This window comes from Bacillus sp. ME78 (assembly GCF_903970865.1).
Classification (GTDB): Bacteria; Bacillota; Bacilli; order Bacillales; family Bacillaceae_G; genus Bacillus_A; species Bacillus_A cereus.
Genome location: NZ_CAJCKK010000001.1, coordinates 575,369 through 683,941, shown reverse-complemented (window position 1 = coordinate 683,941; position 108,573 = coordinate 575,369). Strand labels below are relative to the sequence as shown.

Genomic DNA, 108,573 nt, shown 5'->3' with positions numbered 1-108,573 from the left:
ATATAGATTATTATAATACGAAACGGATTAAGGCAAAATTAAAAATGAGCCCGGTACAATACCGGACTCACTTTTATCAAGCTGCCTAATGAAATAACCGTGTCTAACTTTTAGGGGTCACTTCACTAAAAGCTACTCTCTTTTTATTTGTTATTGAACTTTCTTTTTCCAAACACCTAGCATAATAGCCGAGACAATTGTTCCAATTAATATAGAGAAAATATATAGTAACGGTTTATTTACTAACGCTATTACAAATAATCCACCATGCGGTGCCGGTAATGTAATTTGGAATAACATAGATAACGCACCTGCAATACTTGAACCAACAACACAACTTACGATTACTCGAACCGGATCTGCAGCTGCAAACGGAATCGCACCTTCTGTAATGAACGATGCTCCCATAATATAATTTGTTAAACCAGATTTACGTTCCGCTTCTGTAAACTTTGATTTAAAGAATGTAGTTGCGAATGCAATCGCAAGTGGCGGTACCATACCACCAGCCATAACTGCTGAGTGCACTCCAAAATTCTGTGCTTCTATTGCAGCAATACCAAACGTAAATGCCGCTTTATTAATTGGACCACCCATATCAATTGCCATCATACCACCTAAAATAAGACCTAGTAATATAGCATTCGTACCATTTAAACCATTTAACCACCCTGTCAACATTTCATTTAATGCTACTACAGGCGGAATTACTACTTTTTGCATTACAACTCCTGTAATCAATAATCCAAAGACTGGATATAACAAAACAGGTTTAATTCCTTCTAATTGTACTGGTAGTCCTGAAAATAATCTTTTTAACCCTAAAACAACATATCCAGCTAAGAAACCAGCAATTAATCCACCTAAAAATCCAGCATTCGCATTCGCCGCTAAAAATCCACCTACAACACCAGGCATAAAACCAGGACGATCAGCAATAGAGCTTGCAATAAATCCAGCTAAAATTGGTACAAGGAATAAAAATGCACCTGTTTTTCCTCCACCAATTGACATGAACAATTCAGCTAAAGGACCTTCCGCCTTTATACCACCAAACGAAAATGCTAGCGCTATTAAAATCCCGCCACCAACAACGAATGGAAGCATATTACTTACACCGCTCATTAAATGCTTATAAATTCCTAATCCTTTTTCTCTCTCAATACTTTCTGTTTTCCCATCCTCTTTTACACCTTTAAAGATTGGTGCATCTTGTTTGACAGCTTGTTTAAGCAGATTTTCCGTTTTTCTAATCCCATCAGCAACTGGCACTTGAATGACATGTTTACCAGCAAAACGATTCATTTCTACTTGTTTATCTGCCGCAACAATAATAGCTGTTGCACGTTCAATATCCTCTTTCGTTAAACCGTTTTTAATACCTGTTGATCCGTTCGTTTCAACTTTAATCGCTATTCCTAACTCTGCCGCTTTTGCTTTTAAGCTATCCGCCGCCATATATGTGTGAGCGATTCCAGTTGGGCAAGCTGTAACAGCAAGTACGTACGGTTCATTTCCTTCTGGTTTTGCGACTTCAATCTCTTCTTCTTTTTCATTCTCTTTTTCATCAAATAGTTGAAGAAGCTCACTTTCATCCTTCGCTTCTAATAGTTGCTTGCGAAACCCTTCATCCATTAATAATGTCGATAAACGAGACAACGTTTCTAAATGAGTATTATTCGCTCCTTCACTTGCAGCAATCATAAAGAATAAGTATGCCGGTTGTCCATCAAGCGACTCATAATTGATACCGCTTACACTTCTACCAAAACAAATCGATGGTTGTTTAACAGCCTTTGTCTTCGCATGAGGTATTGCAATACCTTCCCCTATTCCAGTCGTAGTTTGGGACTCCCGCTTTAAAATAGCTTCTTTAAATTCCGTTTTACTATTTAAACGATTTGCCCCGTTTAATTTCTCAACTAATTCATCTATGACAGCTTCTTTATTTGAAGCTGTCAAATCCATAATGACTGTATCCCTTTTTAATAGTTCTGTAATTTTCATATGTTGCTTCCCCCTATCGCTTAGCTACAATTACTTGCGACAATAATTCTTCTACTTTTTCCTTCTTACATAAATCAGCTGAAAATGCTGTTGCACTCCCTGTTGCAACGCCGTATTGAAATGCCTTTTCAATATCTTTTGTCTGTTCATATTTGCCTACAAACCCTGCAACAAGAGAATCTCCGGCCCCAACTGAATTAATTACAACACCTTTTGGAACAGTCGCTTCATATATACCTTCTGCCGTAAATAATAAAGCTCCCTCTCCAGCCATCGATACGATAACGTGTTTTACACCTTGTTCAATTAATTTTCTTCCATAAGGTAAAATGTCTTCTACTGTTGAAAGCTCCACTCCAAACAACTCACCAAGTTCATGGTGGTTTGGCTTAATTAAAAATGGCTTATTTTTAATTACATGTTGCAGTGCACTTCCACTTGCATCTACTACTACACGAATACCTTTTTCAGCTCCAAACGCAGCGATTGATTCGTAAAAGGTACTTGGAATAGAGACTGGTACACTCCCAGCGAGTACAACACAATCTCCAGGTTGCATACTCTCAATTTTTTTCATTAACTGTTCGAACTGCTCTTTTGTTACAATAGGACCTTGGCCATTTAATTCTGTTTCTTCTTTCCCTTTTATTTTCACATTAATGCGAGTATCTTCATCTACTTGGACGAAGTTTGTTGTTACACCTTCGTCATGTAATACCTCTTTAATAAATTGACCAGTAAATCCACCAGTAAATCCAAGTGCTATATTTTTAACACCTAAACGCTGAAGAACACGAGAAACATTAATTCCTTTTCCTCCAGGAAACTTCATATCTTTCTCCGCTCGATTTATTGTTCCTAAATCAAAAGAAGGAACTTGCACTACATAATCAATAGATGGGTTTAAAGTAACTGTATAGATCATTGTTTATCAGCCTCAATTACATTGGTTTGTTTTTTATATTTTTCTAAATCAATTTCTAAATGGTTTGTAATAATATTTGCATCTTCAACATTTGCAATTTTCGCAAACGCAACTTCTGAAAACTTACTTTCATCAATTAAGAAATATCCTTCGTTTGCTAATGTTAGTGCCATTTGTTTTAGGAGCGCTTCTTCTGGATCTGGCGTTGTAAAGCCAAGCTGTTCATGTACACCATTTGCACCTAAAAAACATTTATCAAAGCGATACTTCTGCATACTTTCCTGTGCCATAGCACCGATTAAAGCTTTCGTCCTACTCTTCATCATTCCGCCTAGTAAATACGCACGAATATTATTTTCAACTAAAGCTTCAATATGCATAAGTCCATTCGTAACGACAGTAACATCTTTATTGATTAAAAATGGAATCATTTCAAATGTTGTACTCCCCGCATCTAAATAAATACAATCACCTTGTTCAACAACGCTAGCTGCATAATTAGCAATTTGTTGTTTTATTTGAATGTTTTTGGATGATTTTTCAACCATCGTTGGTTCTTGCCCTTTTCCTGTTAAAACAGCGGCACCACCATGAACTCTTTTTAATAACCTTTGCTTTTCCAATTGTGCTAAATCACGGCGAATTGTCGACTCAGAGCTTTCTGTTCTTTCAACTAATTGCTGTAATTTTACAACTTTCTGTTCTTTTACAAGTTGCAATATCATTTGATGACGTTCAGGAGTTAACATTTTATTCACCTCTTCTTTGATTACAGTATAATGAAAACGGTCACAAAAATCAACCATAAACAATCAAAAATAATCACAAACATTCATAAACGTTTATAAAAAGCAAAAAAAGAAACCTATTCGATCAAACAATCAAAAAGGTTTCTTTTCTAAATTCACTTATAAAGAAGCTTTATATATACTTAGAACATCATCTTTATTTAATTTTTTAAAGTTACCAAATTCACCATACGCCATCGCTTTATTAGCCATTATATCAATTTCATTTTCTCCAATACCGTAATCAGCTAATGTTGCTGGCGCTTCAATTGAAGTCCAAAATTGACGCAGTGCCTCAATTCCTTCTAACGCCACTTCTTTATCTGTTTTTCCATCTGTTTCTATTTCAAATACACGAATAGCGAACTGTTTAAAACGACTTACATTTTCATCTACGACATGCTTCATCCAGTTAGGAAATAGAATTGCTAAGCCGCCTCCATGCGGTATATCATGAACAGCAGAAACTGCATGTTCAATATTATGAGTTGCCCAGTCACCTCTTACTCCCATCGCTAAAATACCATTTAACGCCATCGTTCCGCAATATAAAATTGTTTCCCTATGTTCATAATTTTCTAAATCACTTAAAAGCTTGGGAGCTGTCTCAATTACTGTTTTTAAAACAGATTCACAATAACGATCTTGTAGTTCTGTATTCGTTCCATGATGGAAATATTGTTCTAATACATGTGACATAATATCTACCATACCATAAATCGTTTGATCTCTCGGCACAGATGCAGTATGAACTGGATCTAAAATTGAAAACTGCGGGAATGTAACTGGGCTTCCCCATCCATACTTTTCATTCGTTTCCCAATTTGTAATTACCGAGCCTGCATTCATTTCAGAACCTGTCGCAGCAAGAGTAAGTACAGTACCAAATGGTAATGCCTCACTAGCAAATGCTTTTTTCGTTACAATATCCCATACATCTCCATCATATTTACTACCAGCAGCAATCGCTTTCGTACAGTCGATTACACTTCCTCCACCAACTGCTAAAATAAATTCGACTCCATTATCTTTACAAATTTGAATCCCTTTCTTTACAGTTGATACACGAGGATTCGGTTCAACACCCGTCAATTCAAATACTTCTGCATTAATATCCTTTAAAATAGAAATCACATTATCATAAATACCGTTTCTTTTAATACTGCCTCCTCCATATACGAGAAGAACCTTCTTACCAAACTGTGGAATTTCAGTTTTTAACTGTTCTAATTGATCTTTACCGAAAATAAGTTTCGTTGGATTACGAAATACAAAATTTTGCATATTTCTTTACCATCCCTTCTATTTGAAAAGCAACTATACTTTTGTATACCATATTTTTTTCATTTCACAAAAAGATTTGCTTAACAAAAAAGCCCCAGCCTAAAGGCTGAGACTTTTATTGATAATAAGGTGAGATCATTAAGTACACAATAACACCAGATAAACTTACATATAACCAAATTGGCATTGTCCAACGTACAATTTTACGGTGACGTGTTAATTGATTTGTAAAACCAAATACAAGTGCAAACAATGCAAGTGGTACGATAATTGCTGCTAGGATAATATGTGTAATTAAAATGATGAAATACACATATTTAATGAATCCTTCTCCGCCAAAATGTGTTGCCGGTGCTAAGTAATGATACGATAAATACGACACACAAAATAGTAAAGTTGTCGTAAATGCTGCAAGGATGAAACCACGATGCATTTTCACATTCTTTTTAATAATAGAGAATAACGCTGCTAATAAAAATACGAACGTAAAGCTATTAAAAATCGCGTTTAACATTGGTAAAATCGTTACATCAAAATGTACTTCTCCTTCATAGCCAACAGGTCCAAAGAACAAAAATAAAATAATCGCATTTACAATTACAGAAAGCGTTATCACAATAGGAGCATAGCTTTTCTGATTTGTTGATTGATCCACCAAAATGGTCACTCCCTCTTCCTTCAAGTATGTATACGTAACCTCACTATTTTAACATATTATTCACAGTGTAAATGTGACAATAGTTTGACACAGCAAGACAAAACAAAGAAAAAAATCCTTCTTAATAAAACTTCTTAAGAAGGATTTTATCGCTTTATTATTCAAATAGCAACGCGATTAATTTTTGTTAAAAAATGTATCGCTATATGCTTGAAAAATTTCAGACACTTGATATCCCATTAATGAAATTGCTGTTAATGAAAAGAAACCAATCATAAGAAATCGAAACCACATATAAATCTCCTCCTTGTATTTAGCTTAAAAAACGTTAGCTACCTTACAAGTTGCGTGGCACTCTTCATCATCACTTTCCTTCTTCTTTACAATTGCTGTAATAAATCGAATCATAAAGAAAACTACAAAAGGAAATTGTTCGTAATTCACATTGGCATAGTTTAGCAACGGCTCGCGCTGCACATCGAACGGAGATGAGAAGGAATAGAACATACCTTGCTCTTCCATATATACAATTACAATTTTCATGCAAAATACTATTCCTAGAAACGAAACAATATCTTGCCATTCTGTCGTATATAACAGGTTATACAGCTCTAATACGTACTCTTCCATCATCATCCCCCCCTTCCTTTTTTACCATTTTGCTCGCCTTCGTATAAAAAGTCAAGAAAAAAGTTTATATCCACTATGACAATAGTAATTACTTGTTTCTATGATTATATATGATTCTTTTATAGCAATGACTGGGTGTAACTCTCTTCGAAAATAAGAAAATTAGAATCGAACAGATTCCTCATTCTTACTTTTAGGATTCAAAACTGTGCTATTTTTATTTCTATTAAAAATAAAATAAGAAAGTATGATAAGAACTGTAACAAACATTGTTAAAAGTGCTTGTGAACGTAAAGTATCAATTGCGAACATCGCAACTAAAACTGCTATAATAGCAGCAATTGTAACATACGTTACATACGGAAAAAGCCACATTTTCACTTTCAAATTTTTTTGTTCTACTTTCCCCATTTTTTTACGCATCTTTAAATGCGAAACTGCAATAACGAGATAAACTAGTAACGCAATCCCGCCAGATGCATTCACTAAAAACAAAAAGACTTTATCTGGAGAAATGTAACTAAAAACAACTCCAATATAAGCGAAGACCGTTCCAAATAAAACCGCTCGAACAGGAACACCACTACTGTTCAATTTTAAAAATGACTTTGGCGCATCTCCTCTTTCTGCCATTGAAAAAAGCATTCTTGAATTTGTATATAAGCCTGAATTTAAGCAAGAAAGTACAGCTGTTAAAACGATAAAATTCATAATTTGTGCTGCCGCTGGTATTCCTATATGTTCAAGTACAGCTACAAATGGACTTTTTAATATGTTAGCTGAATTCCATGGCAGTAGCGTAACAACTACCGCTATAGACCCAATAAAAAATACAAGAATACGCCAAATCACACTGTTTGTTGCTGTTTTTACTGCTTTTACAGGTTCTGCAGATTCACCAGCCGCTACTGCTACAATCTCTGATCCCATAAATGAAAATATAACAACAGTAATTCCAAGCAAGACCGAACTTATACCGTTTGGCATAAACCCACCTTGTCCAATTAAATTCGAAGTGCCGGGTGCTTCTGTTCCTGGAACAAATCCTAAAATAACAGCAAGACCTAGACAAAGGAACAAAACAATACTTATTACTTTAATAAAAGAAAACCAATATTCAAACTCTCCAAATGATTTCACCGAAAAAACGTTCGTCAGCGTTAATAAAATTGTTAATATTAAACTTAATAACCATAGCGGTATTTGTGGAATCCAATATTGGATAATACCAGCACCTGCTGTGGCTTCTATTGCAATAACAATTACCCAGAAAAACCAGTATAACCAGCCTATTGTATAACCCGCCCATGGACCAATTGCTTCTCTTGCATACGTTGCAAATGAACCACTTGTCGGATTTACAGCTGCCATTTCTCCTAGCATTCTCATGACGAAAATGACTAGAAGTCCTGCTAATGCATATGAAACGATAGAACCAGGTCCTGCCGAATGTACAACGGCACCACTTCCAACAAACAAACCAGCCCCTATTACGCCGCCAATTGAGATCATTGTAATGTGGCGTATTTTGAGATCTTTCTTTAGATTTTTATCCAACTCTTGTACATCCCCTTCCAAACTAAATTTTGAAATTTATGTAAGAGTACTGTGCGAAAGATTTTGTTCTATACGTTAAAATATATCAAAATATTCTGAATTTAACAATTGCAATTCAATCTCCTTCAAAAATTATTTCATTAGGTTTAATACTTTCCCACACACAATTGTTGAGAAAATTATAGTCCTCTTACAAAAGAAAGAATTTTCAGATATTATTAAACAAACAAGATTATACATCTAGACAACTTTTTGTATAGGAGTGTTGATATGTTAAACAAGTTCAAATTTTTTTGTTGTATTTTAGTACTGTTCTTACTACTACCGCTATCCCCTTTCCAAACACAAGCAGCAAACAATTTAGGTTCAAAATTACTCGTTGGATACTGGCATAACTTTGATAACGGTACTGGCATTATTAAATTAAAAGACGTTTCACCAAAATGGGATGTAATCAATGTATCTTTTGGTGAAACTGGTGGTGATCGTTCCACTGTTGAATTTTCTCCTGTGTATGGTACAGATGCAGACTTCAAATCAGATATTTCTTATTTAAAAAGTAAAGGAAAGAAAGTAGTTCTTTCAATAGGAGGACAAAATGGAGTCGTTTTACTTCCTGACAATGCCGCTAAGCAACGTTTTATTAATTCCATACAATCTCTAATCGATAAATACGGTTTTGATGGAATAGATATTGACCTTGAATCAGGTATTTACTTAAACGGAAATGACATTAATTTCAAAAACCCAACTACTCCCCAAATCGTAAATCTTATATCAGCTATTCGAACAATCTCAGATCATTATGGTCCAGATTTTCTATTAAGCATGGCTCCTGAAACAGCTTATGTTCAAGGCGGTTATAGCGCATACGGAAGTATCTGGGGTGCATATTTACCAATTATTTACGGAGTGAAAGATAAACTAACATACATTCACGTTCAACACTACAACGCTGGCAGCGGGGTTGGAATGGACGGTAATAACTACAATCAAGGTACTGCAGACTACGAAGTCGCTATGGCAGATATGCTCTTACATGGTTTTCCTGTAGGTGGTAATCCAAATAACATTTTCCCAGCTCTTCGCTCAGATCAAGTTATGATTGGGCTTCCAGCAGCACCAGCGGCAGCTCCAAGTGGTGGATACATTTCGCCAACTGAAATGAAAAAAGCTTTAAATTATATCATTAAAGGAGTTCCGTTCGGAGGAAAGTATAAACTTTCTAACCAGAGTGGCTATCCTGCATTCCGCGGCCTAATGTCTTGGTCTATTAATTGGGATGCAAAAAACAACTTTGAATTCTCTAGTAACTATAGAACATATTTTGATGGTCTTTCCTTGCAAAAATAATAAAAAACAACAATAGGTTATAGGACCTATTGTTGTTTTTTATTTACCACAAATTACCACCTCTCGTTCATCAAAATCAAATTGAGAATGATGATGTGGAATTGAATACATTAGTTACTATTTTGCTTCAACACAAAAACTGAAAGTTCAGGTACACTCCAAAATCTAACAGGCATCCTAGTAGTCCCAATGCCACGATTTACATATAAATATAACAGCTTACTCTTCCCCTCTACTTCATACATACCTTCAACATAATTCTCAGCTAGTTTGGTAGTAATTAATGGACCTACAAAAGGAATTTGGACTTGTCCTCCGTGACTATGTCCTGACAGTTGAAGATCCATTGGGTAACGATTTATTTTGGTTACAACATCCGGCTCATGTACTAATAACATGTTGAAATCATTTTGTTTCAAGTTTTTTAAAGTTGAATCTATTTGTGGCTTCCCTAATAGAAAATCATCTAAACCTGATATTGTAATATATTTGCCGTTTTCCACTTTAATTTTCTGCACTTCATTTACTAATACAGAAAAACCAGCTTCCTCCATATATTTTTTGTAAAATAAACTACCGCCCCCGCCCCTATCATGATTCCCAAACACAGCATATTTCCCTAAGGGCGCGTAAATTTTCTGCAAAATAGCCTTTGCTTCTTCTCTTTCCGCACTATAAGACCCAAATTTATCTATTAAATCTCCAGTAAAAACTACGATATCTGGATGTATTTCATTCATCTTCTCCACCAAATGTTCAAGTTGCTTCAATGTAAACTCTGGCCCTAAATGTACATCTGAAAACTGCAATATTTTTTTATTATTAAACTCTTTAGGAATTGTAGATGCTTCTATTTCATTCCACGTAACTGTTACTAGTTTTCGTTCTATTTCTGTCGCATAATAATACAAACTTACTGGTATCATTAATATACTTATAAAACTAATAATAAATATCTTTACGATTGATTTTTTTCGTTCTTTTTTTACATAATTCGTATTCATGTTTTCACCTCTAGAAACACTTTAAATCCTTATTGTTACATTCATGTCACAACATGAACAATGTTATCAATATGTAATTCCCTCTCTATTCACTTTGACAATTTTATACAGAAGTCATAACATATTTTTATAATACATAGATTTTTGAAATTTTTTCTATTCATTCCATCATTTTATTACGGAGGGGTTATTCATGTCTGTATTTACACCAGAAGAAATTACGGAACTTGCTGCGAATTCAGGAAGGAAAAAAGCTCATTTATCATTGCTCCCTATGCTAATTCTTGGTTTTTTTGGTGGCGCTTTTATCGCATTAGGGTATTTACTCGATATTCATGTTATTGGGACAATGCCAAAATATTGGGGATCATTTTCTAGTTTTCTAGGCGCTGCTGTATTCCCTGTTGGTCTCATTCTCGTTATTCTTGCAGGCGGTGAACTAGTAACTGGTAACATGATGACAGTTTCTATGGCCTGGCTCCAAAAGAAAATTACTTTATTTTATTTCATACGAAATTTAGTTATTGTTACATTTAGCAATTTCATAGGAGCTGTATTCGTAGCCTATTTTTTCGGTCATATCGTCGGCTTAACTGAAGGAGCTTTTTTAGCGAAAACTATTTCTATCGCTCAAGCGAAACTACAAGATACACCATTGCAAGCATTTATTTCTGCAATCGGATGTAATTGGCTCGTTTGTTTAGCTGTTTGGCTCAGTATGGGAAGTAAAGAATTTATCGGAAAGATTATCGGTATTTGGTTCCCAGTTATGACTTTTGTTGCGATTGGATTTCAACACGTTGTAGCAAATATGTTTGTCATCCCAGCCGCAATTTTTGCCGGTCATTTCACTTGGGCTGAATATTTTCCAAACTTTATTTTTGTTTTCTTTGGAAATTTAGTAGGAGGTATGTTATTTGTAGCACTACCTTACTTCATATCTTATAATAAGAAACTACCTTCTCATCAAGAGAAGACTGAAATGAAGAACAAATCTCTGTCCGCTTAAATGGAATGTCTATAAAATGTCCTAAAAAATATTACAAATTTCATTTTTTTTGCGAATATATGTACGTACACTTGTTCTCGAATGTTTTATACGTTATAATAACAACTTAAATAGCATTATTTACATATGAGGTGAAAAACATGAACAAAACAGAATTAATTAAAAACGTAGCACAAAATGCTGAGATTTCTCAAAAAGAAGCTACTGTAGTTGTACAAACTGTAGTAGAATCAATCACTAACACTTTAGCTGCTGGTGAAAAAGTACAACTTATCGGATTCGGTACATTCGAAGTTCGTGAAAGAGCTGCTCGTACAGGCCGTAACCCACAAACTGGTGAAGAAATGCAAATCGCAGCTTCTAAAGTACCTGCTTTCAAAGCTGGTAAAGAACTAAAAGAAGCTGTAAAATAATGAAAAATATCCTTCTCATTTATGAGAAGGATATTTTTTTCATAACATAATTAATAAAAATCTGACCATTATGCTGTTTCTTTTGTTCCTTTATGCAAATAAAACCTTTACTTTCAAAGAAAGGTTTTGCTGTAATACTCGCTTCTGTATAGATTTCCCTATGCCCTAGGTTCACTGCTTCTTTTTCTAACTTCTGTAATATGGATGAGGCTATCCTTTTCCCTTGATAATATTTATGTGTAAATAAACGATCTACGTAATGATCCTCATTATAATCTCCAAATCCGACTATCACACCGTTATGATCCGCTACATAACTAATATTCTTTTCTAAAGACTTTAACCAGCTTTCTCTATCTAGTCGATCTGGTGCCCATGCCTGTAGCTGTAACTCATTATAATCTTTTGCATTAACCGTATGAACTGTTTCATAGAACAATTGTAATACTCGATTTAAATCTTCTTTCTGAAATGTTCTAACTATAATATCTTTTAACATATATAAGTCTCCTTACCAAACTACCTCTTAACTTTTCTACTACATACGATTCAATAATTCTTCTTTATTATATCGTTTTAATTTCTATACGAACAAAAAAACAATACTTATTCAAAGTATTGTTTTTTAATTCTATTCAATTACTTAATGTAGCTTTTTAAGATTTTAATTTAACTCTTTGTAATCGTAATGCATTTAATACAACGGATACAGAACTAAATGCCATCGCTGCTCCAGCAACCCAAGGGGCTAAGAAGCCTAATGCCGCAATTGGAATTCCTAACGCGTTATAAGCTAATGCCCAGAATAAATTTTGTTTAATATTTCTTATCGTCATTTTACTCATAAAGATCGCATCAGCAATACTATTTAAATCACCGCGGATTAACGTTATATCCGCTGCTTCCATCGCTACATCCGTTCCCGTTCCAATTGCCATACCAATGTTCGCTGTAGCAAGAGCAGGAGCATCATTTATCCCATCTCCAACCATCGCTACTTTCTTACCATTTGCTTGCAGTTTTTTCACTTCTTCTGCTTTTCCTTCTGGCAATACTTCTGCAATTACGTGATCAATACCAACTTGCTTTGCAATCGCCTGAGCAGTTTGTGTATTATCTCCTGTAATCATCACAACGTCTAGACCCATTTTTTTCAGTCTTGCGATAGCTGCTTTTGAAGTATCTTTCACAGTATCTGCAACGGCAACTATACCAGCATATTCTTTATCGATTGCAATAAGCATTGCTGTTTTTCCTTCTCGTTCTAGCTCTTCCATTGATTTTGAAACTTCTTCAATATCAATATTGAATTTCTTCATTAATCGACGTGTGCCAATTAATAATTGTTTTCCTTCTACGACTGATTCGATACCGAATCCAGGAATCGCTTCAAACGTTTCTGAACTTGGAATATCAATTTTCTTTTCTTTAATTCCTTCTACAATCGCTTCTGCAAGTGGGTGTTCAGAATTTTTTTCTGCCGCACCTACTAAACGTAGTATTTCTTCTTCATGGAATCCATCTGCTACAATTATATCTGTTAACACAGGCTTTCCGTTTGTCACAGTACCTGTTTTATCTAGAATAACTGTATCTAATCGGTGCGTTGCTTCTAAATGCTCTCCACCTTTAAATAAAATACCATACTCAGCCGATCTTCCTGATCCTGCCATGATAGATGTAGGCGTTGCAAGACCTAATGCACATGGACAAGCGATAACAAGTACTGCTATCATTTTCTCAAGTGCTCCGCCAAAATCACCAGGTGTAACAAATATCATCCATACTGCAAATGTGATAATCGCAATCACAACTACAACCGGTACAAAAATACCTGAAATTTGATCCGCTACCCTTTGAATAGGAGCTTTTGAACCTTGTGCCTCTTCTACTACTTTAATGATTTGAGCTAATGCAGTATCTCTGCCTACTTTAGTTGCTTTCACTTTTAAAAAACCATTTTTATTTATTGTCGAACCTATTACTACATCCCCAATTGACTTATCAACAGGAATACTTTCACCCGTTAACATCGATTCATCAATCGCTGATTTTCCTTCTACAATCTCACCATCTACTGGTATTTTTTCACCAGGCTTTACATAGACGATATCACCAGCTACTACTTCTTCAATCAAAATTTTTATTTCTGTTCCATCTCGCACAACTGTAGCTGTCTTCGCTTGTAAACCCATCAATTTTTTAATTGCTTCTGATGAGCGCCCTTTTGCTTTCGCTTCAAATAATTTACCTAAAATAATTAATGTAATAAGTACCGCACTCGTTTCAAAATATAAATCTGTCATATGTTCCGAAGAACCAATAGATTGAATACTTAAATATACACTATAGAAATACGCGGCCGACGTTCCAAGTGCCACGAGGACATCCATATTAGCACTTTTATTGCGTAACGCTTTATAAGCCCCAACATAAAACTGTCCACCAATGATAAATTGAACAGGAGTTGCAAGTGCTAGTTGCACCCAAGGGTTCATTAACATATCTGGTAAATAAATAAATGACGTAAATGAGAAATGACTAACCATTGCCCATAATAATGGGAAAGATAAAATAAACGAAATAATAAACTTCTTCTTTTGTCTTTCAATTTCTTGTAATCGATGATCAGTTGATGCATCTTGATCATCTGGTTTCACTTCTAATTTATATCCTAGCTTCGTAATCGCGCTCTTCATTTCATTTACATTAACTTCATCAGGGTTAAAGTCTACTGTGGCTGATTCTAAAGCAAAATTTACTGTCGCCTTGTTCACACCATCTAACTTATTTAAACGCTTTTCAACTCTATTTGCACATGCTGCACATGTCATTCCTGAAACAGTAAATTCAGCTTTATCACTTACAATTCCATATCCTAATGATTCAACTTTTTCTTTAAATTGTTGCGGATTTGTTTTAGTTGGATCGTACATTATTTTTGTTTTTTCAAGCGCAAAATTTACATTTGCCTCATGAACACCTTCTACTTTTTTTAGACCTTTTTCAATTCTATTTGCACATGCCGCACATGTCATTCCTGATATTTGAAGATTGGCCTCTTTTTTTTCATTCATGTCTCTCACCTCTATATACCCTTATGAGGTATAATTATTAGCAAAATAAATCGTACTTCATTTAAAGTACGATTTATTTCCATATCTAAAAATAATTATTGAACATCGTATCCTTGATCTTCGATTACAGCAACGATATCTTTTAATGTTACAGCAGACGAGTCGATAGTAACTTCAACAGTTCCTTCTGCTAATTGAACCTTCACTTGTTCAACACCGTTTAGCTCTTTCACACTGCTTTCGATAGCATTTACACAATGTCCACAAGACATACCTTCAACTTGTAATGTTAACTGTTCCATTTAAAATCCTCCTCTTGTTTATTCATTGTTTGTTAATCATAATTACATCTTACCATACCCCCCTAAGGTAATCAATGGTTTTGTATCATGATTTTTCAATTATTTTCTAAAAGTTTATTTTACACACACTTTTTCACTACAATACACCAAAATCCAATATGAGGGTAAACAAAAAAACAAGCCAGTTAAATACTAGCTTGTTTTTACGCTTTTGAAAAACGTTCAAATACTGTCATTAATTCTTCAATTGCTTCGTCACCATTTCCATTTTTAATAGCTCCTGAAACACAATGACTCGTATGATTTTTGAGAACGCCCATCCCTACTTTTTTCATTGCTGCATTAATCGCTGAAATTTGCACTAAAATATCTACGCAATAACGATCATTTTCAATCATGTTTTGAATACCGCGGACCTGTCCTTCAATTCTCTTTAATCTATTTATAATCTGTTCTTTTTCTTTTTCTGATCTATGTGTTACTGCTTCATGCTCTTTATGATCCATATTATCACCTTCTTAAAGTTTCTCTTCATCCAATAAAACAATTGTTTTTTATGAGTATACCAATTATAGCATTAAATATCTACGCATGATACCCCATAAGAGTATATTTACACTTTATGATTATTCTTAACAACTCATTAGCTTCTTAATCTCAATTTTCAGTATACCCTTTCCTTTTTGCCAAAAAAATCATTATATCTCTCATCAAAATTCAATAAAGTGAAACAAGAATAAGCGGGGATTACCCGCCCCCGCTTATTCTTCGTCTATAATGTTTAAATTTAAATTTTCAGATATTTAATCCAAGAATTTTTCTTTCCATATATAATTATTGCTGATCACATACTTTTGTATCATTCACTACTGAAGTTCCTTCAACGGTTACCGTATGAAAACAGTCATTTACTCGAACTGTCACAACATTATCTTGCCGATCAATGATATGATATTCATTAAAATTTTTATTTAGAGCACTGCGAATTTGTTCTCCTTCATAAATTGGAATGCCATGCGATAGAACCCAAATAAGTCCAGCGATAGCAAGAATAGTTTTCATACGATCTACCTCCTTGGGAATATAGTGAACTTTTAATCCATGCTTTTTCAACTCTACGAATCATGATTGAAATAAACCAAGCCTTTTTGGAAATAAGTTCATTTCGTCTATTTTATGTTTATGCTAATTGTGACCGATTTGTGACAACTTTTTGTCTCTTTAGACGAAAAGTTGAAACAAAGCTTTCGAAAAGGACAATTCTACATATTAAAAAAGGTTATGGAATGTTTTATCCATAACCTTTTTTCCTATACGTAACTAATAAACCTCAATCCTTTACTTAAAGACGTCGGCACAACAGATGCATGATTCTCCCCTTCAGCTTCATAAAACTTAAATTTAAGTTTATCGTGATTTACTTGGAGAAGGCGCTCTGATAATTCATTTGCACCTACAACCATATGCTCTCGTTCAAGTGATCCAACTGTAAGGAACACTCCTGTTTCAAACTTAGCATTGTTTAATTCAATTATAAGGTTCTCTTCTTTTTTAAGAACGGATTTATTATTCCACCATATAGATGGACTACTAATAAAGTAATTTTGAAAAGCATTCAAGTTTGTAAATAGTATATGCAAAGCGAATAGGCCACCTAACGAATGCCCAAATAAAGTTTGCTTACCTTTATCAATCTCAAAATTCTTTTCAATTTGTGGTTTCAGTTCTTCTTCAATAAAAGTAAAGAAATTATGTGCTCCTCCTGTTTTAGGCCACGGTTTACCGTCTGGTTTTAAAGGGGCATCTTTTGAAATTACGCTAGGCGTAAAATCATAGCACCTTTCTTCCCCTGAAAATGCGCCTTCAATTGGATAACCCACTCCTACTATAATAGCTGGTGAAACACCGGTTTTTTCCGCTCTTACTGATTGTATTTTAACTGCTTCATGAAATGTTTGAAAAAAGGCATTGCCATCTAATACGTAAATGACAGGATATCCTGAATCCGGTGCTGGTTGCCTCGGCTTTGAAATATGAATTTGATATTCCTTACCTTCTAATTTTGAATACATTTTCCACTGCTCTGTATTAGATGTTATAATCTGCTGTTTTTCAACTGTAGTATTCACCCTATCCCCCCTTTTTTAACTTGTTACATATATTTCGATTTTTTCTTCTTGAGATACAACGCTATCATAACCGAAACAAACAGGAGCCCCGTTATACGGATCAATCATGACACGTGCATCAATATGAAATACTTCTTTTAACACTTCATTTGTAATGATTTCTTCCGGGCTACCAGTTGTAACAATTTCTCCTTCCTTCATTGCAATAATTTCATCTGAAAATCTTGCTGCATGGTTAATATCATGTAATACCATAACAACCGTACAATTATGTTCTTTATTTAACTTCTCCACAATTTGTAATACATCTAATTGATGAGACATATCAAGGTATGTAGTTGGCTCATCTAATAGCAACACTTCTGTCTCTTGTGCTAATGCCATCGCTAGCCATACCTTTTGTCTTTGACCACCTGATAAATTTGCAATTTGTCTCGTTCGAAATTCAGAAGTTTTCGTTATATCTAATGCCCAATCAATCATTTCTTTATCTTTTGTCGTTAACTTATTTACGTTATTTCGATGTGGATAGCGTCCATAAGAAATTAATTCTTCCACTTTAAGCTCACCTGGTGCAATTGGAGTTTGCGGGAGTAAAGCTAACTGCTTCGCAATTTCTTTCGTTGGAATTGTATGTAAATCCTGTCCTTGCAAATATACTTTACCGCTTTTTTGTTTTAAAATTCTTCCCATTGTTTTTAACAATGTCGATTTACCGCAACCGTTTGGACCTATAATTGTCGTTACTTTTCCTTCTTGTATTTCCACATTTAAATCGCGAAACACTGTAAGCTTTTCATAACTTGTTTCTAAATTTTTTGCACTTAAAATACTCACTTTTATTCCTCCTCTTACGCTTTCGCCTTATAAAGTAAATATAAGAAATACGGTACACCGACAATAGAAATAACGATTCCAACTGGTAGCTCTACAGGTGTAAAAACTGTTTTCGCAATAAAGTCTGAAGCAATTACAAGAAACATTCCGATTACGCCGCACGTAGGAATTATATACTTATGTTGAATACCGACAAGCCTTTTCGCTATATGCGGTGCCATTAAGCCAATAAAACCGATACTCCCTGAAACAGCAACACATGCGCTCACAAGCCCGATACTACTTAATAGTAAAATCGATTTCTCTCTTTCTACTGAAACACCTAAACTTGTAATACTCGTTTCTTCCAATTGAAATAAATCTAATAAATAAGCTTTCTTTTGTATAAGCGGAATTAAGATAATAAGCCATGGTAACATAGCCACAATATACTTCCAGTTTGCACTATATATGCTTCCAGACACCCACACTGCAGCCATTTCAAAATCAGTTGACTTCATTTTGAGTGATAAGTACATAGAAAAGGCTCCAAATCCTGATCCAATTGCAATCCCTGTTAATAAAAGTCGCTGCGAATCTAATTTACCGTTTTTCCAAGAAAACAGATAAATGATGATAGCTGCACCTAATCCGCCTACTAAACCAAACATTGGCATCATCATAATAGAAACCCAGTCTGTGCTTTTTAATTGCCCTTGAAAGAAAAACATAAAAATGACAATCGCTGTTCCTGCTCCGGCATTTACGCCTAAAATACCTGGGTCCGCCAACCCATTTCTCGTAATCCCTTGAATAACGGCACCCGCAACACCAAGGCCTAATCCTACTAATCCAGCAATTACGATGCGCGGAAGGCGAAACTCAAAAATAACTAAATCATGTTCTGGTACTGGATCAATTCTAAACAGTGTTTTAAATACATCTGTAATCGTAATATCGAACGTACCATTTGTTAAACTAATATAAATAGCACATAGTATTAAAAATATAATAATCCCCATCGTCATTCCGAAACGTTGACTTGAACTTTTAGGCATGTCTCTCTCCTCCTCTAGTACGGATTAAATAAAGGAAGAAAGGAATTCCAATTAAAGAGGTAACGACTCCAATAGGTGTTTCAAATGGATAGTTTACAAATCTACTCAAAACGTCACATAACGCTAAGAAAACGCCACCAATAACACCTGCACATGGCAAAATCCACTTATAATCTACCCCAATTATAAAGCGCGTAATGTGCGGAATAATTAAACCTACAAAACCAACTTTCCCCACTAAAGCAACTGCTGTTCCTGTTAAGAAAATTACCGATAAAATTGCCATCGCTTTAACTAGTTTTGTACGTTGCCCTAAATTAATAGAAACCTCTTCGCCTAATGAAAGAATGGTAATAGATTTTGATATTAACAGTGCTAAAATTATTCCAATTATCCCAAACGGTATCGTGATTTTAATGATATTAGGATCTACTTGATCTAACTTTGCATTAAACCAAAAACTAACATTTTGAGAAATTTGGAAATACGAAGCCATTGCAGCCGATGCACTACTTAAAAATGTTCCAATAACTGTTCCTATAATCGCTAACCTAACTGGTGATAAGCCATTTTGAAGGAGCGAACCAAAACCAAACACGATACCGGCTCCTAGTGCAGAACCAATCATTGAACATAAAACCATACCAATTGATGACATTCCCGGAAGAAAAATCATGCTAAGTGTAATAACAAAGGCAGCGCCATCCGTCACACCCATAATAGAAGGGGATGCAAGATAGTTTCTTGTCATCCCCTGCATAAGTGCTCCTGATATGGCTAGAAATGCTCCGACTAAAAGAGCTGCAACTACCCTTGGTAAACGTGAAGTAATAATAATATTATGATTTACATCGCTTGAATCAAAATGAAATAATGCGTTCCACACTGTTTCAGCGTCAATACTTTTTGCCCCATACAAAATCGAAAGTATAACTGTAAATAAGATGAGTATGGGTGCTATACATAATATAGTTACTGGTACTGCATTTGTTTTCTGCATATCATTCAACGCACCTTACTTGTTGTATTATTTAGATAAATTTTTCACGGCTTCTTTTAAGAATGCTGTTTTACTCCAAGCTGTACCACCTTGTGCCATTGGATCTACAACATTTACAAATACTTTCTTTTCCTTCGCAGCATTCATACTTTGCCAAATTGGATTACTTTCAATTTCTTCTAACACTTTCGGGTTTTTATTTTCACTTGCCTCATATTGTAAGAAAATATAATCTGGGTTAAGTTCAGCAAGTTTTTCAAATGAAATTTTCTCTTGTGCTTTTACAGTTTTCAATTGTTCTGGAGCAGTTAGTCCAAGATCTTTATAAATTACAGGGTTGAAGTATACTCCTTCTGGATATAGGAATAATTCGTTTGCTCTTAGTCTTATGACAAGTACTTTTTTATCTTTTAACTTATCTCCTAGTTTTGCTTTTGCTTTTTCAGCGTCCGAATTGTAATCCTTAATAATTTTTTCTGCTTTATCTTTTTTACCAGTTAATTCTCCCATTAACTTTAAGTTATCTTCCCAATTTGTTGAAACGTGTGATACCGGGAATGTAGGAGCTACTTTCGTAAACTTTTCAGCTGTTTCTGCTGGGAATTTCGTACTCGATGTAATAACATCTGGTTTTAATTGTAGTAATGTTTCGAAATTGGGTTGCATTTTCTCACCAACAGATTTCGCACCTTCTAACTCTTTTTCAAGATATTTTGGTAATTTACCACCTACAGTAATGGCACCAACTGGTTTAATTCCAAGTACTGCCGCATCTTCCATTGACTCTAAACTAGCTGTCGCAATTTTATCTACTTTTGCTGGCACTGTATACTCTTTACCTAAATATGTGATTTTTCGTTTTTCATCTTTTTTCGTTTCCGTAGCTTTTGTCTGTTGTTTTTGCTCGCCTGAAGTTTTATCCGCACTATTACATGCCGCTAAACCTACACTTAAAACTGTAACCATCCCTAAAGTAAATAATTTCTTGTTCATCTTTATATGTCTCCTCTCGAATTTTCAAACTATATTCTCAATAAAATTTAACTATATGAACCTTGTCCCATATATATATTTCATTAGATTAATAATTTTATCCAGAACTCATTCCCGTTCACTTCCCCTAGACTATAATTCTTTTACACCTTCATCACTTGATAATAATTTTCACTGATAATGATTATCGTTACTAAGTATATATTTAATATGAAATTATTTCAAGAATGATTTGAAAAATTTTAACAAACTGAATTAAAAAAAGAAGTATCTCCCTAATATTAGGGAGATACTTCTTTTTTTAGAAATTTATATGTAATTCAACTGGACAATGGTCTGACCCCATTACTTCACTATTAATTTTCGCTTCTGTTATTTGGTCTTTCATTCTTTCCGAAACAACAAAATAATCTAAACGCCATCCGATATTTTTCGCTCTCGCGCCCATACGATACGACCACCACGAGTATGCACCTTCTTGATTAGGATAAAGGTAACGATATGTATCAATAAATCCTTCTTCTAAAATACATGAAAATTTCTCTCGTTCCTCATCAGAGAATCCAGGATTTTTACGATTACTTTTCGGATTTTTCAAATCGATTTCTTTATGAGCAACATTTAAGTCTCCACAAAAAATAACTGGTTTCTTCTCATCTAATCGTTTGATATAGGACCTGAAATCATCTTCCCATTTCATTCTGTAATCTAATCGTTCTAATCCACGTTTTGAATTTGGTGTATATAACGTTATCATGTAAAAATCTTCGAATTCTAAAGTAATAAGTCGCCCTTCTTGATCATGCTCTTCAATGCCTAAACCATATGTAACTGAAAGCGGTTCTTTTTTCGAAAAAATAGCAGTTCCTGAATATCCTTTTTTCACAGCATAATTCCAGTATGTATAATATCCCTCTAAATTTAAATCAATTTGCCCTTCTTGTAATTTAATCTCTTGTAGACAAAATATGTCAGCACTTGATTCCTCAAGATATTCCAAAAATCCACCTTTTGCGATAACAGCTCGCAAACCATTTACATTCCATGAAATTAACTTCATTTATAGTCCTCCTCTTGATGTTTATTTCCAAATTTCATGCTATCACAAAATAGAAAACAATCATATTTTCACCTTTGTAATCTTGCTCTTACATTTATAAATACATACATACGCACTTTATTCAGGTTATACTAATTTCAGAGGTGATGTTCTATGCACAATGAAGGAGTTACATTAACAAATGAGTATTGGCAAGCAATTATTCATAATGATTCTTCCTATGATAGCAAATTCTTTTATGCTGTGAAATCAACTGGAATCTTTTGCAGACCATCATGCAAATCAAGAATACCGAATAGAAACAATGTACGAATTTTTCATCATGCAGAGCAAGCATTAAGTGAGAACTTTCGCCCGTGCAAACGTTGTAAGCCAAATGGGATCACTTTACCTAATGAAGAGTGGGTAGAACAAATTAAAGACTATATCGAAAAGCATTATGACGAATCCTTAACTCTCGACATGCTTGCGGAAATGTGTCACGGTAGCCCTTTTCATTTACAACGTACTTTCAAAAGAATAATAGGGTTAACTCCTATAGAATATATACAACAATTCAGGGTTCTTAAAGCAACCGAATACCTTTTACAAACAAATCAATCTATTAAAGAAATTAGTACTGCTGTCGGGATAGAAAACCCAGAGTATTTCGCTACTTTATTTAAAAAGAAAACCGGATTTACTCCTACTGAATATCGAAAAAAGAACGAAATGAAAGAGGGATACGATAATGAATTCCTACAAAAATAATTATATATATTGGACGCTACTTACACATAAAAATTGGCGATTTCATATTGCTGCAACTGAAAATGGACTATGTTTCATTGGATCACAAGACGAAAACTTTGAAGAATTAAATATATGGGCTAGAAAAAAACTGCCCCAACATATATTGACCCATAGTCCAGATTACTTGCAAATATATACGCAAGAAGTTATCGAGTATTTAGAAAACAAGCGAGAAACTTTCACATTTCCTATCGATGCTTATGGAACTAATTTTCAATTATCTGTTTGGAATACGGTACGTGAAATTCCTTATGGAAAGACATATTCTTATACAGAAATTGCTGAAAGAATTCAAAAACCTAAAGCTGTGCGCGCCGTTGCTTCTGCTATTGCTGCTAACCCTCTTCTTATTACCATTCCTTGTCACCGCGTTATTGGGAAGAATGGGAAACTAACCGGATTTAGGGGCGGATTAGAAATGAAGAAAAAATTGCTTACATTAGAAAAGTTGCAGGTGGAATTCATATGACAACAGAATATAATAGCGCATTATCTATAGCAGTTCCAAAAGAATTTTGTTTCCAAGAAAATTTACGTTATCTATCACGTTCTAACAATGAATGTATGTTCCATATTGAAGATAACAAAATTTATAAAGTTATCCCTGTTCAAGATGTAAATCCTTTAGTTGAAATTAGTGTGAATACAGATGGAAATATTCAAATACGTTGTTTAGAAGAACCATATACATCTGAAAAATCGATACGTGAAGCTGTAGTTAACTATGTAAAAGAATGGTTTGATTTAACTACTGATTTAGCCCCATTTTATACATTAGCTAAACATGATTTACTCCTTCAAGGACCAATTGAACAATATTATGGCCTTCGTACTTTAGGCATTCCAGACTTATTTGAGGCACTTTCCTGGGGAATTATCGGTCAACAAATTAACCTAACATATGCTTATACGCTAAAAAGGAGATTAGTTGAACAATTTGGAAGTTATGTAGAATGGGACGGTAGAAAACATTGGATATTTCCATCACCTGAAACAATTGCAAATCTACATGTAGAAAATCTTCAACAATTAAAAATGACGACTAGAAAATGTGAATATTTAATCGGTATTGCGAAGCTTATTACAGAGAGAAAATTATCAAAAGAGGATTTACTGCAAACACAAGATGTAAAGGTTGCTGAGAAACAATTAACTGCTATCCATGGTATAGGACCATGGACTGCCAACTATGTTTTAATGCGTTGTTTAAGATTTCCTTCGGCTTTTCCAATTGATGATGTTGGTCTGCATAATGCAATTAAATTTATAACAGGTTCCGAAAATAAACCGACAAAAAATGAAATAAAAGATTTCGCGGCAAACTGGGCTAATTGGGAGTCTTATGCGACTTTTTATTTGTGGCGAGTACTATATTAAAAGAACCAAGTAGCACATTCGTACTACTTGGTTCTTTTTTAAGCTTGCTCCTCAAAACGTCTTGCAATTTCCACAATGACTTGAACGGCTTTTTCCATAGTATCTACCGAAACATACTCAAATTTACCGTGATAGTTTTCACCACCAGTGAAAATATTCGGCGTCGGTAATCCCATATATGATAATTGTGATCCATCTGTGCCTCCGCGAATCGGATGAATATTTGGTTCAATGTCTAAACTTTTCATTGCTTCATATGCAATATCAACAATTTCTCTTACCGGTTCAATTTTTTCAAGCATGTTATAGTATTGATCATTCATTTCTAAAACGACTGCATCTTCGCTATATTTTTCTTGCATAGTCTTCACAATATTTTTAACGTTATTTTTACGTGCCTCAAAATTTTCACGATCAAAGTCTCGAATAATATAATACGCTTTACTTTGCTCAACATCACCATTTAAAGAAAGTAAATGATAGAATCCTTCATAGCCTTCTGTATATTCTGGCGCCTCTTCTACTGGTAAATACCCATTAAACTCCATAGCAAGTTTAGTAGCATTGCGCATTTTATTTTTCGCTGTTCCAGGATGTGTATTCGTTCCGTTAAACGTTAACTTAGCACCTGCAGCATTAAAACTTTCATACTCTAAACCACCTAATGGACCTCCATCCATCGTATAAGCGAATGATGCACCAAACGCTTCTACATCAAAATGCGCTGGCCCACGACCAATTTCTTCATCCGGTGTAAATGCTACTCTTATTTTCCCGTGCTTAATTTGCGGATTATGTATTAAATGGTTCATTGCAACCATAATTTCTGTAAGACCAGCTTTATCATCTGCTCCTAGAAGTGTTGTACCATCAGTTGTAATAATGGTATGTCCTTTATATGATGGTAATTCCGGGAACTGCTCTGGTGTTAACACAACATTTAGCTCTTCATTTAACGTAATTGCATTACCATCAAAATTTTCATGAATTTGTGGTTTGACGTTTTTCCCTGTAAAGTCTGTTGCCGTATCTAAATGGGCTAAAAATCCGATTACAGGAACATCCTTGTCCGTATTAGCTGGAAGTGTTGCCATTACATAGCCATTATCATCCATCGTTACTTCTGTTAAACCAATTTCTTTTAGCTCTTCCACTAATAACTTACCAAACTCAATTTGTCCTGGTGTTGTTGGTACTGTATGACTTTCTTCATTTGATTGCGTATCAATTTTTACATATCTCGTAAATCTTTCAATAAGTTCTTGTTTCAAGTTCATTCACTCCCTTTTATGTTTCTCCCTCCATTATAATCCTTAAAACGAAATATTTTAACTTTTTTGACTGTGAAGATGTATATTTCATTTACATAGTTAACACTTTTAAACGAATGATAAAAAGACATAATATTTGTACATTAAAACTGTAACAGGTAACATACATAATTATAAAATATGGGAGGTTGTAAAGATGAGGCTAACTCTCTTTCGCTATTTTCTTTTTTTCTTAGGATTAATTTTCTTTGGCCTTGGAAACGCTCTTGCAGTCAAAGTTAAATTTCTCGGCTTGCACCCTTGGGAAGTTTTAAATATGGCTCTCTACCAAAAGTTTGGATGGACCATCGGTACGTGGAGTGTCATATGTGGGTTATGTCTCGTTCTAATATCTTTACTAGTAGATCGAAAATATATAAATGTGGGGACATTTTTGAATGCACTACTTATCGGTCCCATTATGGACTTTTTCTTACAATCAAACATGCTTCCAGACGCTAGTAATTATTTATGGATAAACTTACTCATTTTATTTTCTGGTATTGCCATTACAGGTATCGGGGGAGGTATGTACGTTGCGGCTGGGATTGGCGCTGGACCCCGTGATGGATTCATGCTTACTATTTCAGACAAAACAGGACTTTCTATTAGCCGTGCTAGTATCATAGTAGAATGTATTGTACTAGTTATTGGATTTATGCTAGGAGGTCCTGTTTTCATCGTAACTTTTCTGTACACCTTTATTCAAAGTCCAATCTTTCAGCAATCATTTAAGATGTTTCAAACACTTTTACATACTTTACATGGCAAAAAGAAAATTAGCGAACATATTTAAAGTACAGCTTAATACAAATAAATCCACCCTATTTACGACTCTCATCGCAAATAGGGTGTTTCTGCTTTTATCTCGCAATTTAAGAATATATACTACTCATTTACAATAAAAGTATATACATCATCATAAATACAGCCATTTACTTTAATCACATACTTCCCAGGTTTATTAAAACTAATTGTGTATTTATTTAACTGAATTGCTTCTTTATCTCCAGAAAGAATATCAATGCTTCTGCCACTTAATACATACAATTCATTTAGATTCATCGTTACATCAATTGTATTGAAATTTTCTACTTTCACTTGCTGTGCTTCCGCAACGCTTACACTTGGTTCTAAAAACAGTAGTCCACTTAATCCAATCGTCCCCGCTAAAGCAACTCCCGCAAACTTTTTAATCTGTTTCATTACAATGACCTCCTTATAGATTTTGCGTAAAGGTAATGTCCTCCCTTACACCACAAAGCCTATATGTAATGAAATGAAAAGTAAACGGGGACTGTAAGACAAAATTCTACATCTTTTTCTCCTATTGAATATAAATCCAACGTTTGGAGTTTTGACACATTTAAAATTGTTTCCCTAAACCAATTTCCCAATAATTTATTCAAATACTGAATAATTACTTATTGATTTAACATTCTAAAAATAGTTGATAAAGATGCTTTCTATTCAAAAAAAGACTTTGCTATAAAAGTAACTTTTACAACAAAATCCATGCAACTAATTTTATTCCGCTTTCCATAATCTCTTTATATTCATTAATTGTTCTTCTTTAAACTCCATCTTATATATATCCGGTTTTGACGTATTCATTAAAAATTCAAAACCATATTGTTTATCAAAATAGTTCATCATTAATGTCATAACAAGCCCATGTGTACCAATTACAATTTTGCATCCTCGAAAATCCATTAAGATTTCTTTTAATACTTTCACTACTCTTCTCTGGCAATCTGCATATGACTCTCCTTCCGTTCGTGCAAAGTCCGGATTAGAGAACATCTTCTGTACAAGTGGATACACCTCCTTGTCTGATATAACCTGATCCTCACTTGAAAACATACACTCTTTAAGATTTTCATATACTACTATTTCTTTTTCATGGAAATTAGCTGACTCCTCTATCGTTAGCATAGCCCGATTATAAGGACTGGAAATAAAAGTATCAATCCTCTCCGCTTTTAATATGTCAGTTACTCCACGGGCATCCATATGTCCCCTCTCAGTTAATCCACGCATTCTTTCATTTCCTTCTAGTTTTGGTGATTCACCATGTCTAACCATATAAATATATGTGCTCATAATTTCTCCTTAAAATTTTTTATAAAGTGAAACTTTAATCAGCCCTCACTAATCGGGCTGCCCGGCAAATAGCGAGATAAGTTAATAAATCACGTTCATTTATCCCATTTCAACACTTAGGGGTAATACTAAAATACTTTATAAACTGTGCTGATTTGTTCGTCTAATCCATTCTCCTACTAAACTCTCAAATAATTCAGGCTGCTCAATTTGTAAATTATGCCCTGCCATATCTAACACTGCTAATGTTGCCCTTGGATATTCTTCAATAATTTCTATAATATTTTGATAACCTACTGATATATCTTGTCTTCCAGTCAGTAAAAGAACGGGATTTTCATATTTTTCATGCTGAAAATCCATAGCAAGAGAGTAATTCTTTTGCAACCTTTCAATAAATTCATAATTAGCAACATCTAACCCAGGCTTAATTTCTTCTTTAAATCGCTTATATGTATATTCATTTGCTATTACAGCTAACTCACAAAACCCCTCTCTTTCTGCGGAAGTGAGCGTATTTAAAAATTCCTGATCTTGTACAATTACCTGTTTATATGGAAGAATCCTTTTTTCTGGCTCCGCTACAACAACAGGACATACTAATAATAATCCGCTAACTCTCTCAAACATCTTTGTAAGTATACCTTTGGCTAAATAGCCTCCATATGATTCTCCTACCAATAAAAATTTTTCAGTAGAAATGATTTCCTCAATAAATGTGATAAGCACTTCTACTATACGATCTGAACTATTTATCCAATTTGGAGCATTCGATTTTCCCATTCCAGGTAAATCAATATATATTCGCTTATAACCTTCATATTTCTGAAATACTGATTCCATACATTTCATCATTAACCTATGGTCAGGGGCGCAGCCATGTATGATAATGACCGGTTTACCCTCTCCCACAATTTCATAGTATATTTCTGCATCTTTAATTCGATATATCATAAAAAAGCCTCCCTATTTAGTGGCAATACTATTCCACTCTGTAAGAATACACGTTCTTATTTTATATCTTTTCTCAACATTTTCACGAATATTAATTTTCAGATTAAAAATAAAAAGCTCACCAAAAAAGATACTCATCATTTTATATGCAATTTTGCATCTCCACTTACAAATCACTAAAAAAACTTTACAATTCAAAGGATGACTAAATATACAATTTCTATTTAAAGTCTTGATACAGTCTATACTATCAACCGCAATATTTTTTCAACCTTAAGAATACTTACACTCTTTAACACTTTCCTTATAAACATGATTTTTATAAGGAAATCTGATACAATTCTTAAATAATATTATTATGTATAGATATAACGAACATAGTGCATAATTAAAGAAGGTGATTTCATTGAAATTAAATAAAAATTTACAATTATGTATATTAATCGGAACATTAATATGCTATTCAATCTATTTTATGTTTTTCTATCTGTTCCCTACTCATTTTTCAAATTCAGATGTACGCTTCGCTTCACTTATCATCGAAGCTATTACATTTGTATCACTGATTTACTCTATATATTCTAAAAAAGTCAGTTCAAATCCATTTTGGATATGTATTACAATAGCAATTGGTAGTTTTTTATTAGGGAAAATAGTATATACATATCAAGATAGCTTCTTCGAAATTCCAATAGATCGTTTTACTATTTCTGATGTATTTTACATGTTTTTTCTATTTTTCTGTCTTATCGCTTTCTGCTATAAAATCTTAAAGGAATGCAATAAATGGGAAAAAGCGTTCTTTATTTGCGATATATGCATAGTGCTTACTTCCATATTTACATTAGAATGGTATTTATTTAATCAACCAAATTTAAATATATTCGCTCTTTCACTAGGAGATGTTTTCCTTTCATTTTTATATCCAATTGCAGATTTATTATTTCTACTGCTAGGTGTTAGTCTCTTTTTCCGTCCAACAATTTTTAATTCCAAACGGAAAATTTATATATTTATTTTTGTATTAATAAGTTCTGCAACTTTTAACTATATTTATTTTTACTTAAATAACCACTTATCAACTGAAACGATAATATTATTACGTCTTTTATATAGAATACCTATATTACTTATTGCAATAGCTGGCTCTATTTCAGAAGATCATAATAGCCATAAAAATTATTTCATTGTAAACCCTATAATAGGAAAAAAAGCTTTAGTTGTATTTCCCTATCTTGCTGTTGCAATACTAATCGGGTTTACATTAAAAGAACAAACATCATCTTCAACTCTCATTACAGGGAATTGTATTACTTTTATTTTCGTACTCATTCGTCATTCTATCGTACGTATGCAAAACAATTCCTTAACAAAACGTTTACAGGCATTTAATGCCCAACTAGAAGAAAAAGTTACTGTACGGACGTCTGATTTAGTTCATAAATCAGAGGCTCTTTCTCAAAAACAACAAAAGTTTAAATCATTATATGAATATCATCCTGACCCTATTTTCACCATTGATTTAAATGGAACATTCTTAAATGTAAATAAGGCTGGGAGTGTACTACTTGGGGCACCAACGGATGAGTTACTAGGCGAAACTTGTTTTTCGATCATTTTAGATGAAGATAAGCATAAGCTAGCATTGGCATTAGAAAAAGTGAAACAACAAGAATCGGCATTCTTACAACTTAGTTCTCAATATAAAGATGGCTTTACTTATTTTTTATACGTTACAATCATTCCTATTATAATAGACGGACAAATTTCAGGAAGCTATATTATGGTGAAAGATATTACTGCACTAAAAAAACAGCAAGAAGAAATAAAATATTTAGCATTCCATGACACTGTAACGAAAATTGGGAACCGTGCCTTTTTCCATAAGAAATTAAAGAGAGTTATAAAAAATGCTAAAATAACAGAAAGCGAATTTGCATTATTATATTTAGATTTAGATCGCTTTAAAGCAATTAACGATACACTTGGACATTCATCAGGAGATTACATATTAGAAGAAGTAGCAAAGCGATTCCAATCATGTCTTCCATCACATACTCATCTTTCAAGAATCGGTGGCGATGAATTTACAATCATAATTGAAAACTATACTGACGAAGATTACTTATTCCAATTATGTAACCAATTATTTGAATGCATGAAAAAGTCATTTATCGTACATGAGCATAAATTAACTTTATCACTGAGTATCGGCATCGCTATTTATCCACATTCCGGAATCGATACCGCTACACTTCTTAAAAACGCTAATGTTGCAATGTATGATGCAAAAGCAAAAGAGCTTAATTCTGTCTCTATTTATGACGATGTAATCGCTAAAAAAATTGAAAGACGATTACGATTAGAAAAAGATTTACCAAACGCACTACAAAATGAAGAATTGTTCCTTTTGTATCAACCTCAAGTTGATAGTGAATCTAATAAAATTATCGGTGCAGAAGCTTTAATTAGGTGGAATCATCCTGAATTAGGTATTATTTCTCCATACGAGTTTATTCCGATTGCAGAAGAAACACTACAAATTATTTCAATAGGAAAATGGACATTAGAGCAGGCTTGTAAGCAAATGAAACGTTGGCACGCACTCGGATATTCACATTTAAAAATAGGTGTAAATTTATCTGCTAAAGAATTTGAACAAGAGGATTTTGTAAAATCTATTTCTTCTACTTTAACAAATACAGGTTTACCAGCAAGCTCTCTTGATCTTGAATTAACAGAGCGAATTGCAATGATGGATGAGCGAGAAACATTGATAAAACTGCGTACACTAAAAAGTTTAGGGATTCACATTTCTATCGACGATTTTGGTACAGGTTATTCTTCGCTAGCCTACTTACCTTTGTATCCAATTGATACGTTAAAAATCCCGAGAGAATTTATTACAATGTCTGAAACATGTGATGATGGAATGGAAATTATTAAAACGATCATCACATTAGCAAATACATTAGGAATGTCTGTCATTGCTGAAGGTGTAGAAACGAAAGAGCACGTAAATTTCCTTCAAAAAAATAAATGTCAGTTTATTCAAGGTTATTATTACAGTAAACCTATTCATATTCATGCATTTACTGAGCTATTAGAAAACGGCATTCACCCATAGGACATAACTAATTAGAATAAATAATAATGAATTTGAACAAATATAGTAAAAAGGAAAGAAGATACCTTCTTTCCTTTTTACTATTTATATTTCTATTAATTCACCACTCCATTTATTATATCTATTAATTGATGAATCCCCTCATCATTTGTTTTCTTATACCCATTCATGTTTTGAATATATTTCTCCTTATTTATATACAACTTATTTACTGCATGTATAAATGTATTCGTACTTACTCTGTCTTGGAGTATAACTTCCGCATATCCTTGCCGTGAAAAATATTCAGCATTTAAAACTTGATCTCCCCTACTGGAACTGTTAGTTAACGGGATAAGCAACATCGGTTTCTTCAAAAATAACAATTCAGAAATAGCAGTAGAACCCGCTCTAGAAACTACAACACTTGCCATATTTAGTATATGCGGCAACTCGTCGCCTATATATTCAAATTGCATATACCCCTCCATGCCAATAGATGGGTCTACCTTTCCTTTACCACATATATGAATAATATTAAAATTTAATAGTATTGTATCTAAACATTCCCTTACCATATCATTTATCCACTTAGCACCTTGACTCCCACCCATAATTAATAATACTGGTTTATCTTGCTGAAATTCACAATATCTTCTTCCTCGTAATACGTTACCCTTCTCAATTTCTTCCCTTACAATTGGTCCTACATAAACCTTCTTCTCATTACTTACATTTTCTCCTGTCTGAGGAAATGTTGTGCATAGCTTTGTAGCAAAAGGTAATGCTATTTTATTGGCAAGTCCTAATGTGCTATCTGGTTCACGTATAATTATAGGCACACGATTTAACCATGCTCCTATAGCTACAGGAACTGAAACAAATCCTCCTGCTGAAAAGATAACGTCAGGCTTTGTTTTCTTAATTAATTTATAACTTTGTAAACAACCTCGTATAATTTTAAAAGGATCTTTAAAATTTTCCCAATCCCAATATCTCCTAAGCTTGCCCGTTGAAACACTATTGTATTTAACATTTTGCACTAATGATTTTTCAATTCCATTTTTTGATCCAATATACTCGACTCTCCAGCCTTTCTCTATAAATTTAGGAATTAATACAATATTAATCATAACGTGTCCGGCTGTACCGCCCCCAGTAAAAAGAATCGTTTTGCTCATAACTTATACCCACCTTTATTATTAAAAATCTAGCTATCTCTTTACCTTTTAAATGTAAATAAACTTATTATTTTTTATATAAATCTTTAACTCCACCTCTATATCTTGTAAAAGATCTTTAATGAGTTCATAAAAATCATTTCCATACTCACTACACTCGTATTGAGCAAAGATTTGAATCACATATCTAGTTTCCGTCTCTAATGCTGACTTTATTTGATTAACCCTTTTTTCTTCTACATACGCTTGATATTTATGTATTGCCTCATAAAGACGCAATACATGCGCTTCTTCATCTCTCCAATCCAACGTATCAACAATTGAAAGAAATAGCGTATTTTGATTATCTATTATTTCATAATCATTCATATATTTCTTACACCCTTTTTTGTTTTTCATTGCATGCAGATGTCACTACACTTCGCATACTCAAGTACATCTTTTAATGATTGATGAAATTCAATTTCTGGGATCCAACCTAACTTTTTTATCTCCTCTATTGCTAAACTCTCATTTGAGTCGCTCCCATTTTTCTCTGTTTCCTCTATAAAAAAATTTAGCTGTGTTAATTCTTTATATTGTTCTAGTACATTTAATAAAGATCGTTTTACTCCTGATCCGATATTATATTGTTTTCCATTTATTCCATCTCGTAATAACACATGATACGCTTTAATCGCATCACGTACATCTAGAAAATCTCTACTATCTTTCAAACTGTTTACTTCAATAATGGCTTTACTTCTACCTGATTCTATATCTATCATTTTCTTTGCGAGAATCGAACAAATGCCATTCGATTCCCCTGGACCAATTAAGTTTGAGGGCTTTGCAATGATAATATTTGAATCCATTAATCCTCCCCAAGCCTCTGCAATAATGACTTGCATCGTTTTACTTAAACTATATGGATTTGAAATTTTTATTTCGTTCATACTATCTGCTTGCAAAGCAGATCCTATAACTAATGTTCTACAATGCGAGGCTTCTTGCTTAATTGCTTCTAATAAATATAACGTTCCTATTACATTAATCTCTATATACTCAAGAGCAGCTGTCCAAGATTCTATAACCGAATTCCTTCCTGCTAAATGCAATACGTAGTCTGGCTTTATTTGTTTCATTACCTTCATTACTTCGCTCTTATTAGTTAAATTACAAGTAATACCATTTCTAATTTTTTCTCTATGTGCACGATTTTGAAACATAGGAATTACATGAAAGCCCTGCTCTAAAAAATATTGGCAAGCATGGCGTCCTGTGAAACCATTTGCACCAGTTATTAAAAGGCTCGCATTTTTTTTCATCGCAAAAACCCTCCTTTTAATAGCATTTGTTTCACCTCATGTTTTGCAAGCAAGTCTTGTTGAGAACTAAAACTCTTCACATCCACTAGCGGATAGCTAGAATAATATTCTTGAAGTCCTTCGATAGGAATCGTCGGTAGTACCACAAAATAATTTTGATCAAAGCTTATACTTGTTTTACTCTCTACCTCAGATAGAAGCATTTCACTTAATTTTTCACCCGGTCTTATCCCTACCTCTTTCACCTTAATGTTTTCTTTTTTTGAATCTTCAATTAATATTTCTGCTAAATCTGTTATTTTACATGCCGGCATTTTCATAACAAAGATTTCCCCGCCTCTACCTTGATATACTGCTTTAAATAACAATCCAACAGCATCTTCAACTGTTAAGAAAAATCTAGTCATATTCGCATCGGTAATCCCTACTTGTGAAGATCTTTTAATTTGTTGTTTAAAAAGCGGTACTACACTTCCACTCGTTCCTAAAACATTTCCACCACGAACACAAATGAATTTTGTTTTCTTCGTTTGTATATTCGCATGAACCATTAATTTTTCACCAATTGCTTTTGTCATCCCATACGTATTTGATGGATCAGCTGCTTTATCCGTTGAAACATATATAACTTTTTCAACTTGCGTCTTTGTAGAGGCTTCAATTACATTTTGCGTACCATGTATGTTAGTTTTTATAGCTTCATAAGGATAATACTCACATACTGGAACGTGTTTTAAAGCTGCAAGATGGAATACATAATGTACACCTTGGCATGCATAGACTAGTTGATCTTTATCACGAATATCTCCAATAATAAATTTTAGCCTATCATCATTTATAAACTGTTGCTGCATTTCAAACTGGACCGTTTCATTTCTTGAAAAAACTCTAATTTCTTTCGGTGATTTTTCTAATAGTTGTTTTATAAGTTCATGCCCCCACGAACCTGTACCACCAGTAATTAAAATTATTTTATTTAACATTCCTTTTCCTCCTACGAAACATCTCAATTTAAATAATATTTATTGAATTATTTTCAATTGATTCAAATCATAATCGTCGTTTGTTACATTTAATTGACAAAATAAAAAAACAGAAACTATTAAACTTAGTTTCTGTTTTTCATTTCACCTCACAACAGTAAGATTTTTTATACTGTTTGCATGATAAATAAATTCCTTGTAAAAAACACCGCTCATTTATTTCTTATACTCGTAATAAAATAAATAGAATGATTCATAGCCAATAATCATGTTTAAATTTATGAAAAAGGGAGGTAACGGAATGGACCGAAACAATTCATATCATACATATAACGGACCTTCCAAAGCACTGCCTCTCTCCCTATTCGATGTAAAAAATGAATTGAAACAAAAAAGCAAACTTATTCCTTCTGATACCATGTATAAATTAACGAAAGAAGAGCAACTCATCATCAACAAAATAAAAATACAAACAGAACAGCTAAATAAAAATAATGTTACAAGAACACGCGCATACTACCAATTTTACATTCAATATCCAGAAATACATTGGGCACTGCTTGGGCATATGGTATCACGTAACGGCGGTTGGAATATGACTGATTTAAAGGGCGATTTATATACGAGAATTTTATCAGAGAAAGATCAATTCATATTTTTTTCTTTTTTAGAAAGAGGGAATTGGCTTATTTTCCAAGATGTATACCCTCAATTTTTACTTTACGAACAAAGTGTAAAGAGATCACAAAAGTTATTTCACCTTCTTCCTCACCTAAATGTTTCTACATTTATGGAAACGATGTGGAACGATTTTTGGAAAACAGGCAACAAAAAAACATTAGCGATTGCAACTATTGTTAATGAACAAAACTACTTAGAAAAAAGAGTGATTCAAAATGTACAATTTAAAAAGACTGTACTAAATAGTATTGGATTTAAACTCTTTGATTTCTTTCAGTTTAATCATATCCTTTTCCCATTCTACGAAAATGATAAAAAACAAAAAGTATTACTATTTGGTGATACAATGAAACATTTCACTTCCTTACATGAACGAATATTAATTGGAAAAAGATTGTATTCATTATTATTTCGAGATACACATGTTTTATCTCAAATAATAAGCTGGGCCCAACATCATCCGCATACAGGCTCAAGGAAAGATTACTGGCCCCATTTATTTTCAAGTGTAAATGAATCTTTTTCCCGTGAGTTTTATAAGCGCCGAATAAAGAAATGCCAGTTGCGAAGTGGCGCTTATCGTATATACAGTCCTTCACTCATCTATGCATGGCGAGATATGAAGCATGAAGAAGTTGACAGTGAAGATTGGTTTACCGATTGGCAAGTTGTAAATTACTTAGTTGATAAGGAGGAAAATATAAATGGACAAATTACAGAAGACTACTGCAAAACACTCGAAAAAATTGAACTCGCAATTCTCGCAAAGAAAAATGTCCTCCTCCGAGAAGAAGAATGAGTTTCTAGCATTAGTAGTTACAATCTTTCTCTCTTCTATTATTGGAACTTGTTTAGATGCTTTTTTTGTCCATAAACAAATATATTCCTTTCCAGCTAGACCCTTCTCATCCACATTTTTAGTTAATATAGCTTTTACATTGTTCGTACTGCCGATTTTAACAGTTATCTTTATACACATTTCAAAAAAATTATCTAAAGTTTCTAGAATTCTATTTATTATTTCGATCGGTATTTGCGCTAGCCTTTTTGAACAGATTGCTGAAAGTTTAGGTTTATTTGTACATAGTGCGAATTGGAACCATACATATTCTTTATTTGGTTATATGATTTTTTATTCTTTTATTTGGAACGTATATAATTGGATAAAAAAATAAAGAGACCATTATAGGTCCCTTCTTAAGCATACTCTTCCATTATTGCGAATGGTGCCAGTGTTTGAAGGCTTTTAGAGCGTAAACGATAGGCAACGACTTTCTTCTTATATTGCTTAATGACATCAACATGTTCCTCATAGCTATATAGAGAAAACCTAATCTCTTTATTCCCTTTCTTCGTATCAATGACTATTGGTTTCCCTTCTCCGTGCGGCGGGAAATAATGTTTATCTAAAAACAAAGCCTCATTAAATTCATGAATAACTTGTAGTTTCATTTCTCCCTCTATATTTTTTCCATCTATCGATATAGAAGTATTTTCCGCCTCAAGCTTTTGATGCAATTCAAATTTACTAATAATTGATTCTACAACAGAAGTGGGCATGCTAGAAACTAATACTTTAATAGCTCCAAAAACAAATAATGTAACTATAAACCATGTTGTCATTGTTATCATCTCCATTACATTTAAAAAATAAATTTCATTCCATACGGTATTAGTATACTAATGAGTATTCCAGTTACAATCATCGTTACCGAACCGATTGTCGCCTCTTTCTCGCCTTCCTTCACGAGACGGCTCACACCGATAATATGTGATGCACAGCCCATTCCAACTCCTTTTCCAATCGTACTTGTTATACTGAAAAACTTAAGTACTGTTGGTCCGATAATAGCGCCTGTTATTCCTGCAACAACTACAAAACTAGAAGTCATAGATGGAATACCACCAATTTGATCCGCTAATGATAGGGCAATAGGCATCGTTGCTAACTGTGGTAAAGTAGTTAATATAAGTTCCTTATCTATATTTAAAATTCCGCCAATCACTACATTCATACTCGTTACAGCCACTATACCTATCACTACTCCAATAAGTATCGATAAAAAATTTTTCATAAGTATCTTTCGCTCTTTAAATAGAGGTATGGCTAATGCTACAATTGCAGGGCTCAATAAGCTTGAAAGAATGTCTCCTCCATGTTCCCTATACTCATGATGAGAAATACCAAAAATGAAAAATAAACAAATCATAATTGCCGTAACTGTTAACACCGGTAACGTAAATGCAAACGTAAATTTTTTATATAGCTTTGTCGCCAAGAAATAAATTGCTACAGTAATAATAATTAAGACCATTTGAATCGTGCACCTTGTCGATTTTATTTTTTTGTTGTTATTAATAATTGACTTATATACCCTGAAACAATCAAAGTTACTACAGTACTTGCAACTACTAAAAGGAATATAATACTCCCCTTACTTAAAAGAAAAGACCCGTATTCCATCAGCCCTGTTGTCGAAGGGATTAAAAATAACGGTAAAAATACGATTAACTTTTCCGCACCTAACTCAAACCATTTTAACGGTAAAATGCGAGTGGAAAGGAGCAGGAACAGCATTAACATCCCTATTAAACTTCCCGGTATTGATAGATGGAATATTTCCTGAATCCACGTACCCACTAAGCTAAATATATATAGCACGCCTACTTGAAGTAAAAGCATCACGTACTTCATTTCTTTCCCTCATTTCACTATCACACATCCATATTATGAAATTTCATTTAGCGTGTCGGCAAACCGTTTAATTCCAAGTTGAATTTGTTCTATATTCGCTCTACCAAACGTAAATCGTATATATTCATTTTTCGAACCTAAAACACTGCCCGGAACAAATGCGACACCATTCCGTATAGATTCACCTAATAAGTGATATTCATCAAACTTTCCTTTCACTTTACACCATACATGTATTCCACCCTCTGGCACGAAACATTCAACTCGGTCTCCCAATGTTCCTTCAAGCTCTGCAATTAATTCATCTCTTCTTTGCTTCAATTGTCCACGAAGTATCGTAATATGTGTATGAAAATCCTTTGATTCTAAAAATTGATTTGCTACCCACTGCGTAAATACACTATGGCCAAAATCAACTTGTTGCTTTGCATCTGCTAAACGCTCAATTACACGTGTAGGACCAATTATCCATCCAATACGTAATCCTGATGCAACAATTTTTGATAATGAACTTATATAAAGAACATTTCCATTTTGGTCCATTGATTTTAATGTCGGGTTCACTTCTCCATTAAAAGAAATTAAACTATACGGATCATCTTCTACAATTGGTATACCGAACTCAGAAGACAGTTCTAAAATTTTTTTACGTCTCGCTAATGAAAGCACAGTACCTGTTGGATTTTGATAATCTGGATTCAAAAAGACCATACGAATGCGATGCTTTTTGTGCAAATCGATTAAGTCATCTGGATTCATTCCATGCTCATCAACAGGTAAATGAAATATGTTTAAACCGGCCGATTTAAACATTGGAAGCGAAAAACAATATGACGGATCTTCAATCGCAATCGCATCGCCAGGTTTTAATAAACATTGAACGATAAGATTAAGCGCCTGTTGTGCTCCAGACGTAATAAGAATAGAGCTTGAATCTGCTTCAATTTGTTTATATTGCTGAACATGTGCTGCAATTGTTTTTCTCAACATCTCATTTCCAAGTGGATGGTCATAGCCGAGATTTTCCATAAATGTTTTCTCCGCCAAAATTGTTCGAAATCTATCACTCGGAATTAATTCTGGTGACAGTTCACCACTCGCTAAATTAATTAAATCATCTTTTTGTGTTTCCGTTCGAATTTGTTGAACGAGTGGTACGTTAGGTAAGAACGATCCATCCTCCACGTACCTACCCCAGTTCGGTATTCGTTTATGTGAGACACCCCATATGTCTGTATTAACCCGTGTTCCGCTTCCCTTTTGCCGTTCTACTACTCCAAGTGATTTTAATTCTTCATACGCAGCTACTATTGTACTCCGGTTCACCTGTAATTCCTTTGCCAATATACGCTCAGAAGGTAACTTACTATCAGAAGGAAATTCACCTGAAGAAATGCCTCTTTCAATATAATCAGCAATTTGTTTATATACAGGTGTCTTATCTGCACGATTTGGTTTCCATTCCATCTAGTTTCCTCCTTTCAAAACGAACTATCCTCATTTTTCACTAACAGTATTCACCGTAAAAATAGTATTAATTAGTCACATTTTCTTATCCGTAAATGGATATATCCAAAATGGTTCTTTTTCTGATTACTCAATAGCTTCTGAAATTCCAACTTCATACTCTCATTTCAGTTCTTTTACAAACTATTAAATCATTACCGCGTACCATGTTACCCCGGCCAGTAGAACAAAAAGAAGAAGAATATAGATTGCAGATAAGTTTTTCACATTTCTTTTTGTAGACTTACCGTAATTCTCCTCCACGTTTCTTGCAACTAGTACAGTCCCAAATAGCGATACAATTACAATAATAACGACTAGTGAAATTGCAAAACTCATTGTCTTTTCACCTCTCTAAGACCCATCTATTTTAATTAAAGAACTTACATAAAAACCTTCCTCTTTAAAACGTTGATAACATACTACCTTTCTTCTCTTATCATAATAGATGTTTGCAAAAAGCGGACCAACCACTTTCGTGTTTTTTTGCTCATCCACTTAAAAAAATAAAAAGCAACTGATCACTTAGGACCAGTTGCTTTTTTCACACGATAATTTTTCATTTAAAATTAATTCGATTTAAAAGTTTCGCCTTTTCATAATGAAACATCGACTGAGATAACTCAAAAATTGTTCCATTTACAAGATACACTGTATTTTCAATAAGAAGCGCCGGATCACCTTCATTTAATTCTAAAAGCTGTGCATTTTCTTTATTTACTTTTTCACAACTAATAACTTTATCAGCAAAACCAATATTTAATCGTAAATCTTCAATGAAATAACTGTATACAGAGCTTAATGCTATTTCTTCGTTCAAATATGGAATAATATCCTTTTTGAAATAACTTACTTCAATAGAGAATGGTTTAGCATCTACAATTCTTAAGCGCTTCAAAAAATACAACCTAGTTCCAGCTTCGCATTGCATCCGCTTCGCTATCTCTTCGTCCGCATCTATTACTTCCAGCTCTAACACTTTCGTTTCAATATTTTGTGAAACAAGATTTTTCGTTAATCCACGTAAACTTCCTAAATTAATGTAATCTGTTACAGAAGTTTCGCGTAAAAACATGCCACTACCCTGCACTTGAAAAATATAACCTCTATTCACAAGCTGACTAATTACTTTACGTATCGTATTACGGCTTACTTCAAATCGATTCATCAACGCTTCTTCTGTAGGTAGTTTTTTCGTTTCATTAAAAAGCCCATCTCGAATGTTTTGCTCTAACACATCTGCAATTTGTTTATACTTTGCACTCATACACTTTCTCCTAAAATACTCTTTTATCTGTTATAACTCTTCCCCTCTCGTTTCGATCACACGTTTATACCAATGAAACGAAAGTTTCTTCTTACGTTTTAAGTTATCATTATGATCGACAAAAATAAAGCCATATTGCTTTTTATATCCATTTAACCAACTTAAAAGATCAATCACTGACCATGCATAATAACCTTTTAAGTTAATTCCCTCTTCAATTGCACGCTTCATTACTTTTAAATGCGCTTCAATAAATTTAATTCTCGGAACATCTACAATTTCTCCGTCAATGATTGGATCTTCATCACCAAGTCCATTTTCCGTTACATACATCTTTATGTCACCGTAACGCGCTTTCAACATATGCAATCCCTCTAAGAAACCTTCGGGAGATATTTCCCATCCCCATTTTGTATATGTTTTATCATCCATTTTAACTGTTCGATAAAAACCATCAAAAGAAGGGTTACCTGGAGCAAGCGTTGAGTTTTCTCGAGAATGTTCCTCACTCTTTATATCCATATCGTATCTTTCTACTCGTATTGGTTGATAATAATTCAAGCCAATAAAATCATTTTCTTCTGCATTTTGTTTAATGATTTCTAATTCTGCAACCGTCCAATTAGGAGTCCATCCTTTTTCCTTTAATTGTTGTACAACATAAGACGGATACTCGCCTTTTAAAATTGGATCATAATACCAATACGTTTCATATTCATTCGCATGATTTGCTACTTGTATATTTTCTTTTTGATCATCCACACTATAAGCTGGTAAGAAAACATGTGTAATCCCAATCTCACCATATTGTTTCAGCTGCTTGTACACCGCAACTGTTTTCGCGTGTGCATAAAATACATAATGAGTCGCTTGAAAATACTTTGGAACATCATTTTGTATTCCTGGTGGATGTGCACCTTTTAAATAACCTAATCCACAAAACATTACGGTCTCATTAAAAGTAATCCAATGCTTAACTCTGTCACCAAATGCCTTAAAACAAGTTTCTGCATATTTTACGAAAGCCTCTGCTGTTCTTTTATTCGTCCATCCACCATCTTTTTCTAACGGTAATGGTAAATCCCAATGATATAAAGTGACAAACGGCACAATCCCGTATTTTAAACATTCATCAATTAAGTTGTTATAAAATTCAATCCCTTTTTCATTTACCTTTCCATCTCCAGTCGGCAATATTCTCGCCCAAGAAATAGAAAAACGATACGATTCTAATCCCATCTCAGCCATTAAGCGAACATCTTCCTTATATCGATGATAATGATCAACAGCTACATCACCATTTGTTCCATTGTATGTTTTGCCAGGAATTTTTGAAAACTCGTCCCAATTCGTAACACCTTTTCCATCTTCATTCCATGCACCTTCTACTTGATAAGAAGCTGAAGCAGCTCCGAATAAAAAATCATGTGGAAACTTCATAGTATATACCTCCATTTCATTACAACAAATCAAATTCATTCACATATATAAAATTTATAGGTACAAATTTTATATATATATGATTATATCTTATGTTTTTATTTTTTTCTATTATAAAAGTACAATTTCTATTGTTGGTTATTGGAAAAGAAAAAGAAGCGATATATTTTATCGCTTCTTACTCTCATCATCTTTATTCTTTTATTAATGACTTATTCGCTCTTATAACTTCTTGATACAATAATGGTGACCACTTTTCATTTATGTAGTCTTGAATTACCCAGCCTACTCTTGTAGGATTCTTTTGTTTTATATCGTTTGCAATTTCAGGATTTATATAAGAAGCGTAGTAATATGGACTATTCCATGCTGTACCACCAGAAGACAAGCTTGTAAAATTAATATATAGATGATTTAAATCCTCGCTATTGTTCATCGTTTCATCCATCGTATCTTTAATAGATTTTACTTTCTCATCATAATTCACTTTATATTTATCTTGTACTGTTACATTTACATTTTGGTTTACAGTTGTGGTAAACGTCTCATTATCTGGCCAATAAAAATTATTATATCCTCCAGATTCATTACTACCACTATATCTTTTTAGTAGTACAATTTTCCCACGAGCATCTCCAAGTTTTATATTTCCTTCTGTTTTTAAAAAGATAGGATCAACAAAATAATTTTTTTCAAACGTACTACTAAATGAACCTTCTGCCCCTTTCATATCCTCATACTCTTTTTTTAAAGACATAATAATTGTTTCACTCGGGTTATCTTTTAAAAATTGTTTCGCTTCATTTATGAATTCATGCAGTGTTACGTAAAGATATAATGGCCCATGATGAAGAACTATCGTATTATCATCTGTTAAACGTCCTCTTATATCAAAAATGCGAGCTCCATGGTCCATTTGATAGCGAAAATCATATTCTTGCGTCATTCCCCACACTTGCTTAATCGGATTTTGCAACTTGAACGTCCCACTATCGTGTGTTCCTGGAATTGAAATTCGTGCTAACGGGATATTATCAGGTATAGGTTGCATCCATTTTGACCAATTTTCAAGCTCATTAACAGAGCTAGCTGCAACTACTCTCTTATCATGTAAAGCAAATACAAATGTGATAAATATTGTACTACATATGAATAATTTCAAAATTAACTTCTTATTGCTCATTATTATCCCTCACTTTTTCTGTTTTTACATCAAACTTATTGAATATAATATAAGCTAGTTCATAAAAAATAAATAACATTTCATCAATATGAAATATTGCATAGAAGTAAAGTTAAAAAATCATTCACATATACTAAATTAGAAAAATTTAAAGGAACTTCATCTGAAGTTCCTTTTGCTTATTTTATGTTCAATACATATGAACCATCTTTATTCTCATATTTATAGACGTATAAATAATATTTCCCTGGCTTTGCATTATAAGTTCCTTTAACTACATTTCCTTCATTTTCACCATATGCTACATAGTTATTTAAATCTGATTCATGATGAAGTACCCATGTCATTCCGATATTTTGTTCATTTAGTAGAGAAATATTAATATTTTCCGGCGAGTCAATTTGGAAAGTAAATACATCTACTCTATCACTAGTATGTAGCGTTCCTTTCACCGGTGTATGAAAGTTAACTTTATTTGCCTGTCTAGGCTCATTGTTTGGTTCATTTTCTGTTACTTGTAACTCATTTCCACCGTTTGATTTTCTTTGTTCATAACCTAAGTTTACTAGTATAGACTTCAAATCTGGTAAAACACCAATTTTATCTGCATATGGATCTTTAGATTTTGTTCCTGTGCTCTGGTTGCTTAATATTGCTCTTAGTTCACTTGGTCTATATGGTTGTCCTAAATGTTCTTTAGCAATGCTTTGTACTAAAGTCGCTGCCCCAGCAATAATTGGCGAAGCACTAGATGTTCCGCTAAAGCTTGAAGTATAAAGATTTACAGCACTTCTACTTTGCTCGGCTGTAGTTGTATCTACATTTTCTCCCCATCCGTACACATCAATACGGCTTCCATAATTCGAAAACCACATACGTTCATGAGGGAAAGATGAAGAGCCAGCTCCTACCATAATTGCACCCGAATCTTTAAAATCTTTACTATTACGATTTAAGACTTGCTTACCCTTTCTATCTTTGAACTGATCTAAATCATTCCACCCATTTGCTCCAGCCTCTATAATTACAATTCCCTTATCTGTACCAGCACGAATTGCATCAAAAATATCTGGTTGTACTTCAACAGGTAAATATTTATCACCATATCCATCAAAGGATGCTTGCGCCTCTAATAATAAAACATCCCCAGCTTCTAACTGATTTACAGCGCTTAATATTGCATCAGCCGTATTATACTGTCCGTTATCTCTTATTTGAGAGATAACCTTTGCTTTCGCTTTTGGCGCAATCCCAATATTCCCGACTTCATTGTCCTCAGAGGATACAATTCCTAGTACAGACGTCCCATGACCGACATGCTGATTTATATTTCTTCCAGACATTAATTCAATATTTTGATGTAATAAATCCTCATGATTTAATAGCCATCCGTATTCCATATCAACAAAAGTAATACCATTTCCATTACCGCCTTGAATTCCCCAGGCGAAAGGCGCATTAATACCGTATGGGGCTGCTTCAAGATAACCTTGTTTTTTAAATCTAGGATTGTTATTAGGATTAAGAGCTACACTTGATGATTGCACTTCAGGTGGCATTATTTTCTCTTGTTTCTTCATATACGCATCTTCTATTAAAGAAGATGCCTTTAACTTATCTACTATTTCTTCTTCATACCCACTATTTTGATTTTGAAGAATATAGTAGTTTAATAGACTTGTAGATACATGATTAGGTGCTTTCACTTCAAGGTTTTGTATTTGTTCCGGGCTTACAGATGTGAATAAACGAGTAAATGTTACATCTGGATATTCTGTCAAAAGATCTTTTATTACTTTATCATTCGTTTGAGATTGTATTTGTTTTTCAATACCATCTTCATATGGCAAATCCAAATTCGCTTTAAATTTTACAATGATTTGCTTATCTGTTTCTTGTTCTATCCCTAATTTACTCTGCTGTTCTATAGAATCAGCATATACACTATTGATAGTGCCTCCTGTTCCTAAAAGTGTTGTAATGATTACAGTTGACGCACACATTTTTTGAAATATTTTCATTACATCAATCCTCCTATTAATAATTATTAATCATTATATTAATCTATAATGATTAATTCTATAACGTATTCCCTTTCTACTAAATAGATTATAGTAATCAGAAATATGAACTTCAATGTATTTTCATATGCAATATTTCATATTCTGACTCTACACTAAACGAATATGAAACTTATAGTGATTATTTATTTTATATGTGCTAATATACTTACATTAATATATTACGCATATACACATTTCAAACTACATTACTTAATCGTTTCACCTTAATTTTTTCTTAGGAGGATTTACAATGAAATTACTAAAAATAAAACATATAATTCCTTTATCTGCGGCCGCAATTACATTCGTATGTAGTCAAAGTACAGCTGAAGCTTCTACCATTCATACAGTAAAAAAGAACGATACACTTTGGGGCATTAGTAAACAATACGGAGTTTCAATACAATCCATTAAACAGGCTAATAATAAAGGAAACGATAAAACCTTTATTGGCGAACAGTTACATATTCCAGGGTCCGTGAAATCAAATGAAATCACTGTTCCTCAAAACGCCAAGCCTGCGAACATTTCTGAACAAATTATTTATCAAGTACAACCGGGAGATTCATTAGAAACGATAGCAAAGCGTTACAATGTCACTGTCCAATCTATAAAACAAATTAACAATACAGTCGGAAACAAGCTTTATACAGGACAACATTTAAAAATCAACTCAAGTATTTCACAAAAAGAAAAAGACTTAATGGCACGCTTAGTTACCGCTGAAGCAGGTGGCGAATCCTATAAAGGAAAAGTAGCAGTAGCCAAAGTTATACTAAATCGTGTAAATGCAAAAGGTTTTCCAAATACAATAACAGGCGTTATTTATGAACCTATTAAATACGGATATGCATTTACTCCTGTTACAGATGGAAGAATTAATCAACCTGCAAGTGCAGAAGCAAAAATGGCTGTAGAAGAGGCTATCTCCACAAATGGAGTAGATTCAGACTGGATTTATTTCTACAATCCAAAAACATCAACGGACAAGTGGATTACGACACGTCAAACAGTAGCAGTAATTGGTAATCATGTGTTTGCTAAATAAGATTTAAAATCATTAACAGACCTCTTCACTTAAAAGGTCTGTTTTTTTCTATGTAAGATGTTATTAATCATATGACATAGTTATTTTTTAAACTGTTTCTTCTTTCAAATAAAAATTTTTGTATTTACTCCACCACTCGTAGAAATTAATAAAGCATCAAGTTCAAAAACTCCCACTTTATTAATAAAAGCTATTTCTTAACTTCATAAAATTGTTATACACTAGAAAAATAAAAAACAAACTATTCGTTAGCAGGTGGAAGAATATGTATGATGTTACGATTATCGGCGCTGGAGTAAGTAGCATTTTTATGGCTTATTCACTAGCTAAAAGTAACAAAAAAGTTTTAATTCTTGATAAAGGTAAAGCGCTAGAAGATCGCCATTGTCCTTTAGACGAAGGAAAAGTGTGTAATTGTACTACATGTGATAAATATTTCGGGTTTGGTGGTTTAGGCAAATCTGAAGGGAAATTTAATTATACAAACGGATTTGGCGGAGAACTTGAGAAAAAAGTCGGTAAAGAGGGTTTTATACAACTCATGGCTGAAGTAGATGAAATTCTATGTCAGTTTGGTGGAAGTTCGGTTTCAAAATATTCTACTGAAAATTCAAGTCTCACTAAGAGAGCTGAAGCGTGTGGTTTACAAATGCTAACAACAGAAGTAAGACATCTTGGTACTACACTTTCCAGTAACATTTTTCAGCAGCTCTATGAATTTTTACTGACGAAAATAAAGATCCAATTTCATATAGATGTACAACATATTCTGAAACAGGAAGATCATTTTACAATAGATACAAATCAAGGAACAGTTCAAACTAAGCAACTAGTATTTGCAACTGGGCGCTCTGGGGCCGATTGGTTAAAAGAAATGTGCAGTTCCCTAAATATTTCTCAGGAGCAAACACGTGTAGATTTAGGGATTAGAGTAGAAATGAAAGAACATCAATTACGTTCTATATTAAAAGATACTTTTGAAACAAAACTTTCTTATCAAGGTGAGCATTTCACAGCAACTACTTACTGTATGAATCCAAAAGGACGCATCATTCGAAAGTACGAAGAAGGTTTAGTTATGCCTGACGGTCAAAATTTTCGAGAGCAAGGAACTGGCACTTCTAATTTAAATTTCACTTTATTTATTCCTCGCTATTTTCCAACTCTCAAAGAAGCAAATGTATACGCAAGTTCAATTATTAAAGGCATTAACCAAGGACGAGATCGGATTGTTATACAGCGCTTAGAGGACTTACTAAAGAAACAACCTACGGCGGAAAACAGCATGGAACATAGCCGTATACAGCCTACACTACAGGGGGATTATGGAGATTTGAATCAAGAAATTCCTCAATTATATATTGAAGGGCTCAAAGAATTTTTATTACGTTTAGAACAATTTATACAAGAACCTATTGATCAACATACTTTACTATATGGAATTGATGGAAAGTTCTATGCTCCTACGATAAAAATTAATAATCATTTTGAAACTAGTATACATGGGCTATTTTTAATTGGAGATTGTTCAGGCGTTACGCACTCATTATCTCAAGCAGCTGCAAGTGGTCTGTATGTTGGAAAGTACTTATCTGACATTTAATTTCTATCATTAAGATTCTAGTCAAATATTCCTAATTTCAAAACACTTTACTTATATAGTAAAAATATATTAATAAGCCCTCCTATCCTTCCCGGCTAATGATTAACCGACAAAAAATCGGAATTTTACAAGATACATATGTAATATAACTACATATTTAAAACTGTTGGTATTCAATTCTAATAAATTGAATGTCAACAGTTTTAAAAGTCTCTATCCATTTTCACTTTCATTTGTTCGATATTTTGTAACATCATCATAGTGTTTAATATGGTAGGATGTCTATAAGTCAATTTCACTACAACTATGACTTGTTCTGCCCGTTTCTCAAAAAGAGTTATATTTATGCTACTACGCTTTAAAAATCCCCATTGTATGTATGTGAATACTTCAAATTATTCCCTTTAAAAAACAGAGTCTAAATGGTTCATTACACTCTAATAGTTATAAAAACATAATATATAACTTCAGTTAAATAAATTGTATAAAGAAGGTGTAAAAATGAAGAATAAAATAAATTTACAAATGCAAAATATAAGCTTTGTTATAATAATGGCTTTAGCAGTATGGTTAAAAACATATCTTATTACGCGATTCAGTTTTGATTTAAAAATCGAGTCTTCAACGCAAGAGCTTATTTTGTTTATTAGTCCTCTAGCCGCATCATTAGCATTTGTTGGATTAGCATTATTTTCAACTGGTGAAAAGCGAAATTATATAGCGCTATGTATTAATTTCTTATTAACAATCGTACTCGTTGGAAATGTAATGTTCTATGATTTTTATAGTGATTTCGTTACATTACCAGTACTTGGACAAACCTCAAACTTTGGACAATTAGGCGGCAGTATTATAGAAATATTAAACTACAAAATTATACTCGCATTCGTAGACATTGTTTTCTTCTTTATTTTATTAAAAAAGAAATCATTGGTCTTTAAAACCGAACGTGTAACTCATTCTACACGCTTGTTATACTTTCTTTTAACAATTGGTGTATTCTTTGCGAATCTACATCTTGCAGAAAAAGAGCGCCCCGAATTATTAACGAGATCATTCGACCGAGTAATGCTTGTCAAAAATTTAGGCTTATATACTCACCAAGTATATGACTTAACACTGCAAGTAAAAGCCGGTTCACAAAAAGCGCTTGCTGATAGTAGTAAATTACAAGAAACTGAAAACTACGTAAAAGCAAACCAAAGCGAGCCAAACCCTAATATGTTTGGTGTAGCGAAAGGAAAAAACGTAATTGTAGTCACTCTTGAATCCTTGCAAACCTTCTTAATAGGAGCATCAGTCAATGGGCAAGAAGTTACACCATTCCTAAATGAATTCATAAATGAAAGTTATTACTTTGATAACTTTTTCCATCAAACTGGTCAAGGGAAAACATCCGATTCTGAATTTCTAATCGATACGTCGTTGTATCCATTAAATCGAGGGGCTGTATTCTTCACACACGGTAACAATGATTATACTGCGACTCCAGAAATTTTACGTCAGCAAGGTTATTTCACTTCTGTATTCCATGCGAATAACGCAACATTTTGGAATCGTAATATCATGTACTCTGCTCTTGGTTATGATCGTTACTATAATGAGCTTGATTACAAAATTACACCAGAAACAAATTTAAATTGGGGATTAAAAGATATCGAATACTTTGATCAATCAGTAGATATATTAAAAACTGTTAATCAACCATTCTATGCTCGTTTCCTCACTTTAACAAACCATTATCCATTTACGTATGATGAAGATACAAAATTCATTGAACCATACAACTCTGGTAATGGCGTATTTGATCGTTACTTCGTAACAGCACGTTACTTAGACGAATCAATTAAAAAATTTATTGAACGTCTAAAGGCCGAGGGGCTTTACGATGATTCTATTATTGTGTTATACGGTGATCATTATGGTATTTCCGAAAAACATAATCGTGCAATGGCACAGTTTTTAGAAAAAGAGCAAATAACAGAATTTGATACTTTAAATTTACAACGTACGCCTTTATATATTCATATTCCTGGACAAACAGAAGGTCAAACTATTTCAAAGCCTACGGGACAAATCGATATGAAACCTACTATTCTAAATTTATTAGGTGTTGATTCTACGAATGATATTCGTTTTGGCCATGATATGTTTTCAGATGAATATACTGGCTTTGTTGTTTTACGTGATGGTAGCTTCGTTACAGATAAGTATGCATACAAAAACAACACTTTCTACGACCGTATAACAGGTGAAATTGTAGATTTACCAAAAAAAGAAGCTCAAGCCCTCATTAAACGTGCCCAAAATGAATTACGAATGTCTGACAAAATTATTGAAGGCGATTTATTACGCTTCTCAGAAAGCAATAAAATTAAAACTGGCGAAGTACAAACTAAAATTAAAGAAACAGAAAAATAATCTATATATGAAAAAGGGAGCAACTTATTACAGTTGCTCCCTTTTTCTTTTATTCTACGCTTGTTTCTAAAGCTACATCCGTATAGGTATTATCATTACCAATATTTAAAATTACTTCACATTGACGCAATCTCAATTCAAAGAGCATGATAGAATCATGATAGATTTCAGGATTTGATTTCATCTTATGTAATATCTCTTGTTTTTCTTGTATTTCTATATGCGTGTTTTCTACAGCTTGCTTTAAGGAGTTAAATGGATTCCTAAAGAATATATTAATATCTCGCTCTTGTGTGTTTTCAAACAGCTCAAATTGCAAGAAAAATTTCTTCATAATAGAAGCCGTTACCTCAGTATAATCTTCATTTTCTACATACTGTTTGTATTTGTTATATAGCATAGATTTATTTTTAGGAAGAACTCCAAATAATTTACCGGCACTTTTCAGTAAAAATTGTGCTGGCGTAAATCGACGTAAAATATTTACTTCATCCATTTGTATTCTAGTCGTCATCCTGTCAGTATCTCTGCGCCAGTCATCAAGCACTTTAAAGTCACATTCTAACTGTATTCTATTTTCTCCAAATAGTGAATTAAGCCCTTCACTAAGTTCTTCTAAATACGTTTGACTTTGAAGAAGCTCATTATTAGAAGTTGCAATCCAATTTTGCATAGAAAGAGCAAGATTAGGTAATACAGTTTGTTCTAAATATTTATGCACTCTTTCATTCATTGCTTTATTTAGTTCCGTATCCATGTGCCCGAAATCACTTTCTTCACTAATTAAATTAGAACAGCTCTTTAATATCTTCGGAATATTTTCAGTAAGATCATTTGTAATTTCAGTTTTCATTGAACGATATGATTGTGTAATGAGATGAATTTTTTCCCGCTCAAATGCAGTAAGGTTATTAATGCTACCGTTTAGTTTCACTAGCATATCTTCATTCCAATTAATAGCATCCACTAGATTGTTTTCTTTCTCAACACGTTTATCCAAAAGATATGTAATTGTTTTTCGAATGAAATATAATAACTTTTCAGTACGTTCTGCATCTATATGTTTATGATTAAAGTTAAAATGAATAAACTCAGTTAAATCATTTAATTGTTGACTACTTGTATATAACGAAGAATAAGGGAAAATTCTCGCATGCGGGAAATATGTGTTTATTCTCGTTGCCGTATCATGTAATACCCTTTTCACTTCTGCTTCACTGTAAATGTTATCGATTTTATTTAATAAGAAATGAATTTGTAAATTTGGCGTATGTTCTTGAATACTTAATAGAATGTCACGTTCTTTATCAGTAAAAGGTGAATCCGCATTCAATACGAATAGTAATTCGTCTACAGAATTTAAATATTCGAATATTTCATCTCTAGTGTCGTTATTCCTATTAAAGCCAGGTGTCACTACAAATGTAAGTTTATTTTCATTTAAAAATCTGCATGGTAATTTAAATTCAACACACGCTCTATCTCTATATGTTTGATGGTGCTGAGACATCATATTATGGTAATCAGAGACATCTTCCGTTGTTGTAATTGCTGAGTCTGTTATAGCGTTTATTTCTATATGAGCATCATTTTTTAAAACTACTATATTTGAAATTGATTTTTCTAATATATTTTCTCCTAATATAGAGTTAATAAATGTAGTTTTTCCATTTCCTGAAGTTCCCGTTACTAAAATACGATTTGTTCTTAAATCTGCGAGCTCGTCAACTAGCCATTTAAATCGGTGACCTATTTCTATATTGTGCTTTTGTGCCCATTGTGTAATAGATTCAAAAAGGTGTAAGCTGTACTCTAAGCCATTTACATGATTAATAGAATGTGACAGTAAGTTTTCCGCATGTTCTATATTTGCTGAATCTATTTTGGAAGGGAAAATCTCATCCCATGCCAATACAGCTGCAGATGGAAATACAGCATAAGATGGATTGACTACCTTTAACCAATTTGCTAACAGATTTGGTATGATATCATTTAATTGTCTAAGCGTATATTGACCTTGAATTAATGCAAAGTACGTTTCTTCGTAAAGAGCAGAAACTTTGTTCCATATATCGGACGAATGTATTTCAATATGTAAGAAAAATTCATTTATTGTGTTAAGCCACAATAAGTAATTTTTTTCATTTTTATAACTGTTCCAGAGTGATGAAACCATTTGCGTAAATTGTACTTGATCTACATTATTTAATGTAGCTAATGCATCATAAAAATAGTCTGGTGAAATATGTTTAGTAAACCCTTTATCGATATATCCTTTTAACACCTCAAACCAAGGATACGATTCTATGCGAATTAACTCATTCACAGCAAGCTCTACTGCACTATCAAAATCTTGCTGTTCCTCATAAAAGGAACGGGCAATTTTTGTGACATTCGGATAATCAGGATTTAAAGAAACTGCTTCTTTAATAACACCGAAAGCTGATTCAAAATTATTTTGCTCAATGTAAAGAGAAAGTAATTGTAGTCTAATTTCGGTCATCAATATTTTATTATCAGTGGTAATAGAAGTATAAATATTTTCAGCAAATGATAACTGATTAAGTTCGAAATAAGCATCCGCAATATTTTTTTGTGCCCATGGTGCTAATTCATTACTAACCTTCTCCCATTTAAAAATAGCTGATTCAAAATCTTGATGACGATAATAAAATTCACCTTGTGCAAAACGAATATAAGACCCATCAGAAATCTCATTTTTTTCTTCGTTTACATAAGCTTGTCCAAGTACGTCAAGAGTTGGTTTTGTTTCATTCTCCATTAGGAATGTTTCATAATACATTTTTTTTATTAATTGTTTTTCTAATCTCATCTTTTCCCCCACTATATCTTGAAAATACATTTTTAAGATATGTCAATACTTTTTGTATGTATGCTTTTTATCTTAACAAAGAATATCTTTTGGAAAATTTCATTTTCCTTTCATTTTTCAAGTTAGATTGAATTTTTATGAGAAAAGTTTCAGTTTTTTTTCAATTCCCTTTCAGTTATGAAACAGCATTAAATGTTCCTAATAACCTAATAACACTATAATATTCCACATTATATTATCAGGAAAATCCCATATAAACCATATTATAAAAACAATCTATATTGAATTTATATACATAATTCACTGTGCTGTCAAACAAAAAAACAACAATAAGAGCCAACAGCTATTCATACCATTTCTTTCTCAAATTGTTTTCCTTTAAAATGTTTCAGTAGTTATGTAATTAAATTCCATTAACCTATATAAATAACTAGTCCAAAAAATATCTATATGCATATCATGTTATAGTAAAGAATTTAGGAGATCCTAAAAGGAGGCATTTTCATGTTTGAAGATAAATCTAAAATAAATTACCCATATGAATTTACTGAAACTACAACAGTTCCTCTAAAGAACCCCATTGACAAAAAATTCAAGAACGGGACAGGTACACATAACTTTCCAATTAAGAAGCACTATAAAGAGCAAGTTCTATACACTGAAAAAATCAATAATAATAAAAATAAATAATTGTATAGATCCTTATAACAATTAGCCAAATAAGAAGCAACATTTGGCCATGCATAGTTATTTGGTTAGTAATGTAGAAATCTTTATTATACAATTCATGCACCTTTTAAAAAGTGCTGTATACAGCGCTTTTTTATACATAGATAAATTTAAGCTAACGCAACCAAGAAATAAACTGCAAAATTACTCCACCTTATTTTCGTTTAACAATTAAATCTACATATTAAAAGGGAGCAACAGTAAATGTTGCTCCCTTTTGAAAAGTAATTTTATTCACTCTACATAACCCTCTTAAACATCTTCTCCAACTCATAAGTAGAATGATGCACAAGAATCGGTCTTCCGTGTGGGCATGTGTATGGGTTTGTTGTTGTACGAAGTTCCTCAAGTAAAGCAAATATTTGATCGTTCGTTAAATATTGATTTGCTTTAATGGATGCTTTACAGCTCATCATAATGGCTGCTTCTTCACGTAACTTTTTAATATCAACTTTTTTTAGTTTAACAACTTGCTCCATCATTTCATCGATAATTTCTGTTTCTTGTCCTTTCGGGAACCATGTTGGATGCGAGCGGACGATAAAGGATTGATGACCGAATTGTTCTAAAAATAGCCCGACTTTTTTTAGTTCTTCTAACTGTTCTTCAACACGTAAAAATTCAGTAAGAGATAGATCAATACGGTACGGTACAAGTAACTCTTGTACTTCTTGCGCTACCCTTCCTACTTTATCACGGAAGTATTCATAATTAATACGTTCCTGCGCGGCATGCTGGTCAATCATATATAAGCCTTTTTCATTTTGAGCGAAAATATATGTTCCATGCATTTGTCCAATTGGATAAAGTGGTGGTAAGTCATTCCCGTTCATTTCAATCTCTTTTATTTCCCGAACTTCTTCTTCTAATTCCTCTAGTTCAAAGTCCTCTTCATTACTGTCCCACGATTTCTCTTCTTGAATTGGTTCTTCGATTATCGGTTTAGTGGATGGTTGCCAACTTTGCTCTTCTCTTATGAGCGACTGTGGTGGTTGCCATTCTTGTTTCGGCGATTGCCACAGTTGTGGTGGCTGTTTCACAGCCTGCGGTTCTTCTTGTTTTGCATCCATGCCAGTTGGTAAAACAATGTCCGGCATAGATGGTTCTTTCGGCTTTGCATGCTCAAACTGGAACTGTTCTTGCACACTTTCGTCTTTTTCTTTTTTCTTCGTTGTTACGCCTGCATCTGGAATGAGCTGTATTTTTTTAAATGCAGCTTGCAATGTTTCTTCGATCAGCTTTAGCAATTCTTGTTCTTTACTAAAACGAACCTCTAACTTCGCTGGATGTACGTTAACGTCAACTAGCATTGGATCCATTTCAATCGATAAGAAGCCAATTGGATACCGGCCGACTGGCAGTAATGTATGGTATCCTTGCTGAATTGCTTTCATTAGTACAAAGTTTCGAACGTAACGACCATTTACGATCGTTGACATATAATTACGAGATGCTCTTGTTACTTCTGGTAATGTTACATAGCCTTTAATTGTAAAGTCTAAAGATTCAGCTTCAATTGGAACAAGCTTCTTCGCAACTTGAATACTGTAAATCGATGCAAGTACTTGCCTTACATCACCGTTACCTGATGTATGAAGCAATTTCTTTTCATTATGAAACAGTTTTAACGATACTTCTGGATGTGACATTGCAATACGATACACGATATCTGTAATATTCCCGAGCTCCGTATGAATGGTTTTCATATATTTAAGACGCGCTGGTGTATTAAAGAATAAGTTTTGTACTGTAATATCTGTTCCTTTTCGGCTCGCAGTTTTCTCTTGTTTTATAATGTCTCCACCTTTAATTATGAGGTGTGTACCAGGCGCATCACCTGTGCTAGTAATTAATTCTAATTCACTAACAGAGGCAATACTCGGCAATGCCTCACCGCGGAAACCGAGTGTTCTTATGCGAAACAGATCGTTTTCATCTTTAATTTTACTCGTCGCATGGCGTTCAAAAGCGACGATACAGTCTTCTTCTGCAATACCATCACCGTTATCAATGATACGAATTTTCGATAACCCAGCTTCTTCTAAGTGGATTTCAATAGATGTACTATTCGCATCGATAGAATTTTCCACAAGTTCTTTTACGACTGAAGCAGGGCGCTCTACTACTTCCCCTGCCGCAATTAAGTTAGAGAGTTGGTCATCGAGTTTGCGAATTTTCCCCATCTACTTACTCATCCTTTCTTTAACTTCTTCTGTAAGCGATACAATTCGTTCATCGCTTCTAAAGGTGTCATATCAAGTAAATCAATTTTTTTAATTTGCGCAAGTACTGCGCTTTCTTTTTGATCAAGCACAGGCTTGTCTTGTTTTTTTGAAGATTGGTCTCCTCCAAAGAAAGATAGTTGTGACTCTTCTTCAGTCTCTTCTTTCTTTTCTTGTATTTCTGCCGGTTCTTCTTTTACAACTACAGGTTCTGGAACAACTTCTTGTACCTTTACTTCTACACGCTTTGGAATAATAATTTCTTCCTGTCCTTCTAGTTGTGCTAACACTTCTTTCGCGCGGGCGATTAAGCTATCTGGAAGCTCTGCAAGTTGCGCAACGTGAATTCCGTAACTTTTATCAGCTGCTCCATCTTGAATTTTATGAAGGAATACTACTTTTCCATTCTCTTCAATTGCTGAAACGTGTACATTTTTCAGTTGATCTAAACTCTCTTCTAACACAGTCAATTCATGATAATGCGTAGAGAATAACGTTTTTGCACCAATTTGGTCATGAATATGTTCAATGATTGCTTGTGCAAGTGCCATACCATCATACGTAGATGTACCTCGTCCAATTTCATCGAATAAAATTAAACTTCTTTCTGATGCGTTTGCAATTGCATTTTTCGCTTCTAACATTTCGACCATAAATGTACTTTGACCTGATATTAAATCATCCGCTGCACCAATTCTCGTAAAGATTTGATCAAATACAGGTAATACTGCTTCTGTTGCTGGTACGAAACAACCGATTTGCGACATAACAGTTACAAGTGCTAATTGTCTCATATACGTACTTTTACCAGACATGTTCGGTCCTGTAATTAAAAAGACATCCATCTTCTCTGGCATAATACAATCATTCGGTACATACAATTTCCCGTTCAATACTTTTTCAACGACAGGATGACGACCATCTTTAATAAAGATTTCACGCTTCGTTGTTAGTACAGGTTTTACAAACTGTTCTTCTTCACTAACTGTCGCAAAACTTTGCAGTACGTCTAATTCACTAATTACTTTTGCTAAATGTTGTAATTTCGGAATAAATACTTTTACTTCTTCACGAAGCGCTGTAAATAAATCGTATTCTAGTTGTACAATTTTTTCTTCTGCTTCTAAAATTAACGTTTCTTTTTCTTTCAGTTCATCTGTAATGAAACGTTCAGCATTAGCAAGCGTTTGTTTTCGTTCGTAGCGGCCTTCTGGAAGTGCTGCAAGATTCGCCTTCGTCACTTCAATGTAGTAGCCGAAAATACGATTGTACCCGATTTTTAACGATTTAACTCCTGTAATATCACGCTCTCGTTTTTCAAGCTCAGCGATCCACGTTTTTCCGTTTTTACTAACGTAACGATATTGATCAAGCTTGTCATTATAACCGTCTTTAATAATATCTCCATCTTTAATAGAAAGCGGTGGGTTTTCTTGAATACTTCTTCCTAGTAATTCAGTTAAGCTCTCACATGGATCCGCCCCTTGAATTAACCTTGCTGCATAAGCATTATCTAACAAACTAATCGCTTCTAAAATAGCTGGCACTTGAAGTAAAGATCGTCTTAACTGTAATAAGTCCCTTGCATTAACATTACCAAATGCAACTTTTCCTGCTAAACGTTCTAAATCATATACTTCTTTTAATTTTTCTTTTAAATCTTCACGTAAGAAGTAATCATTTACAAATGTTTCAACCATTTCTAAACGCTCTTCAACTTTTTCTTTCTGAATAAGTGGACGTTCCATCCACTGTTTTAACATACGACCACCCATAGCTGTTTTTGTTTTATCCAATAGCCATAATAATGATCCTGTTTTTTCTTTCGTTCGAAGTGTTTCCGTCAGCTCTAAATTTCGCTTTGAATGCACATCAATTTTCATAAATTGATTCGTATAATAAATTTCTACAGGTTGTAAATGATCTAATGAACGTTTTTGCGTTCTTATCACATAGTTAAATAAGCGTCCAATTGCTTTAATTAACTTTGCTTGCGAAACATTTTTCACAAGATGTTCTAATCCTTCAGGAATTGCCGTTGCATCTTCATATGAAATTGTCATTTTTAACGTTTCAGTTAATTTATTTAATTCATCTTTAGAAAATGAAGAATCTACAACAATTTCTTTCGAACCAGTTGCATACACTTCCAATAAAATATCTTCTACTGAACCAGTCAATAACGTTACTGTATTTTGTCCAGTCGTTAAATCATTACAAGCTAAAGCATATGATCCATCTTCAAAATGTGTTAATGCGGCTAAGAAGTTGTTTTCTTTCTCATCAATTGTACGCCCTTCCATCATCGTTCCTGGCGTAATTAGTTGTACTACTTCACGGCGCACTACACCTTTAGCTGTTTTTGGATCTTCCACTTGCTCACAAACAGCAACTTTATATCCTTTTTCAACAAGTTGTTCAATATAGTTTTTAGCTGCATGATGGGGTACACCGCACATCGGTATACGATCACTACTGCCACCATCTCGGCTCGTTAATGTAATCTCAAGCTCATGAGCTGCTTTAACGGCATCTTCAAAGAACATTTCATAAAAATCGCCTAATCGGAAAAATAAAAAGGCATCTTGATAGTCTGCCTTAACCTTTAAATATTGCTGTATCATAGGGGTATATTGCGTCATACTTTTCCTCCATAATTCTTACATAGTAATCAATTTTCATATATGTCACATTTCACGGACATCCATATCTCCTATTTCAGGAGTCTATCTTCATTATAACATATTTCATAAAGAATCATGTTCATTCAGCGCCACTTATGTAAAGTAAAAAGCTAGGAAGAACTTCTCCCTAGCTTTCTATTACTCTTCTTCTGCATCAACGATAAAGTTCGGATCTAATTCTTCAAATTCATCATCAGCAATTTGGAAATCATCATCTGATTCTACGCAGCCTTCAGGATTTACACTTACACAAATTTTCGTTTCTCCAACTACTTCTGTTACAAATTCACGTTCTACAGTTACAACAATTTTATTACCGTTTGGTGATACAAGCGCTTCTAAACAATTTGGTGGCTGAATAACACGAGCAATAATTTCTAAATCGTCACCAGAAAAGTTTTTATCACGATAACCAATGCTGACTTCGTCCGTGTAGTTCACGCGTTCTGTTACAACTTCAGTCTTTGTATTTCCATCAAATGAATACCAAGTGTTCACATCATAGAAACCTTCAATTTCCACATGTTTCCCATTCTTTCTTGCTTCGTACGAGTGGTTAATTACCCAGCACCCTAAAATACTTGTTGGTTCATTATTCGATTCACATGTATGCGTTGACTTTGTATACTTACGTCCTTTTCCAACCACTGCTTTTGTAATAATCTCTCTAAATTCGGACATTCGTAACCCTCCTCAATCACTATTCACTTAATCATATGCGTGACAATAGCGGAATGTGTCATTCTTTTTTTGAGAAGAACTTACGTTTAATCAACTAAAAAAAAAGAGATGTCAATATGACATCTCTTTAACAACCACAATTTCCTTTTTTACTTTCTACCGCTGCGCCAGTTTCACCCTTAAGTACATCGCCACCAGTTGAAATTAATATTTCATCTGTTACGTTGTTAGAAATTGTACTAGCAACTAACTGTAATAAGTCATTTACGTATGTTTGTGAAGATTTAAATTCTTGTACGACTGGAATACTGTCTAACTTATCTTGCAATGCATCAATTTCAGCTTCTACCTTTTTTAAAGCTTCCCACTTCCCGTAATGCTGCAAGTTTACTGCTTGTTTTTGCAGTGCTTTAATTTCATCGATTGCGCGCTTTACATTTTCATTTTTATGAATTTGCGCCTCTGCTTTCTTAAAAAAATCAACTTCTTCTGTTTCAGAAATCATTTTTGCTAATTCTTTCGCTTGTTCAACAATGTCATCTTTCGAATATACTTTCATCTATTATTTCACCTCAATCGGCTCTTCAACTAATTCCCCGTTAAGAGACCAAGTTTTTGCTTCCGTTACTTTTACTTTCACAAGCTGACCAATTAAAGATTTTGAAGCGACGAAGTTTACAAGTTTATTCGTACGAGTATAACCTGCAAGTACTTCCGGATTATTTTTACTTTCCCCATCAACTAACACTTCTACAATTTGACCTTTATAACGACTATTCTTTTCAATTGCCAACGTATTTACTAGTGTATTTAAGCGTTGAAGACGTTCTTTCTTTACTTCCATCGGTACATTATCTTTCATTTTTGCAGCTGGTGTACCTTCGCGAGGAGAATAAATAAATGTAAAGGCAGTATCAAATCCTACTTCACGATATAACGACATCGTTTCTTCAAATTGCTCATCTGTTTCATTTGGGAAACCAACGATAATATCTGTTGTTAATACTGCATCTGGAATTGCTTCTTTAATTTTTCTTACAAGTTCTAAATAATGCTCACGTGAATATTTACGCGCCATAATTTTCAACATATCTGTACTTCCAGATTGAACTGGTAAATGGATATGTTCTACTAGGTTGCCACCTTTGCCAAGCACTTCAATTAAGTGATCATCGAAATCACGTGGATGGCTCGTTGTAAAACGAATACGGGCAATATCAACTTTACGAAGTTCGTCCATTAAATCGCCAAGACCGTATTCTATATCTTCAAAGTCTTTACCATATGCATTTACGTTTTGTCCAAGTAACGTAATTTCTTTATAACCATTTGCAGCTAAATGACGAATCTCTTGGATAATATCTTCTGGACGTCTACTTCGCTCTTTTCCGCGTGTATACGGTACAATACAATACGTACAGAACTTATCACAGCCATACATAATATTTACCCAAGCTTTAATATCACCACGACGTACTTTCGGAAGGTTTTCAATTACGTCGCCTTCCTTTGACCATACTTCAACTACCGTTTCCTTCGAGAACATCGCATCTTTTAGAATGTACGGTAATCTATGAATATTATGCGTTCCAAACACCATATCTACATGCTGATTTTTTTGCATAATTTTATTTACAACAGATTCTTCTTGAGACATACAACCACATACACCAATTAAAAGGTCCGGATTTCTTCGTTTGAGTGACTTTAAATGGCCTAGTTCACCAAACACTTTATTTTCAGCATTTTCACGAATCGCACAAGTATTTAATAAAACTACATCTGCATCCTCAGTTGAAAAAGTTGGTTCATATCCAAGTGTTGTGAAAATACCTGCCATTACTTCCGTATCATGCTCATTCATTTGACAACCATATGTACGAATATAGAACTTTCGGCCTGTACCAAAATTGCGAAACTCTTCAGGTAATCCAAAATCCCGTTCAATTTTAACTTCTTCTTTCCCGCGCTTTTTCGCATCCTTTAAGGAAGGTGGTTGATATACACTTTCAAAGTATTTACTATAATCTTTCTCTTCTTTTTTCGTAGAGGAATTTGCTTGTTGACTTGCTAATCGTTGTTGCTCGTTCATCGGTAATCTCCTTTCACCCTTAACTATACACACTCTATAGTCCATTTTAATGCGCTTAGACTCACCTCAAAAATGGTTAGATAGCTTGGAGATAACTTGTCCTTTGAAACTTGAGTAATCAATCTAATCATTCATAAGAATGAAGTCTTCCCCACGCAAATAGACATTCCCTTTTTATCATTTCTTGTTGTCCTACCCAAAAGCATATTGCTTTATCCCTATAAACATTACCATAGTATGACGTGTTTCGCCAATTTTAACAATTCAGAGGCCCTTTATTATCTTACATTTCATAAGCAATGAACTTGCCATTTTCATACAACGATTTACATATTATTTTACCATTCTGAATTTTCTAAGTAAATAAAACTACCCTATATTTTTTGCACATAAAAAGGTTGCCAAATCGGCAACCTCCTCTTCTTACATTACATAAATTCAGCAACAAGCTCATCAAACATTTTCTGATCCATATTTAAATCAGATTTCACTAAAGGCTCTTCACTATAGCCTTTAACAAGTTCTTGATATGATGGTTGCTTAGTATTTTGATAAATCAAACCTGTTACTAAACCGTTATTTTCCATTAACGTTTGCATAGCCATCATGCGATTAGATGGATCATATCCCTCTACTGTGCTTAGTTTCGTTAAGTTCTCTTTAAACCAATCGTAAGTATTTACTTTATTATAAGTAACACATGGACTGAATACGTTAATTAATGAAAATCCTTTATGGTTAATACCAGCTTCAATAATTTGTGTTAATTCTTTTAAATCACTCGAAAAGCTTTGCGCCACAAATGTCGCGCCAGCTGTTAAAGCCATTTCCATTACATTTAGTGATGGTTCAATTGAACCTTGTGGTGTGCTTTTCGTTTTAAATCCCGCTTCACTACGTGGTGAAGTTTGCCCTTTTGTTAACCCGTAAATTTGGTTATCCATTACGATGTACGTAATGTCGATATTACGACGAATAGAATGGATTGTATGTCCCATACCAATCGCAAATCCATCACCGTCACCACCTGAAGCGATAACTGTTAAATCACGATTTGCCATTTTCACACCTTGTGCAATTGGAAGGGCACGACCATGAATACTATGCACACCATATGAATTAATATAACCTGAAATACGGCCTGAACAGCCGATACCAGAAATAACAGCAAGTTCATCTGGATTTAAGCCAACGTTAGCTGCTGCACGTTGAATTGCAGCTTGCACTGAGAAGTCTCCGCAACCTGGGCACCAGTTTGGCTTTACACTGTTACGAAAGTCCTTAAATGTTGCCATTTAATACAACCCCTTTTTTGCATTCGTTGTAAATCTCTTTCGGCAAGAATGGGTTTCCATCATATTTTAAAAGACTAGAAATTTTCTCACCATTACCAAGATTCATTTTCATAATGTTAGCAAGCTGACCTGTTGCATTGTTTTCTACTACTACAACACGCTTCGCCTTTTTCACAAGTGGATCGATTTCAGCTGTTGGGAACGGGTGAATTAAACGCACATGAGCATGGTTTACTTTCATACCCTCTTGTTCTAAACGCGTCATTGCCTCTTCGATCGCACCACGAGTTGAGTTAAATCCAACAAGCAATACATCTGCTTCTTCATGCTTAACATTTTTATAAACAGGGGTATTAAACTTCAAGTTCTCCATTTTACGGAAACGTTTGTCCATTTGATCTTTACGGTTTATTGCTGATTCCGATGGCTTTCCAGTTTCATCATGTTCTACACCTGTAACATGGTGAACACCATTTTTCATACCAGGTAAAACACGCGGCGAAACGCCGTCTTCAGTTACTTCATAACGCTTGAAGTATGCTTTATTTTCACGTTCTGGTAATTCTGCTTCTAAATCAAGCTTACCACGACGGATTTCCACTTTATCTAATTTAAGTGGTTCTACTGTTTGTTTTCCTAACGAAAGCTGTAAATCTGTTAAGAAAATAACAGGAACTTGATATTCTTCAGATAAGTTAAATGCTTCTACAATGTCATAGAAAGCTTCTTCAACTGTACTTGGCGCCATTACGATTTTTGGAATTTCACCATGCGTACCGTAAATCATCGCCATTAAGTCAGACTGTTCTTGTTTCGTTGGTAATCCCGTACTTGGACCACCACGTTGTGTATCAACAATTACTAATGGGGTTTCTGTAATACCTGCTAAACCGATTGCTTCCATCATTAATGACAGACCAGGACCAGCAGATGCAGTTAATGTACGAACACCAGCATAGTTTGCGCCGATTGCCATTGTACAAGCTGCAATTTCATCCTCAGTTTGAATTACTGTTCCGCCGACTTTCGGTAATTTTTTAATTAAGTATTCCATAATTTCTGATGCAGGTGTGATTGGGTATGCTGACATAAAACGAGCACCACCAGCTACCGCACCAAATGCGATTGCATCGTTTCCAATCATAAACATGCGTTTTTTACCATCAGCTTTTTCAAGCTGCATCATGTTTACTTTCTCACCTAGTAATTCTTTCATATATTGAGAGCCGCGTTTAATTGCGTCCATATTCTTTTGAACGACTTGCTCTCCTTTACGACCAAAGATTTCTTCAACAACATCTAAATAAGCTGTTTCGTCTAATCCTAATACTGCACTTGATGCTCCAACAGCAACCATGTTTTTCATTAATGATGTGCCTAATTCTGAAGCAATATCTGTAAACGGTATCACATATAGATTTACATCTGTATTGTCGGGTATTGTTGGATTAAATTTCGCATCCGCAACTACAATTCCACCTGGACGTAGTTCGTGGAAGTTAAAATCAATTGTTTCTTGGTCAAAAGCAATTAAAATATCTAAATCATCTGAGATCGCGCGTACTTCTGTTGTACTTACACGAATTTTATTATTTGTATGGCCGCCTTTTATACGTGATGAGAAGTGGCGGTAACCGTATAGGTAATATCCTAATCGGTTTAATGCAATACAGAAGATTTCTCCTGTACTTTCAATTCCTTCACCTTGTTGGCCTCCAACTTTCCATGAAAGTTGACTAATCATCTCCTACACCCCTTTTGGCTGCATTCATTGTAGTGTATTTTTTTACAGTAATAGTTTAGCATTTTTTATGCAAATAAACTACAACGGACGCAAATTATGCCTCTTCTGATTTCCCTGAATCTTTAGTATAAAGCTATTTTGTTTTTCATTCTAGTATTAGGTCTTAAAAAAAGCAATAAAATCAAATGAATTAATTCTGAGTTTTCTGTATTTTTAAAACAAAAATCTTAAAAGCTTATATGTTCAACAAAATTTTCATATAAAAATCGCTCTACAGTAGATGCAGAATAGTGTTTACAAAGCTCATTCATTACATTTTCATAATCTCGATAAGCTGATACATTTACAACTGTTTCTAAAATCCCATCAAAATCTGAACCAAATCCTATATTGTACTCTCCACCTAATGAACAAATATATTCGATATGTCTTACTATATCTGTTATATTTGCTTCATTTTCATTCGTTAGAAACTGCGGTACAAAAGTGACACCGATCATGCCATTTTTCTTTATAAGAGCTTTAAGTTGTTCATCGTTTAAATTACGTGGGTGCTCGCAAAGTTTCATACAATTTGAGTGGGAAGCAATAGGATTTTTTGCAATCTCTATAACATCCCAAAAACTTCTTTCATTCAGATGAGACACATCAGTCCATACATGTAGCGCATTCAGTTCTTGTACAACCTGTTTACCAAAATTCGTTAAACCCGCCCGACGTGTCTCTAGCGCACCATCAGCTAAGAGATTGGCATAATTCCATGTTAGTCCAAAAGAACGTACTCCTAGGCGATACAACAACCGTAATTTCATTGCTTCTTTTCCAATTGCTTCGCATCCTTCTAGTGTTAATATCGCTCCAACCTCGTCCTGTTTTAACATGTTAATATCCTCTTTTGTCTGAATAAACTTTACACCCGATAGGGATAAAATTTCATTATAAAAAATATCTACCATTTGTAATGCTGCTTCAAATCGGTTTTCATATGCCACTGTTTCTGGTACATATATGGCAAAACATTGTATACTTCCTTTTCTTCTCTTTAACTGTTCAAATGTAATATGTAATTGTGAATCATCGTTAAAATTCCTTTTCCCTTGTGCACTCCATAACTGAAGAAGCACGTCACAATGAGCATCAAAAATTTTCATTTTCATTCCTCCATTATAAAAACAACCTGTTTGCATACTGCAAACAGGTTGTTTAAAACTTAACGAGGTTCTACAATTAATTTTATTGCTGTACGCTCTTCGCCATCAATCATAATATCTGTAAACGCTGGGATACAAATCAGGTCCAAACCACTAGGCGCTACAAATCCTCTTGCGATTGCTACTGCCTTTACCGCTTGGTTCAATGCACCTGCACCAATAGCTTGAATTTCTGCTGTTCCGCGTTCGCGAATAACACCTGCAAGTGCACCAGCTACAGAATTAGGGACCGACGTTGCTTTAACTTTTAATATTTCCATTCCGCGTTTCCTCCTCGTTTCTTTAAAAAGTATTAGCAATTATTTCACTTTAACTTATATTCACGAGGAATGGCGCGTATTCCTGCTAAATTTTCGTAATTTTTCTAAAAAATTAAAATATAATAACTTATCTAAAATTTAACGGAAATTTACTCAAAAAATGGTTGATCGTCATTAATTAAAATGCGCTCAATTTTCTTTGCTTTTCCTGTATTTGGATCCACATCAATTAACACTGCACTTAATTGCGTTCTGCCATTTGTTACTTCAAATCGTACTGGTAAGTTTGTTAAAAACTTCTTCAATACTGCTTCTCTGTCCATACCTAATATTCCGTCATATGGCCCTGTCATCCCAACATCTGTAATGTATGCTGTTCCGCTTGGTAAAATACGGTTATCTGCTGTAGGGACATGCGTATGCGTACCTACTACTGCTGTAGCACGCCCATCTACATACCAACCTAGCGCTTGTTTTTCACTTGTAGTCTCCGCATGGAAATCAACAAAGATAATATTCGTACGTTTTTTCGCAATATTAATTAATTCATCCACTTTACGGAATGGACAATCAATCGGAGGAAGGAAAGTACGTCCTTGTAAGTTAATAACTGCAACTTCTGTTCCATTACAGTTCACAAAGATAAGTCCTTTTCCTGGAGTTCCTTCTGGGAAGTTAGCTGGTCTTGCAAGATATTTTGCATCATCGATGAATTCAAATACTTCACGATTATCCCAAGCGTGGTTTCCAAGTGTAACTGCTTGCGCCCCACATTCTAAAAAGTTTCGATATATTTTTTCTGTAATCCCACGGCCACCTGCTGCGTTTTCTCCATTAATGATTGTTACTGTAGGTGTATATTTTTTCTTTAATGCCGGTACGTATTGTTGAATCATACCTCTACCAGGAGATCCTACTACATCCCCAACAAATAATATTCTCATATGTCTTACCCTTTCTATGTACTGCATTTTTTATTGCTATAGCATTAAGGAAATTCCTTATAATATGTTTATTATAAGTTTGTTTCACTTTTACGCTATATAACTAACTGTCTTTATTTTATCCAATTCCAACACAAAAAAATAAAGTGGTGTTTCACCACTTTATTTTGCGTATTCCACTGCACGTGTTTCACGAATAACAGTTACTTTAATATGTCCTGGGTAATCCAGTTCATTTTCAATACGTTTTCGGATATCACGAGCTAAACGATGAGCTTCTAAATCATCAATTGTATCTGGTTTTACCAAAATACGAACTTCACGTCCTGCTTGAATTGCAAATGATTTTTCAACGCCTTCATAAGACTCTGAAATCTCTTCTAACTTTTCAAGACGACGAATGTAGTTTTCAAGCGTTTCACTACGAGCTCCCGGTCTTGCAGCTGATAAAGCATCTGCTGCTGCAACTAAAACTGCAATGATAGAAGTTGGTTCTGTGTCACCATGGTGAGATGCGATACTGTTTATAACTACAGGATGCTCTTTATATTTCGTTGCGAGTTCAACACCAATTTCAACGTGGCTACCTTCTACTTCATGGTCAATCGCTTTTCCGATATCATGTAATAGACCAGCACGTCTTGCTAGTTTTTCATCCTCGCCAAGCTCTGCTGCCATAAGTCCAGTTAAATATGCAACTTCCATAGAGTGTTTTAAGACGTTTTGTCCATAACTTGTACGGTATTTTAAACGACCTAAAATTTTAATTAAATCTGGGTGTAATCCATGAACACCCACTTCAAACGTTGTTTGCTCTCCGACTTCACGAATATACTCGTCCACTTCACGTCTTGATTTTTCGACCATCTCTTCAATACGCGCTGGGTGAATACGTCCGTCCTGTACTAGTTTATCAAGAGCGATACGAGCTGTTTCACGACGAATTGGATCGAATCCAGAAAGGATTACCGCCTCTGGTGTATCATCGATAATTAAGTCAATACCCGTTAACGTTTCTAACGTACGAATATTACGACCTTCACGCCCGATAATACGTCCCTTCATTTCGTCATTTGGAAGATTTACAACCGAAACGGTTGTTTCAGCAACATGATCAGCTGCACATCTTTGCATTGCAAGAGATAAAATCTCTTTTGCTTTCTTATCCGCTTCTTCTTTCGCGCGAACTTCACTTTCTTTTACCATAACAGCGATTTCATGAGAAACTTCATTTTCTACTTTACCAAGAATAATTGCTTTCGCTTGTTCGCGTGTCAGATTGGAAATGCGCTCTAATTCTGTTTGTTGCTTTTGAACTAACTCTCCCACTTTGCTTTCCAACTCTTCAATCTGTTGTTGTCTCGCTACAAGAGAATCCTCTTTCTTCTCTAACTGCTGCTCGCGTTTATCGAGCGTTTCGTCTTTACGATCAAGGTTCTCTTCTTTTTGCATTAAACGATTTTCTTGTTTTTGTAATTCGCTTCTACGGTCACGAATTTCTAATTCAGCTTCTGTACGAAGTGTATGAATTTCATCCTTTGCTTCTAAAAGCGCTTCTTTCTTAAGTGCTTCAGCCTCACGATTCGCTTCGTCTAGAATACGTTTCGCTTCATTAGCCGCACCATTAATCTTCGCTTCAGCAATAGACTTTCGAACAAAAAAGCCAACAACTGCACCGACTGTTGTTGCAAGCAAAATGGAGATGAGTATCCAAACTGTACTACTCATGATTTCACCTCCCCTTGCTATGAATGAAAAAAGACTGTCGGCATGTACATTAAATTACAACATACAGCAAAGACCGTCGTCCCGCTTTTTTAAGGGACTTTCTTCATTTCACAATTAAAATGTCATATTATTATTTCGGTAAGTTTTAAACCTTACTCCGAATATTACTTCTCTTCTTGAGAAGAGTATATCGTATATAAGAAAAAATATACATTCTCATTGTATCTATCGTAATTTTCATTGTCAAGCGTTGTCTACTTTTACTTTCTTTACCTTCAGTCCTGAATGTTATCTGAATTTGAAAAATTGATAGCATATTATCCTGGAAAACCTTAGTAAATACCATTTTATTCCCTTAAAACGCATGAATATTCCTCTTTACACATCCCATTTGAGTCAAAAAAATATTTTAACCACTACGATAGATACCCCTTTAATAGAAGGTAAAAAATAAAAGACACGGGACCCGTGTCTTTTATTTTTTAATCTTGAAGAGTTGAATCTTCCGTGTCTTCCACACCAGAATCTTCACCAATTCCGTGATGATCACGAACAAAGAAGGCAATTTCCTCTCTTAAGTCCGTATTCTCTTTTAAGAATTGCTTCGAATTTTCACGACCTTGTCCTAAACGTTCTTCATTATAAGAATACCAAGCACCGCTCTTTTGAACGATATCAAGCTCAGAAGCCATATCCAAGATTTCACCTTCTCTTGAAATACCTTCTCCGTACATAATATCAACTTCAGCAACACGGAATGGTGGCGCTACTTTATTTTTCACTACTTTTACTTTTGTTTTATTACCAACGATGTCGTTACCTTGCTTTAATTGCTCCGCACGACGCACTTCAAGACGGACAGTTGAATAGAATTTCAACGCACGACCACCTGGAGTTGTTTCTGGGTTTCCGAACATAACCCCAACTTTTTCACGAATTTGGTTAATAAAGATTGCAATTGTTTTTGATTTGTTGATTGCTCCTGAAAGCTTACGAAGTGCTTGTGACATTAAACGTGCTTGTAAACCTACGTGTGAGTCACCCATGTCTCCTTCAATCTCTGCTTTCGGTACAAGAGCTGCTACAGAGTCAATTACGATAATGTCAACCGCACCACTTCGTACAAGTGCTTCTGCGATTTCTAATCCTTGCTCCCCTGTATCAGGCTGTGATAATAGTAATTCATCTATGTTAACGCCTAATTTTTGTGCATATACAGGATCCATTGCGTGCTCCGCATCGATGAATGCTGCTTGTCCACCTTGACGTTGTACTTCTGCAATTGCATGTAATGAAACTGTCGTTTTACCTGAACTTTCAGGTCCGTAAATTTCGATAATACGGCCACGTGGGTATCCGCCTACCCCTAGCGCCACATCAAGTGCTAAAGAACCACTTGAAATTGTAGAAATTCTACGTTCCGCTTGTTCTCCTAATTTCATAATTGAACCTTTACCGAATTGCTTCTCTATTTGTTTTAACGCCATATCTAATGCCGCTTGACGATCACTCATTCAAAATTCCTCCTTAACTGAATTGCTAATCTTATTATACCTATTTTCAATTCAATTTGCCAACAAAAATCGAACATTTATTCGATTTTTTTATTTTCCATCACACAAATACGGAATTTAACTATAAAAAAAGCTAGAAGAAACTTATATCTCTTCTAGCTTTTTATATAAATGATAAAATCCATATTTTGCTGATCGTTCTCTAATTTGTTGACGACTTCCACTTAAATTAAGAGGAAAGACTGCAGTTTGTTCACCTTTAATCGCTAATCCAACAAATACTGTTCCTGGCTCTTTCTGTTCTGAAGCATCTGGCCCTGCTACCCCAGTGAAACTAATTCCGATATCCGCTTTTAATAAATCCTTAACATTTTCAGCAAGATAACGAGCACATTCCTTACTAACTGCACCATCAGTATGCAATACTTCTTCAGGCACACGTAAAACATGTTGCTTCACATCATTATGATAACAAATGACACCGCCCTTAAATACAGAAGAAACACCAGCATTTTCAGTTACTTGATTTCCAAAAAGACCACCTGTTAAACTTTCTGCACATGCTAAAGTTAACCCTTTTCTCTTCAATAACTCGATTGCCTTATAATGCAAAAATTCTTGGTCATATCCGTAAAAAAATTCTCCTACTCTTTCTAAAATCAAATCTTCCACATGTTGAATTAGTTTCTCCGCTTCGCTAACATTTTGATGCTTAGCGGTTAAACGTAATGTCACTTCTCCATCATTTGCTAGCGGGGCAATTGTTGGGTTTGTTTGTCCATCAATTAAATCTTGAACTTTCACCTCTAATTGGGACTCCCCAATACCGAAGAAACGAAGCACACGTGAATAAATGTTTTCTCCTGTTGTAAAATTACGTAAAAAAGGCTCTACGTAACTTACATACATTGGTTTCATTTCTTTTGGCGGCCCTGGTAATAAAATATAAACTTTTCCGTTCTTATTTACCCCCATACCCGGCGCCATACCGTGGTCATTTGCAAATACTGTTGCTCCATTTAAAACGAGCGCTTGCTTTTTATTATTCTCCGTAAATTCACGGCCTGTACGCTTAAAGTAATTACTTATTAAGGCTAATGCCTTTTCATCATACACAAGCTCTTCATCTAAACTAGCAGCTATCGTTTCTTTCGTTAAATCATCTTTTGTCGGTCCTAATCCACCTGTGAAAATAAGTATATCAGCACGTTCTTCCGCAGCTTCAATCGCCTTTTGCAGTCGCTTATTATTATCACCAACAACAGTATGATAATACACGTTAATTCCGATTGAAGCTAACTTTTCAGATAAAAACTGGGCATTTGTATTTGCAATTTGTCCAAGTAATAATTCAGTTCCAACCGCAATAATCTCAGCATTCATCCCAATTCCCCCATAAACTTCTATTTTGAGTTTACAAAAGCAGCTCTATTTTTCCAGAAATAATCCCATCCTGAAATAACAGTAAAGATTAATGCAATCCATATGAAGATATCAGCAACTGGAATATGGATTAAATTTAAAGGTACATCGTGTAATAAATATGCTGCAATCGCAATAATTTGTGTCCATGTCTTAATTTTCCCTAGCTGATTTGCCGCAACTACTTCCCCTGTTCCAGCAAGTACAAGACGTAAACCTGTTACAGCAAACTCACGACTGATAATTACAATAACAATCCAAGCCGGTACATATTGCATCTCTACCAATGTAATAAGTGCTGCCGAAACAAGTAATTTATCAGCTAACGGGTCAAGAAACTTCCCTAAATTCGTTACAAGATTATACTTTCTTGCGTAATGTCCATCAATCCAATCTGTAGCTGAAGCAATGATAAAGATAAGTGCCCCTACTAAATGTTGAATTGGCAAATCAACATCACCAATTTTGTATGAACCCCAATCAAAGGGCGCTAACATAATTACCATAAAAATTGGAATTAAGAAGATTCTAGATATTGTAATTTTATTTGGTAAATTCACAGCTATTCCTCCATCATATCAAAAACATTTGTTCATCGAAAAAAAGTCATCGAAGCGATGACTGTTATTGTGCAGGTTGCTCTATCCCTTGGTTTTTAATCACCAATCTTTGGTGATATTCTTTTTGTGGATCTAACGGGAAAGCAAGCACTTGGCCATTCAGTTTAATTTCAACATTCGGTGCACTTCCAATATTAAGTCGTACTTCTTTTAATGTTGATACATCGCGTTTTTCTGTTTGACCGCTTTGTACTGTAGTGTTTAGAATTTCGTTACCCGCATCATCCTTAACATCTACATAACTTGCACCCTTCGCTGAAATTTCCAATTCTAACGTTTTATTATTATGAATTTCCAAAGTAGATACCTTACCAGTTGTTCCAACTACTTTCACTTCTTGCTGTCCAGTTGGTGGTGCTGGTTGCTCCTCTTTCTTTGGTTCTTCTTTCTTTGGTTCCTCTTTTTTCGGCTCTTCCGCTTTCGCTTCATCTTTCTTCGTATCTAACGGAGAATCTTTTGCTTTTTGAACTTCAATTTTCTCACTTTGAGCACTCGGAACTTTTTCATCATCTTTTCCAGTTAACGCTTGAAACACAAACCAGATTACGACTCCAACTGCGATTACTAACAGCGCAACTAAGATTTTCGGCATGTGATCTGCAACTGGCCATGATGAAGATTTTTGCATTGTTTCTTGTGTTTTTTGTCCCGTTGATACTTGTGGAACTTCACGCTTTTCAGATTGTGGTATCGTACTCTGATGTTCTACAAGCAGTTCCTCTCCATGTAATCCAACCGCATCTGCGTATTGTTTAATGAATGCACGCGCATAAAAAGCTCCTGGCAATACATCATAATTGCCTTCTTCAATTGCCACTAAATGGCGTTTTTGAATTTTTGTAATCTCATGCAGCTGATCAATAGTCAAGCCTTTTGCTTCTCTTGCTTCTTTCAGCTTTTGTCCCAATTCCGTCACTACTAACACCTCAATATTTCTTTAAAAGTCAAACATAGAGAAATTATTTTGCGTACCTTGCTCAATTTCATCTACTAAATTATATTGAATTTCTTCATCATAATCGTTACGCAACTCGATAATATAATCAAAATCATCCAATGTGTATTCTGACTGACTCACAAATACATCAGGATGTTCTACAACTTTCGTTGCAGGCAATCTCATAATTTCACGAACGAGCTGCCAATGTCTTTCGTTAGCACGCTTCGTTGACACAATTCCATCTAGGATGAAAATATTGTCATCGCTATACTCATCTTCAATTAATTGACTACGAACAGTTTGCTTAATAAGAGTAGATGATACAAATAACCACCTTTTATTTGCACAAACACTTGCAGCAACAATGGATTCTGTTTTTCCGACACGAGGCATTCCGCGTATCCCAATTAGTTTATGGCCTTCTTTTTTCATAATTTCTGCCATAAAGTCTACCAGTAAGCCTAATTCATCACGCACAAATCGAAATGTTTTCTTATCATCTGCATCTCGTTGTATGTACCTACCATGCCTAACTGCTAGCTTATCTCTTAGCTTGGGCGGACGATATTTCGTTACCGTTATGTTATCCATCGTATTTAAAATTGATTCAAGTCTAGAGATTTGCTCTTGATTATCACACATAAGAAGTAACCCACGTCGTGCATTATCTACACCATTAATTGTGACAATATTAATGCCGAGCATACCGATTAACGAAGAAACGTCACCAAGCAAGCCAGGTCGGTTTTTATGTATTTCATATTCAAAATACCATTCAATCATCCAAGATCACTCCCCTTGCTTACTTTACACCTACGTACTATATTATATGATTTCACCTTAATAGGGAAGCTAAATGTATAATCTATCCTGTGTAATTATTATACAAAAAAAGTAGAGAGGAGAATCTCCTCTCTACTTTTACTTATGTTGTACAAACTTAACCATTAAGTTTGCGATTGTATGTTGCTCCTGTTCATCAGCAACTTTCCAAAGCTCAGCTAATAATTTCTCTTGGTCATTGCGTCCTTCTACTTCATTAGCAAGGTAGTCGCCAACACGAAATGCCATATCTGATACCGCACCGCCGTCTAAACCTTTTCCTTGCGCTTGCTCTAAACGATCTCCTAAAAAGCTCTTCCACTGATCAAAATTATCTAATACTGACATAATTAAGCACCTCACTATTGAGTAATAAAATCATGCTTAATTTGTGCAACTATTCATTTTTTATGTAAGAAATTTTTAACAATGCCAACCGCCATTCACTCCGATGATTTGTCCAGTTATGTAAGATGCTCCTGGTGATACGAGGAATGCAACTGTTTTTGCTACTTCTTCTGGTAACCCTATTCTACCTAATGGTATATCTTCAGCAATTCCCATTTTATCTTCTTCAGAAAAAACACTTAACATTTCCGTTTCAATTGCTCCTGGTGCTACCGCATTCACACGTAATCCACTTAAAGACACTTCTTTCGCTAAAGCTTTCACATATGAATTTTGCGCCCCTTTTACCATTGAATAAAGCACTTCACAAGAAGCCCCTATTTGTCCCCATATAGATGAAACAATTACAATATTACCACTTCTCCTCCCAATCATAGGCGGAAGTGCCATTGAAAGTAATTTATATACGTTCTTCACTTGAAGTTCTACCATATAATCCAATTCATCGTTTGTTACATCTGTTACTAGTCCAAAAATACTCTTCCCGGCTGCATATACAATAACATCAATAGGATGTTCAATTTGTCTCCACAATTGCTCAGCTCCATCACTAGAAGCCAAATTCGCTTGCACAGGGATAACTTCCCTCCATGCTTTCTGCAATTCCAATACCTTTCCTTCACTGTTATTGTAATGAACATAAACTGTATATCCATCTTGAATTAATTGTTTCGAAATAGCAGAGCCAATCCCTCCGCTCCCTCCAGTTACTAACGCATACTTTTTCATAAATTCCCTCTCTTATCTCTACAAGTTCACTTTTTACACAACTAAATAATACCCTCATCTTACAATTTTTCAATGATAAGATGAGGGTATCTTTAAAATGTTATTTTTTCGGTAACACCTGACAAACACTCATTTTTTCTTCTGATAACAATAATTTTGCTACTTCTTGTAAGTCTTGAACGGTTAGCCCTTCTAATACAGTCAATGCATCAAATAGACTAGATTCATTAAACGCATATCGTGTAAATTGATTTGCAATATATTCTGGTGAATTCAACGAGCGTAAAAAACCACCAATTTTCTTTTTCTTCACTCGTTCTAATGCCGCCGCATCTAATTGATCATAATCTGTTTTTAATAAAATATCTTTTAAACGATCTGCCAATTCATCAGGTTGTTTCGTATCACCGCCAACCATTGCAAAACCGAAGTTATTTTCTTCTGTATAGTCATACGAGAATGAATCATCAATAAGCCCTTCATTATATAAAGCTTCGTAATGAACAGAACTTTTTCCAAATAAATAATCTAAAAGTAACGTAAGCGCAATTTCTTGTTTTAAAAGCGCTTGCCCTTTTTCTTTTAAATTAGTCGCTTTAATACCAACTAAACATTTCGGTGTTTGCACAGGCATTGATATAATTTTTTTCTTTTCATTTACCTCATTTGGTTCCTCTTCAAATGAACGCACAATTTCTGGCTGGTTTTTATAATCTTTTTTCGCTTGATTTTCACGTACTAAATCCATTGTTTTCTCTGGATCAATTGCACCCACAACAAATAATAACATATTGCTCGGATGATAAAATGTTTCATAACATTCATATAATAAATCTTTCGTAATTTTACTAATAGATTCGATTGTCCCTGCAATATCAATTTTAATTGGGTGTTTTACAAACAAGCTATCAATTAACCCAAAGTACAAACGCCAATCTGGGTTATCTTGATACATTTGAATTTCTTGCCCAATAATCCCCTTCTCTTTTTCAACTGTTTTTTCAGAGAAATAAGGCTCTTGCACAAAGTTTAGTAATGTATTTAAATTTTGTTCTACGTTTGAAGTACATGAAAAAAGGTAAGCTGTTCGTGTGAAGGATGTAAAAGCATTTGCCGATGCTCCTTGTTTACTAAACAATTGGAAAGCATCGTGATCTTCTTTTTCAAATAATTTATGCTCAAGAAAATGTGCAATCCCATCAGGTACACGAATCATTTCTTCTTTCCCTAATGGTACAAATGTATTATCTACTGAACCATATTTCGTCGTAAACGTCGCAAATGTTTTATTAAATCCTTGTTTCGGTAAAACATATACATCTAATCCATTAGGAAGTTTTTCATAATAGAGTGTTTCTTTTAATTGCTCATAAATAATTTTCTCCATTTACTCTCCCTCCGTTCCTTGTAAAAAGTAAATTGTATCTAGTTCAATATTTTTAGCAACTTTTACAATTTCTTCTTTTGTCACACTTTCTATACCTGTAAGCCATTCTTCAACTGGACGTGTACGATCTGAAATAATACCATGATATAGCATTTCTACAAATCCACGCGGTGTATCAATCGCCTCTAATATTTGATTTTGGATGACACTTTTTGTTTGATGTATTTCTTCTTCAGAAAACTCTCCGTTTTGCATCGCAAGCATTTGTTCTTTAATAATTTCAACTGCTTTTTCATAATTTTTCGCTTCAATTCCTGACATAACAAATAATAAACCTTTATGACTTTCAAAGCGCGATGCTGCATAGTACGCTAAACTATTTTTTTCACGCACATTTACGAATAACTTCGAATGAGAAAAACCACCAAACAATCCATTGAACAATTGCAATGCAAAATAATCTTCATCTTTATATGTGACAAATGTACGATAACCGATGTGTAATTTACTTTGTTTTAATTCTTGTTTTTCAACAACTTCTTTTTCTTCATTATTTCGTCTATGAAGGAGTACATTTCTTTCTCTCACTGGACGAGCTGAAATAGAAAAATACTTACTTACAAGATCAACAGCATTTTCTGAAATATCACCAATAATATATAGATCCATTTCATCTTCCGCTAACACCTTTTGATAATATTGATACAGACTTTCATTTGTAATAGAAGTAACACTCTCTTTTTTTCCATTTGCACTTAAACGATACGGTTCTACTTTGCACATTTCTTCAATTAAACGTTCGTTTGCATAACGCATTTTATCATCATAAGTAGCTTCAATGCGCTGTAAAAGTGCTCTTTTTTCACTTTCTACGATAGAAGGTAGGAAACCGTTCCCCTCCGTTGCTGGATGTAACACAATATCCGATAACATAGAAAGCGCTTTTTCAAATAACGGTGGTGCATCATGTAAATATACTTCATTTGCAATGTCTACATAAATGGAGATGATATGGTCTTCTCCTTTTTTACTTACATCTACCGCTAAAGAAGACCCGTATAATTCTTCTAAATATTGACGAAGACGAATTACAGAAGGTAATTTTTCTGTCGCACTTTGCAATACGTATGGCAATAGGGCACGCTCTGTCACCGTCTCTTCATTTAAAGGCGCTTTAAAACGAAATACAAACGTATTCGTTTTATATTTATCAGTCGGAATAATATGTACGCGTAAACCACCTAACTCATGTAGTTGTTGTTCCATTAGTTTCATTTATAGCCCTCCTTTACGTATATAGGAATATTCCTCTTCAATATACAGTTTTTAGAAATGAAAAATCAACTTTTCTTCCTTATTATGCTTACATATGATCTTTCTAAAAACTTTAATATGTAAGGAACATAGTAAAATTCCGTATTAAATATATTCTATGTAAAAAAGCCCACACTAATGTGCGAGCTTTTTTATACTTATAAAATACTTATCGTTTTCCTTTTTCATAAGGAGTTCCTAATGCTTTCGGAGCTTCAGAACGGCCTACAAAACCGACAAGTGCTAATATTGTGAATACATATGGTAATATCGTTAATAAAACACTTGGAATTTGATCTAATACAGGAATTGTTCCGCCCGTTACACTAAGAGATTGCGCAAAACCAAAGAATAGAGCTGCACCTAGTGCGCCTAGTGGATTCCATTTTCCAAAAATCATAGCCGCTAAAGCTAAGAAACCTTGTCCTGTAATAGTTGCCCCTGAGAAGTTATTAGAAATTGACATTGCAAATATCGCTCCACCAATTCCAGCAAACACTCCTGATATACAGACTCCAATATAGCGCATTTTATATACGTTAATCCCCATTGTATCCGCTGCCATGGGGTGTTCACCAACAGCACGTAGACGAAGACCGAACGGTGTTTTATAAATAACATACCAAACAACGAATGCTAAAATAATGGCAATATACGAAGTTATTGGTACGTTCGAGAAAAATATTTTCCCTAAAACCGGAATATCCGAAAGGCCTGGAATATCAATCTTTTCAATACGATACTGAATAAAGTCAGTCTGCCCTTTATCAAAAATCTTCTTAATTGCAAATACTGTTAAACCAAGAGATAAGAAGTTAATTGCTACACCACTTACAACTTGATCCGCTCGGAATGTAATAGAGGCTACCGCATGAAGTAATGCAAATAATCCACTACCAATTGCCGCAAATAATAACGCAATCCATGGAGTCATCGTTCCCCAAGTATCACCCATTAATAAGTTTGTAACTACTCCAATAAATGCACCAAATAGCATTAGTCCTTCTAATCCGATATTTACAACACCCGATCTTTCACTAAATACACCACCTAATGCTGTGAAAATTATAGGTGCTGATGTATATAACGTACCCGTCACAAGAATGGCTAATATATCTAAAAAGCTCATTTATTTCCCCTCCTTGCTCATGCGTGTAAGCGCCCATCTTAACACATAACTACATGCAACAAAGAAGATGATACATGCAATAATTACATTAATAAGCTCTGATGGTACATCTGCCTCAAAGTTCATTTGAGGGGAAGCACTTTTCAAACCACCAAATAATAAAGCTGAAAGGATTATACCAAACGGATTATTGCCTCCAAGTAATGCTACAGCAATCCCGTCAAATCCTACTCCTGTAAACGAAGACATCGCTGTCATACTCTGGAATGTTCCTAACCCTTCCATCGCTCCACCAATCCCCGCAAATGCACCAGCAATTGTCATGGAAAATACTACATTACGAGAAACTTTCATACCCGCATATTGAGAAGCATGCTGATTAAATCCTACCGACTTTAATTCGTAACCTAAAGTTGTTCTATCTAATAAGAACCACATTAAAATAGCGATTAAAATTGCTACAATAATTCCCCAGTGTAGACGTGAACCATCAGTAATAGAAGCAAGCCAGTCTGAAGATAGTGACGCACTCTCTTTAATATCATACGTTTTGTCATTACCCGCATGTAAGAAACGCTTAATAATGTCATATGTTACATACAACGCGATATAGTTCATCATAATGGTTACAATAACTTCATTCACTTGAAACTTTCCTTTTAAATATCCCGGAATGAAGCCCCAAATTCCGCCCACCAATGCTGCGAATAAAATAGATAATGGAATATGAAGGAAAGCTGGTAGTGAGACTGCATAACCGAACCAAACCGCCGCAAGCCAACCAACTAACAATTGACCCTCTACCCCGATATTAAATAAACCTGTACGAAATGCAAACGCCACCGATAAACCAGCAAGAATAAGCGGTATCATTGTACGAAGCGTTTCACCAATCGCACTTGCGCTACCGAACATACCTGTCCAAAGTGCACTATAACCAACAATTGGGTCATAGCCACTAACTAGCATTACAATTGCTCCTACAAGTAAGCCGAAAATAACGGATAGTACTGGGACTAAAATATTTATCGTTCGCTCTGTTAAAAGTTTTTTAGCCATTGGTACCCACCTGCTCCTTCTTTGTTCCTCCAGCCATTAACAATCCAAGCTGTTGTTCATTCGTTTCTTTCGCATCAACTATTGCTACAATTTTCCCTTCATAAATAACAGCAATTCGATCGCTAACATTTAAGATTTCATCTAACTCTAGTGATAAAAGTAGTACACCTTTTCCTTTATCCCTTTGCTCTATTAATCTCTTATGAATAAATTCAATTGCTCCTACATCTAAACCACGTGTTGGCTGTGCCGCGATTAATAAATCTGGATCACGGTCTACTTCACGTGCAATAATTGCTTTTTGTTGATTCCCCCCAGATAGAGCGCGTGCTAACGTTTGCTCACTAGGTGTACGTACATCAAACTGTTCAATAAGAGCCTTTGCTTTTTCTGTAATTTTGCTGAAATTTAAAATCCCTTTCTTTGAAAACGGATTTTTATAGTACGTTTGCAGAACTATATTATCTCTAACAGAAAAATCAAGAACGAGTCCGTGTTTATGACGATCTTCTGGAATATGACCAATTCCCTCTTCTGTTATTCTTCTAACAGGCCAATTTGTTATTTCTTTTCCTCTAATTGCAATAGAACCTGACTCAACTTTTCGTAAACCAGTAATTGCTTCTATTAATTCACTTTGTCCGTTTCCATCAATTCCTGCAATCCCAACAATTTCCCCCGCACGAACAGTTAAGTCAAGGCCTTTTACAGCAGGTAGTTGACGTGCATCGTGAACAACAAGGTTTGCAATTGAAAGTACCTCTTCTTTTGGCTTCGCGTCTATTTTTTCTGTTTTAAAATTCACTTGACGTCCGACCATTAATTCTGCAAGTTTATTTTCATCCGTATTTGCAACGTCAACCGTTCCAATCCCTTTTCCTTTACGAATAATCGTACAACGATCGCAAACTTCCATAATTTCTTTCAACTTATGTGTAATAAGAACAATAGATTTTCCTTCTTGCACAAGCTTTTTCATAATTTGAATTAGCTCATGAATTTCTTGTGGTGTTAACACAGCTGTCGGTTCATCAAATATTAAAATTTCTGCACCGCGGTAAAGAGTTTTCAAAATCTCAACACGCTGTTGCATACCAACTGAAATATCCTGTATTTTCGCATATGGATCTACAGCTAAGCCGTATTGTTCAGACAGCTTTTGAATTTCTTTAGCAGCTTCCTCAACAGCAATTTTCCCTTTTTTCTTCGGTTCATTTCCGAGAATAATATTCTCTGTAACTGTAAAATTATGAACAAGCATAAAGTGCTGATGAACCATTCCAATACCAAGGTCATTTGCCACATTCGGATTGGTAATGTTTACAGACTTTCCTTTAATTTTAATTTCACCTTGTTCTGGTTGGTACAAACCAAATAGTACATTCATCAATGTGGATTTCCCTGCACCATTTTCTCCAAGTAAAGCATGTATCTCACCCTGCTTTACTTGCAGCGTAATATCATCATTCGCTACAATGCCTGGGAATACTTTCGTAATATTATTCATTTCAATTACGTATTCCATTGTGTTCCTCCTTTTAACAGGGAACATTCCCCTATTACACTATTAACTTATTAAGCAATTCGGAAGTTTTATACATACAAAGGTTAGTTCTATGAACTAACCTTTGCTATTTCTCTATTTATTTTTTTAGAGAAGCTTCATATTCTTTATACTCTTTATCTGTAGCCGGTACTTTAATTTCACCGTCTGTAATTTTCTTTTCAAATTCTTCTACTTTTGTTAAAATTTCAGGGTTAACTTTTTTCACGTTATCAGTTGTTTTTGAAATACCAATACCGTCATCTTTTAAGCCAAACGCTTCAATTTTTCCACCTTTTAACTTTCCATCTTTTGCTTCTTTAGCTACTTTTTCTACAGCTACATCAACGCGTTTTATCATTGAAGTTAATGTTACATTTTCAGGCATACCTTCTTGATGTTGGTCACGGTCAACACCGATTACCCAAACATTTTCACCTTTTTTCTTACGGTTTTTCGCTTCAGTGAACACACCGTTACCTGTACCACCAGCAGCATGATAAATTACATCTACGCCTTGACCGTACATTGCTGAAGCAAGAACTGTACCTTTTTCAGGCTTATCGAATGCTTCTGCATATTCAGATACGATTTCAATGTTTGGATTTACTGCCTTTGCACCAGCCTTAAATCCATTTTCAAATTTACTAATTAAATCACTCTTCATTCCACCAACAAATCCTACTTTATTCGATTTTGTTGACATAGCCGCTACCGCACCTACAAGGAATGATCCTTCATGATCTTTAAATGTAATGCTCGTTACGTTCGGTGCATCTACAACAGTATCTACGATTGCAAATTGTTGTTTTGAAGATTCTTTTGCAACTTCTTTAATTGCACCTTCTAATTTATAACCAATTCCGAAAGTTAAATCATATTTATCTTTTGAGAATTTTTTCAAATTCGGAATATAATCAGCTTCTTTTTCAGACTGAAGGTAACGATAATTTGTCTTTTCTTTTAAACCATTATCTTTACCAAACTTTTGTAACCCTTCCCAAGAAGATTGGTTAAATGATTTATCATCAACGCCCCCAACATCTGTTACGAGACCAACCTTGAAGTCTTTATTGTCTTTCGTGTCTTTCTTATCACTGCTCGCCTTATCCGAGTTACCACATGCACCTAAAACTGTACTTGCTGCTAATGTTAATGATAATAAAAGGCCTGCTTTTTTCTTCATACTAGAAACCCCTCCAAAAATGATATATATTTATTTATTCTTACGCTGCTGTCCCTTACTTCTTGCTGTCACCTCCCTAAAAAGGAATTTACCTACATACGCTTTCTTAATACGTGGAAGCTAAATTTATCAGCTCTAAAGTAATTGATAGAATATAAGATTGGCTCATCATTTTGATCATAGTGCATTTGTTTTAATACAAGCAGTGCTGTTTCAGGCTCACATTCTAAAATCGGTGAGATTTTAGGGTGATAGCCAATTGGCTCAATGTGAGCAACCGCATATGTTATGCGCTTATGCGTGTTATTATGTATCACCGTTAATAATGATTCCTCATTGTAACCCGATAAATCTGGCAATATTTCTTTTGCAAGTTTATCGATACAATATACAACAGGTTCCCCATCTGCTGTACGCACGCGTTCAATCATCACTGCATTAAAACCATCTTCACTATTAAACTTCTCTTTTTCCTCTTCTGTTAAAGTTGTAGTAGATGATGATAAAAAAATCGTTCCTGGTGTTTTCCCCACACTAGAAATCATATCTGTAATACTAGAAAGTTGTTCTATTCCAGAAGAAAATAATGGCTTTGCATTTACAAATGTCCCTACACCATGTCTACGAATGACAACATTTTCTTCTTCTAAAATACGTAACGCTTCCCTTAAAGTCGCTCTACTTACGCCAAGTTCTTTCGCTAAATCAAACTCTGATGGTAACTTTTGTCGTTCTTTATAAGCCCCATCTTTAATTTTTTCTTTGATGTGATCAATCACCCGTAAATATAGGTGACGACTATCGGATTTTACTGACATAAGACTCCCCCGCATTTCAATTATTCGACCTCTGATGTAAGACTTCTTTTCTCTTTTTTCAACTTACAACATAGTACAAATGACTAACCACTAAAAATAAGCGCAATTGTCGAATAAATAATAATAATTTTTTAAAATGAAATTTTCACTCTTTACTGTATAAAAAAAACTTTGCACCATAAACATTCCTCATTTCGAGAAAAAGTTCGGCACAAAGATCCTTTACATCCTTTGTTACACACTTTTCCCCTCATAGTCTAGCAATTCATGGTTGCCAGGTAGAAACTTATGGACCTTATCTCCAAGATTATATGAGGCAGTGATTCTTTTCGAAGTAATCTTACCACTTGCTCTCATACGTGTCAACAAAATCCAACATTTTTCTGCATTAAATATCGAACATTTACATAAAACATACTCAAAGTATTCGTATTCTATAGGGACCCTATAAATGTAAGCCCTTTCTTTATTGCTGAGTATAGTATATAACAAAAACACTATATAAAAAAGCCTAATTGTAAAAACAATTAGGCTTTTTTTAAGAACTTTTTTCTTGTACATCATTAATGAGTACTTCTCTCGGTTTACTACCTTCATATGGACCTACTACACCATTCATTTCCATTGCATCAATTAGACGAGCAGCTCGCGTATAACCTACTCTAAACCTACGTTGTAGCATAGAAACAGATGCTGTTTGCATTTCCACTACAAGTTGAACCGCTTCATCATATAATTCATCTTCTACTTCCTGCTTCGTATCAGGAACATCTTGCGGAATCATATCTTCTTGATATTGTGCTTTTTGCTGTCCAATAACATATTCTACAACTCTCTCAACTTCATCATCTGATAAAAATGCGCCTTGTACACGTACAGGTTTCGATGCACCAATTGGTATAAACAGCATGTCGCCACGACCTAGTAGCTTCTCTGCACCACCACCGTCAAGAATTGTACGAGAATCTGTTTGAGAAGATACAGCGAATGCAATACGTGATGGAATATTTGCTTTAATAACACCCGTAATAACGTCAACTGACGGACGTTGCGTTGCAATAATTAAATGAATACCAGCAGCACGAGCCATTTGCGCTAGACGCATAATCGCATCCTCTACATCAGACGAAGCAACCATCATTAAATCTGCTAACTCGTCCACAATTACTACAATATACGGTAATTCGGGTTGTTTCGCTTCTGATTGACTATTATGTTCTTTTATATAATCATTGTATCCTTCAATGTTACGTGTACCACTATGAGCAAATAATTCATAACGACGTTCCATCTCACTCACAACTTTTTTCAATGCTTGCGATGCTTTTTTCGGATCAGTTACAACTGGCGTTAACAAATGAGGCACACCGTTATATACATTTAACTCTACCATTTTCGGGTCAATCATCATTAATTTTACTTCATGCGGTTTTGCACGCATTAAAATACTAACAATAATACCATTAATACATACACTTTTCCCGCTACCTGTCGCACCAGCTACGAGTAAATGGGGCATTTTATTTAAACGGGCTAATACAGCTTCACCTGTAATATCTCGGCCAAGACCAATTAACAACTTCTCTTCCGGATGATTATTAGCCTTAGAATCAAGAACTTCCCTCAGCGTTACCATCGAAACTTCTGAGTTCGGAACTTCGATCCCTACAGCTGATTTCCCGGGAATTGGCGCCTCAATACGAATGTCCTTTGCAGCTAAAGCAAGGGCTAAATCATCACTTAAACTGACAATTTTGCTTACCTTTACCCCCATATCAGGATACACTTCATATTTTGTAACTGCAGGACCTCTATGCACTTTGGTTACTTTCGCTTTCACTCCGAAACTTTGGAATGTACGTTCTAATTTACGAGCATTCTCATAAATTTCCGCGTTTTCATTTGTAACTTGCTTATTCTTTGGAAATTTTAATATATCAAGTGAAGGAAGCTTGTAATCTTTATTTTCTACATTTGAAAATTGCATAGGAGGTGCTTGCGCTTCACTCTCTAACGATTCAACGATTTTTTCTCCACGCTTTTTCTTTGATTCTTCAATTGGTGGAGTCTCTTCAATAAACGGTGAAGTGATCAAATCTTCTTGCTCTACTTCAATTCGTTTATCCTCTTCTTCATTTACAGGATAATTCTCAGTGAAATTTGAAATAATTGGCGGATCAATTTGGATTTCTTCCATCGGCTCAATAACTTCTTCTTGTTCTGCAGCACGTTTGCTTCTTGTACTTCTTGTTGTTTTTTTCTTTTCTGTTTGTTCAGCCGTTCTTTTGGATCTCCAATCTTTATAATCCCCTTGTATCACTTGAAATTGACTTCTAAGAATTCTACCAACTGGAGCTAACACTTCTCCAATATGTTTATTTGTTATACAGAGTACCCCGAGAATAACTAAAATAATTCCAATGATATAGGCTCCTACTTCGTCGAATAGGAAGTAACATGTCGCGAACATAAGCGCACCAAACATACCACCACCTAAATGAACGCTATCTGGCCCTTTTTTCATTTCAAGAAAGAAGTTATCTTTCGTACTCACAATAACAGAAGTATTTTGCACTGCTCCATCTTTTGTAAGAAGGTTAAATAATGTAATATGACTAAACATTAATATTGCCAATACAATTAAATAAAATCCAATTAACCGTTTATTTAAAAGGTTCGGCCATCCGCGTTTTATAACAAAGGAAACCGATAAAGCTATTACACCTAACACACCAATTATGTACCACTCACCAAAGAAGAAGCGAAAAAATAACACAAACGATTTCCCTACAACGCCTAGCTGTAAAATCGTAATGATTGAAAGTGCAAAAAGAGTTAAACCGACGATTTCATAATACAAAGTTGGCTTTATCGTACGTCTTGCCTTTGCCTTCGTCCCTCTTTGCTTTTGTTTTGCCATTTCTTCACCTCGTGTTCTACATATAAGTAAAGCTCTCCTAAAAACGCTCTATTTATATGTCTGTTTTCTCTATTTTTCAGGTCTTTATATCTTCTATTTTTACACTTCTTGTAAAATGCTAAATAAACAGAAGAAAGCAGCCTACTCATGGCTGCTCAACCGTCTTGTTTTTTATATTATACCATAGCTTCTAAACAAAATCCTTCTTTTTGCTAAAAGGTTATTTTCTGACCTGGCTCAAACTCTAAATAGTGAAGTGGGTCCGTACTTAGCACACGTACAATAGAATAACACCCATGTTCCTCTTCAGAAACCATTAATTCCACACCATTTATATTTACAACTTTTTGACTTTCACATTGTGAATAATCGGCCGGATACACAAGTTGCTCTGGCATAATTGTATATAAAATCATTGTAACATTGTCCCTTCTGCACTACCTTCCGCGCGAACATCGATTAATTCGTTTAATTTTCGAATTGCATTTCCAATACCACCAACATCATCTATAAGACCGTACTTTACTGCATCCCCACCAATTACATTCGTTCCAATATCTCGCGTTAAATTTCCTTTCGCAAACATAAGCTCTTTAAAACGATCTTCTGTTACTTTCGAGTGCTTCGTCACAAAACGAATGACTCTTTCTTGCATCTTATCCAAATACTCAAATGTTTGTGGCACACCTATGACAAGACCTGTTAAACGAATTGGATGAATTGTCATCGTCGCAGTTTCCGCAATAAACGAATAGTCAGTAGAAACAGCAATCGGTACACCAATGGAATGTCCCCCACCTAAAACTAAAGATACTGTTGGCTTTGAAAGTGAAGCTACCATTTCAGAAATTGCTAGTCCAGCTTCAACGTCACCTCCAACCGTATTTAATATTAACAGCAAACCTTCAATTTTTGGATTTTGTTCAATCGCAACAATTTGCGGAATGATATGCTCGTATTTTGTTGTTTTATTTTGCGGCGGTAATTGAACATGACCTTCCACTTGTCCGATAATCGTTAAACAATGAATACGTGATTCATTCATCTGTGGTACATTTGTCTGTCCAAGCTGTTGAATTTTTTCTACTATTGAAGCCTCTTTTCCAGCTTCTTTTTCTTCATTTGTATATCGATCACGTTCTGTCATTTCGCATCCCCTTTCACTCGTATATAACTATTATTTCTTAAGTTATAAATTTCATTCGATAGGGTTAAAAAGAAAAAAAGATCACCCATAAGGGTGATCTTTTTTATACTTCCATAATAATCGGTAAAATCATAGGTTTTCTCTTTGTCTCTTCGTACAAGAACTGTCCTAATAATTCACGAATATTTTGTTTTAACATTGACCATTCAATCGAATATTCTTTAATTGACTGCTCAACAATCATACGTACAATCTCTGTAGATCGTTCAATTAACGCTTCTGATTCACGAACATATACGAAACCACGTGAAATGATTTCTGGACCAGAGATAATTTTCTTTTCATCTTTACCAAGTGTTACAACAACTACTAATATTCCATCTTGAGATAACATCTTTCTATCTCGAAGAACGATATTACCAACGTCACCTACACCTAATCCATCAATTAAAACATTACCAGCTTGTACTTTACCGACTAAGTTCGCTTCATCGTCACCAAAAGCAATTACATCGCCTTTTTCTACGATAAAGATATTTTCTCTTGTAATACCTACATCTTCAGCTAAATACGCATGTGCTTTTTGCATACGAAACTCACCATGTACGGGTACAAAGTACTTCGGTTTCATTAAATTTAACATTAATTTTAATTCTTCTTGGCTACCGTGACCTGAAACGTGAACTTTTCTTTCGCCGTAATAAACAACTTCAGCTCCAGCTCTAAATAACAAATCAATAATTTTTGATACAGATATTTCATTACCCGGAATTGGCGAAGCAGCAATGATAACAGTATCACCTTTACGAATTGAAATTTGTTTATGTGCTTGTTTTGCCATTCTAGATAGAGCAGCCATCGGTTCACCTTGACTACCTGTCGTTAAAATAGCAACCTTTTTCTCTGGGAAGTTGTCTACTTCTTGTAATGAAATAACCATACCTTCTGGAACATCTAAATAACCAAGACGTCTTGCAATGTCTACTACTTTCACCATACTACGTCCTACTACGGCTACTTTTCGCCCTGTTTCGGCAGCTGCATCAAATACTTGTTGAATACGATGTACATTCGATGCAAATGAAGCAACGATAATACGACCTTCTGCACCGTAGAACACTTTAGAAATTTCTACACCAACTTCTTTTTCTGAACCTGTATACCCTGGACGCTCTGCATTTGTACTATCAGATAATAGGCAAAGTACACCTTCATTTCCGATTTGCGCCATTTTCCCAAGATCTGCTCCACTATTTCCAATTGGAGTTTGATCGAATTTAAAGTCTCCCGTATATACGATTGCACCTTTTGATGTATGGAAACAAACGCCAACAGAATCCGGAATACTATGTGTCGTTCCGAAGAATGACACTGTTGTAGTGTTAAACTCTACTGTTGAATTTGAATCGATTGTTTTTAGGTCTACACGGCCTAACATGCCCGCTTCACCAAGTTTTTCTTGTATAAGTCCTACTGTTAATTTCGTTGCATAGACTGGAATAGATAATTTACGAAGCACATACACAATTCCACCAATATGATCTTCATGACCGTGAGTAATAAATAAACCTTTTACTCGCTCTTGATTTTCCACTAAATATGTAATATCAGGAATAACGATATCAATTCCAAACATTTCATCTCCCGGGAACATTAACCCCGCATCTACGATAAAGATTTCAGAATCAATTTCAACACAGTACATGTTTTTCCCGATTTCACCTACTCCACCAAGAGCAAATACTTTAACAGACTCATTCTCTTTTCTCTTCATGTTGTTGCCTGGTTTAAAAATCTTGCAAACACTGATTTCACTAAAATTGCAGAGACACCAGGGGAAACTCTACAACCACCATATTTTCACCGTCCAAGACGAATGTCCTTACCGTTATGCGATATCATGTCCTTGTTTATTTTTTAAACCAGGTTTCACCTCTCTTTCATTATATAAATCAAATATCTTATTCGATATGATATGAAAATTTAATTAAATTATAATTTTTCCCAATTTTGCTAAGCATACCCGTACTAAGCTACTTAGCCATATTATACCTGATACAAGAAATAGAACACAAGTTAAATCGTGCGAAAGAAAAAGTAAAAGAAAGGAACAGCACTAAAAGTATATGGCTTATTTCCGCTGCTTTTATACTCCATGTTATTTGAAAAAAAACTTAAACACTTTAAATTACTTTCATTTGATGGATTTCCTAGATTTTTTTCTTGAATTGCACAAAAACACTTATAAAATGAAGCTTTTTTATAGATTACGTCATATTTGAGGCAATTCCTATAAAAACATAATCGAAAGTATTTTCTGTACTAGCAAATACTTTTCAACAAAATTAAAGATGTAAGATCCTTTTCTTATAAACATTGCATTACATGACAAAAGGCTATGAATTACAAAATCTAATAGAAATTTAATAAGGTTAAATTTTTAGCAGGATTTGACAGCCATTATCGAGAAAAAGATGTTGAAACCAAATTAATGAAAGAACAATATCATACTTTAACAAGTAGAGAACGCGTAGCGTAATATACTCGTTTTCAACATAAAATGTTTTCTATATTATAGGGTCATATACAGACGAGAAAGGCGATCCTAAAATCATTTTACAAAAGATTCACTTTAAAACAGATTCAAACATTTTCATATCAATAAAAAAATGACCTAGTTTCACACTAGGTCATTTTTATTAACGAGGAATAGATTGCATTACAGATTGTAACGTTACTCTTTCTTCTTCTGTTAATGGAAGAAGTGGTAAACGTACAGAACCTACATCTAATCCAACCATTTGTAACGCTGTTTTTACTGGAGTTGGACTTGGCGCCATAAATAACGAATCAGTTACTCTTACAAGTAATTGATGTAATTTTTGTGCCTTTTTAAACTCTCCTGCTTGAAATGCTGTAATCATTTCTTGCATTTCATTTCCGATAACATGAGATGCTACCGAAACGATACCTTTAGCCCCAACTGCCATAGCCGGTAACGTTAAACCGTCATCACCGCTGTATACCGCAAAGTCGTCCGCTGTTTTTTCAATGATTTCTGTCATTGTCAACACATCGCCGCCGGCATCTTTAATAGCAACAATGTTTTCTATTTCTGATAAACGAACAACTGTATCAACGGAGATTTGTACAATAGATCGTCCTGGAACGTTATATAGCATAACCGGAAGCGGCGTACTTTCAGCAATTGCTTTAAAATGCTGATACATTCCTTCTTGACTCGGCTTATTATAATACGGTGCTACTAGCATTACTGCATCCACACCAACTTCTGTTGCCTTTTTAGTTAAGTCAATAGAAGCATGCGTATTATTGCTACCTGTTCCAGCGATTACGGGCACTCTTTTATCGACAACAGATACGACATGGCGATATAACGCTACCTTCTCTTCTGAAGTTAATGTAGGAGATTCTCCTGTCGTTCCTCCTACCACGATTGCTGTTGTACCGTTATCAATTAAATAATTTACCAATTTCGTTGTCTTTGCAAAATCGATATTCCCGTTTATATCAAACGGTGTTACCATCGCGGTTGCAATTGTCCCAAAATCTATCATGGTCTCACTCCTTATTGTTCCAGTTGCTTTTCTTTTGAAAGCTCAAACGCACTATGTAATGCATTTACAGCCTCCACTAAATCAGTTTCTTTTACAAGAACCCAAATTGTTGTATGACTATCTGCCGATTGCAGGATTTGAATACCTTTTTCTGCTAAAGCTGTAACGATTTTCGCAGTAACCCCTGGGTATCCTGCCATTCCAGCTCCAACGATAGATACTTTCGCACAATGCTCTGTCACAATTGGCTCATATCCAAGGTTCTTTAATAATTTAACTGCATGACTTGATACATTATCACTCACCGTATATGCTACACCAGTAGGTGAAATATTAATTAAATCGACACTTATTCCTTCGTTCGCCATCTCTTTAAACACATGTTGTTGCAAATCATATGCCGTTTCTTTTGCAAGCACTTTAATTTGCGTTACGTTTGATACGTGGGCGATACCTGTAACAGGACGTTCTTCTACATCACGACCTCTTGTAGCACCGTCATATGCTGAAATAAGCGTACCTTCACTATCAGAATACGTAGAACGTACACGAAGTGGCACTTTTGCATGCATCGCAATTTCAACTGCACGTGGATGAACGACTTTCGCACCTTGATAAGCCATGTTACAAATTTCGTTATACGTTACAGTTTGAAGATGACGTGCATCTTTTACAATACGAGGATCCGCAGTCATAACACCTTCTACATCAGTGAATATATCGATGTATTCAGCATGAAGTGCAACACCTAATGCTGAAGCTGAAGTATCACTACCTCCGCGTCCAAGTGTTGTCGTATCACCTTTTTTCGTTTGCCCTTGGAATCCTGTAACGACGATTACATCTACATTTTCTAACTCTTCATGTATACGATCGCAATTCATTTCAATAATCTTTGCATTCGTAAAGTCATCATTCGTTACAAAACCAGCTTGTGCACCATTTAATGCTGCTGCTTTTATACCGTTCTCATTCAACATATTAGAGAAAACAATTGCAGAGATTAACTCTCCGCACGATAATAATAAATCTTGCTCACGTTTAGAAATAGTAGATTCCTCTTGATTTACAAGACTTAATAACGTATCCGTTGCATATGGTTCACCTTTACGACCCATAGCAGATACGACAGTAACTACTTTATAACCAGCAGCTAATGATTTCTTTATATGATGAAGCGCATGCTTACGTCCATTGTCATCACGTACTGATGTGCCACCAAATTTTTGAACAATTATTTTCATATTTTGCACCTTCTCTTAGCCGTTTACACTAATTGTAATTTTACTAAGCGCTCTGCAATTTGAACAGAATTCCATGCAGCGCCTTTTAATAAGTTATCAGATACGACCCAAAGATGGAATCCTTTATCGTTATTTAAATCTTTACGGATTCTTCCAACGAATACTTCGTTTTTACCTACTGCAGTAGCTGGCATTGGATATAACTGCTCTTCTGGATTATCTTGCAGAACAATACCTTCCGCATTTGCAAGTAAGCTCTTTAATTCTGCTACTGTTACGCCTTCTTTTTCTACTTCGATGTAAACAGACTCAGAGTGTCCTGATACAACTGGTAAACGTACACATGTTGCCGCTACTTCTAATTCAGGCATATGCATAATTTTTTTTGTTTCGTTAATCATTTTCATTTCTTCAAATGTAAATCCATTATCTTGGAACTTATCAATCTGTGGAATCGCATTAAAAGCAATTGGGAAATGCTTCTTATCACCTGATACAGGAAGAACATTTGCCTTAACTTCTTCGCCATTTAAGATTGCTTGTGATTGTTCATGAAGTTCTTCAATAGCTGCCGCACCAGCACCTGATACAGCTTGATATGTGGAAACGATTACTCGTTTTAAACCATATTGCTGACGAACTGGCTCAAGAGCTACTACCATTTGAATTGTAGAACAGTTTGGATTTGCAATAATACCATTATGTTCTTTTAAGTCGTTTTCATTTACTTCAGGTACAACAAGTGGCACGTTTTCTGTCATACGGAATGCACTTGTATTATCAACAACAATCGCACCGCGTTTTGCTGCTTCTGGCGCTAATTGTTTCGATACAGATCCACCAGCACTAAATAGTGCGATATCTACTCCTTCAAAGCTTTCAGGAGTTGCCTCTTGAACTGTAAATTCTTCGCTTTTAAATACAAGTTTCTTACCTGCAGATCGTTTAGATGAAAGTAACGTTAATTTCCCGATTGGAAATTCTCGTTTCTCTAAAGTATTTAACATTTGTTCACCAACTGCGCCGGTTGCTCCAACTACAGCGACATGAAAAGTTTTTTGCTTTTCCATCACTATGCCCCTTTCTAGATACCAATCCTTCTATAACTTAGAATCAGAAGGAGTATACAATACCCCTTCTAATCTTAATAACGTTAATTTTATCATATTCTACAGTAAGAATGATGGTTTCATCAAAAATTGTCCGTTTTTTTTCGTTTTTTAATTCATATATCTGAATTTTTCTACGACCACCGGTTGCAATTGCTTTCCTTGCAGCGCTTCTAATACTGTATCTTCCAGTAACTCCATACGAGCTACCATTGAGTTCGGTTTTTTCTCTGGCGCATCTTGACCGAATGGGACGAAATAGATATTTTTTGTGGCCATTAGGCGCATGAGATTTACCCCATTTAATCCTAAAGCATCATTCGTCGAAACTGCCAATACGACAGGCTTGCCATTTCTTAGCGTCGCTTTTGCTGCCATTAGTACTGGAGAATCTGTCATTGCATTTGCAAATTTACTCATAGAATTTCCTGTTAAAGGAGCGATTACCATGCAGTCTAATGGAATTTTAGGTCCAAGTGGCTCTGCTCCAACAATTGAATTAATTGCTTTAAAACCTGTTATTTCTTCAATCTTCTTAATCCACTCTGCTCCTTCTCCAAATCTAGTATTTGTTGATTGAACAGTGTATGAAACAACGGGACGTACTTCTGCCCCTTCAGCAATTAATTTTTCTAAGTGCGGCATAACTTCCTCATACGTACAATGTGAACCCGTAAATCCGAAACCAATTCGTTTCCCCTTCAAACTCATTTCTTTTCCTCCTCCTTTGCAATTGCATCTGCTGCTAATAACTGAGAAAGAACATTTGCTAAAATTTGCCCAGCCGTTTTGGGAGCAACAATACCTGGTAATCCAGGTGCTAGCAACGCTTTGACTCCTCTTTTTTCCGCATATCTAAAGTCAGTACCACCTGGTTTAGAAGCTAAATCAATCACTAACGTATGAGCTGGCATTTTTGCAATAACATTCGCTGTTACAACGAGGTGCGGAATTGTATTGATTACAATATCGATATTCCCTACTTCTTTCTCTATGTCTTGCATATGAAAAGGAGAAAACATCATTTCTGTAATACGTGCAATATGTTCAGATCGTCTTGCTCCAACTTTGACATGGGCTCCTAATGATTGAAATGCTCTCGCAACACTCATTCCTGTTCTACCAAATCCTAGAACCATTACATTGGACCCATGAATTGTATAGTCGGTATGTTGAATTACCATCATTAATGTACCTTCTACAGTTGGAATAGAATTGTATATTGCCACATCATCACGATCAAATAATTTAACAAGTTTTCGGTTCGTAGTAGATACGAGATTTTCCAAGTAAGGTGTACCAATACCCGAATATATAGTAAAGTGTTCTGGTGTATTTTCAATTTGTTCTTTCGTTATTGAAACTTTTTCATTTGAAAAAATAGTATCTACTTCTCCTTTAGCATTTGTGCCTGCAACCGGCAAAATTATTGCGTCTACAGAAGTGAAATCTAAATTTTGTATACTTTCTTTTGCTGCCCCTGTGAAACCATGATCTAACTGATCAAACCCTATCAAAGAAAGTTTCGCATCCAATTCAACTAGCTTACGAATTACTTCTAGCTGCCTTGCATCTCCTCCTATGACAGCAATATGCATCTCAGTCAACATTCCCTAATTCACCTTCTTTTTCTGTCATTTATAAGAAAAGTGCCTACTTTTTCTTTTTCCTCCACATCATATGTAATGTACGAGTTTATGGTGATTGAAAATCCAAATGCACATATGATTTATCAGGTTTCTATGTAGATACAAAAAAAGATGACCAAAATAGCCATCCTTCACTCCGAATTTGAACGATCTATACTATCACAAAGAAGCATATCATGTCCGACTTTCTTTATTTGACTCCATGCCACCCTTACTTCTTGTGGTTCCTTTTTAAAACCTCCCCACTTCCCTACAGGTATTATAAGTGTTTGTATTCGTCCGTCTTTCTCATTAATCTCTAAATCCATATAACCTAAGACCCCCATTTTTTCCGCTTTTTCTATATCTACAACCTCTTTACCACTTAATTCACTTAATCGCATACATACTCCACTCCCCTACCGAATTTTTCATTTGCATTGTCTATAATTAGTACCTATTCTATATGGATAAAAAAAATAACCTTCTCTCATTTAAAAAGAGAGAAGGTTATTATCAGATACATCATAAAAATCGATTATAGTTTTATTCCTTTTGGAAGTTTTCCGTCTGGACTAATAAGTGCCGCAGAGAATTCATCAGTAAACATGTTGCGAATTAATCCGTCCACATTTTCTTTTGTTACAGTGTTTACACTTTCAATAATCTCATCAAGTGAACGATGTTTACGAAGAAGCAATTCATTTTTACCGTTACGACTCATACGGCTATTTGTACTTTCTAAACTTAACATTAAGTTTCCTTTTAATTGCTCTTTACTATTCATAAGCTCTTTTTCTGTAATACCTGTATTTTTCAATGTCTCTAATGTTTCTTGCATTGTTTCATACAGTGTATCTAATTGTTGGCTACCTGTTCCACCGTAAAGTGTTAACATACCTGTATCTTCATAAGAAGAGTGGTAAGAAAATACCGAGTAAGCTAATCCACGTTGCTCACGTACTTCTTGGAATAAACGGCTACTCATGCTACCGCCTAAAACATTATTTAATACAATTAAGTTATAAATATCTTCGTGTCCCATTTGTAAGCCTTTATATCCTAGACATAAATGAGCTTGTTCCGTTTCCTTTTTACGGGCTACCTTATTGAAATGGAAAATTGGGCTATGTACTTGTTCACGGTTTGTTGTTCCTTCATAACTACCGAAATATTGCTCCACTGTTTGTAAAAATGCTTCATCAATATTTCCTGCAACTGATACAACTACATTTTCAGGTGTGTAATGATCTTTTATATATTGACGTAACGTATCACCTGTAAACGTATTAAGCGTTTCTTCTGTTCCTAAAATAGGATATCCAAGTGGATGCGTTTCATATGTTGCTTTCGTTAACATATCATGCACAATATCATCTGGCGCATCTTCGTACATTTTAATTTCTTCACATACGACATTCTTCTCTTTTTTCAGTTCTTCCTCATCAAATGTTGAATTAAAGAACATATCTGCTAAAACATCTAGAGCATATTTAGCATGCTCATCTAATACTTTTGCATAGTAACAAGTATATTCTTTTGAAGTAAATGCATTCACTTGACCACCAATGCTATCAAATGATTCTGCAATCTCTCGTGCACTACGTGTTTCTGTCCCTTTAAAGAACATATGCTCTAAAAAGTGAGAAATCCCATTATTTTTTTCATTTTCATTTCTTGATCCCGCATGGATCCAAATACCAATTGCAACCGATCTTACAGTTGGTATATTCTCCATAACTATTCTTACACCATTTTTACAAGTATATTTTTTAATCAAAAACTTTCCTCCTACTGCCAGTTTCTCTAAATAAAACGCTATTATTTAATGATAACAAGTTTAAGGATGAATGTCATGCAAATGTATTTAATCCACACGTTTTTCATCCAGTAATTCAGTTATATTCCCCACTTTATATCCTTGTTCCTTCAATTTTATAATCATTGTTTCTAAAGCCTCTGCTGTAGACGAAGTAGGATGCATTAATATGATAGCACCTGGATGTATTTTTCTCATTACTCTCTGCAATAGTACATCCGGCTCAGGTCGCTTCCAATCAATCGTATCTACAGTCCACATAATCGTTCCCATTTGAAAATCATCTGCAATCTTTACGACTTCATCTCGAAAGCTTCCACTCGGCGGGGCAAACCATCTTACTTTTTGATTCGTTGCTACTTCTATCATTCGATTTGTTTTTTGTAACTGATCTCGTATTTCATCTGACGATAACGTTTTCATATTAGGGTGTGTGTATGAGTGATTTCCAACTTCTTGTTTTGCATCGACAATCATTTTTGCAAATCGCAAATTTTCTTTCACCCAACGTCCTTCTAAAAAGAAAGTGGCCTTCACATCATGCTTTTTCAAGATTTCTAATATGCGAGGCAAATACTCATTTCCCCATGCCACATTTATTGTTAATCCTACCATCTTTTTATTTGGATGCCCTCTATAAATTGGAGCTGGTGATAAATCTTCCAAATGAACACTCGGTGAGACTTCTTTGAATTCAAGATATTTTTGATCAAATTCCTTTAGCTTCTTCATATTATTATACGATGCTTCAATATCCACTTGTCTTCCATTATATCCAGGTGTTGCCTTCCATATTTTATCAATCATCGCATTTTGAGGTGCAATCTCATACTGTTTTGCATGCTTTTGAATTTCTTCATGCAAGTTATCTTGTGCAAAAACAGAATAAGAGCCTAAACTGACATATAAAGAAAATATACATATGTATGCCAATATACGAACTTTCATATAAACCCTCCCAAATTAACTATATAAAAACATTTTCTTCTTATCTTTGTTAATTTGAGCGTTATAATGAAAACTATACCTATACCGACATAAAAATATATGAACATCATGTTTTTTACATAACAAAAAAAGCCAGTTTAACTGGCTTTTACTTATTGCTGCTCTTGTTTGTTTTCTTCTTTAGCAGCTTCTTTTTCTTGCTCTTCTTTTAGCAATACTTTTCTAGATAGATTTACGCGACCTTGCTTGTCAATCTCGATAACTTTAACTGTAATTACATCACCGATTTTCACAACGTCTTCTACTTTACCTACACGCTCAAGTGCAAGTTCAGAAATATGAACTAATCCATCTTTACCGCTGAATAATTCAACGAAAGCACCAAATTTCTCAACACGTTTCACTTTTCCTTCGTAGATCTCACCTACTTGTACTTCGCGAACGATATCTTCGATAATCTTCTTAGCTTTGTCGTTCATTTCTTGATTTATTGATGAAATGAATACTGTACCATCTTGCTCGATGTCAATTTTAACGCCAGTTTCTTCAATAATTTTATTGATTTGTTTACCGCTTGGTCCAATAACGTCACGGATTTTATCTGGGTTGATTGTCATTGTAATAATCTTTGGAGCGTAAGCTGATAATTCAGTACGTGGCTCTGCAATAACAGATAACATATGATTTAGAATGTGCACACGACCAATTTTCGCTTGTTGTAATGCCTCTTCTAAAATCTCACGTGATAAACCATCGATTTTAATGTCCATTTGCAGCGCAGTTACACCTTGTGCTGTACCTGCTACTTTAAAGTCCATATCACCTAAATGATCTTCCATACCTTGAATATCAGATAAAATTGTGTAATGCTCACCAGATTTAACCAGACCCATTGCAATACCTGCAACTGGAGCTTTAAGTGGAACACCCGCATCCATCATTGCTAAAGTACTACCACAAATACTTGCTTGTGAAGTAGAACCATTTGATTCTAATACTTCAGATACAAGGCGTACTGTGTATGGGAAATCTTTTTCAGATGGAATTACAGGCTCAAGTGCGCGCTCTCCTAGTGCACCGTGACCAATTTCACGACGACCTGGTCCACGCATCGGTCTTGTTTCACCAACACTAAATGATGGGAAATTGTAATGGTGCATAAAGCGTTTTGATTCTTCTACACCAAGACCATCTAAAATTTGCACATCGCCTAATGCACCTAATGTACAAATACTTAATGCTTGTGTTTGTCCACGTGTGAATAAACCAGAACCGTGTGTACGAGATAAAATACCAACCTCTGATGCTAAAGGACGGATTTCGTCACCTTTACGGCCATCTGGGCGAATTTTTTCAACTGTAATAAGACGACGTACTTCTTCTTTTACAATTTTATATAAAATCTCATTTACTTGTCCTAATGTATCAGCGTCAGCTTCCTCAGCTTCGTAATGCTCAATTACACGCTTTTTCACTTCGTTAATTGCATCTTCACGTGCATGTTTCTCATGTACTTGAATTGCAGAATGCATATCCTTCTCAGCCATTTCACGTACAGCTTGATTAAGATCAGCGTCAACTTCATAAAGTTTCACTTCTGATTTCTCTTTACCTACAGCTTGTACAATCTCTTCTTGGAATGCAATTAAACGTTTAATTTCGTCATGACCAAACATAATTGCTTCTAACATTGTTTCTTCAGGCACTTGATCTGCTCCTGCTTCAACCATGTTAATCGCATCTTTCGTACCAGCTACAACTAAGTGGATATCACTTTGTTCTTGCTGTTCTACTGTTGGATTAATAACGAATTCGCCATTAATACGACCAACTGTCGCACCAGCGATTGGACCTTCAAATGGAATATCTGAAATCGATAACGCTAATGAAGAACCAAGCATAGCTGCCATTTCAGAAGAACAATCTTGATCAACACTCATTACAATGCTGACAACTTGTACTTCGTTACGGAAACCATCTGCGAATAGCGGACGAATTGGACGGTCGATTAAACGACTTGCCAAAATTGCTTTTTCACTTGGACGACCTTCACGCTTAATAAAACCGCCAGGAATTTTTCCGACTGCATATAAACGCTCTTCATAGTTTACTGTAAGTGGGAAAAAATCTACATTTTTAGCTTCTTTTGATGCAGTTGCTGTAGATAGAACCGCTGTATCGCCATATCTTACTAATACTGCTCCGTTCGCTTGTTTGGCAAGCTGACCAGTTTCAACTGTTAGCTGGCGACCAGCTAAATCTATCGAGAAGACTTGCTTTTCTTGACTCATTTAAGTACCCCTCTCAATTTAAAGTATTCAATTCTTCTATGTAAATGGATAGTATATCACAATATTCTACCTCTAGTATTGCCTAAAATTAAGTAAGCTATAAAGCGTAGAAGATATATTTTTACCTAACAAAAAAGCGGGAATATTCCCGCTTCTTTGACTATCGACGTAAGCCAAGCTTTGTGATTAATTCACGGTAACGTGTGATATCGCTATTACGAAGGTAAGTTAGTAAATTACGACGTTTACCAACCATCTTTAATAGACCACGACGTGAATGATGATCTTTCTTGTGAGTACGTAAGTGCTCGTTTAGAGTGTTAATTTGCTCCGTTAGGACAGCAATTTGAACCTCTGGAGAACCAGTATCAGTCTCATGAGTTCTAAATTGTGCAATGATTTCATTTTTACGCTCTTGTGTTAAAGCCATCCTATTTCACCTCCTATTAATTAAACCCCCAATTACCTAGCAAGCGTCGGTGAGTCGCAATGCCAAGCAATGGTTGTCATAAAGTACATAACATAGAATACTACTTTTCATTTAAAAAAGCAAGTATATTCTTTTCGCTCGCAAAATATTCTTGTGCTGTTTTCTTATCTTTTGCGATTTGTTCAACTAACTCATCAATGCCATTGAATTTCTTCTCTTCTCTTATACGCATATGCCACTCTACTGTAACATTTTGATCGTATATATCTTTGTTAAATTCAAATAAGTGCACTTCAATTGATAATTGACGCTCATCTTCTTTAAAAGTCGGTTTATATCCAATATTACATACACCATCGTACCATTCATCGTGAACTTTTAATCTCACTGCATAAACACCTACAGGTGGCAATAAATACTCATCACTTAAACCTACATTAGCTGTTGGAAAACCAATTTGACGCCCACGTTTGTCGCCGTGTATAACTGTTCCCGCTACAGTATAGGCTCTACCTAAAATAGATGGAATTTGTTCCATTTCGCCATTTCGAATTAACTTTCGTAATGCTGTAGAACTTACTTTCTCTTCTTGAAATTCAACTTTTTCAATCACAGTCTGTGTAAACTCCCCTCTTGCATGAAATGGTAAAGTCTCCATCTTTCCTTTTCCTAAACGTCCATATGAATAATCAAACCCTGCTACTACATGCTTTACATTTAAACCAATAATATAATCATCTACAAATTGTTGTGGTAATAACCCTGCAAATGATTCATCAAATTTAATCACATATAATATATCGATTCCTAAGCTTTCGACTATTTTTTCTTTATCACGCATTGGTGTAATATACTCCACATGCGCATCCTTTTTCCCTAAAACAACAGATGGATGAGGATGAAATGTCATAACTGCACTTTTATATCCTCGGTCGTCCGCTATTTTTTTCGCAGTTCGAATTACACATTGATGTCCTAAATGAATGCCATCAAAAAATCCTAATGCCATTACAGTAGGTGGTAATTCTAATTTATTTTGTTCATGTGGATGAGTTAAATGAATAAGTTTCACGCTTGAATTCACCTTTTTCTGTAATAATCCTTCCAATAATTCATTATAGCTTTAGTTCTTGATTATTCACAAGTACTTTCATCGGCTTTAACATGCCAGGATGTTTCGGATGATGTTCATAAATTGCTAAGCAACGATCATTTTTATCAAACACTGTAATAAATGGTGCTGTTATTTCTAATTCATTCTTTAAGAACATACCATTCTTGATTTTCTCTGCTTGCTTTTCATCTACAACCATTTTTGGAAACTTACTTAATGCTTCATCAATTGAAATGAAGATAGACTCTACTGTTCCATTTTGCACGTTTTCTTCAATTTCTTCAAATGATATGCAATCTTCTAATAAAAATTCACCAGATGCCGTTCTTACAAGGTGAGACATATGTGATGGGAAACCAAGTTTCTCCCCGATCATTACCGCTAACGTTCTTACATATGTTCCTTTACTACACGTTACACGGAAACGGAATGAAATATTTTCTCCTTCAAAAACTTCACGGTCATCAAGTAATACGAATTCATGAATCGTAATTGTACGAACTGGACGTTCCACCTCTTGTCCTGCTCTTGCATATTCATATAATTTTTTCCCGTTTACTTTTACAGCTGAGAACATTGGTGGCATTTGTTCAATCGTGCCTGTTAATTCCGCTAGTACCTCTTCTACTTCTTTACGTGTAATAACACGGTTTACATCTTGTTTCTCCACAACTTCACCAGAAGCATCTTCTGTTGTTGTTGAAAACCCTAATGTTACTTCACCTTCATATGTTTTCGTTTCACTTGTTAAAAATTGTGCAATCTTCGTTGCTCTCCCCACACAAAGTGGTAATACTCCCGTTACATCTGGGTCTAATGTTCCCGTATGACCAATTCTCTTTTCTCGCAATATCTTTCTTAATTTAAATACACAATCATGTGATGTCATGCCTTTTGGCTTATGTAATAATACTACACCTTCCATATATGTTCACCTCATCATAATTCTTTCTTAGTAAATATCCAAAACTTATTTTGCATTGAAAAAATGGATAGACAAATGTCTATCCATTATTCTTCACGTTTACCGTCTTTATTAATTTCATGTAAAAGTGTATCAATTCGATGACCATATCCGATAGACTCATCAAACTCAAAGGTAATTTCCGGTGTTTTACGAAGACGAATACGTTGGCCAATTTCTGAACGAATAAAGCCTTTTGCCTTCGCTAAACCTTTTAACGTATTTTCTTTCTGTTCTTCGTCACCTAAAACAGAAATATATACTTTGGCAATTTGCAAATCACCACTCACTTGTACATCTGTTACTGTAACAAATCCGATACGTGGGTCTTTAATTTTACGACTAATGATGTCGCCTAATTCTTTTTTCATTTGCTCGCCTACACGGTTTGCACGTAATTTCATAACTCTTCACCTCATTCAATACCATTCCAATTGTGTTATCGTACGTTCAATTTCAGGAAATGAATCGATGTACTCCAGTACACGATTCATTTCTTTTTCACAGATAACACGATTTGAGGATACGGAAACAATCGCAATTTCTGTACGTTGCCATACATCTTGATGCCCAACTTCAGAAACAGCTACATTATAGCGCTGTTTCACACGAGTTAGCACTCGTTGCAAAATTGCCCGTTTCTCTTTTAAAGAATGCACATCGTAAATCATACACTCGAATGAGAGTGAAGCGACAATCATCGCTTCACTTCTTCCATAACGTATGCTTCAATGATGTCCCCTTCTTTAAGGTCATTATATCTCTCAATTGTAATACCACACTCATAGTTTTGTGCAACTTCTTTTACGTCGTCTTTGAAACGTTTTAACGTATCAAGTTGTCCTTCGAAAATTACGATACCATCGCGGATAATACGAACGCCACTATCGCGTGTAATTTTACCGTCAATTACGTAACAACCTGCGATTGTTCCAACTTTTGTTACCTTGAATGTTTGACGAACTTCCGCTTGACCGATTACTTTTTCTTCGAATTCTGGATCCAGCATACCTTGCATTGCTAATTCAATTTCTTCGATTACTTTGTAGATAATGCGGTGTAAGCGAACATCAACGTTCTCTAATTCAGCTGTACGCTTCGCGTTCACATCCGGACGTACGTTAAATCCAATTACAATTGCATTAGATGCAGAAGCTAAAATGATATCAGATTCTGTAATCGCACCTACACCAGTGTGAATGATTTTAACTTTTACGCCTTCAACATCAATTTTACGAAGTGACGCTGCCATCGCTTCAACAGAACCTTGTACGTCTGCTTTTACGATTAAGTTGATTTCTTTTACATCGCTCTCTTGGATTTGTTGGAATAAATCTTCAAGGCTTAATTTAGATTTCTCACCACGTTGTGCAACTAACGCTTCTTGTGCACGTGATTCACCGATTTGACGAGCTTTCTTCTCATCAGCGAATGCCATGAAACGATCTCCAGCTTGTGGTACTTCATTTAAACCTGTAATTTCAACAGGAGTTGATGGACCAGCAACTTTTACACGACGACCAATATCACTTACCATTGCACGAACACGCCCGAATGAAGTTCCAACAACGATTGGATCTCCAACTCGAAGTGTACCGTTTTGAACTAATAATGTCGCGATAGTTCCTTTACCTTTATCAAGCTGTGCTTCAATTACAGTACCCGTTGCATAACGATTTGGGTTTGCTTTATATTCTTCTACTTCACTTACAAGAAGAATCATCTCTAGCAAGTTGTCAATTCCCTCGCCTTGGATTGCAGAAATTGGTACGAAAATTGTATCTCCGCCCCAAGCTTCTGGAACTAATTCATATTCTGTTAATTCTTGCATTACACGATCAGGATTCGCCGCTGGTTTATCCATTTTATTCACAGCAACAATAATTGGTACTCCAGCTGCTTTTGCATGACTAATCGCTTCAACTGTTTGAGGCATAACACCGTCATCAGCTGCAACAACAAGGATTGTAATATCAGTTACTTGCGCACCACGAGCACGCATCGTTGTAAATGCCGCGTGACCAGGCGTATCTAAGAATGTAATTTTCTTATCATTTACTTCAACTTGGTATGCACCAATATGCTGAGTAATTCCACCCGCTTCGCCAGCAGTTACTTTTGAATTACGAATTGAGTCAAGTAATGTTGTTTTACCATGGTCAACGTGTCCCATAATCGTAACAACAGCTGGACGCTCTTTTAAGTTTTCTTCATCATCTTGCTCATCAATGAATGTTTCAAACTCAGTTTCACTTACAACTACTTCTTCTTCTACTTCAATACCGTAATCAGTAGCAATTAACTCAATTGTATCTTTATCCAAGTCTTGGTTAATTGTTGCCATAATTCCAAGCATGAAGAGCTTTTTAATAATTTCAGATGGCTCTTTACTTAACTTTTTAGCAAGTTCACCTACTGTAAGGCTTCCAGAGAAAGTGATTTTATCTGGTGTTTCTACTATTTGCGTTTGTTGTCTTCCAGCAAAGTTATCTTGACGTTTGTCTTCATTTCCTTTGCCTTTTTTCTTTTTCTTATTGCTGTTCTTTTTACTGCGAACAACTTTCTCTTCTACTTCAAACTCATCTGCAACAGAAGGTTTTTCCGCTCCAGTGTTATATTCATTATCTAATTTATTTACTACTTCATCTTCTAACATTGTCATATGATTCGAAACCTCGATATTCATCTCTTTAAGTTTTGTCATAAGATCTTTACTTGAGATATTATTTTTTTTTGCATATTCATGTACTCGAATTTTACTCATACCTTCACCCCCGGTAATTTGTATCGAGCATGCTACGTAGCTTTTTCGCAAAGCCTTCATCTAACACAGCTACAACGACTCGCTCGTCTCTCCCAATCGCATGCCCTAATTGTTGTCGATTTTCGACTTTTTTCATTGGTACGTTGTAGTACGTCGTTTTATCAGTGATACGTTTAGTAGTGTTCGCTGACGCATCTTCAGAAAGCAATACGAGCTTTGCTTTACCACTTCGTACTTCTTTTAAAACGAGTTCTTCACCCGAAATGATTTTTCGAGCGCGATTTGCTAGTCCTAAAAACGATTTCCAATCGGACACTTATTTCGACTCCTTCTCAACAAGCTCAAGAAGCTCTTCGTACAGAGAACTGTCGATTTTCGCTTTTAGATGATGTTCCAAAATGTTTTTCTTTTGGGCTTGCATAATGCATTCTTTATCTTTTGACAAATATGCACCTCGTCCTGATTTTTTTCCAGATAAATCAATAGACACTTCGCCCTCTTTGGAACGAACAATGCGAACGAGCTCTCGTTTTGATTTCATCTCTTGCGTCGCGATACATTTTCGTAACGGAACTTTTCGATTGCTCATACTCATCACCTCTATTCGATTTCGTCTTCAACTGAATCGAATCCGAATGCGATTACGCTATCTTCTTCTGTTACAATTCCAAGTTGTTTCGCATCAGACTCACTTTTAATATCAATTTTCCAGCCTGTTAATTTAGCTGCAAGACGCGCATTTTGTCCACGCTTACCGATAGCTAATGATAGCTGGTGGTCTGGAACAACAACAGTTGTTGCTTTTTCATCTTCATCTACAAGTACTTTAACAACTTGTGATGGGCTTAAAGCATTTGCAACATATTCAACTGGATCATTTGACCAGCGAACGATGTCAATCTTTTCACCTTTTAGTTCATCTACAACACGTTGTACACGTTGTCCTTTCGGTCCTACGCAAGAACCAACTGGATCAACATCAATGTTTTCTGCATGCACAGAGATTTTAGAACGATCTCCTGCTTCGCGCGCTACAGAGCGAATTTCTACAGTTCCATCATAAATTTCTGGAACTTCCATTTCGAATAAACGTTTTAAAAGACCAGGATGTGTACGTGATACGTAAATTTGTGGTCCTTTTGTTGTCTTTTCTACTTTTGTAATAAATACGCGAATACGATCATGTGGCTTATATTGCTCATTTGGCATTTGCTCACTTACAGGTAATAAAGCTTCTACTTTACCTAAGCTTACGTAGATGAAACGAGCATCTTGGCGTTGTACAATACCAACCATAATGTCTTCTTCACGATCACTAAATTCTGAGTAAATAACACCACGTTCTGCTTCACGAACTCGTTGTGTTACAACTTGTTTTGCAGTTTGCGCTGCAATACGACCAAAATCTTTTGGCGTTACTTCAATTTCTAGTACGTCGCCATCTTGGTAGTTTGGATTAATTTGTCTTGCCTCTTCTACAGAGATTTCAAGACGTGGATCAAACACATTATCAACAACGTCCTTACGTGCTAAAACTTGAATTGTTCCCACTTCTGGGTTAAAGCTCACACGAACGTTTTGTGCTTGGTTAAAATTGCGTTTATAAGCAGAGATTAACGCTGCTTCAATCGCATCAATAATAATATCTTTACTAATACCTTTTTCTGACTCTAATACGAGCAAAGCATCTAACAACTCAGTGCTCATGAAGATCCCCCTTCTTACTAAAACGTAACAGCAAGTCGCGCATTTGCAACTTTATCCATTGGAATTTGGATTTCTTTTTTACGTGTTTTAATTGTTAATAGTAGTGTAATTGTAGTACCGTCGTAGGAAAGTAACTTTCCTTCAAACATCTTTTCGCCATCAATCGGCTCATATGTTTTTATTGCCACTTGTTTTCCTACCGCTTGCTGGAAGTCTTTCTCTTTCTTTAATGGGCGTTCTGCTCCAGGAGATGATACATCCAAAAAGTAAAGGTGAGGAATTGGATCCTCTTTATCTAAAGCTTCGCTTAAACGTTCACTTACCGCACCGCATTCTTCAATGTCGACTCCCTTTTCAGAATCGATGAATACGCGTAAGAACCAGTCTTGTCCTTCTTTCACATACTCTACATCTACAAGTTCAAGATTTAACTCTTCAACGATTGGCTGCGCAAATGCTTCTACAACTTCTGTGACTTTCTTATCCATAAACAGCCTCCTTCCTGCCGCCATG

General features: G+C 34.8%; 100 protein-coding genes and 1 riboswitch. Of the genes, 15 read left to right on the top strand and 85 right to left on the bottom strand.

Annotated elements, in window-relative coordinates:
* On the top strand, positions 1-89 hold an 89-nt coding region (locus tag H6481_RS03605), incomplete at its 5' end, for an IS3 family transposase (RefSeq protein ID WP_139358419.1).
* Positions 90-150: 61 nt separating this feature from the next.
* On the opposite strand, the gene H6481_RS03600 is transcribed toward H6481_RS03605, so the two are convergent.
* The 7 genes from H6481_RS03600 to gabP all read right to left on the bottom strand — a co-directional run bounded on the left by H6481_RS03600 (position 151) and on the right by gabP (position 7,849).
* Complete coding sequence (locus H6481_RS03600; protein WP_153218218.1) at positions 151-2,007, bottom strand: PTS fructose transporter subunit IIABC; 1,857 nt, start codon at positions 2,005-2,007, stop codon at positions 151-153.
* 13 nt (positions 2,008-2,020) lie between these two features.
* Positions 2,021-2,932: a 1-phosphofructokinase gene (gene pfkB, locus H6481_RS03595; protein ID WP_023522800.1), complete on the bottom strand. Its 912-nt coding sequence runs from the start codon at positions 2,930-2,932 to the stop codon at positions 2,021-2,023.
* Positions 2,929-3,681, bottom strand: coding sequence for a DeoR/GlpR family DNA-binding transcription regulator (locus H6481_RS03590; protein WP_000957288.1), 753 nt, complete (start codon positions 3,679-3,681; stop codon positions 2,929-2,931). The genes pfkB and H6481_RS03590 overlap by 4 nt, the downstream gene beginning before the upstream one ends.
* Before the next feature lie 159 nt (positions 3,682-3,840).
* On the bottom strand, positions 3,841-5,004 hold the full coding sequence (locus tag H6481_RS03585) for an iron-containing alcohol dehydrogenase (protein WP_001179068.1): 1,164 nt from the start codon (positions 5,002-5,004) through the stop codon (positions 3,841-3,843).
* A gap of 115 nt (positions 5,005-5,119) precedes the next feature.
* Positions 5,120-5,662, bottom strand: a complete 543-nt coding sequence (locus tag H6481_RS03580) for a DUF420 domain-containing protein (protein WP_000228315.1) — start codon at positions 5,660-5,662, stop codon at positions 5,120-5,122.
* Between the two features lie 318 nt (positions 5,663-5,980).
* Positions 5,981-6,295, bottom strand: a complete 315-nt coding sequence (locus tag H6481_RS03575; RefSeq protein ID WP_106824336.1) for a hypothetical protein — start codon at positions 6,293-6,295, stop codon at positions 5,981-5,983.
* Between the two features lie 159 nt (positions 6,296-6,454).
* Positions 6,455-7,849, bottom strand: a complete 1,395-nt coding sequence (gene gabP / locus H6481_RS03570) for a GABA permease (RefSeq protein ID WP_000360114.1) — start codon at positions 7,847-7,849, stop codon at positions 6,455-6,457.
* Positions 7,850-8,119: 270 nt separating this feature from the next.
* Between gabP and H6481_RS03565 the strand changes: the two genes are divergently transcribed.
* Positions 8,120-9,202, top strand: coding sequence for a chitinase (locus H6481_RS03565; RefSeq protein ID WP_023522801.1), 1,083 nt, complete (start codon positions 8,120-8,122; stop codon positions 9,200-9,202).
* Between the two features lie 110 nt (positions 9,203-9,312).
* Here the strand turns inward: H6481_RS03565 and H6481_RS03560 are convergent, their stop codons facing one another.
* A complete protein-coding gene (locus H6481_RS03560; protein WP_023522802.1) occupies positions 9,313-10,206 on the bottom strand; it encodes a metallophosphoesterase in 894 nt (297 codons plus the stop codon).
* A gap of 193 nt (positions 10,207-10,399) precedes the next feature.
* On the opposite strand from H6481_RS03560, the gene H6481_RS03555 reads away from it, so the two are divergent.
* Together H6481_RS03555 and H6481_RS03550 are read left to right on the top strand one after the other, a co-directional pair.
* Positions 10,400-11,215 carry a formate/nitrite transporter family protein gene (locus tag H6481_RS03555; protein ID WP_000110542.1) on the top strand — a complete coding sequence of 272 codons (816 nt, stop codon included), beginning with the start codon at positions 10,400-10,402 and terminating at the stop codon, positions 11,213-11,215.
* A gap of 140 nt (positions 11,216-11,355) precedes the next feature.
* A complete protein-coding gene (locus H6481_RS03550) occupies positions 11,356-11,628 on the top strand; it encodes an HU family DNA-binding protein (RefSeq protein ID WP_001043904.1) in 273 nt (90 codons plus the stop codon).
* 19 nt (positions 11,629-11,647) lie between these two features.
* Here the strand turns inward: H6481_RS03550 and H6481_RS03545 are convergent, their stop codons facing one another.
* The 11 genes from H6481_RS03545 to H6481_RS03495 all read right to left on the bottom strand — a co-directional run bounded on the left by H6481_RS03545 (position 11,648) and on the right by H6481_RS03495 (position 22,063).
* Entirely contained in the window at positions 11,648-12,127 is a 480-nt protein-coding gene (locus tag H6481_RS03545; protein WP_078994042.1) for a GNAT family N-acetyltransferase, read from the bottom strand.
* A 157-nt stretch (positions 12,128-12,284) separates the two neighbouring features.
* The gene (locus H6481_RS03540) at positions 12,285-14,705 is read right to left on the bottom strand and encodes a heavy metal translocating P-type ATPase (RefSeq protein ID WP_001003176.1); all 2,421 of its coding nucleotides are present in this window, start codon (positions 14,703-14,705) and stop codon (positions 12,285-12,287) included.
* A 95-nt stretch (positions 14,706-14,800) separates the two neighbouring features.
* Positions 14,801-15,007, bottom strand: a complete 207-nt coding sequence (copZ, locus tag H6481_RS03535) for a copper chaperone CopZ (RefSeq protein WP_000436973.1) — start codon at positions 15,005-15,007, stop codon at positions 14,801-14,803.
* A 203-nt stretch (positions 15,008-15,210) separates the two neighbouring features.
* Entirely contained in the window at positions 15,211-15,513 is a 303-nt protein-coding gene (locus tag H6481_RS03530; RefSeq protein WP_000349637.1) for a metal-sensing transcriptional repressor, read from the bottom strand.
* 328 nt (positions 15,514-15,841) lie between these two features.
* Positions 15,842-16,069: a hypothetical protein gene (locus H6481_RS03525; RefSeq protein ID WP_000849103.1), complete on the bottom strand. Its 228-nt coding sequence runs from the start codon at positions 16,067-16,069 to the stop codon at positions 15,842-15,844.
* A 248-nt stretch (positions 16,070-16,317) separates the two neighbouring features.
* Positions 16,318-17,136, bottom strand: coding sequence for an alpha/beta hydrolase-fold protein (locus H6481_RS03520; protein WP_063548415.1), 819 nt, complete (start codon positions 17,134-17,136; stop codon positions 16,318-16,320).
* A 15-nt stretch (positions 17,137-17,151) separates the two neighbouring features.
* Positions 17,152-17,973 carry an ABC transporter ATP-binding protein gene (locus tag H6481_RS03515; RefSeq protein ID WP_000025764.1) on the bottom strand — a complete coding sequence of 274 codons (822 nt, stop codon included), beginning with the start codon at positions 17,971-17,973 and terminating at the stop codon, positions 17,152-17,154.
* 14 nt (positions 17,974-17,987) lie between these two features.
* The gene (locus tag H6481_RS03510; protein WP_023522806.1) at positions 17,988-19,010 is read right to left on the bottom strand and encodes an iron ABC transporter permease; all 1,023 of its coding nucleotides are present in this window, start codon (positions 19,008-19,010) and stop codon (positions 17,988-17,990) included.
* A complete protein-coding gene (locus H6481_RS03505; protein ID WP_023522807.1) occupies positions 19,003-20,010 on the bottom strand; it encodes an iron ABC transporter permease in 1,008 nt (335 codons plus the stop codon). Before H6481_RS03505 ends, H6481_RS03510 begins: the two co-directional genes overlap by 8 nt.
* 27 nt (positions 20,011-20,037) lie before the next feature.
* The gene (locus tag H6481_RS03500) at positions 20,038-21,003 is read right to left on the bottom strand and encodes an iron-hydroxamate ABC transporter substrate-binding protein (RefSeq protein ID WP_001035506.1); all 966 of its coding nucleotides are present in this window, start codon (positions 21,001-21,003) and stop codon (positions 20,038-20,040) included.
* Between the two features lie 301 nt (positions 21,004-21,304).
* Positions 21,305-22,063 (bottom strand): exodeoxyribonuclease III, encoded by a 759-nt coding sequence (locus tag H6481_RS03495; RefSeq protein ID WP_000767621.1) that lies wholly within the window; start codon positions 22,061-22,063, stop codon positions 21,305-21,307.
* A 153-nt stretch (positions 22,064-22,216) separates the two neighbouring features.
* On the opposite strand from H6481_RS03495, the gene H6481_RS03490 reads away from it, so the two are divergent.
* The 3 genes from H6481_RS03490 to H6481_RS03480 are packed head-to-tail and all read left to right on the top strand — an operon-like array spanning position 22,217 to position 24,232.
* Positions 22,217-22,813 (top strand): bifunctional transcriptional activator/DNA repair enzyme AdaA, encoded by a 597-nt coding sequence (locus H6481_RS03490; protein WP_016123262.1) that lies wholly within the window; start codon positions 22,217-22,219, stop codon positions 22,811-22,813.
* Positions 22,794-23,324 (top strand): methylated-DNA--[protein]-cysteine S-methyltransferase, encoded by a 531-nt coding sequence (locus H6481_RS03485; RefSeq protein ID WP_001089840.1) that lies wholly within the window; start codon positions 22,794-22,796, stop codon positions 23,322-23,324. The genes H6481_RS03490 and H6481_RS03485 overlap by 20 nt, the downstream gene beginning before the upstream one ends.
* Complete coding sequence (locus H6481_RS03480; protein WP_023522808.1) at positions 23,321-24,232, top strand: DNA glycosylase; 912 nt, start codon at positions 23,321-23,323, stop codon at positions 24,230-24,232. Before H6481_RS03485 ends, H6481_RS03480 begins: the two co-directional genes overlap by 4 nt.
* Positions 24,233-24,270: 38 nt before the next feature.
* On the opposite strand, the gene pepT is transcribed toward H6481_RS03480, so the two are convergent.
* Complete coding sequence (gene pepT, locus H6481_RS03475) at positions 24,271-25,503, bottom strand: peptidase T (protein ID WP_023522809.1); 1,233 nt, start codon at positions 25,501-25,503, stop codon at positions 24,271-24,273.
* A 196-nt stretch (positions 25,504-25,699) separates the two neighbouring features.
* Between pepT and H6481_RS03470 the strand changes: the two genes are divergently transcribed.
* Positions 25,700-26,338 (top strand): YitT family protein, encoded by a 639-nt coding sequence (locus tag H6481_RS03470; protein ID WP_182811026.1) that lies wholly within the window; start codon positions 25,700-25,702, stop codon positions 26,336-26,338.
* A 92-nt stretch (positions 26,339-26,430) separates the two neighbouring features.
* Here the strand turns inward: H6481_RS03470 and H6481_RS03465 are convergent, their stop codons facing one another.
* The 3 genes from H6481_RS03465 to H6481_RS03455 form a co-directional block, all read right to left on the bottom strand.
* Positions 26,431-26,748, bottom strand: a complete 318-nt coding sequence (locus tag H6481_RS03465; protein ID WP_000809495.1) for a hypothetical protein — start codon at positions 26,746-26,748, stop codon at positions 26,431-26,433.
* 321 nt (positions 26,749-27,069) lie between these two features.
* A complete protein-coding gene (locus tag H6481_RS03460; protein WP_097920683.1) occupies positions 27,070-27,645 on the bottom strand; it encodes a histidine phosphatase family protein in 576 nt (191 codons plus the stop codon).
* A 138-nt stretch (positions 27,646-27,783) separates the two neighbouring features.
* A complete protein-coding gene (locus H6481_RS03455) occupies positions 27,784-28,599 on the bottom strand; it encodes an alpha/beta hydrolase (protein WP_153218221.1) in 816 nt (271 codons plus the stop codon).
* 406 nt (positions 28,600-29,005) lie between these two features.
* Here H6481_RS03455 and H6481_RS03450 point away from each other — a divergent pair, with 406 nt between their 5' ends.
* Complete coding sequence (locus H6481_RS03450; RefSeq protein WP_142307223.1) at positions 29,006-31,726, top strand: bifunctional diguanylate cyclase/phosphodiesterase; 2,721 nt, start codon at positions 29,006-29,008, stop codon at positions 31,724-31,726.
* A 95-nt stretch (positions 31,727-31,821) separates the two neighbouring features.
* Here H6481_RS03450 and H6481_RS03445 read toward each other — a convergent pair whose 3' ends face one another.
* The 4 genes from H6481_RS03445 to H6481_RS03430 are packed head-to-tail and all read right to left on the bottom strand — an operon-like array spanning position 31,822 to position 35,176.
* Complete coding sequence (locus H6481_RS03445) at positions 31,822-32,886, bottom strand: undecaprenyldiphospho-muramoylpentapeptide beta-N-acetylglucosaminyltransferase (protein WP_000047555.1); 1,065 nt, start codon at positions 32,884-32,886, stop codon at positions 31,822-31,824.
* A 48-nt stretch (positions 32,887-32,934) separates the two neighbouring features.
* Entirely contained in the window at positions 32,935-33,285 is a 351-nt protein-coding gene (locus H6481_RS03440) for a DUF6572 domain-containing protein (RefSeq protein WP_002094117.1), read from the bottom strand.
* A complete protein-coding gene (locus tag H6481_RS03435) occupies positions 33,282-34,193 on the bottom strand; it encodes an NAD-dependent epimerase/dehydratase family protein (protein WP_182811024.1) in 912 nt (303 codons plus the stop codon). Before H6481_RS03435 ends, H6481_RS03440 begins: the two co-directional genes overlap by 4 nt.
* Entirely contained in the window at positions 34,190-35,176 is a 987-nt protein-coding gene (locus tag H6481_RS03430) for a UDP-N-acetylglucosamine 4,6-dehydratase family protein (RefSeq protein WP_000932607.1), read from the bottom strand. The genes H6481_RS03435 and H6481_RS03430 overlap by 4 nt, the downstream gene beginning before the upstream one ends.
* A 301-nt stretch (positions 35,177-35,477) precedes the next feature.
* Between H6481_RS03430 and H6481_RS03425 the strand changes: the two genes are divergently transcribed.
* Positions 35,478-36,656: a DUF2515 domain-containing protein gene (locus H6481_RS03425; RefSeq protein ID WP_000375774.1), complete on the top strand. Its 1,179-nt coding sequence runs from the start codon at positions 35,478-35,480 to the stop codon at positions 36,654-36,656.
* Entirely contained in the window at positions 36,631-37,032 is a 402-nt protein-coding gene (locus tag H6481_RS28750) for a CBO0543 family protein (RefSeq protein WP_015406501.1), read from the top strand. The genes H6481_RS03425 and H6481_RS28750 overlap by 26 nt, the downstream gene beginning before the upstream one ends.
* Positions 37,033-37,054: 22 nt before the next feature.
* On the opposite strand, the gene H6481_RS03420 is transcribed toward H6481_RS28750, so the two are convergent.
* The 9 genes from H6481_RS03420 to H6481_RS03380 form a co-directional block, all read right to left on the bottom strand.
* A complete protein-coding gene (locus tag H6481_RS03420) occupies positions 37,055-37,480 on the bottom strand; it encodes a YfmQ family protein (RefSeq protein ID WP_182811022.1) in 426 nt (141 codons plus the stop codon).
* A 20-nt stretch (positions 37,481-37,500) separates the two neighbouring features.
* Positions 37,501-38,172, bottom strand: coding sequence for an LrgB family protein (locus H6481_RS03415; protein WP_182811020.1), 672 nt, complete (start codon positions 38,170-38,172; stop codon positions 37,501-37,503).
* A 23-nt stretch (positions 38,173-38,195) separates the two neighbouring features.
* Positions 38,196-38,552 carry a CidA/LrgA family holin-like protein gene (locus H6481_RS03410; protein WP_000878380.1) on the bottom strand — a complete coding sequence of 119 codons (357 nt, stop codon included), beginning with the start codon at positions 38,550-38,552 and terminating at the stop codon, positions 38,196-38,198.
* A 33-nt stretch (positions 38,553-38,585) separates the two neighbouring features.
* A complete protein-coding gene (locus H6481_RS03405; RefSeq protein WP_000454956.1) occupies positions 38,586-40,019 on the bottom strand; it encodes a PLP-dependent aminotransferase family protein in 1,434 nt (477 codons plus the stop codon).
* A gap of 186 nt (positions 40,020-40,205) precedes the next feature.
* Positions 40,206-40,397 (bottom strand): hypothetical protein, encoded by a 192-nt coding sequence (locus H6481_RS03400; protein ID WP_000006458.1) that lies wholly within the window; start codon positions 40,395-40,397, stop codon positions 40,206-40,208.
* 220 nt (positions 40,398-40,617) lie between these two features.
* Positions 40,618-41,325 (bottom strand): GntR family transcriptional regulator, encoded by a 708-nt coding sequence (locus H6481_RS03395; RefSeq protein ID WP_001274912.1) that lies wholly within the window; start codon positions 41,323-41,325, stop codon positions 40,618-40,620.
* A gap of 30 nt (positions 41,326-41,355) precedes the next feature.
* A complete protein-coding gene (locus tag H6481_RS03390; protein ID WP_182811018.1) occupies positions 41,356-42,765 on the bottom strand; it encodes a glycoside hydrolase family 1 protein in 1,410 nt (469 codons plus the stop codon).
* Positions 42,766-42,958: 193 nt separating this feature from the next.
* Complete coding sequence (gene plcA, locus H6481_RS03385) at positions 42,959-43,948, bottom strand: phosphatidylinositol diacylglycerol-lyase (RefSeq protein ID WP_000066296.1); 990 nt, start codon at positions 43,946-43,948, stop codon at positions 42,959-42,961.
* Between the two features lie 179 nt (positions 43,949-44,127).
* Entirely contained in the window at positions 44,128-45,969 is a 1,842-nt protein-coding gene (locus H6481_RS03380; protein ID WP_000689202.1) for a peptidase, read from the bottom strand.
* Positions 45,970-46,261: 292 nt separating this feature from the next.
* Here H6481_RS03380 and H6481_RS03375 point away from each other — a divergent pair, with 292 nt between their 5' ends.
* From H6481_RS03375 to H6481_RS03365, 3 genes are all read left to right on the top strand, one after another.
* The gene (locus H6481_RS03375; RefSeq protein WP_000771003.1) at positions 46,262-47,059 is read left to right on the top strand and encodes a cell wall hydrolase; all 798 of its coding nucleotides are present in this window, start codon (positions 46,262-46,264) and stop codon (positions 47,057-47,059) included.
* Positions 47,060-47,324: 265 nt separating this feature from the next.
* Complete coding sequence (locus tag H6481_RS03370; protein WP_023522822.1) at positions 47,325-48,662, top strand: NAD(P)-binding protein; 1,338 nt, start codon at positions 47,325-47,327, stop codon at positions 48,660-48,662.
* Positions 48,663-49,163: 501 nt separating this feature from the next.
* A complete protein-coding gene (locus H6481_RS03365) occupies positions 49,164-51,083 on the top strand; it encodes an LTA synthase family protein (RefSeq protein WP_000791042.1) in 1,920 nt (639 codons plus the stop codon).
* 49 nt (positions 51,084-51,132) lie between these two features.
* Here the strand turns inward: H6481_RS03365 and H6481_RS03360 are convergent, their stop codons facing one another.
* A complete protein-coding gene (locus H6481_RS03360) occupies positions 51,133-53,916 on the bottom strand; it encodes a dynamin family protein (protein ID WP_001235332.1) in 2,784 nt (927 codons plus the stop codon).
* A gap of 504 nt (positions 53,917-54,420) precedes the next feature.
* On the opposite strand from H6481_RS03360, the gene H6481_RS03355 reads away from it, so the two are divergent.
* Positions 54,421-54,606, top strand: a complete 186-nt coding sequence (locus H6481_RS03355; RefSeq protein ID WP_000461138.1) for a hypothetical protein — start codon at positions 54,421-54,423, stop codon at positions 54,604-54,606.
* Positions 54,607-54,884: 278 nt separating this feature from the next.
* Here H6481_RS03355 and mutL read toward each other — a convergent pair whose 3' ends face one another.
* The 48 genes from mutL to rimP form a co-directional block, all read right to left on the bottom strand.
* Positions 54,885-56,828, bottom strand: a complete 1,944-nt coding sequence (mutL, locus tag H6481_RS03350; RefSeq protein WP_078994035.1) for a DNA mismatch repair endonuclease MutL — start codon at positions 56,826-56,828, stop codon at positions 54,885-54,887.
* 8 nt (positions 56,829-56,836) lie between these two features.
* Complete coding sequence (mutS, locus tag H6481_RS03345) at positions 56,837-59,509, bottom strand: DNA mismatch repair protein MutS (RefSeq protein WP_000195993.1); 2,673 nt, start codon at positions 59,507-59,509, stop codon at positions 56,837-56,839.
* A 180-nt stretch (positions 59,510-59,689) separates the two neighbouring features.
* On the bottom strand, positions 59,690-60,232 hold the full coding sequence (cotE, locus tag H6481_RS03340; protein ID WP_001288799.1) for an outer spore coat protein CotE: 543 nt from the start codon (positions 60,230-60,232) through the stop codon (positions 59,690-59,692).
* A gap of 127 nt (positions 60,233-60,359) precedes the next feature.
* Positions 60,360-60,791 (bottom strand): RicAFT regulatory complex protein RicA family protein, encoded by a 432-nt coding sequence (locus tag H6481_RS03335; RefSeq protein WP_000870460.1) that lies wholly within the window; start codon positions 60,789-60,791, stop codon positions 60,360-60,362.
* Between the two features lie 3 nt (positions 60,792-60,794).
* A complete protein-coding gene (gene miaB / locus H6481_RS03330) occupies positions 60,795-62,324 on the bottom strand; it encodes a tRNA (N6-isopentenyl adenosine(37)-C2)-methylthiotransferase MiaB (RefSeq protein WP_001005391.1) in 1,530 nt (509 codons plus the stop codon).
* A 428-nt stretch (positions 62,325-62,752) separates the two neighbouring features.
* Positions 62,753-63,619, bottom strand: a complete 867-nt coding sequence (locus H6481_RS03325; protein ID WP_000190155.1) for a 2-oxoacid:ferredoxin oxidoreductase subunit beta — start codon at positions 63,617-63,619, stop codon at positions 62,753-62,755.
* Positions 63,606-65,363: a 2-oxoacid:acceptor oxidoreductase subunit alpha gene (locus tag H6481_RS03320; protein WP_000625417.1), complete on the bottom strand. Its 1,758-nt coding sequence runs from the start codon at positions 65,361-65,363 to the stop codon at positions 63,606-63,608. The genes H6481_RS03325 and H6481_RS03320 overlap by 14 nt, the downstream gene beginning before the upstream one ends.
* Positions 65,364-65,590: 227 nt before the next feature.
* Positions 65,591-66,514, bottom strand: coding sequence for a dipeptidase (locus H6481_RS03315; RefSeq protein WP_000688049.1), 924 nt, complete (start codon positions 66,512-66,514; stop codon positions 65,591-65,593).
* Positions 66,515-66,573: 59 nt separating this feature from the next.
* Positions 66,574-66,834, bottom strand: coding sequence for a stage V sporulation protein SpoVS (gene spoVS / locus H6481_RS03310; protein ID WP_000404341.1), 261 nt, complete (start codon positions 66,832-66,834; stop codon positions 66,574-66,576).
* A gap of 149 nt (positions 66,835-66,983) precedes the next feature.
* Complete coding sequence (locus tag H6481_RS03305) at positions 66,984-67,778, bottom strand: TIGR00282 family metallophosphoesterase (protein WP_001221095.1); 795 nt, start codon at positions 67,776-67,778, stop codon at positions 66,984-66,986.
* Between the two features lie 162 nt (positions 67,779-67,940).
* Positions 67,941-69,506, bottom strand: coding sequence for a ribonuclease Y (gene rny, locus H6481_RS03300; protein WP_000099769.1), 1,566 nt, complete (start codon positions 69,504-69,506; stop codon positions 67,941-67,943).
* 482 nt (positions 69,507-69,988) lie between these two features.
* Positions 69,989-71,020, bottom strand: a complete 1,032-nt coding sequence (gene recA / locus H6481_RS03295; RefSeq protein WP_001283854.1) for a recombinase RecA — start codon at positions 71,018-71,020, stop codon at positions 69,989-69,991.
* Positions 71,021-71,164: 144 nt separating this feature from the next.
* Positions 71,165-72,403 (bottom strand): competence/damage-inducible protein CinA, encoded by a 1,239-nt coding sequence (cinA, locus tag H6481_RS03290; RefSeq protein WP_016080551.1) that lies wholly within the window; start codon positions 72,401-72,403, stop codon positions 71,165-71,167.
* A 20-nt stretch (positions 72,404-72,423) separates the two neighbouring features.
* On the bottom strand, positions 72,424-73,002 hold the full coding sequence (gene pgsA / locus H6481_RS03285; RefSeq protein ID WP_001052967.1) for a CDP-diacylglycerol--glycerol-3-phosphate 3-phosphatidyltransferase: 579 nt from the start codon (positions 73,000-73,002) through the stop codon (positions 72,424-72,426).
* Between the two features lie 64 nt (positions 73,003-73,066).
* Positions 73,067-73,978 (bottom strand): helix-turn-helix domain-containing protein, encoded by a 912-nt coding sequence (locus H6481_RS03280; protein ID WP_000137473.1) that lies wholly within the window; start codon positions 73,976-73,978, stop codon positions 73,067-73,069.
* Positions 73,979-73,999: 21 nt separating this feature from the next.
* The gene (locus H6481_RS03275; protein WP_000574107.1) at positions 74,000-74,785 is read right to left on the bottom strand and encodes a DUF3388 domain-containing protein; all 786 of its coding nucleotides are present in this window, start codon (positions 74,783-74,785) and stop codon (positions 74,000-74,002) included.
* A 138-nt stretch (positions 74,786-74,923) separates the two neighbouring features.
* Complete coding sequence (locus H6481_RS03270; RefSeq protein WP_000114444.1) at positions 74,924-75,172, bottom strand: DUF3243 domain-containing protein; 249 nt, start codon at positions 75,170-75,172, stop codon at positions 74,924-74,926.
* Positions 75,173-75,247: 75 nt separating this feature from the next.
* Positions 75,248-75,961, bottom strand: coding sequence for an SDR family oxidoreductase (locus H6481_RS03265; RefSeq protein WP_023522827.1), 714 nt, complete (start codon positions 75,959-75,961; stop codon positions 75,248-75,250).
* Positions 75,962-76,061: 100 nt separating this feature from the next.
* Positions 76,062-77,348, bottom strand: coding sequence for a pitrilysin family protein (locus H6481_RS03260; RefSeq protein ID WP_000411277.1), 1,287 nt, complete (start codon positions 77,346-77,348; stop codon positions 76,062-76,064).
* Complete coding sequence (locus H6481_RS03255; protein WP_000772415.1) at positions 77,349-78,623, bottom strand: pitrilysin family protein; 1,275 nt, start codon at positions 78,621-78,623, stop codon at positions 77,349-77,351.
* Between the two features lie 208 nt (positions 78,624-78,831).
* Positions 78,832-79,791 carry an ABC transporter permease gene (locus tag H6481_RS03250; RefSeq protein WP_000008857.1) on the bottom strand — a complete coding sequence of 320 codons (960 nt, stop codon included), beginning with the start codon at positions 79,789-79,791 and terminating at the stop codon, positions 78,832-78,834.
* The gene (locus tag H6481_RS03245) at positions 79,792-80,850 is read right to left on the bottom strand and encodes an ABC transporter permease (RefSeq protein WP_001085254.1); all 1,059 of its coding nucleotides are present in this window, start codon (positions 80,848-80,850) and stop codon (positions 79,792-79,794) included. It lies immediately after the preceding gene.
* Complete coding sequence (locus H6481_RS03240) at positions 80,843-82,375, bottom strand: ABC transporter ATP-binding protein (protein ID WP_000456926.1); 1,533 nt, start codon at positions 82,373-82,375, stop codon at positions 80,843-80,845. Before H6481_RS03240 ends, H6481_RS03245 begins: the two co-directional genes overlap by 8 nt.
* A 118-nt stretch (positions 82,376-82,493) precedes the next feature.
* Positions 82,494-83,579 (bottom strand): BMP family ABC transporter substrate-binding protein, encoded by a 1,086-nt coding sequence (locus H6481_RS03235; RefSeq protein WP_000725769.1) that lies wholly within the window; start codon positions 83,577-83,579, stop codon positions 82,494-82,496.
* Positions 83,580-83,671: 92 nt separating this feature from the next.
* Entirely contained in the window at positions 83,672-84,397 is a 726-nt protein-coding gene (locus tag H6481_RS03230) for a GntR family transcriptional regulator (RefSeq protein WP_000114182.1), read from the bottom strand.
* Positions 84,398-84,630: 233 nt separating this feature from the next.
* Positions 84,631-84,732: riboswitch (purine riboswitch) on the bottom strand.
* A gap of 203 nt (positions 84,733-84,935) precedes the next feature.
* On the bottom strand, positions 84,936-87,317 hold the full coding sequence (locus H6481_RS03225) for a DNA translocase FtsK (protein WP_001118792.1): 2,382 nt from the start codon (positions 87,315-87,317) through the stop codon (positions 84,936-84,938).
* Between the two features lie 212 nt (positions 87,318-87,529).
* Complete coding sequence (locus H6481_RS03220; RefSeq protein WP_000605020.1) at positions 87,530-87,733, bottom strand: YlzJ-like family protein; 204 nt, start codon at positions 87,731-87,733, stop codon at positions 87,530-87,532.
* Positions 87,730-88,464, bottom strand: a complete 735-nt coding sequence (tepA, locus tag H6481_RS03215) for a translocation-enhancing protein TepA (RefSeq protein ID WP_065485024.1) — start codon at positions 88,462-88,464, stop codon at positions 87,730-87,732. Before tepA ends, H6481_RS03220 begins: the two co-directional genes overlap by 4 nt.
* A gap of 103 nt (positions 88,465-88,567) precedes the next feature.
* Complete coding sequence (locus H6481_RS03210; RefSeq protein WP_000823089.1) at positions 88,568-90,238, bottom strand: ribonuclease J; 1,671 nt, start codon at positions 90,236-90,238, stop codon at positions 88,568-88,570.
* 925 nt (positions 90,239-91,163) lie between these two features.
* On the bottom strand, positions 91,164-92,042 hold the full coding sequence (gene dapA / locus H6481_RS03205; RefSeq protein ID WP_000564763.1) for a 4-hydroxy-tetrahydrodipicolinate synthase: 879 nt from the start codon (positions 92,040-92,042) through the stop codon (positions 91,164-91,166).
* Positions 92,043-92,053: 11 nt separating this feature from the next.
* Positions 92,054-93,286 carry an aspartate kinase gene (dapG, locus tag H6481_RS03200; protein ID WP_000692450.1) on the bottom strand — a complete coding sequence of 411 codons (1,233 nt, stop codon included), beginning with the start codon at positions 93,284-93,286 and terminating at the stop codon, positions 92,054-92,056.
* 23 nt (positions 93,287-93,309) lie between these two features.
* Complete coding sequence (gene asd / locus H6481_RS03195) at positions 93,310-94,356, bottom strand: aspartate-semialdehyde dehydrogenase (protein WP_120460977.1); 1,047 nt, start codon at positions 94,354-94,356, stop codon at positions 93,310-93,312.
* Between the two features lie 150 nt (positions 94,357-94,506).
* Positions 94,507-95,106 carry a dipicolinate synthase subunit B gene (gene dpaB / locus H6481_RS03190; protein ID WP_000053596.1) on the bottom strand — a complete coding sequence of 200 codons (600 nt, stop codon included), beginning with the start codon at positions 95,104-95,106 and terminating at the stop codon, positions 94,507-94,509.
* Positions 95,103-96,005, bottom strand: a complete 903-nt coding sequence (dpaA, locus tag H6481_RS03185) for a dipicolinic acid synthetase subunit A (protein ID WP_000954735.1) — start codon at positions 96,003-96,005, stop codon at positions 95,103-95,105. The genes dpaB and dpaA overlap by 4 nt, the downstream gene beginning before the upstream one ends.
* A 170-nt stretch (positions 96,006-96,175) precedes the next feature.
* Positions 96,176-96,427, bottom strand: coding sequence for a YlmC/YmxH family sporulation protein (locus H6481_RS03180; RefSeq protein WP_023522832.1), 252 nt, complete (start codon positions 96,425-96,427; stop codon positions 96,176-96,178).
* Between the two features lie 134 nt (positions 96,428-96,561).
* Entirely contained in the window at positions 96,562-97,803 is a 1,242-nt protein-coding gene (locus H6481_RS03175) for a pitrilysin family protein (protein WP_000593001.1), read from the bottom strand.
* A gap of 87 nt (positions 97,804-97,890) precedes the next feature.
* On the bottom strand, positions 97,891-98,790 hold the full coding sequence (locus H6481_RS03170) for a polysaccharide deacetylase family protein (protein WP_053563762.1): 900 nt from the start codon (positions 98,788-98,790) through the stop codon (positions 97,891-97,893).
* A gap of 152 nt (positions 98,791-98,942) precedes the next feature.
* Positions 98,943-101,081, bottom strand: coding sequence for a polyribonucleotide nucleotidyltransferase (pnp, locus tag H6481_RS03165; RefSeq protein ID WP_000076745.1), 2,139 nt, complete (start codon positions 101,079-101,081; stop codon positions 98,943-98,945).
* A 160-nt stretch (positions 101,082-101,241) separates the two neighbouring features.
* Complete coding sequence (gene rpsO, locus H6481_RS03160; RefSeq protein WP_001229392.1) at positions 101,242-101,511, bottom strand: 30S ribosomal protein S15; 270 nt, start codon at positions 101,509-101,511, stop codon at positions 101,242-101,244.
* 100 nt (positions 101,512-101,611) lie between these two features.
* Positions 101,612-102,583, bottom strand: a complete 972-nt coding sequence (ribF, locus tag H6481_RS03155) for a bifunctional riboflavin kinase/FAD synthetase (RefSeq protein WP_182811016.1) — start codon at positions 102,581-102,583, stop codon at positions 101,612-101,614.
* A 43-nt stretch (positions 102,584-102,626) separates the two neighbouring features.
* Positions 102,627-103,550: a tRNA pseudouridine(55) synthase TruB gene (truB, locus tag H6481_RS03150; protein WP_000399362.1), complete on the bottom strand. Its 924-nt coding sequence runs from the start codon at positions 103,548-103,550 to the stop codon at positions 102,627-102,629.
* A gap of 86 nt (positions 103,551-103,636) precedes the next feature.
* Positions 103,637-103,993 carry a 30S ribosome-binding factor RbfA gene (gene rbfA, locus H6481_RS03145; RefSeq protein WP_000776437.1) on the bottom strand — a complete coding sequence of 119 codons (357 nt, stop codon included), beginning with the start codon at positions 103,991-103,993 and terminating at the stop codon, positions 103,637-103,639.
* A gap of 15 nt (positions 103,994-104,008) precedes the next feature.
* Positions 104,009-104,290 (bottom strand): DUF503 family protein, encoded by a 282-nt coding sequence (locus tag H6481_RS03140; RefSeq protein ID WP_000634349.1) that lies wholly within the window; start codon positions 104,288-104,290, stop codon positions 104,009-104,011.
* On the bottom strand, positions 104,287-106,353 hold the full coding sequence (gene infB / locus H6481_RS03135) for a translation initiation factor IF-2 (protein ID WP_000036347.1): 2,067 nt from the start codon (positions 106,351-106,353) through the stop codon (positions 104,287-104,289). Before infB ends, H6481_RS03140 begins: the two co-directional genes overlap by 4 nt.
* 4 nt (positions 106,354-106,357) lie before the next feature.
* Positions 106,358-106,669: a YlxQ family RNA-binding protein gene (locus tag H6481_RS03130; RefSeq protein ID WP_001286522.1), complete on the bottom strand. Its 312-nt coding sequence runs from the start codon at positions 106,667-106,669 to the stop codon at positions 106,358-106,360.
* Positions 106,670-106,942 carry a YlxR family protein gene (locus H6481_RS03125; RefSeq protein WP_000071125.1) on the bottom strand — a complete coding sequence of 91 codons (273 nt, stop codon included), beginning with the start codon at positions 106,940-106,942 and terminating at the stop codon, positions 106,670-106,672. It abuts the gene before it with no gap.
* Between the two features lie 11 nt (positions 106,943-106,953).
* On the bottom strand, positions 106,954-108,060 hold the full coding sequence (gene nusA / locus H6481_RS03120) for a transcription termination factor NusA (protein ID WP_000102598.1): 1,107 nt from the start codon (positions 108,058-108,060) through the stop codon (positions 106,954-106,956).
* Positions 108,061-108,077: 17 nt separating this feature from the next.
* On the bottom strand, positions 108,078-108,548 hold the full coding sequence (rimP, locus tag H6481_RS03115) for a ribosome maturation factor RimP (protein ID WP_000359095.1): 471 nt from the start codon (positions 108,546-108,548) through the stop codon (positions 108,078-108,080).
* Between the last annotated feature and the right edge of the window lie 25 nt (positions 108,549-108,573).

Coding starts and splice junctions, on each gene's coding strand:
- H6481_RS03600 (WP_153218218.1), bottom strand. CDS start 2,007: ATGAAAATTACAGAACTATTAAAAAGGGATACAGTCATTATGGATTTG.
- pfkB (WP_023522800.1), bottom strand. CDS start 2,932: ATGATCTATACAGTTACTTTAAACCCATCTATTGATTATGTAGTGCAA.
- H6481_RS03590 (WP_000957288.1), bottom strand. CDS start 3,681: ATGTTAACTCCTGAACGTCATCAAATGATATTGCAACTTGTAAAAGAA.
- H6481_RS03585 (WP_001179068.1), bottom strand. CDS start 5,004: ATGCAAAATTTTGTATTTCGTAATCCAACGAAACTTATTTTCGGTAAA.
- H6481_RS03575 (WP_106824336.1), bottom strand. CDS start 6,295: ATGATGGAAGAGTACGTATTAGAGCTGTATAACCTGTTATATACGACA.
- H6481_RS03565 (WP_023522801.1), top strand. CDS start 8,120: ATGTTAAACAAGTTCAAATTTTTTTGTTGTATTTTAGTACTGTTCTTA.
- H6481_RS03560 (WP_023522802.1), bottom strand. CDS start 10,206: ATGAATACGAATTATGTAAAAAAAGAACGAAAAAAATCAATCGTAAAG.
- H6481_RS03555 (WP_000110542.1), top strand. CDS start 10,400: ATGTCTGTATTTACACCAGAAGAAATTACGGAACTTGCTGCGAATTCA.
- H6481_RS03550 (WP_001043904.1), top strand. CDS start 11,356: ATGAACAAAACAGAATTAATTAAAAACGTAGCACAAAATGCTGAGATT.
- H6481_RS03545 (WP_078994042.1), bottom strand. CDS start 12,127: ATGTTAAAAGATATTATAGTTAGAACATTTCAGAAAGAAGATTTAAAT.
- H6481_RS03540 (WP_001003176.1), bottom strand. CDS start 14,705: ATGAATGAAAAAAAAGAGGCCAATCTTCAAATATCAGGAATGACATGT.
- copZ (WP_000436973.1), bottom strand. CDS start 15,007: ATGGAACAGTTAACATTACAAGTTGAAGGTATGTCTTGTGGACATTGT.
- H6481_RS03530 (WP_000349637.1), bottom strand. CDS start 15,513: ATGGATCATAAAGAGCATGAAGCAGTAACACATAGATCAGAAAAAGAA.
- H6481_RS03525 (WP_000849103.1), bottom strand. CDS start 16,069: ATGAAAACTATTCTTGCTATCGCTGGACTTATTTGGGTTCTATCGCAT.
- H6481_RS03510 (WP_023522806.1), bottom strand. CDS start 19,010: ATGCCTAAAAGTTCAAGTCAACGTTTCGGAATGACGATGGGGATTATT.
- H6481_RS03505 (WP_023522807.1), bottom strand. CDS start 20,010: ATGCAGAAAACAAATGCAGTACCAGTAACTATATTATGTATAGCACCC.
- H6481_RS03500 (WP_001035506.1), bottom strand. CDS start 21,003: ATGAACAAGAAATTATTTACTTTAGGGATGGTTACAGTTTTAAGTGTA.
- H6481_RS03495 (WP_000767621.1), bottom strand. CDS start 22,063: ATGAAGTTAATTTCATGGAATGTAAATGGTTTGCGAGCTGTTATCGCA.
- H6481_RS03490 (WP_016123262.1), top strand. CDS start 22,217: ATGCACAATGAAGGAGTTACATTAACAAATGAGTATTGGCAAGCAATT.
- H6481_RS03485 (WP_001089840.1), top strand. CDS start 22,794: ATGAATTCCTACAAAAATAATTATATATATTGGACGCTACTTACACAT.
- H6481_RS03480 (WP_023522808.1), top strand. CDS start 23,321: ATGACAACAGAATATAATAGCGCATTATCTATAGCAGTTCCAAAAGAA.
- H6481_RS03470 (WP_182811026.1), top strand. CDS start 25,700: ATGAGGCTAACTCTCTTTCGCTATTTTCTTTTTTTCTTAGGATTAATT.
- H6481_RS03465 (WP_000809495.1), bottom strand. CDS start 26,748: ATGAAACAGATTAAAAAGTTTGCGGGAGTTGCTTTAGCGGGGACGATT.
- H6481_RS03460 (WP_097920683.1), bottom strand. CDS start 27,645: ATGAGCACATATATTTATATGGTTAGACATGGTGAATCACCAAAACTA.
- H6481_RS03455 (WP_153218221.1), bottom strand. CDS start 28,599: ATGATATATCGAATTAAAGATGCAGAAATATACTATGAAATTGTGGGA.
- H6481_RS03445 (WP_000047555.1), bottom strand. CDS start 32,886: ATGAGCAAAACGATTCTTTTTACTGGGGGCGGTACAGCCGGACACGTT.
- H6481_RS03440 (WP_002094117.1), bottom strand. CDS start 33,285: ATGAAAAACAAAAAAGGGTGTAAGAAATATATGAATGATTATGAAATA.
- H6481_RS03435 (WP_182811024.1), bottom strand. CDS start 34,193: ATGAAAAAAAATGCGAGCCTTTTAATAACTGGTGCAAATGGTTTCACA.
- H6481_RS03430 (WP_000932607.1), bottom strand. CDS start 35,176: ATGTTAAATAAAATAATTTTAATTACTGGTGGTACAGGTTCGTGGGGG.
- H6481_RS03425 (WP_000375774.1), top strand. CDS start 35,478: ATGGACCGAAACAATTCATATCATACATATAACGGACCTTCCAAAGCA.
- H6481_RS28750 (WP_015406501.1), top strand. CDS start 36,631: ATGTCCTCCTCCGAGAAGAAGAATGAGTTTCTAGCATTAGTAGTTACA.
- H6481_RS03420 (WP_182811022.1), bottom strand. CDS start 37,480: ATGACAACATGGTTTATAGTTACATTATTTGTTTTTGGAGCTATTAAA.
- H6481_RS03415 (WP_182811020.1), bottom strand. CDS start 38,172: ATGGTCTTAATTATTATTACTGTAGCAATTTATTTCTTGGCGACAAAG.
- H6481_RS03410 (WP_000878380.1), bottom strand. CDS start 38,552: ATGAAGTACGTGATGCTTTTACTTCAAGTAGGCGTGCTATATATATTT.
- H6481_RS03405 (WP_000454956.1), bottom strand. CDS start 40,019: ATGGAATGGAAACCAAATCGTGCAGATAAGACACCTGTATATAAACAA.
- H6481_RS03400 (WP_000006458.1), bottom strand. CDS start 40,397: ATGAGTTTTGCAATTTCACTAGTCGTTATTATTGTAATTGTATCGCTA.
- H6481_RS03395 (WP_001274912.1), bottom strand. CDS start 41,325: ATGAGTGCAAAGTATAAACAAATTGCAGATGTGTTAGAGCAAAACATT.
- H6481_RS03390 (WP_182811018.1), bottom strand. CDS start 42,765: ATGAAGTTTCCACATGATTTTTTATTCGGAGCTGCTTCAGCTTCTTAT.
- plcA (WP_000066296.1), bottom strand. CDS start 43,948: ATGAGCAATAAGAAGTTAATTTTGAAATTATTCATATGTAGTACAATA.
- H6481_RS03380 (WP_000689202.1), bottom strand. CDS start 45,969: ATGAAAATATTTCAAAAAATGTGTGCGTCAACTGTAATCATTACAACA.
- H6481_RS03375 (WP_000771003.1), top strand. CDS start 46,262: ATGAAATTACTAAAAATAAAACATATAATTCCTTTATCTGCGGCCGCA.
- H6481_RS03370 (WP_023522822.1), top strand. CDS start 47,325: ATGTATGATGTTACGATTATCGGCGCTGGAGTAAGTAGCATTTTTATG.
- H6481_RS03365 (WP_000791042.1), top strand. CDS start 49,164: ATGAAGAATAAAATAAATTTACAAATGCAAAATATAAGCTTTGTTATA.
- H6481_RS03360 (WP_001235332.1), bottom strand. CDS start 53,916: ATGAGATTAGAAAAACAATTAATAAAAAAAATGTATTATGAAACATTC.
- H6481_RS03355 (WP_000461138.1), top strand. CDS start 54,421: ATGTTTGAAGATAAATCTAAAATAAATTACCCATATGAATTTACTGAA.
- mutL (WP_078994035.1), bottom strand. CDS start 56,828: ATGGGGAAAATTCGCAAACTCGATGACCAACTCTCTAACTTAATTGCG.
- mutS (WP_000195993.1), bottom strand. CDS start 59,509: ATGACGCAATATACCCCTATGATACAGCAATATTTAAAGGTTAAGGCA.
- cotE (WP_001288799.1), bottom strand. CDS start 60,232: ATGTCCGAATTTAGAGAGATTATTACAAAAGCAGTGGTTGGAAAAGGA.
- H6481_RS03335 (WP_000870460.1), bottom strand. CDS start 60,791: ATGAAAGTATATTCGAAAGATGACATTGTTGAACAAGCGAAAGAATTA.
- miaB (WP_001005391.1), bottom strand. CDS start 62,324: ATGAACGAGCAACAACGATTAGCAAGTCAACAAGCAAATTCCTCTACG.
- H6481_RS03325 (WP_000190155.1), bottom strand. CDS start 63,619: ATGGCAACATTTAAGGACTTTCGTAACAGTGTAAAGCCAAACTGGTGC.
- H6481_RS03320 (WP_000625417.1), bottom strand. CDS start 65,363: ATGATTAGTCAACTTTCATGGAAAGTTGGAGGCCAACAAGGTGAAGGA.
- H6481_RS03315 (WP_000688049.1), bottom strand. CDS start 66,514: ATGAAAATTTTTGATGCTCATTGTGACGTGCTTCTTCAGTTATGGAGT.
- spoVS (WP_000404341.1), bottom strand. CDS start 66,834: ATGGAAATATTAAAAGTTAAAGCAACGTCGGTCCCTAATTCTGTAGCT.
- H6481_RS03305 (WP_001221095.1), bottom strand. CDS start 67,778: ATGAGAATATTATTTGTTGGGGATGTAGTAGGATCTCCTGGTAGAGGT.
- rny (WP_000099769.1), bottom strand. CDS start 69,506: ATGAGTAGTACAGTTTGGATACTCATCTCCATTTTGCTTGCAACAACA.
- recA (WP_001283854.1), bottom strand. CDS start 71,020: ATGAGTGATCGTCAAGCGGCATTAGATATGGCGTTAAAACAAATAGAG.
- cinA (WP_016080551.1), bottom strand. CDS start 72,403: ATGAATGCTGAGATTATTGCGGTTGGAACTGAATTATTACTTGGACAA.
- H6481_RS03275 (WP_000574107.1), bottom strand. CDS start 74,785: ATGATTGAATGGTATTTTGAATATGAAATACATAAAAACCGACCTGGC.
- H6481_RS03270 (WP_000114444.1), bottom strand. CDS start 75,172: ATGTCAGTATTAGATAATTTTGATCAGTGGAAGAGCTTTTTAGGAGAT.
- H6481_RS03265 (WP_023522827.1), bottom strand. CDS start 75,961: ATGAAAAAGTATGCGTTAGTAACTGGAGGGAGCGGAGGGATTGGCTCT.
- H6481_RS03260 (WP_000411277.1), bottom strand. CDS start 77,348: ATGGAGAAAATTATTTATGAGCAATTAAAAGAAACACTCTATTATGAA.
- H6481_RS03255 (WP_000772415.1), bottom strand. CDS start 78,623: ATGAAACTAATGGAACAACAACTACATGAGTTAGGTGGTTTACGCGTA.
- H6481_RS03250 (WP_000008857.1), bottom strand. CDS start 79,791: ATGAGCTTTTTAGATATATTAGCCATTCTTGTGACGGGTACGTTATAT.
- H6481_RS03245 (WP_001085254.1), bottom strand. CDS start 80,850: ATGGCTAAAAAACTTTTAACAGAGCGAACGATAAATATTTTAGTCCCA.
- H6481_RS03240 (WP_000456926.1), bottom strand. CDS start 82,375: ATGGAATACGTAATTGAAATGAATAATATTACGAAAGTATTCCCAGGC.
- H6481_RS03235 (WP_000725769.1), bottom strand. CDS start 83,579: ATGAAGAAAAAAGCAGGCCTTTTATTATCATTAACATTAGCAGCAAGT.
- H6481_RS03230 (WP_000114182.1), bottom strand. CDS start 84,397: ATGTCAGTAAAATCCGATAGTCGTCACCTATATTTACGGGTGATTGAT.
- H6481_RS03225 (WP_001118792.1), bottom strand. CDS start 87,317: ATGGCAAAACAAAAGCAAAGAGGGACGAAGGCAAAGGCAAGACGTACG.
- H6481_RS03220 (WP_000605020.1), bottom strand. CDS start 87,733: ATGATTTTATATACAATTATGCCAGAGCAACTTGTGTATCCGGCCGAT.
- tepA (WP_065485024.1), bottom strand. CDS start 88,464: ATGACAGAACGTGATCGATATACAAATGAAGAAAAAGAAGCTGGAAAA.
- H6481_RS03210 (WP_000823089.1), bottom strand. CDS start 90,238: ATGAAGAGAAAAGAGAATGAGTCTGTTAAAGTATTTGCTCTTGGTGGA.
- dapA (WP_000564763.1), bottom strand. CDS start 92,042: ATGATAGATTTTGGGACAATTGCAACCGCGATGGTAACACCGTTTGAT.
- dapG (WP_000692450.1), bottom strand. CDS start 93,286: ATGAAAATAATTGTTCAAAAATTTGGTGGCACATCAGTACGTGATGAC.
- asd (WP_120460977.1), bottom strand. CDS start 94,356: ATGGAAAAGCAAAAAACTTTTCATGTCGCTGTAGTTGGAGCAACCGGC.
- dpaB (WP_000053596.1), bottom strand. CDS start 95,106: ATGAGTTTGAAGGGGAAACGAATTGGTTTCGGATTTACGGGTTCACAT.
- dpaA (WP_000954735.1), bottom strand. CDS start 96,005: ATGTTGACTGAGATGCATATTGCTGTCATAGGAGGAGATGCAAGGCAG.
- H6481_RS03180 (WP_023522832.1), bottom strand. CDS start 96,427: ATGCGATTAAGTGAATTAAGTGGTAAAGAGGTTGTAGATATAGAAAAA.
- H6481_RS03170 (WP_053563762.1), bottom strand. CDS start 98,790: ATGAAAGTTCGTATATTGGCATACATATGTATATTTTCTTTATATGTC.
- pnp (WP_000076745.1), bottom strand. CDS start 101,081: ATGAGTCAAGAAAAGCAAGTCTTCTCGATAGATTTAGCTGGTCGCCAG.
- rpsO (WP_001229392.1), bottom strand. CDS start 101,511: ATGGCTTTAACACAAGAGCGTAAAAATGAAATCATTGCACAATTTAGA.
- truB (WP_000399362.1), bottom strand. CDS start 103,550: ATGGAAGGTGTAGTATTATTACATAAGCCAAAAGGCATGACATCACAT.
- rbfA (WP_000776437.1), bottom strand. CDS start 103,993: ATGAAATTACGTGCAAACCGTGTAGGCGAGCAAATGAAAAAAGAATTA.
- H6481_RS03140 (WP_000634349.1), bottom strand. CDS start 104,290: ATGATTGTCGCTTCACTCTCATTCGAGTGTATGATTTACGATGTGCAT.
- infB (WP_000036347.1), bottom strand. CDS start 106,353: ATGAGTAAAATTCGAGTACATGAATATGCAAAAAAAAATAATATCTCA.
- H6481_RS03125 (WP_000071125.1), bottom strand. CDS start 106,942: ATGAGCAATCGAAAAGTTCCGTTACGAAAATGTATCGCGACGCAAGAG.
- nusA (WP_000102598.1), bottom strand. CDS start 108,060: ATGAGCACTGAGTTGTTAGATGCTTTGCTCGTATTAGAGTCAGAAAAA.
- rimP (WP_000359095.1), bottom strand. CDS start 108,548: ATGGATAAGAAAGTCACAGAAGTTGTAGAAGCATTTGCGCAGCCAATC.